This is a genomic window from Iodobacter sp. BJB302 (assembly GCF_002735645.1).
GTDB lineage: Bacteria > Pseudomonadota > Gammaproteobacteria > Burkholderiales > Chitinibacteraceae > Iodobacter.
This window is the reverse complement of sequence record NZ_PDZG01000008.1, coordinates 1-98513: the sequence shown is the minus strand read 5'-3', so window position 1 is coordinate 98513 and position 98513 is coordinate 1. Positions and strand designations below refer to the sequence as shown.

Annotated in this window: 72 protein-coding genes; 42 read left to right on the top strand and 30 right to left on the bottom strand. The window is 49.8% G+C overall.

The window, feature by feature from the left end; genetic code table 11:
• The first annotated feature begins 136 nt into the window (after window positions 1-136).
• Window positions 137-2362, top strand: a complete 2226-nt coding sequence (locus CSQ88_RS04375; RefSeq protein WP_257212454.1) for a response regulator — start codon at window positions 137-139, stop codon at window positions 2360-2362.
• Between the two features lie 10 nt (window positions 2363-2372).
• The gene (locus tag CSQ88_RS04370; protein WP_099396880.1) at window positions 2373-3278 is read left to right on the top strand and encodes a diguanylate cyclase; all 906 of its coding nucleotides are present in this window, start codon (window positions 2373-2375) and stop codon (window positions 3276-3278) included.
• Between the two features lie 81 nt (window positions 3279-3359).
• On the opposite strand, the gene glnA is transcribed toward CSQ88_RS04370, so the two are convergent.
• Window positions 3360-4769: a type I glutamate--ammonia ligase gene (glnA, locus tag CSQ88_RS04365; protein WP_099396879.1), complete on the bottom strand. Its 1410-nt coding sequence runs from the start codon at window positions 4767-4769 to the stop codon at window positions 3360-3362.
• Window positions 4770-5183: 414 nt separating this feature from the next.
• Here glnA and CSQ88_RS04360 point away from each other — a divergent pair, with 414 nt between their 5' ends.
• From CSQ88_RS04360 to CSQ88_RS04330, 7 genes are all read left to right on the top strand, one after another.
• A complete protein-coding gene (locus CSQ88_RS04360; protein ID WP_099396878.1) occupies window positions 5184-5636 on the top strand; it encodes a rhodanese-like domain-containing protein in 453 nt (150 codons plus the stop codon).
• Between the two features lie 155 nt (window positions 5637-5791).
• On the top strand, window positions 5792-6604 hold the full coding sequence (aroE, locus tag CSQ88_RS04355; protein WP_099396877.1) for a shikimate dehydrogenase: 813 nt from the start codon (window positions 5792-5794) through the stop codon (window positions 6602-6604).
• On the top strand, window positions 6604-7305 hold the full coding sequence (gene mtgA, locus CSQ88_RS04350) for a monofunctional biosynthetic peptidoglycan transglycosylase (protein ID WP_099396876.1): 702 nt from the start codon (window positions 6604-6606) through the stop codon (window positions 7303-7305). The genes aroE and mtgA overlap by 1 nt, the downstream gene beginning before the upstream one ends.
• A gap of 125 nt (window positions 7306-7430) precedes the next feature.
• Window positions 7431-8471, top strand: a complete 1041-nt coding sequence (locus CSQ88_RS04345) for a lipopolysaccharide assembly protein LapB (RefSeq protein ID WP_099396875.1) — start codon at window positions 7431-7433, stop codon at window positions 8469-8471.
• A gap of 61 nt (window positions 8472-8532) precedes the next feature.
• Window positions 8533-9549, top strand: a complete 1017-nt coding sequence (locus CSQ88_RS04340; RefSeq protein ID WP_099396874.1) for a hypothetical protein — start codon at window positions 8533-8535, stop codon at window positions 9547-9549.
• Window positions 9550-9690: 141 nt separating this feature from the next.
• Window positions 9691-11274, top strand: coding sequence for a tetratricopeptide repeat-containing diguanylate cyclase (locus CSQ88_RS04335; protein WP_099396873.1), 1584 nt, complete (start codon window positions 9691-9693; stop codon window positions 11272-11274).
• 228 nt (window positions 11275-11502) lie between these two features.
• Window positions 11503-15387: an FAD/FMN-binding oxidoreductase gene (locus CSQ88_RS04330; RefSeq protein WP_099396872.1), complete on the top strand. Its 3885-nt coding sequence runs from the start codon at window positions 11503-11505 to the stop codon at window positions 15385-15387.
• 248 nt (window positions 15388-15635) lie between these two features.
• Here CSQ88_RS04330 and CSQ88_RS04325 read toward each other — a convergent pair whose 3' ends face one another.
• Entirely contained in the window at window positions 15636-15860 is a 225-nt protein-coding gene (locus CSQ88_RS04325) for a DUF559 domain-containing protein (RefSeq protein WP_218962994.1), read from the bottom strand.
• Window positions 15861-15899: 39 nt separating this feature from the next.
• Window positions 15900-17276 carry a cysteine--tRNA ligase gene (gene cysS / locus CSQ88_RS04320; protein ID WP_099396871.1) on the bottom strand — a complete coding sequence of 459 codons (1377 nt, stop codon included), beginning with the start codon at window positions 17274-17276 and terminating at the stop codon, window positions 15900-15902.
• 233 nt (window positions 17277-17509) lie between these two features.
• Here cysS and CSQ88_RS04315 point away from each other — a divergent pair, with 233 nt between their 5' ends.
• Both CSQ88_RS04315 and CSQ88_RS04310 read left to right on the top strand, forming a co-directional pair.
• A complete protein-coding gene (locus CSQ88_RS04315) occupies window positions 17510-17926 on the top strand; it encodes an HIT family protein (protein WP_099396870.1) in 417 nt (138 codons plus the stop codon).
• Entirely contained in the window at window positions 17923-19497 is a 1575-nt protein-coding gene (locus CSQ88_RS04310; RefSeq protein ID WP_099396869.1) for a hypothetical protein, read from the top strand. Before CSQ88_RS04315 ends, CSQ88_RS04310 begins: the two co-directional genes overlap by 4 nt.
• A 53-nt stretch (window positions 19498-19550) precedes the next feature.
• On the opposite strand, the gene CSQ88_RS04305 is transcribed toward CSQ88_RS04310, so the two are convergent.
• From CSQ88_RS04305 to pcnB, 12 genes are all read right to left on the bottom strand, one after another.
• A complete protein-coding gene (locus CSQ88_RS04305; protein WP_099396868.1) occupies window positions 19551-21140 on the bottom strand; it encodes an HD family phosphohydrolase in 1590 nt (529 codons plus the stop codon).
• A 136-nt stretch (window positions 21141-21276) separates the two neighbouring features.
• Complete coding sequence (locus CSQ88_RS04300) at window positions 21277-23616, bottom strand: GspE/PulE family protein (protein WP_099396867.1); 2340 nt, start codon at window positions 23614-23616, stop codon at window positions 21277-21279.
• Between the two features lie 76 nt (window positions 23617-23692).
• Window positions 23693-24457 carry an MBL fold metallo-hydrolase gene (locus CSQ88_RS04295; RefSeq protein ID WP_099396866.1) on the bottom strand — a complete coding sequence of 255 codons (765 nt, stop codon included), beginning with the start codon at window positions 24455-24457 and terminating at the stop codon, window positions 23693-23695.
• 11 nt (window positions 24458-24468) lie between these two features.
• Window positions 24469-26685, bottom strand: a complete 2217-nt coding sequence (locus tag CSQ88_RS04290) for a CHASE2 domain-containing protein (protein WP_099396865.1) — start codon at window positions 26683-26685, stop codon at window positions 24469-24471.
• Window positions 26686-26687: 2 nt separating this feature from the next.
• The gene (locus CSQ88_RS04285) at window positions 26688-27419 is read right to left on the bottom strand and encodes an FHA domain-containing protein (protein ID WP_099396864.1); all 732 of its coding nucleotides are present in this window, start codon (window positions 27417-27419) and stop codon (window positions 26688-26690) included.
• 79 nt (window positions 27420-27498) lie between these two features.
• Entirely contained in the window at window positions 27499-28329 is an 831-nt protein-coding gene (locus CSQ88_RS04280; protein ID WP_218962993.1) for a Stp1/IreP family PP2C-type Ser/Thr phosphatase, read from the bottom strand.
• Complete coding sequence (locus tag CSQ88_RS04275; protein ID WP_099396863.1) at window positions 28322-30856, bottom strand: CHASE2 domain-containing serine/threonine-protein kinase; 2535 nt, start codon at window positions 30854-30856, stop codon at window positions 28322-28324. Before CSQ88_RS04275 ends, CSQ88_RS04280 begins: the two co-directional genes overlap by 8 nt.
• A 135-nt stretch (window positions 30857-30991) precedes the next feature.
• Entirely contained in the window at window positions 30992-31207 is a 216-nt protein-coding gene (locus CSQ88_RS22705) for a hypothetical protein (RefSeq protein WP_143449409.1), read from the bottom strand.
• Window positions 31208-31211: 4 nt separating this feature from the next.
• Window positions 31212-32051: a pantoate--beta-alanine ligase gene (panC, locus tag CSQ88_RS04270; RefSeq protein WP_099396862.1), complete on the bottom strand. Its 840-nt coding sequence runs from the start codon at window positions 32049-32051 to the stop codon at window positions 31212-31214.
• A gap of 69 nt (window positions 32052-32120) precedes the next feature.
• Window positions 32121-32912, bottom strand: coding sequence for a 3-methyl-2-oxobutanoate hydroxymethyltransferase (gene panB, locus CSQ88_RS04265; protein ID WP_099396861.1), 792 nt, complete (start codon window positions 32910-32912; stop codon window positions 32121-32123).
• Between the two features lie 202 nt (window positions 32913-33114).
• Window positions 33115-33603 (bottom strand): 2-amino-4-hydroxy-6-hydroxymethyldihydropteridine diphosphokinase, encoded by a 489-nt coding sequence (folK, locus tag CSQ88_RS04260; RefSeq protein ID WP_099396860.1) that lies wholly within the window; start codon window positions 33601-33603, stop codon window positions 33115-33117.
• A gap of 237 nt (window positions 33604-33840) precedes the next feature.
• Window positions 33841-35151 carry a polynucleotide adenylyltransferase PcnB gene (gene pcnB / locus CSQ88_RS04255; protein WP_099396887.1) on the bottom strand — a complete coding sequence of 437 codons (1311 nt, stop codon included), beginning with the start codon at window positions 35149-35151 and terminating at the stop codon, window positions 33841-33843.
• 402 nt (window positions 35152-35553) lie between these two features.
• Between pcnB and CSQ88_RS04250 the strand changes: the two genes are divergently transcribed.
• The 7 genes from CSQ88_RS04250 to CSQ88_RS04220 all read left to right on the top strand — a co-directional run bounded on the left by CSQ88_RS04250 (window position 35554) and on the right by CSQ88_RS04220 (window position 41464).
• On the top strand, window positions 35554-36381 hold the full coding sequence (locus CSQ88_RS04250; RefSeq protein ID WP_099396859.1) for a PhzF family phenazine biosynthesis protein: 828 nt from the start codon (window positions 35554-35556) through the stop codon (window positions 36379-36381).
• A 178-nt stretch (window positions 36382-36559) separates the two neighbouring features.
• Window positions 36560-37705: a D-alanyl-D-alanine carboxypeptidase family protein gene (locus CSQ88_RS04245; protein ID WP_099396886.1), complete on the top strand. Its 1146-nt coding sequence runs from the start codon at window positions 36560-36562 to the stop codon at window positions 37703-37705.
• 313 nt (window positions 37706-38018) lie between these two features.
• Entirely contained in the window at window positions 38019-38894 is an 876-nt protein-coding gene (locus tag CSQ88_RS04240) for a D-amino acid aminotransferase (RefSeq protein WP_099396858.1), read from the top strand.
• A gap of 14 nt (window positions 38895-38908) precedes the next feature.
• Window positions 38909-39196: a YbeD family protein gene (locus tag CSQ88_RS04235; protein ID WP_099396857.1), complete on the top strand. Its 288-nt coding sequence runs from the start codon at window positions 38909-38911 to the stop codon at window positions 39194-39196.
• Window positions 39197-39847: a lipoyl(octanoyl) transferase LipB gene (lipB, locus tag CSQ88_RS04230; RefSeq protein ID WP_099396856.1), complete on the top strand. Its 651-nt coding sequence runs from the start codon at window positions 39197-39199 to the stop codon at window positions 39845-39847.
• Window positions 39848-39910: 63 nt separating this feature from the next.
• Window positions 39911-40879: a lipoyl synthase gene (gene lipA, locus CSQ88_RS04225; RefSeq protein WP_099396885.1), complete on the top strand. Its 969-nt coding sequence runs from the start codon at window positions 39911-39913 to the stop codon at window positions 40877-40879.
• A 114-nt stretch (window positions 40880-40993) separates the two neighbouring features.
• Entirely contained in the window at window positions 40994-41464 is a 471-nt protein-coding gene (locus tag CSQ88_RS04220; protein WP_218962992.1) for a hypothetical protein, read from the top strand.
• A gap of 86 nt (window positions 41465-41550) precedes the next feature.
• On the opposite strand, the gene CSQ88_RS04215 is transcribed toward CSQ88_RS04220, so the two are convergent.
• A complete protein-coding gene (locus CSQ88_RS04215; protein ID WP_099396854.1) occupies window positions 41551-41889 on the bottom strand; it encodes a DOPA 4,5-dioxygenase family protein in 339 nt (112 codons plus the stop codon).
• A gap of 322 nt (window positions 41890-42211) precedes the next feature.
• Here CSQ88_RS04215 and CSQ88_RS04210 point away from each other — a divergent pair, with 322 nt between their 5' ends.
• Complete coding sequence (locus CSQ88_RS04210; protein WP_099396853.1) at window positions 42212-42757, top strand: carboxymuconolactone decarboxylase family protein; 546 nt, start codon at window positions 42212-42214, stop codon at window positions 42755-42757.
• A gap of 293 nt (window positions 42758-43050) precedes the next feature.
• On the opposite strand, the gene CSQ88_RS04205 is transcribed toward CSQ88_RS04210, so the two are convergent.
• The 3 genes from CSQ88_RS04205 to CSQ88_RS04195 all read right to left on the bottom strand — a co-directional run bounded on the left by CSQ88_RS04205 (window position 43051) and on the right by CSQ88_RS04195 (window position 44728).
• On the bottom strand, window positions 43051-43533 hold the full coding sequence (locus CSQ88_RS04205; protein WP_099396852.1) for a tetratricopeptide repeat protein: 483 nt from the start codon (window positions 43531-43533) through the stop codon (window positions 43051-43053).
• Between the two features lie 62 nt (window positions 43534-43595).
• Window positions 43596-44237, bottom strand: a complete 642-nt coding sequence (locus tag CSQ88_RS04200) for a glycoside hydrolase family 19 protein (protein ID WP_099396851.1) — start codon at window positions 44235-44237, stop codon at window positions 43596-43598.
• A 41-nt stretch (window positions 44238-44278) separates the two neighbouring features.
• Entirely contained in the window at window positions 44279-44728 is a 450-nt protein-coding gene (locus CSQ88_RS04195; RefSeq protein ID WP_099396850.1) for a 3TM-type holin, read from the bottom strand.
• Window positions 44729-45225: 497 nt separating this feature from the next.
• Between CSQ88_RS04195 and CSQ88_RS04190 the strand changes: the two genes are divergently transcribed.
• Window positions 45226-45705 (top strand): acyl-CoA thioesterase, encoded by a 480-nt coding sequence (locus CSQ88_RS04190; RefSeq protein WP_218962991.1) that lies wholly within the window; start codon window positions 45226-45228, stop codon window positions 45703-45705.
• A 144-nt stretch (window positions 45706-45849) separates the two neighbouring features.
• On the opposite strand, the gene CSQ88_RS04185 is transcribed toward CSQ88_RS04190, so the two are convergent.
• The 3 genes from CSQ88_RS04185 to groES form a co-directional block, all read right to left on the bottom strand.
• Window positions 45850-46215: a hypothetical protein gene (locus tag CSQ88_RS04185; RefSeq protein WP_099396849.1), complete on the bottom strand. Its 366-nt coding sequence runs from the start codon at window positions 46213-46215 to the stop codon at window positions 45850-45852.
• A 364-nt stretch (window positions 46216-46579) separates the two neighbouring features.
• Window positions 46580-48223 carry a chaperonin GroEL gene (gene groL / locus CSQ88_RS04180; RefSeq protein ID WP_099396848.1) on the bottom strand — a complete coding sequence of 548 codons (1644 nt, stop codon included), beginning with the start codon at window positions 48221-48223 and terminating at the stop codon, window positions 46580-46582.
• A 66-nt stretch (window positions 48224-48289) separates the two neighbouring features.
• Window positions 48290-48580, bottom strand: coding sequence for a co-chaperone GroES (gene groES / locus CSQ88_RS04175; RefSeq protein ID WP_046350280.1), 291 nt, complete (start codon window positions 48578-48580; stop codon window positions 48290-48292).
• Between the two features lie 348 nt (window positions 48581-48928).
• Between groES and CSQ88_RS04170 the strand changes: the two genes are divergently transcribed.
• From CSQ88_RS04170 to CSQ88_RS04100, 15 genes are all read left to right on the top strand, one after another.
• Window positions 48929-51202, top strand: a complete 2274-nt coding sequence (locus tag CSQ88_RS04170) for a TonB-dependent hemoglobin/transferrin/lactoferrin family receptor (protein ID WP_180273522.1) — start codon at window positions 48929-48931, stop codon at window positions 51200-51202.
• Between the two features lie 271 nt (window positions 51203-51473).
• Window positions 51474-52817, top strand: a complete 1344-nt coding sequence (gene bioA / locus CSQ88_RS04165) for an adenosylmethionine--8-amino-7-oxononanoate transaminase (protein WP_099396846.1) — start codon at window positions 51474-51476, stop codon at window positions 52815-52817.
• Window positions 52801-54360 (top strand): hypothetical protein, encoded by a 1560-nt coding sequence (locus CSQ88_RS04160; protein ID WP_099396845.1) that lies wholly within the window; start codon window positions 52801-52803, stop codon window positions 54358-54360. The genes bioA and CSQ88_RS04160 overlap by 17 nt, the downstream gene beginning before the upstream one ends.
• 155 nt (window positions 54361-54515) lie before the next feature.
• On the top strand, window positions 54516-55763 hold the full coding sequence (gene hemA, locus CSQ88_RS04155; RefSeq protein ID WP_099396844.1) for a glutamyl-tRNA reductase: 1248 nt from the start codon (window positions 54516-54518) through the stop codon (window positions 55761-55763).
• A 232-nt stretch (window positions 55764-55995) separates the two neighbouring features.
• Entirely contained in the window at window positions 55996-57078 is a 1083-nt protein-coding gene (gene prfA / locus CSQ88_RS04150) for a peptide chain release factor 1 (protein WP_099396843.1), read from the top strand.
• Window positions 57079-57546: 468 nt separating this feature from the next.
• A complete protein-coding gene (locus CSQ88_RS04145) occupies window positions 57547-59394 on the top strand; it encodes a ribonuclease catalytic domain-containing protein (RefSeq protein ID WP_099396842.1) in 1848 nt (615 codons plus the stop codon).
• Window positions 59395-59484: 90 nt separating this feature from the next.
• The gene (locus CSQ88_RS04140) at window positions 59485-60036 is read left to right on the top strand and encodes a hypothetical protein (RefSeq protein WP_099396841.1); all 552 of its coding nucleotides are present in this window, start codon (window positions 59485-59487) and stop codon (window positions 60034-60036) included.
• 161 nt (window positions 60037-60197) lie between these two features.
• On the top strand, window positions 60198-60578 hold the full coding sequence (gene panD / locus CSQ88_RS04135; protein WP_099396840.1) for an aspartate 1-decarboxylase: 381 nt from the start codon (window positions 60198-60200) through the stop codon (window positions 60576-60578).
• A gap of 70 nt (window positions 60579-60648) precedes the next feature.
• On the top strand, window positions 60649-61563 hold the full coding sequence (gene hemF / locus CSQ88_RS04130) for an oxygen-dependent coproporphyrinogen oxidase (protein ID WP_099396839.1): 915 nt from the start codon (window positions 60649-60651) through the stop codon (window positions 61561-61563).
• Window positions 61564-61690: 127 nt separating this feature from the next.
• Window positions 61691-62662, top strand: a complete 972-nt coding sequence (locus CSQ88_RS04125; protein ID WP_099396838.1) for a LysR family transcriptional regulator — start codon at window positions 61691-61693, stop codon at window positions 62660-62662.
• A gap of 687 nt (window positions 62663-63349) precedes the next feature.
• On the top strand, window positions 63350-64741 hold the full coding sequence (gene eat, locus CSQ88_RS04120; RefSeq protein ID WP_218962990.1) for an ethanolamine permease: 1392 nt from the start codon (window positions 63350-63352) through the stop codon (window positions 64739-64741).
• A 403-nt stretch (window positions 64742-65144) separates the two neighbouring features.
• A complete protein-coding gene (locus CSQ88_RS04115) occupies window positions 65145-66527 on the top strand; it encodes a glutamine synthetase family protein (protein ID WP_099396836.1) in 1383 nt (460 codons plus the stop codon).
• 359 nt (window positions 66528-66886) lie between these two features.
• A complete protein-coding gene (locus CSQ88_RS04110) occupies window positions 66887-68272 on the top strand; it encodes an aldehyde dehydrogenase family protein (RefSeq protein ID WP_099396835.1) in 1386 nt (461 codons plus the stop codon).
• 536 nt (window positions 68273-68808) lie between these two features.
• Window positions 68809-69978: an iron-containing alcohol dehydrogenase gene (locus CSQ88_RS04105; RefSeq protein ID WP_099396834.1), complete on the top strand. Its 1170-nt coding sequence runs from the start codon at window positions 68809-68811 to the stop codon at window positions 69976-69978.
• A gap of 477 nt (window positions 69979-70455) precedes the next feature.
• Entirely contained in the window at window positions 70456-71913 is a 1458-nt protein-coding gene (locus CSQ88_RS04100; RefSeq protein WP_099396833.1) for a M81 family metallopeptidase, read from the top strand.
• Between the two features lie 352 nt (window positions 71914-72265).
• Here the strand turns inward: CSQ88_RS04100 and CSQ88_RS04095 are convergent, their stop codons facing one another.
• The 3 genes from CSQ88_RS04095 to CSQ88_RS04085 are packed head-to-tail and all read right to left on the bottom strand — an operon-like array spanning window position 72266 to window position 82854.
• Complete coding sequence (locus tag CSQ88_RS04095; RefSeq protein ID WP_099396832.1) at window positions 72266-73795, bottom strand: ShlB/FhaC/HecB family hemolysin secretion/activation protein; 1530 nt, start codon at window positions 73793-73795, stop codon at window positions 72266-72268.
• 19 nt (window positions 73796-73814) lie between these two features.
• The gene (locus CSQ88_RS04090) at window positions 73815-75194 is read right to left on the bottom strand and encodes a FecR domain-containing protein (RefSeq protein ID WP_099396831.1); all 1380 of its coding nucleotides are present in this window, start codon (window positions 75192-75194) and stop codon (window positions 73815-73817) included.
• On the bottom strand, window positions 75178-82854 hold the full coding sequence (locus CSQ88_RS04085) for a filamentous hemagglutinin N-terminal domain-containing protein (RefSeq protein ID WP_180273521.1): 7677 nt from the start codon (window positions 82852-82854) through the stop codon (window positions 75178-75180). Before CSQ88_RS04085 ends, CSQ88_RS04090 begins: the two co-directional genes overlap by 17 nt.
• Window positions 82855-83142: 288 nt before the next feature.
• Here CSQ88_RS04085 and gltB point away from each other — a divergent pair, with 288 nt between their 5' ends.
• Window positions 83143-87576, top strand: coding sequence for a glutamate synthase large subunit (gene gltB, locus CSQ88_RS04080; protein ID WP_099396829.1), 4434 nt, complete (start codon window positions 83143-83145; stop codon window positions 87574-87576).
• Window positions 87577-87702: 126 nt separating this feature from the next.
• Window positions 87703-89118 (top strand): FAD-dependent oxidoreductase, encoded by a 1416-nt coding sequence (locus CSQ88_RS04075; protein ID WP_099396828.1) that lies wholly within the window; start codon window positions 87703-87705, stop codon window positions 89116-89118.
• Between the two features lie 576 nt (window positions 89119-89694).
• Here CSQ88_RS04075 and CSQ88_RS04070 read toward each other — a convergent pair.
• The 3 genes from CSQ88_RS04070 to CSQ88_RS04060 form a co-directional block, all read right to left on the bottom strand.
• Window positions 89695-90015, bottom strand: coding sequence for a hypothetical protein (locus tag CSQ88_RS04070; RefSeq protein WP_099396827.1), 321 nt, complete (start codon window positions 90013-90015; stop codon window positions 89695-89697).
• Entirely contained in the window at window positions 90012-91493 is a 1482-nt protein-coding gene (locus tag CSQ88_RS04065) for a S41 family peptidase (RefSeq protein ID WP_099396826.1), read from the bottom strand. The genes CSQ88_RS04070 and CSQ88_RS04065 overlap by 4 nt, the downstream gene beginning before the upstream one ends.
• Before the next feature lie 152 nt (window positions 91494-91645).
• Window positions 91646-92065, bottom strand: coding sequence for a globin family protein (locus CSQ88_RS04060; RefSeq protein WP_099396825.1), 420 nt, complete (start codon window positions 92063-92065; stop codon window positions 91646-91648).
• Between the two features lie 215 nt (window positions 92066-92280).
• Between CSQ88_RS04060 and CSQ88_RS04055 the strand changes: the two genes are divergently transcribed.
• The 5 genes from CSQ88_RS04055 (at window position 92281) to corA (ending at window position 97082) form a co-directional block, all read left to right on the top strand.
• Window positions 92281-92883 carry a MarC family protein gene (locus tag CSQ88_RS04055; protein ID WP_099396824.1) on the top strand — a complete coding sequence of 201 codons (603 nt, stop codon included), beginning with the start codon at window positions 92281-92283 and terminating at the stop codon, window positions 92881-92883.
• Between the two features lie 73 nt (window positions 92884-92956).
• Window positions 92957-93613 carry a ribose-5-phosphate isomerase RpiA gene (rpiA, locus tag CSQ88_RS04050; RefSeq protein WP_099396823.1) on the top strand — a complete coding sequence of 219 codons (657 nt, stop codon included), beginning with the start codon at window positions 92957-92959 and terminating at the stop codon, window positions 93611-93613.
• Between the two features lie 95 nt (window positions 93614-93708).
• Window positions 93709-94410 carry a phosphate signaling complex protein PhoU gene (phoU, locus tag CSQ88_RS04045; RefSeq protein WP_099396822.1) on the top strand — a complete coding sequence of 234 codons (702 nt, stop codon included), beginning with the start codon at window positions 93709-93711 and terminating at the stop codon, window positions 94408-94410.
• 147 nt (window positions 94411-94557) lie between these two features.
• Window positions 94558-96024: an exopolyphosphatase gene (gene ppx, locus CSQ88_RS04040; RefSeq protein WP_180273520.1), complete on the top strand. Its 1467-nt coding sequence runs from the start codon at window positions 94558-94560 to the stop codon at window positions 96022-96024.
• Window positions 95988-97082 carry a magnesium/cobalt transporter CorA gene (gene corA, locus CSQ88_RS04035; RefSeq protein ID WP_257212447.1) on the top strand — a complete coding sequence of 365 codons (1095 nt, stop codon included), beginning with the start codon at window positions 95988-95990 and terminating at the stop codon, window positions 97080-97082. The genes ppx and corA overlap by 37 nt, the downstream gene beginning before the upstream one ends.
• Here corA and CSQ88_RS04030 read toward each other — a convergent pair.
• Window positions 97053-97250: a hypothetical protein gene (locus tag CSQ88_RS04030; protein ID WP_099396821.1), complete on the bottom strand. Its 198-nt coding sequence runs from the start codon at window positions 97248-97250 to the stop codon at window positions 97053-97055. The genes corA and CSQ88_RS04030 overlap by 30 nt on opposite strands.
• Window positions 97251-97794: 544 nt before the next feature.
• On the bottom strand, window positions 97795-98292 hold the full coding sequence (locus CSQ88_RS04025) for a DUF456 domain-containing protein (protein WP_099396820.1): 498 nt from the start codon (window positions 98290-98292) through the stop codon (window positions 97795-97797).
• Window positions 98293-98513: the final 221 nt, after the last annotated feature.

The following is a 98513-nucleotide window of genomic DNA, read 5'->3' as shown; positions in this document are numbered from 1 at the left end:
ACTCGGAACTGGAGCTGGCAAGATGAAGTGCAATTGAACCCCGACCGGGCTATTGAGCCTAAAACAAGCGAGGAATTACAGGTCGCTTAAATCGTAAAAACATCTCAACTATCTTGACAATTACCGGAGCCATGAAATTCGTACCCCTCTGAATGCCATTATCGGGATGAGCCGGCTGGCACTGCGTACGGTGCTGAATGCCCAGCAACGTAATTACGTTGAAAAAGCACTCACTGCAGGTGAAAACTTACTCGGGTTAATCAACGATATTCTCGATTTTTCAAAAATTGAAGCGGGTAAATTAAGCCTTGAAACGGTGCCATTTAGTCTTGAAACCGTTTTAGAAAACGCATCCAGCCTGATTACGCCTAAAACAGAAAATAAAGGAATCGAAGTGATTTTGCGCGTTGGCGCAGATGTGCCCCGTTATTTAATGGGGGATCCGCTGCGGCTGGGGCAGGTTCTGATTAATCTGGCAGGTAATGCCGCTAAATTCACCGCTCAGGGCGAAATAATTATTACCGTGATGGTGAAAGAAATGAAGCCCGATCGCGTACTGCTGTATTTTTCTGTAAGCGACACCGGCATTGGCATGAGCCCTGAGCAGCTGGAAGGATTATTCCAGGCCTTTACGCAGGCAGATGGCTCTATTACCCGTAAATATGGCGGTACAGGCCTTGGCTTGTCGATTGTGCGGCAGTTGCTTGAATTAATGGGCGGGCATATTTCGGTTCGCAGTGAAGCGGGGAAAGGCAGCTGTTTTGATTTTTGTATTGAGCTGGGTATTTGTGATGATTTCCCGGACAAAATGATCTACTCGGCAGATAACTTAGAAAAATTAAATTTATTGGTAGTGGATGATAATGCGGCCTCCCGCGAATTGCTGGGGGATATGTTGCTCTCGTTTGGGGTGCAATTTCAGGCGGTTGATTCGGGAGCCGCAGCGCTCTCAGAGCTGGAGCAGGGTAAAAAAAATGGCCGGTCTTTTGATCTGGTGCTGATGGATTGGCATATGGCCGATATGGATGGAATTGAAACGGCGCGGCGAATCCGTCAGCAATCGGATCAGCCCAAAATGCCCGCTATTCTGATGGTAACCGCCTATTCTAAGGACGATTTAAAACAACAATCAGAAGGCTTAAATATTGACGGGTTTTTAACCAAGCCGATTAATGCATCACAACTTTTTAATTGTATTAACGAGGCGCTTTATGGTGGATTTCCTGCTCAGATTCTGCCAGAGCATGTTTTTGCGCTTGAGATGGCAAATGCGGTATTGCAATTAAAGGGGGCCCGAATTTTATTAGTCGAAGACAATGAAATTAACCGGGAAGTAGCGCTGGGTATTCTGGCGGATGTGCCTGTTACGATCGATATTGCTGTGAATGGCTATGAGGCGATTCGTAAAGTGAGCACAGGTCATTATGATTTAGTGCTGATGGATATCCAGATGCCCGAATTAGACGGGCTTAATGCCGCACAGCAAATTCGTGCTCTGGGGATAAATGAATTGCCCATTATTGCTATGACGGCGCATGCCATGAGCGGTGATCGCCAGCTTAGCCTGCAAGCGGGAATGAATGATCACATTACCAAGCCCATCGATCCTGATGGTTTAATCGATATATTGCTGCGCTGGATTAAGCCGGCAAGCTTGGCAGGCCGGGCATCACCGGCCGCTTTATTATCTGATCAATGGGGCAGAGCATCTTTGCAATCCATAAAAAATACGAATGATTATTTAGCTGCTTTGCCAGAGATTGCCGGCGTGGACTGGCAGGTGGCGTTGGCAAGATCGGCTGGCGATGCATTACGCCTGTCTAAAATAATTGAATTATTTCGTAAGGATGCTGCCCAATTACTCATCAGCTTGGAGGCCGCATTTTCTGCTGTAAATCAGGATGAGCTGCAACAGCTGGCTCATGGCGTGAAATCAACCTCTGCTTATCTGGGGGCAGAAAACATCAGTACCACAGCGGCCCTGATTGAGGATACATTTCGAATGGGGAACCCGGAAGCCGCACTGGCAGAGCTTCCTTCTTTAATCACCGCCTTGCATCATTTGCTGGACGGCTTATCACTTGTTGCTGAATATGATGATTTGGATGCTGCGCACAGCACCGAGCAAATTCCGGATTTAATCAATCAATTACGTGCTTACCTGCAGGCTGATGATGTAAATGCCGAAGATGCATTTAATCGCCTGCAAAAGGGATTGCTTGCTCAGAATAGTGATCCTGAGATAAAAGCCATGTTAGATGTGATCTATAAGGCTATTGTTGATTTGGAATACGCTGATGCGCTGAATGAATTAAATCAATTCGTTCTGCAACGACCGGAAATTTTGAAAATAAAAAATTGAGTGAGGATCTATGAGTGAAACCGCACCGCAAAAAATATTAATTGTTGATGATGCGCCCATTAATCGCAAAGTGCTTGGTGAGCTGCTTAAAAACGAGCATATGGTGATTATGGCAAAAAGCGGTGAGCAGGGGCTGGAAAAAGCAATTCAACATATTCCTGATCTGATATTGCTGGATGTGATGATGCCGGATATGGACGGCTATGAAGTATTGCAGCGTTTAAAAGCAAACCCCGCCACGATGGGCATCGCTGTCATTTTTATTACCGGCCTCGACCGGCCTGAAGACGAGGCACGCGGGCTGGAAATGGGGGCCTCGGATTATATTACCAAGCCTTTTCACGCCACTGTGGTGCGTGCCAGAGTGGCGTTGCATTTACGATTAGCGCGGCAGCATCGCCTGCTGGAATCGCTGGCAAATATTGATGCGCTGACAGAAATCCCTAACCGCCGCCAGTTTGATCAAACCTTTATGTATGAATGCCGCCGCTGCGCCCGTGCTGCTTGTGCCTTATCCATTGCTTTGCTTGATGTTGATTTCTTTAAGCAATACAACGATCACTACGGCCATGCAATGGGGGACAAAGCGCTGCAGGGTGTGGCTTCGGTATTGCGTTTCGGATTAGGCAGAGGCGGGGATATGGGCGCCCGCTATGGCGGTGAAGAGTTTGTACTGATCATGCCCGACACCGATCATATTGGCGCAGTGGCTGTGGCAGAAAAACTGCGGCACGATATCGAGCTGCTCGCTTTACCCCACGAAAAATCCTCTGTGGCTGGGGTGATTACCGTCAGTATCGGTGTTGCAACAGCCAGTGGCGAGCAGCTTGCTCATCCTGAGGATATTTTAAAATTAGCAGATGAGCGTTTGTATCAGGCTAAGGCCAGCGGGCGGAATAAGGTGATTGGCGGGTAAGAAGGATCAGTTTTGCCATGGCGGCCAAAAAAAAGCCCGCACGAGTCAATCCGTGCGGGCTTTTTACAGCGAATCAAATGATTACAGGCTGTAGTACATATCGAACTCAACCGGGTGAGTGCTCATGCGGATGCGGTTTACTTCCTGCATCTTCAGCTCGATATAGCTGTCGATCCATTCATTGCTGAATACGCCGCCACGAGTCAGGAACTCACGGTCTTTATCCAGCGCGTCCAGTGCTTCATCCAGAGATGCACAAACTGTAGGGATTAGCTTGTCTTCTTCTGGTGGCAGGTCGTACAGATTTTTGTCTGCAGGATCGCCCGGGTGAATCTTGTTTTGCACGCCATCCAGACCGGCCATCAAGAGTGCAGAGAAGCACAGGTATGGGTTAGCCAATGGATCCGGGAAGCGCGCTTCAATACGACGGCCTTTATCTGACGATACGTGTGGAATACGGATCGAAGCAGAGCGGTTGCGTGCAGAGTAAGCCAGTTTAACCGGCGCTTCATAATGCGGAACCAGACGCTTGTAGCTGTTAGTACCTGGGTTGGTAATCGCATTCAAAGCTTTAGCGTGCTTGATGATACCGCCGATGTAGAACAGGGCGAATTCGCTCAAGCCTGCGTAGGCATTGCCTGCAAACAGGTTTTTGCCGTCTTTCCAAACTGATTGGTGAACGTGCATACCGCTGCCGTTATCGCCAACGATAGGCTTAGGCATAAATGTGGCAGTCTTGCCGTATTGGTCTGCTACGTTGTGCACCACGTATTTCAGGATCTGAGTCCAGTCTGCGCGTTGTACCAGGGTGCTGAATTTAGTACCAATTTCATTTTGGCCCGCATTCGCCACTTCGTGGTGGAACACTTCAACCGGTACGCCCAGCTCTTCCAGAATCAGCACCATGGTGGCGCGGATATCTTGGTGGCTATCAACAGGAGGAACTGGGAAGTAGCCGCCTTTGAGACGTGGACGGTGGCCTTTATTACCGCCTTCTACTTTATTGGCTGTTGCCCAGGCGCCTTCGTCGGATTCAATTTTGTAGAAGCAGCCGGATAAATCGGAGCCAAAACGGATGCCGTCAAAAATAAAGAATTCTGGTTCAGGACCAAAGTAAGCCGTGTCACCTAAGCCTGTGGCTTTCAGGTACTGCTCAGCACGCTTAGCAACCGAGCGTGGGTCACGATCGTAGCCCTTACCTGTATCTGGCTCGACTACATCACAAGTCATAAATACAGTAGGTTCGTCGTAGAAAGGATCAACATTGGCTGTGGATGCATCAGGCATCAGCAGCATGTCAGATGCCTGAATGCCTTTCCAGCCCGCAATCGAAGAGCCGTCAAAAGCATGGCCAGTTGTGAACCATTCTTCGTCAACAACGTGCGAAGGAACAGTAACGTGCTGCTCTTTGCCCATGGTGTCGGTGAAACGCAGGTCAACAAACTTGATGCCGTTTTCCTGAATAAGGTTGAGAACGTCGGCTACTGCCATCTTGGGATTCTCCAAAATTGTTGCGAGGGTAAAAGTGATCGGGCGCCGGTGTTGCCGGTATACAAGTTCATTTAGCAATAACTATGCCAATATTTAAAACGTTTGAATCCATTGTGCCATAAATGCTAAGCGGCGACCCAGGGGAACTACTTATGCACCATTATGGTGAGTAAAACGTATCTTGCGTGCTTTTTTGGTGCGATGCCAGCACTGTTTCGTGCCGATCTTATCTTAGGTTTTTAAGCCTGCAGAAATCTATATGCTGATATGAAGTTTTTTTTAAAACCGCATAGATTGTAATCCGACTAACGCTTATTGGCTTAGTTTCCTTTCAGCTAAAACAAACTTATCTAACAGAGGCCGCGGCTGAGGGTAAAATATGCGGTTTGTGTCTTTTCAACAGGAGAAAGTGTAATGAGCGCTGTCGATACTATTTTGCAACAAGCCCATGAACGTGCCGTCGCATCAAATTTACCTTACCAGGGTGCGTTGACTCCTGCTGAAGCTGCGGCCTTATTGGCTGAGCATCCTGCGGCAAAGCTTGTGGATGTGCGTACTCACGCAGAATGGCAGTTTGTAGGCTTTGTGCCTGATTCAGAAATGAATGAGTGGAAGCAATACCCAAAAATGGAGCTTAATCCTGGTTTTCTGGCAGCTTTGCAAGCAACGGTTGATCCGCAGGCAGTGGTGATGTTTCTTTGCCGTACTGGTGCACGCTCGCACGATGCTGCAGCGCTTGCTGCGGCGAACGGTTATAGCAATGCGTTCAATATTCTGGAAGGTTTTGAAGGGGATAAAAATGCTGCGGGGCAGCGTGGGCAGGTGAATGGCTGGAAAGCGGCCGGATTGGCCTGGACTCAGGGCTAGAAAGTTATGCAGGTGAAGCTCTGTTTCAAGCAAATTAAACTGTGGCGTACTTCAGAGCCATTTTCCCTGCGTACAGATGCGAATATTTGAATAGATCAAAGCCTTCTTGCATTCCTTATCCGGATGGATGCCAACTGGCTTTATATGGACGCTTTATGAAATATCTTGTGTTGGGTAATCCAATTGCACACAGCAAATCGCCGCAGATTCATCTCGCTTTTGCCGCTCAGTTTGGTTTAGAAAATTTTACTTACGAGCGCTGCCTCGTGCCACTTGATGGTTTTACTGCGGCTGTAGCCGATTTCGCTGCGTCCGGCGTGCAGGGCGCAAATATTACGGTGCCATTTAAAGAAGAAGCTTTTCGCCTGTGCACCGCGCTGACTGATCGCGCAGCCGCAGCGGGCGCTGTGAATACGCTGAAAGTTAATCCCGATGGCAGCTGGCTGGGTGATAACACGGATGGTGCAGGTTTAGTCAGTGATTTACTCAGATACGGGCCCTTAAAGGGAAAGCGGATTTTGGTGCTGGGTGCAGGCGGAGCCGCCGCGGGGGTATTGCAGCCATTATTGGCTGAGCAGCCTGCCAGCCTGAGTATTGCTAATCGCACGCCTGAGCGGGCAAACGCCCTGGCGCAGCGTTTTACGGGCGGGGCGCTGCAGATTCATTCTTCTGCATTTGCTGCAATTGAGGGCGCATTTGATGTGCTCATCAACGCAACTTCGGCCAGTTTATCCGGGCAGGCTCTGGCCTTGCCTGCAGGCGTTTTTGCAGATGGTGCTTTGGCTTACGACATGATGTATGGCAAGGGAGAGACCCCTTTCTTGGCGGATGCCCGTCTGGCTGGCGCCGCGCAATGCGCGGATGGCTTAGGCATGCTGGTGGGGCAGGCGGCAGAGGCGTTTTATTTGTGGACGGGGCTGCGTCCGGATGTGCTGCCTGTTTTAAATAGCATGAGGGCGGCATTGTAATGGCACAACGCTCAATTGCTGGCTGGGCAGGCCGGATCTTGCTCGGCATCTTTGTTTTGTTTTTACTGTGGAATCTGTGGATTTTTGCGCATGTTTTAGCATGGAAGTGGATTAATCCATCGGCGACTTCTTTTATGCGGGAGCAACTGAGCCAAATCCAAAAAGAAAACCCGGAGGCCGTATTACGCCATCAGTGGGTGGATTACGTACATATTTCGCCCAATCTGAAGCGTGCTCTGGTGGCAAGTGAAGACGCCAAATTTCTGGATCATGAAGGCTTTGACTGGGAAGGTATGCAGATTGCATGGGAAAAAAATATTAAAAAGGGCCGCATCGTGGCAGGCGGCTCGACAATCAGCCAGCAGCTGGCCAAAAATTTGTTTTTATCCAGCGCCCGCAGCCCGTTTCGCAAAGCAGAAGAAGCCATTATCACGGTGATGCTCGAAGCGATTTTAGATAAGCAGCGAATTTTTGAGATTTATCTGAATGTAATCGAGTGGGGAAATGGCGTGTTTGGAGCAGAAGCCGCTGCTCGTTATTACTACAAAACATCTGCTGCCCGCTTAGGAGCCAGCCAATCAGCCAAGCTGGCCTCTATGGTGACTAACCCACGCTACTTTGATAAAAATAGATCAGATCGTAAGTTAATGCGTAAAACAGGTATTGTATTACGACGTATGCCTTACGCAGATATTCCTTAACCTGATTGTTTAGCAGGTAAATAGTGTATTAATTTTTAATAATTTCGTCAGTTTTTGCTAAAGATTGTTGAGTCAGAGAATCAAACAGAATACTCTCACAGGCTTCTCTTCCTGCTGACTTCAATATGCCTCAACATACTGAAACATTAAGATTATTAAGCGAATCTGACCGCTTAGCATCTCTTGATCCAGCCGCTGCACTGGCTTATGCGGAAGAGGCTTGGATTTTATTTTGTGCTTGTAAGCTTTCCGATGTTGAATTGCTGGCCCGTCTTACGCTCACTTATTCCCGCCTGCTATTTTCTTTTGGCCGTATTGACGAGTCTCTGTCTCTTTTATTTCAGGCCTTAACGCAGTCTGAGATAAGCGGTCAGAATTTAGTCATGGAATCTCTGCTGCAAGAAATCGCACTCACTTATTACTCTTTGGGGGATTATCCTGAAGCGGCTGAATATTGGTCTGATTGCTTAAAACAGGCATCGTTTTCTGAAATTGCCAAAATCAATGCTCATATTGGTATGGGCATGATTCAGTTTGCTCATGGTGAAATAGAGCTGTCTCTGGCACAGCATCAGCAAGCAATCGCTTTATTAAACCAGCAAATGCCGCCTCTTTTACATGCAAGAGCATGGATTAACCTTGCGTCCGCATTTTTTAAATTAAACCAATGGCATGAAAGCCAGCATGCCTTAGTGATGGCATATCCCTATGCTCAGCAGGCCTGTTCGCCGGAATTGATTGGTGAAATTTATATCTATATGGCAAAAATTGCGCTGGAAACAAATAACCTGGATGCCGCCAGGCTCAGGCTGGCACAGTCAAAAGCAAGCTGCAAAGAATGGTGCTGGGGGGATGTTGTGCAATTGTTGTTGCAGGGCAGGATTTTCTTAGTCTGCGGACAAATGGATGAAGCGATTTCCTGCTTTAAAAATGCAAAAGAGCTGGCTGCAGAAATGGGTTTTGCTAGTCAGGCTATGGACGCTCATCAATTACTTTCTATGGCCTATCAACGTATCGGAAATAAAACACTGGCAGAGTATGAATACGGCTGCTATCAAACGGCCTGTATCCGGCTAAAAGCACCTGCTTTCGTGCATCATAGCGATGTAAAACCGCAAGCTCATGGGAAGCCTGTGGCAGATCGCGTAATGCTGCACTGCGCATAGATTCAGTATTTTATAAGTGTTAAAATACGCTCGTAATAAATTAGTCAACTTGGTGTAAATAATGCTTGTGTCCTCGGTTGATCAGCTCATTCAGCAAGCTAAAAAGTTAATCTCTTCGCGCAGCGTTGATTCACTTGCTTTTGCGACGCAGGCCAGAGATTTGGCCGTTGAAGTGGGCTGCCGCTTTAGCGAGGCCGCAGCACTTACTGTTTACTCCAGCGTTTTACAACTTTTTGGCCGGCACCGGGAGGCGATCGATATCCTGGATAAAGTTCTGGGTATAGCTGAAACCGATGAGCTGGGCGTGTGGCGTGGCGAGGCGCTGCAATTGATGGGCAGGCATGCTTATACCTTGGGCGAATACGAAAGTGCGGCAAGATACTGGTGTCGTTGTCTTGAGCTTTCTGCCCAGGCAATCGAAACAACTCAGCGGCTTTGCGCGCATATAGGCTTGGGGCAGCTATATTATGCCCATGAGCAATTTGAAGTTGCTCTAATTCATCATAAAATAGCGCAGGATTTAGCTAAAACCGAACATGATGCTAATTACCAAAGTATTTGTCTGATAAATATCGCTGTTGATTTATTTCGTTTAAATCGCCTGGATGATGCAATGTTAATTGCCAGGCAAGCGCTGCCTCTGGTCAGAGCGGAAGGCAATTATGAGCTGGAGGCAGAAGTTTATAGCGTATTTGGTTTGATCCGGTTAGCGCGTGGCGATATAGAAAGAGCCAGAATGAATTTTCTGGTTGCACTTAAAATTAACCGTTTGCATATCAATACCTGGAATGAGGCAGCTAATTTATTAGCGCTGGGCCGCTGCTCTTTAGCTAATGCAGAATATGAAGCTGCGCTGGATGAGCTGCAGCGTGCATTTATCCTAGCAGAGGCGATGGAATCGCAGTATTTATTGGCTGAAATTCATGAAACCTTTGCTGAAGCATATCAAAAAATGAATCAGCCGGACTTGCATGAAAAACATGACATCACACATAAAAATTTACGCGCAGTACTTCTAGAACAATCAGCATCGGCGCAGTTAAGATCAATGGAAATGAACTTGCTTGTACCTGGTTAATTCTTATTCAGTGAATATATTTATTTAAATATCTTTCATTCAGATCTGTAAGCTTTTATATTTAGCCCGTATATTTTTATTTTTCTTGATATTATCGATTAGAGTGTTCTAATTTGATGGTAAGCCAAAAAAAAGAGTTTGATGCCTCTCATGCTTAGCTACGATGTGATTGATAATATCAATCTTCGCGCCCGACAGATGTGTTTGCATAATAAAGAAAGCGCACTCGGGCTGGCAGAGCAGGCATGTAAACTGGCTGTGCAAATTGAGTATCATTTGGGTTACGCCCAGGGTTTATTAAATCACGCACGAGCATTAGCCAGAGATCCTTTTTTTGAAGAAAGCATTGCTTTAATGCGCCACAGCTTAATGCTGGGTGAAGAGCATGGATTACACGCACATATCGTTGATTCTTTACTGGAAATAGCAGCTGCATATTATTGCCAGTGCGAATATGATTTGGCACTGCAGTATTGGTCATATTGTCTGGATTTATCCCTTAATTTATCTGATGATCATGCTTATATTCAGGCTCAGATAGGGCTGGGCCAAATCTACTATGCACATGATGATTTTGCTGCTGCATTAGAACACCACAAACAGGCTGCGGAATTTGTTTCTAAAATAAATAATGATCAATTGTGTGCACTGCTTTATATCAATTTGGGGGGAGATTATCTAAGTCTGCTGGAGTATGACGAAGCCTTAACTATTTTGCAGCAGGGTTTGTTTTATGCCAAGAAAGCCAACCATCTGGAATACGTTTCTGAAGCGCTGTGCTTAATAGGGCAAGTACAGTGGGGGCTGGGTAAGTATCAAATTTCCCGGCGTAATTTGCTTGCCGCATTAAAGCTGAATTTGCAGCTTGAAAACCAATGGGGCATGGCTGCCAATTATTTAGCTTTAGGAAAAATAAGCCTTGCAAGGCGTGATGTTCAATCTGCTGAAGCTTATTTAACTCAGGGCTTATTGCACGCCACATTAAGAAGTGCTGCTAATTTAATTTTTCAATTTGAATTGCTGATGGCGGATTTAGCCGAATTAAAAGGGGATTTTAAACTTGCCCTCGCTTATTTCAAGCGTTTTCATCATGGGCAGCAGGCAGTAAAAAGCCAGCTTTCTCCGCATAAATTGCAAGCCATGAAAATGCAGTTAGAGATTGAAAGTGCACGCCTGGAAAACGCCGATCTGCGCCGCCAGCGTGCCAGCCAGCATAAGGAAATACAGCGGGTGGAGCGGCTGGCCAGCTACGATGGCCTCACCGGTATTTTAAATCGCCGTGGTTTGGAAGAGCAGGGCAGTGAGCTGTTTCAAAGGCAGCGGCAGAATCAACAATCTTTATCTGTACTAATGATCGATGTGGATCACTTTAAAAAGGTGAATGATGGCTGTGGCCATCCTGTGGGGGATAAAGTGTTAAGGCAAATCGCCGCTCTGCTTAAATCGGGCTGCCGGCAGGATGATTTGGTAGGACGCTATGGCGGCGAGGAGTTTGTGGTGCTCCTCCCTAATCACGAAGGGGTGGCCGCAACGGAGGTGGGCGAGCGGCTTCGCAGTTTGGTAGATGCATGGATTTGGTCGAGAATTCACCCAGAGCTCAATATTACGATCAGCGTGGGGATTGCCAGCATTGTGGATGATCCTTCGCTTGAAGCCCTGCTCAGCCGCTCTGATCAGTGTTTATATCAGGCTAAGCAGCAGGGCAGAAATCGTGTGGTGGTGTAGGGAAAATGAATGTTCCCTACACGATTTTTACGGCAAAAAAGGTAGTAAAAGTACGCCATTCTGTTGCATTCATGTGCAGGTTTTATGCTTTTTAAACAAGGCTAAGCCAGTGAAAACGGGTGTTTAAGGGCTGGGAGCGTATGCCCCCAAAAAAAATGGGGCTATAAGCATGGGGGTTTTCCGTTAAAATCAACGCTCCCATGACCCCGCAAGCCCTAAGAGTCCCCCATGGCCGAGCCTATTACTACTCCCCTCCCACCGCAGCTTGTGCATGATCGTGTGCGCGAAATTCCTTACAACTACACTTCGTTCTCTGATCGTGAGATTGTGATTCGCTTGCTGGGAGAAGACGCCTGGCAGGTGCTCGATGATTTACGCCAGCAGCGTAAAACCGGCCGGTCTGCACGGATGTTGTTTGAAGTATTGGGCGATATCTGGGTTGTGAAACGTAATCCCTATCTGCAGGACGATTTACTCGATAATCCTAAGCGCCTGAATATGCTGGCCGAAGCCATGCACCACCGTGTGCATGAGATCGAAAAACGCCGCCAGGAAAACACGCAGGTTGCGCTATTGATTGATCGCACCCGCGAGGCGGTGGAGCGCTTTGAGCGCGAGTTTATTGATGTGGCCCTGCTGCGCCGTAAAGTGCTCAAAAAAATGGGCCGTCTTACCCGTAATGACAATATTTGTTTTGATGGCCTGGCGCGGGTCAGCCATGTGACTGACGCCACCGACTGGCGCGTTGAATACCCCTTTGTGGTGCTGGCCCCCGATACCGAAGAAGAAATGGCCCCGCTGGTGGCGGCCTGTATTGAGCTTGGCCTGACGATTATCCCGCGTGGCGGTGGTACGGGTTACACCGGTGGTGCGGTGCCATTAACGGCGCTTTCAGCCGTAATCAATACAGAAAAGCTAGATCAGCATAACGGCGTGGAATACCGCGAAATCCCAGGTGTGGCTGGCAAAGTGGCCACCATTCAGTGCGGCGCAGGCGTGGTCACCCGCCGGGTGATGGAAACCGCCGAAGCGGCAGGCCTTGCGTTTGCGGTTGACCCAACCTCGGCCGATGCCTCCTGTATTGGCGGCAATGTGGCGATGAATGCGGGTGGTAAAAAAGCCGTGTTGTGGGGCACGGCGCTGGATAATCTGGTGAGCTGGAAGATGGTCGATCCGGATGGCAACTGGATGTTCATCGAGCGCATGGATCACAATATGGGCAAGATCCATGATGCCAAAGAAGCCACATTCCGGATTCGCAAATTTAAGCCCGATGGCAAAACGCTGATCAGCGATGAAAACCTGGTGATTCCGGGCAGCAAATTCCGTAAGGAAGGCCTGGGGAAAGACGTTACTGATAAATTCCTCTCCGGCCTGCCAGGTATTCAGAAAGAAGGCACCGACGGGCTGATTACCAGCGCCCGCTTTGTGCTGCATCGCATGCCAGCGCATGTGCGTACGGTATGTCTGGAATTCTTTGGCGAAGTCAGCCGTGCCGTGCCGTCAATTGTGGAAATCAAAGATTATCTGGATGCCCATCCCAGCGTGCAGCTGGCCGGTTTAGAGCATCTGGACTGGCGCTATGTACGCGCCGTAGGTTACGCCACCAAGGCTAAAAGCCGTGGCCGGCCCAAAATGGTGCTGATCGCCGATTTGGTGTCTGATGATGAAGATGCAGTGGGGCAGGCATCCAGCCATGTGGTGCAGCTGGCGAATGTGCGCGGCGGCGAAGGTTTTGTAGCCGTTACGCCGGAAGCGCGTAAAAAATTCTGGCTGGATCGCGCCCGCACAGCGGCTATTGCCCGCCACACCAATGCTTTTAAAGTAAACGAAGACGTGGTGATTCCGCTGCCACGCCTTGGCGAGTATTCCGACGCGATTGAGCGCATCAATATCGAGCTTTCCCTCACCAGCAAGCTGGAGCTGCTTGATAAGCTGCAAGACTTTTTTGCCCATGGCCGCTTGCCGGTGGATGCCGGGGACGCACCAGTCAGCGCCGAAGAATTTATTGGCGACAGACGCGAAACTGCCCTTGATTTGATCGAAAAATCGCGCCTGCACTGGCAGTGGATTTTTGATCACCTTGATGATTCATTCGAGCTGTATCGCGCCGCCTTCCCAACCATGCCCTTAGAAAAAGAGCTGATCGGCGACGATATTCCGCAAAGCGTCTTTTTAGCCCTGCGTGATTTTGTGCTGCGGGTGAGCTGGAAGCGCGAGCTATTGGGCGAGCTGGAAACGCTGTTTTCTGGCCGCACCGATAAATCCATTATGGAGCTGGTGTTCGCTATTCAGCAGAAAGTGCTGAAAGGCCGTACCTGGGTTGCTTTGCATATGCACGCTGGCGACGGCAATGTGCATACCAATATCCCGGTGAATTCCGACGATTACGAAATGCTTCAACGTGCTCACCACGCCGTGGCGCGGATTATGGGCGTGGCCCGGAATCTGAATGGCGTGATTTCCGGCGAGCACGGCATTGGGATCACCAAATATGAGTTTTTAAGCCGGGAAGAGCTGGCCCCGTTTGAAGCGTATAAACAGCGCGTTGATCCGAATGGGCACTTTAATAAAGGCAAGCTGATGCCGGGCGCGGATCTGGCCAATGCCTACACGCCGTCCTTCAGTCTGCTGGGGGCCGAATCGCTGATCCTGGAGGCATCCGATATCGGCGAGATCAGCAATAGCGTAAAAGACTGTCTGCGCTGCGGTAAATGTAAGCCGGTTTGCTCCACGCATGTGCCGCGCGCTAACTTGCTGTACAGCCCGCGTAATAAAATTCTGGCTACCGGTTTACTCACCGAAGCATTTTTATACGAAGAGCAAACCCGCCGTGGCGTATCGCTCAAGCATTTTGACGAGCTGGGGGATGTGGCCGACCATTGCACGGTATGCCACCGCTGCGTGAATCCTTGCCCGGTGAATATCGATTTTGGCGATGTATCGATCGCCATGCGTAATTTCCTGCGTAAAGAAGGCAAAAAGAAATTTAACCCTGTTACCGCGATTGGTATGGGTTTCTTAACCATTAAAGACCCGGCTACCATCAAGCTGATTCGTAAAGTAACGATCGAGTGGGGCTATAAAGGCCAGCGTTTGGCGCATGCCGTGGCTAAACGTATGGGCCTACTCAAACCCGCCCTGAAAACGCCGCCCGCCACCGTGGGCAAGGCGACCATCAAAACGCAGGTGATTCACTTTATTAATAAGCCTATGCCAGGTGGCTTGCCAAAGAAAACCGCCCGCGCCTTGCTGGATGTGGAAGATTCAACTGTCGTGCCGGTGATTCGGGATCCGCAACGCCTTAACCGGCCAGAAGAGCAAGAGTCGGTGTTCTACTTCCCCGGTTGTGGTTCAGAGCGTTTATTCAGTCAGGTGGGTTTAGCCACGCAAGCTATGCTCTGGCATGTGGGCGCGACCACCGTGCTGCCGCCGGGCTATCTCTGCTGCGGCTACCCGCAAACATCGGGCGGCGAGAAAGACAAGGGCGATAAGATCACCATGGATAACCGCGTGTTATTCCACCGCCTGGCTACCACGCTCAATTACCTCGATATCAAAACGGTGATTGTGTCTTGCGGCACCTGTATGGATCAGCTGCAAAAGTATCAGTTTGAGCTGATTTTCCCTGGCTGCCGTCTTTTAGATATTCACGAATATCTGCTGGAAAAAGGCGTGAAGCTGGAAGGCGTAAGTGGTGATCGCTATATGTACCACGAGCCATGCCACACCCCGATGAAGACCTATAAAGGCATCGACGTGGCCAATGAACTTATGGGGCAGAAAGTAGAGCTGAATGACCGGTGCTGCGGCGAATCTGGCACTTTTGGCGTATCCAAGCCACAAATCGCCACGCAGGTTCGTTTCAGAAAAGAAGAGGAAATGAAAAAGGGCGCGGATAAGTTGCGCGCTGAATCTGGTACTGCAACGCCAGTCAAAATCCTCACCTCCTGCCCGTCTTGCCTGCAAGGTTTGAGCCGCTACAACGATGATGCGGGCACTACCGCTGATTACATCGTGGTAGAAATTGCCAAAACGGTATTAGGCGCAAACTGGATGCCGGAGTATGTAGAGAAAGCCAGAAACGGCGGTATAGAAAGGGTGTTGCTGTAATGTAATAAAAAGGGCACAGAATTCTGTGCCCTTTTTTATGATGATCGCTTACCCCTCTCCCCCAGTCCCTCTCCCACAAGGGGCGAGGTGGCTAGGTCGCCCCATTTGGGAGGAGGGGTTGGGGAGAGGGCAGTAGCTATGGCAGATCACCACCATCATGCAGCAATCTCCACAATTGCTCTAGCACGGCTTCCGGCTGCTATCCCTTTCCTTATTCCAAACCCGTAACACCCGGTAGCCTTGCTTTTTTAACCTAGCATCTCGGCATCGTAGACTGCAGCTGCGGCATGCTGGCTGCCATCCAGCTCAACAATGACTTTTGCCTGCATACAGGCAAAATCGACGATGTAATGATCTAACACCTGTTGGCGGCGAAACTTAAACCCAGAGAATCGCCCTGCCCGTAGTTGTTGCCAGAGGTTTTGCTCAAATGGCGTTGCATCCGCCCGCAATTGGCGGGCACGGTCGCGCATCAGCTTCTTTATCTTTGACTACCTGTTTGCCTAGCGTGATTAAACCGCCTTCACAATCCACCCATCCGCCGTATCTTCTACTTCATAACCCAACGCTTTTAACTCGCCGCGCACCTGATCTGCCGCCGCCCAGTTTTTTTCTTTGCGATATTGCTGGCGCCGGGCTGCTAAAGCCTCGATTTCTGCCGGAATAGCTGCTGCGATGGCAGGTTGCCAGGTGGCTAAACCCAGGCCTAATACTTCGTCAAACTTAGTTAGCGTGGCTTTTTTATGGCTGGTGCCCAGATTGGATTTGAGCAGCTCCCAAACCAGTGCAATGGCACGGGGGATATTGAGATCCTGGTTGATTTCTTCTGTAAAGCGCGCCAGATAATCGCCATCGCATTCGCCGCCATCGGGCAGGGCGAAGTAGCTGTCTCTCAAGCGGCCAAGGGCGGTTTGAGCGCCGCTCAGCGCGTCCCAATTAAAATTAAGCTGGCTGCGATAGTGCGCTGTCAGGCAAAGATAACGGTAGGCGATCGGATCGATGCTCTGGTCGATCAGCGTTTGCAGGCGCAGGAAATCGCCGCTGGATTTACTCATTTTGCTGGCGTCCAGCTGCAAGAAATAACCGTGCATCCAGAAATTAGCTAAGCGCGTGCCGTGGCAAGCCTGGTTTTGGGCGATTTCATTGCTGTGGTGAATCGAGATATGGTCTTCACCGCCGCAATGAATATCAAACCAAGGCTCCAGATATTTGGCCGACATGGCCGAGCACTCAATATGCCAGCCTGGAAAACCACGTCCCCATGGGCTTTCCCATTCCATTTGGCGGGTGCTGCCTGCAGGGCTGAATTTCCACAGCGCAAAATCGGTAATGCTTTTCTTTTCGCCAAGTGCCACGCGGCTGCCGGCATTCAGGCCTTCGCGGTTTAAGCGGGCCAGATAGCCGTAATCGTCTTGTTTGGCCGTATCAAAATAAATACCGTCGCTATTGGCGTAGGTATAGCCTTTTTCTTCCAGTACCTGGATAAAGGCAATTTGCTCTGCAATATGCTCGGTGGCTTTGCACCAGAGTGTGGGCTCCAGCATATTCAGCGTGGATAAATCATTTTTAAATACGGCGCTGAAATAATCGGCGATTTCCCACGCGGATTTTCCTGATTTGCGGCTACCGCGCTCCATTTTGTCTTCACCCTCATCGGCATCAGAAACCAGATGCCCTACGTCGGTAATGTTGACAATATGGCGTACGGTATAGCCATTAAATTGCAGGGTGCGGCGCAGAATATCTTCAAATAAATAAGTGCGTAAATTACCGATATGCGCGTAGTCATAGACAGTGGGGCCGCAACAGTACAAGCCAACCCAATCGGAGCGGATGGCTTGAAATGGCCTTAATTGGCGTTCCCAGTTGTCGTATAAATAGAGTTGCATATTGGATCGGCGATTAATTTGGTTAAAAAAATGATTGTACTGAGATTCTGCAGGCTTTGGGTGGCCTTAACCGGAGCGGTTTGTTACATTCTGTGCCAAATAAAATGTATTTTTTACGGTGTAAGGTTATGGTTGCTACCGATAGCGGCAGCCGGGGGGCGGCGTTAGAATAGCATCAGCTTATTTGGGCGAATGCTCAGCCTATAATGATGCAAATCAACAGGAATAATGTAATGAATTCAGATTGTGTGTTGTGCTCTGACAGCGGCGGAGAAATACTCTGGCAGGATGATTTTTGTCGTGTTGTGTTGGCTGATGAGGCAGGATACCCGGGTTTTTGCCGCGTTATCCTAAAGCAGCATACGGCGGAATTCAGTGATTTAAATGCCGAAGAAAGGCAAAGATTAATGCAGCTGGTTTTTGTTGTGGAATCAGCAATACGCAGCACATTGCAGCCAGATAAAGTCAATTTGGCCAGCCTTGGCAATATGGTGCCGCATTTGCACTGGCATGTTATTCCCCGCTTTAAAGAGGATCGCCATTTTCCTGCTCCCATTTGGGCAGAAGCGGTAAAGCCGGATGCTGAAACTAAAGTATCTGCCAAACAATTATTAGCGCTCAGAATCGCTTTGCAGGCCATACAACGATGAGCCAGGTTCCTTTTACCGACGCCCGCAGCACCAAAGACTGGCTGATTTTATTACCGCTGATGAATACCCGCGTGGCGCATGCAGAATTATGCGGCGCAATGGAAACGCTGGCCGAAGGCAATATGGCTCCGCTGGAGGCGCTTAAATCATTAGAAATCCTGCGCAGCTCAGTGCACGATGTGCAGTTTGCTTTAACGCATGAATATGCCGCAAAGCCACTGCCTTTGAGTCATTCTGAGCAGGCGCAGTGGCAGGCTGCCAGTAAGCTGTGGGAAGCCATGGCTGATGCCTATGCCCGCTGCTGGAAAGATGCCCAGGCCGATGATTCGCCCATCTTTGAGTTTCTGCCTCTGCTTGCCGAGCGGGCCGTACGCTGCATGGGTTTTGTGGTGCGTTGCTATTATATGGTCGGGCGAAAAGTACCCGATTCAATCTGGGTAAAAATATTTAGTTTTTATCAGCATGCCGAGCAATTGGCGATTACAGATAAAAAAGTGAAAGACAGCTTGCTCAGCGTAGGGGATTTAACCACGGTGCAAGCGGTTTTTATCCATACTCTGCTCCTTTCTGCCGCCAATTCAAATCAGCACACTTTGCGGCGTTTGTTGTGGATAGACCAAATGCTGGAGCTGTTTGCAACGCGCAGCCATATTGCGCCTAAAGCGCCAGCGCTTCCGGGTAAAACCCCTTTGCAGATTGATCTGGCAGAGCCTGGCAGCCCGCAGCGTTTTGGTCAGCCCAAAGAAGGGCCGGACATCCGTGAGATTGATACTCTCGCATTGGCGCAGGTTTTATCCAAACGTATTAAGTTGCTGCGCCAGGGCGAATTACCAGAAAAGCTGGGCTTGGGGAATGAGCTGGGCTTGCAGGCAACGCTGGATATTTTGTCTGATCTTTACCGGCTTTGGTGCGAGCATGGTACTGAGCGGGCACCACGCGAGCTTAAGCCGCGCACCGTGCCGCTGATCCTAGCTTTGCCCGCGCAGCATCGTTATGTGGTTGACGGCAATTACACCCCGCCGCCTGAAGAATCTGTAAAAGTAGGCAGCCGTGATTTAATCAATATTCATCTCTTTGGTGATTTATCGCCTTCACGGCAAAGCAATGAGCCGCAGCCTTTGCCACCGATCGAGCTATGGGATGTGGTAAATGAAACGGCTCAAGGCCTGCGTTTAAGCCGTGCGGCTGCGCAGGGCGAGCGCATCAGCCTGAATCAGCTGATGGTGGTGAAGTCTTCTGCCCGCTATTTGGCAGGCGTGGTGCGCTGGCTGGAAGAAAGCGAAGGCAATCTGCATCTGGGCCTGGTCTTGTTGCCCGGTCTGCCAAAAGCCGCCGCCATCCGGCCATGCGAGCCCGCCCGGGCAACGCCTGAATACACAAATATCGTGTGGCTGCCCGCCATGCCCGCCCTGAAAGCGCCGCAAACACTGCTGCTGCCCAATGGCTGGTTCAGAGCAGGCCGCCAGTGCGAGCTATGGAATGGCGAGCGAATTATCAAAGTAAAATTTATTAGCATTCTGGAATACGGCAGCAATTTTGAACGCGTGCATTTTGCAGAGCAAAAGTTGTGAAAATCAGATAAAAAAACGGCCAGCAAATTGCTGGCCATTTTTTTATCTATTGATTAATCCCTGCCAGTGGCAATCCTCAATAATTTCTCTTCATCTACTTCATCAATTTGCGATGGCCCCAGGAATAATTCGGCGTAGTTTTTCCATACTTTTTCTTTGACAAAAATCTCAAATAAATCGCCATCAATATGCTGATCTTTGGCCATGCGGGCGAGGATGGTGAGGGATTGGGATATCTTCATGCCGTCTTTATAGGGCCGATCGCGCGCGGTGAGGGCTTCAAATACGTCGGCGATGCCCATGATGCGGGCCTGAATGCTCATTTGGTTTTTAGTCAGGCCGCGCGGATAGCCTTTGCCGTCCATTCTTTCGTGGTGGCCGCCGGCAAATTCGGCGACGTTTTTTAAATGCTTGGGCCAAGGCAGGGATTCCAGCATTTCGATGGTGACTTCAATATGGTGATTAATAATCTGGCGCTCGGCACTGGTGAGGGTGCCTTTGGCAATAGACAGGTTTTCTATTTCTTCTGCTGATAAAAACGGGCTGATGATGTCATCCGGGCTAAGCCAGCTTTGCTGGGCAATGGCTTTTACCCGATCACAGGCGCTATCCGGCATAAATTCACCGCCTGTATTGGCGTGCCTTAAAAAAGTTCTGTCTGATTCGATTTGCGCCAGGCGGGTTTTCCATTCGGTTTCAGAGCATTTTCCGCGCAAAAAATCAATTTCTGCATCGCGTTTGAGTACTTCAAAGCGTGCATCTATTAAATGAATACGATCAAAAATAGTTTGTAATTTAGTGGCCTTGTCTACCACATGTACCGGAGTCGTGATTTTGCCGCAATCGTGAAGCAGACCCGCTATTTTTAATTCGTAGCGATCCCGGTTATCCATTGTAAAACCGGCCATGCTGCCGTAATTAGCGTTATTAACGGCTTCGGCAATCATTATGGTTAAAGCGGGAACGCGCTGGCAATGGCCGCCGGTATAGGGCGATTTATCGTCGATGGCTAAGTTGATTAAATTGATAAAGGATTCAAATAACTCTTCCAGCTGATGGATCAGGCGCCGGTTTGTCAGGGCAATTGCGGCTTGTGATGCCAGCGATTCGGCCATGCTCTGGCTGTCTGCATCAAAATAGCTCAGCTCGCCGTGCTCGTCTTTGGCGTTAATCAGCTGCAATACACCAATGATTTCACGTTCGTGGTTTTTCATTGGTACGGTGAGAAAAGATTTGGAGCGATAGCCCACGCTGGCATCAAAACGCTTGGTGCCAGAAAAATCGTAGCCTTCGGCGGTGTAAGCATCTTCAATATTAATGGTGATGTCTTTATTTACCGCGCAGGCCACCACATTGTTCAGGTTGGGCGTGCCATCGGTATGGCGCAGCATCACGGGGGGCAGGTTAGTGGGGTGGCCGGTGGTGCCGCCCATGGCAATGCCCAGTGATTCGGTAATAACAATTTCAAAGTACAAGGCCCCTTCTTTCACCAGATAAAGCGTGCCTGCGTCGGCGTTAACCAGATGCTTTGCCGCAATCAGGATGGTCTCCATCAGTTTGTCGATATGGTTTTCGCAGGAGAGGGAAATCCCGATGGCATTGAGCTGCTCTAAACGATCATGAAGGATATCGTGGCTAAGCATATTGCTTCTCTGTTGGGTCCGTGCAAAGCAAATTGAACGCAAACTGCTGCGTTTTAATTATTCACATCCATTCTGATGGCGGGGTTGCGTTTTTGGTCTTTTTTAGCTTTGCCGCTGCTCGGAATATATTGATGGTTTACTTGATACAAACGCTGCGAATCTGGGCCATATCGGTCAGGCCCTGCAGTACTTTTTCGATGCCGTCCTGCTTTAAAGTACGCATTCCTTCTTCCAGCGCGGTGGCGAGCAATTCGGCTACGCGTGCATGTTCCTGAATTTGTTTTTTTACTTTATCGCTGCCAACTAAGAGTTCATGCAGGCCTAAACGGCCTTTATAGCCGGTGTTATTACAAGCATCACAACCCTTGGCACGGTAAAGCGTAAATTGCCCTTCTTTATTAGCAAACGATGTTACCCAGTCTTTATATACGGTCTCTGAGGCCTGCTCGGGGTTCTTCTGCCAGTCGGTCGTTTGCTTTAACTCTTCGCTGTATTCTTTCAGCATGGCCTTAATTTCAGCGGCTTCAGGCTGGTATGCCTCTTTGCATTTACACAGTCTTTTAGCGAGGCGCTGCGCCAGAATGCCGAGCAGGGCATCGGCAAAGTTAAAGGGATCCATACCCATATCCAAGAGGCGGATAATCGATTCCGGGGCGCTGTTGGTGTGCAGGGTGGCCAGCACCAGATGCCCGGTGAGCGAGGCTTCAATCCCTGTGCTGGTGGTTTCTTTATCGCGCATTTCACCCACCATAATGATGTCGGGATCGGCGCGTAAAAAGGCTTTCATGATGGTGGCAAAAGTCAGGCCCGCTTTATTATTAACCTGAACCTGCCGCAGCCCTTTTTGGGTGATTTCAACCGGGTCTTCCGCCGTCCATATCTTGGTATCGGGGGTGTTGAGGTGTTTAAGAATCGAGTGCAGGGTGGTGGTTTTACCCGAGCCGGTTGGCCCGCAAACAAAAAACAGGCCATAGGGTTTGGCGATCACCGATTTCAGATTGGTGATGGTGCGCTCTGACAGCGCCAGTTTATCCAGCGGCAAGGGCTCGCCCGAGGCCAGAATCCGCATCACCACATCTTCAACGCCGCCCTGGGTGGGGATGGTAGCCACGCGCAGCTCGATATCGTAGCCGGGTACATATTTTTTAAATTTGATTTTGCCGTCTTGTGGTTTGCGTTTTTCTGAGATGTCCAGATCGCACATGATTTTAATGCGCGTGACCAGCGGGTTACGGTAAGAGGCGGGCACTTCTTTGTAAGCCACTAAAGAGCCATCGCGGCGAAAGCGGATACGGGTCTTTTCGTTGCCGGGGGAGGGCTCGATATGGATATCGGAAACGCCGGTTTTATAAGCTTCAACAATAATCTGATTGACGAGTTTGACCAGCTCATTGTCTTGCGCCGCAGAGATTTCTTCGGGTGAAACAGGCTCGGCGGCGTCTTCATCATCCATGGTGGAAAGAAGGGCGTCGATATTATTATCAAAGCTTTGTTCTCCAAAAAACAGATCCAGGGTTTTTTGGAACTCAGTCCGGGTGCTTACCCGGTAAATGGCTTTTTTATTGGGGAAAACATGGGCAACGGTGTGGCTGGCACGAATACGCTCAGGATCGGTGGTGAGGATAATAATGCCTTCTTTTTCCTCATCAACAGGCAGCCATCCATTTTCTGCCGCGTATTCCCGTTTGATATGTTTGAGTAAATCTAAGGGTTTTACTCTTTCGGGTTTAAAGGCTTCATAGGCCACGCCAAAATAGCCTGCCAGCGATTGCCCGAGGGCAGCGAGCGGCACCTGATATTTTTCGCTCAGTAATGTTTCTAAATCGATTTTATCGCGGTGGCTTTCACGCAGGGCTACCTGAAGTGCAGCCTGGGTAATCACATTTGCGGCAACCAGACCGCCATATTTATGCTGGGGTGAAAATGGAAAAGGCTGTTGCTGCCTTTGTTGCAAGGCAATAGCGAGGGTTTTTGCTAGTAAGCGAATGCCGTCTTCGGTCTGGCTCTCAAAGGGGTGCTGCTGCTTATTATTGATCAGCTGCACTACGCCAATCAGCGTGCCATCGTTTTCGGATAATAAAGGTGCGGCGAGCATTTCTCTGGCATGGAAGCCGGTTTGTTTATCCACGGCTTGTAAAAACTGCAGGGTGGGGCTGTATTTGGTGAGCTCTTCGGTGTTATACACATCGCGGATATTAACCAACTGCTTATGGTTGGCAACAAAGCCGGCCACGCTGCGGTCATTTACCGGAATGCGCAGCTCTTTAAAGCCTTCCAGGCCTGTTTTAACCCGGGAAATAATTTCGTTGCCCGTATCATTGGCCACATAAATAGTCAGGCGTTCTGCGCCAAAAACAGCGCAAGCTTCGCCGCTGATCTCCAGCAAAATCTCATCAATATGCCGTGTTGCATGAATGCGGTTCGTCAGGCTTTGAAGCTCATGCATAAAGCGTAAGGCGCTGTCTTTTTGACTCATGATGATGACTCACGGATGGCTTGGGGCGATAAGGTTCAGGGGTTTAAAGTGTTATAGGGCATGCTCTGGGTGCTGATTAAAAATGGATCAGCTGGTTTTGTTCTAATCTGCTGATGCTTAAGCTCATATTGTCCCGCAGTATTTCCTGCATGGTCAGCTCTGAATCTGCGGGCTTCAAGTGGGTGACTAATACTTGGCATGGGCGGCTGAGGTGCTTGAGCTGCTCCAGAAGTGTAAGCGGGCAAAAATGCTTGGCTGCGTTCGCCAGCTCGTACTCCCGGTTACTGAATGCCGTTTCGATAATTAAATGGCTGAGATTTTCAGTGGCATTCACGATGTCCCAGAAAGCAGGGCTGCAGACTGAATCGCCGCTGAAAATAAGCGAGTTTTTACCGCTGTTGAGCAGATAGCCTACTGCAGGCACCGTGTGTACTGCGGGAATAGCCGTAATGGTGCATTCTTCTATGCGGCAGGATTGCCCTGTATCAAGGGTGACATAGCGCAGAAAAGGCGCTTCGCGGCTGGGAATCTGATTAAAGTCGGGCCAGACCGCCCAATTAAAAATATGCTTTTTTAATACTCCTAAAGTGGCTTCACTGGCGTACACGGTAAGCGGGGCGCTGCGGCTGCCTAAAATAGTATCGGCCAGCATGGGCAGGCAGGCGATGTGATCAAGATGGGCGTGGGTCAGAAAAATATGCTCAATACGGGTGAGCGCCGTAAAGCTCAGGTCACCCACGCCTGTACCGGCATCGATCAGAATCGAATCATTGAGCAGAAATGAAGTGGTGCGGTTGGCACCTCCTATTCCACCACTACACCCCAGTATTCGTAAGTGCATCGAGAGGCCTGCTATTTGCTGTCAAATTGATGTACGCCATCCCAGTTACTACCTGGTGGATTACGCCTGAAATTCTGGATTCTTTCTAAATAAACACGGTAAAGAATATGCTCGTTTTCTGCGGTTATTTTCTGCAGATTAAGCAGCTGCATTTCGGCCAGATCCCACTCTTGTTTACGATAGAGTTTGAGGCTTTCATGAAAGAGGATGAGTGCGGCCTCATCGTGGCGGGTGAGTGGCAGAGGCTCGTAAAGGGTGACGGCTTCTGTTTTTCCCATCACGCGTACCCGGTCTATTTCGCGGTAAACCAGGTTTGGGGCGGCGTTGCGGGTGTTTTCGCTGACCAAAATACTCACCCCGTAATATTTGGTTAAGCTCTCCACCCTGGATGCCAGATTCACGGCATCGCCCATGACGGTGTAATTCATCCGGAATTGCGATCCCATATCACCAACCGTGACATTGCCGGTATTGACACCCACGCCAACAGAAATAGTGGGCCAGTTGCGCGCGGCCAGCTTGGGGTTGAGCTGATGAATCGCTTCCTGAATCTCTAAAGAGGCCAGCACTGCATTCTGGGCGTGATCGGGATCAAAAACCGGGGCTCCCCAAAAAGCCATCACGCAATCGCCGATGTATTTATCAATGGTTCCAAGGTGCTGATGCCTGATGACGGTTGAGATTTCGGTCAGAAACTCATTCATAAAACGGCTTAACTCATCGGCCGGCATGCCTTCGGATATTTTGGTAAAGCTTCTTACATCGGTAAATAACACGGTAAGAGGGCGGTTCTGGCCTTCCATGGTGTATTTCTCGGGATCTTCGCTCATACGTTCAACCAGCTCTGGCACAACGTACTGGCCGAATAATTGGGTGAGCTGGCGTTTGCGGCGGCTTTCAAAGAAATAGCCATAGGCCATATTCAGGGTGTAGAGGCCCACAATGATCATTAAAGATGCGGCCATTGGCATATCAAGATGTGCGTAGTGCCAGAGTGCTAGATTGCCCGCAGTCAGAAAAAGCATCAGCAGTAGGCAAAATACACTGGCAAAAAGTGGTGAGAAGCGGATCAGCACCCAAATCAGCAGTGGACCCATAATCAGCAGTAGTAAAAATTCAGCACCAAATAAATAGCCGGGGTGCTGGGGCAGTGACTGATCCAGAATCGCGGCAATTAAATTGGCATGAATTTCAACCCCTGCATAAGATTCGCCCACCGGGGTTGCGCGTAAGTCTTTTAAACCAGGTGCCGTGGTGCCTAGTAAAACAATTTTATCTTTAAGTATTTCAGGGCTTACTTTGCCTGAAATAACATCTGCAGCTGAAACATAGGGAAAACTTCCCTGCGGGCCTTTAAAGGGGATCAGCGCCCAGCCGTTTTCATTAACAGGCAAGCGACGGTTGCCTAAGCGAAATGCTTCCAGCGCGTAAACACCTTGAGTGCTTTCTTCAATCACAGGAGAGAACGCTTCCTGACCTAATGCCATTCTGGCGAGCGCTAAACCGAGTGCAGGATAATAATCTTCGCCAATTTTTACGACTAATGACACGCGTCTGGCAATGCCATCACTATCCAGAATGGGCACAAAATGGCCGCCATGCCCAGCGGCCTGCTGCAAGCCGGGCAAATTGCCGCCATAGTTTTTCCCTCCCACAATTTGCTTAGAGACCGGGGCTAAATCGCTTGCTTTAAGAATGGCAGGGGGAAGGGTGCCGCTGGAAACGGCTTTGGCTTCATTACTAAAATAAAAGCCGGTGATCACAGAGCGGTTGCTCAGGGCTTTGGCAAAGCGTGCATCGGTGTCCAGCTCGGGGGTCAGCCGGTTTAATTCGTTTTTAAAGGCGGTGTTTGTGCTTAATTCATTGGCCGCCATCCTGCGTAAAACAGGAAGGCCGGAGCTTTCATCGGGCTCGGCAAAAACCACGTCAAAGCCGACGGTTTTAATTTGATAGTGATCGAATAACTGATCGATCAGCTTTGCCAGATGATCACGCCGCCATGGCCAGCGGCCAAGCTCGCCCAGACTTTTTTCATCAATATCAACAATCACAATCCTTGAATCAATGCCACCCGGCATTCCCAGCCTTAACCGTACATCGTAAAGATAAACATCTATCTGGCTGAGGGTGGGAAGGCGGGGAGTGCCAAGGACGTGCATCAGGGCCAGCAGCAGCAGCAGTGCACCGAGTAATACTTGTGGCCAGTGTTTGCGGAAGCTGGCTTTCATTTTCAGCTGCGATAAAAGAAAGTCATCTCGATCCCCAAAAGCTCGATGATGTCTTTCTCTTGCAGTAAATGAGCGTGGACACCAATCTCTTTTTTATTGACCGTGGGATGGTGTTCGCCTTCTACATGGGTCAGGAAATAGCCTTGTGGCCGCTTTGTAATGACCGCCACTTGCACGCCTGTTTTGCCAAGTGTTGTGAGTTTTTTATTGAGCTCCAGCTCTTTTCCGGTATTGGCTCCAGAGAGCACTTTAATAACGCCAAGTTGCTGAGGAAGTGCATCGGGCTGGGCCGGGGCAGCGGGAGCCGCCAAAGGCTGTACAGGAGGCTCCGCCGGAGCAGGTGGCGGGATATCTGCAGCAGCGGCTGGGGCGGGCGGCGCAGGTTTGGCCATCACAGGCGGGCGGCCCATCATCATGGTTTTTTCAAAGTCTGTGTTGTCGGTTGGCTTTTCGCTGTAATAACGCAGAATATGTTTGCCTACTAAAATCTCATCACCTTCTTTCAGCCGCTCTTTTTGAATATCGTGATGATTCACTTTAGTGCCATTGGTGCTGTTTAAATCTTCAATCAGTACATTTGAGCCTTGCATGATTAATACGGCGTGCTCTCCGGATACGGCAAGATTATCTATTTGTAAATCATTGCCCGGACGGCGGCCAATGGTGAACCGCTCTTTATTGAGCTTGATTTCTTTAATTAAAACGCCGTCCAGACTAAGAACGATTTTGGCCATAATTGTTTCTCTTCTTGGATAAAAGACCTGTTTCAGTGAGCCGTTTTTATAAATACAGCGCTCTTAAAACAGAATCTGACTAAGTAAACCAGGCACTCATTTTTGACCACAAACCAGTATTGGCGGGGAAAGCTTCTTTTACTCTTACTAATATGGCAGAGATATTGTCTTTTCCCCCCATATCGTTGGCCAGCTGGATCAATTGCCTGCTGCCAAGCTCTATATTGCTGCTAAAAGCCGTAATTGTGTCTGCAATATCGCCATCATCTGCCATATCGCTAAGGCCATCTGAGCAAAATAAATAAATATCGCCGGGCAATACCGCGTGTTCGTGTAATTCGGCCTGTACGCCACTCTCTATACCTACCGCGCGGGTGACTAAATTTTTATATGTGGAGTGCCGTGCGTCTTCTGCCGTAATGATGCCGCTGTCTATTTGTTCTTGTAAAAAAGAGTGATCTCTTGTGAGCTGGGTGAATTCTTCTCCCCGCAGGCGATAGAGCCTGGAATCGCCCACATGGGCAACGGCCAGGCGTGAATCATAAAACAGCGCGCAAACCAGTGTGGTGCCCATTCCTGCACACTGCGGCTGGCTTTGTGCTGTGCCGTAAATAGACTGATTGGCATAATGCACCGCCGCCATCAATACATCATGTGCCGCGGGCCAAAGGCTGTCCGGCCTTTGCAAGTGCAAGGGAAAGTTGGATTGCATTGCGTCATGCACCACATGGCACACCATTTCTACGGCGATTCCGCTGGCTACTTCTCCGGCGTTATAGCCGCCCATACCATCGGCCAGCACCACAAGGCCTTTTTCAGCATTAAAGTGGATGGTGTCTTCATTATGATCGCGATGCAGGCCGGAATCGGTTAAGCCCGCCATTTCCAGCGCTTGTGAGAGGTTAAGCATTAGCTTCTCTTGTGCGTAATCCGGCTTCAAGCTTAGCCATCGCGGCCGCAAAGTGTGCGCCAGTCTGGAAGCGGGTGGTTTCGTCTTTTTGTAAGGCTTTCATAATAATAGCAGCCAGCATGGGCGGTAATTGAGGGTTAATCAGCCGGGGGTCCTGCGGTGCATCATTGGCTATTTTGTACATAAGTTCGGCCATCGATTCACCGGTGAAAGGCAGACTGCCGGTACTGAGCTGGTAAAGCATGACCCCCAGGGAAAATAAATCAGAGCGGCCATCTATTTTTTTGCCTGAAAGCTGCTCGGGCGACATATAAGACGGTGTCCCCAAAACCATGCCGGTGCGGGTTTTACTTGAATCAGTAATTCTGGCGATACCGAAATCGGTCACTTTTACGATTTTTTCGGTGGGCTCATACATAATATTGGCGGGCTTGATATCGCGGTGGACTACGTGTTGCACATGCGCATACTGCAGGGCCTCTGCAACCTGCCTGACAATACTTGCACAATCGACCAATGGCAATAAATGGTCCACCTTGGTATAGGCCAGTAAATCCTTGCCTTTAAGGAATTCCATGGCGATATAACAGAGGTCGTGCTCTTCACCCGCATCAAAAATTGTGACGATATTGGGATGATTGAGCCGCCCGGCAGTTTCGGCCTCTCTGAAAAAACGCTGCCGGGCTTCATCCAGCTGATCTGCTTCAAATTCTTGCGAGAGCGACATGGTTTTGATCGCCACATCACGGCCAATTTTGGGGTCTTTGCCAAGGTAGACGATGCCCATCGCCCCCTTGCCCAGCTCTTTTTCAACCTGATAGCGCCCCAGCATGGGTTTTTCTACGCTGCCGTCTTCCAGCAGCATGCTGCCATTGACGCCGCCGCCTGAGCCCCCCCCCAGCATCACGGTTTCTGACATCTGATGCGCACGTTTTAATTTGGCTTCCAGATCACGGTATTTTGGATTGTGGCCTGCCATATACTGGTAAACCGCTTCGGCCTTATTAAACTGACGCTTTCTTTCAAAATCCAGCGCCAGGTTATATAAAACCCCCATCATTCCATCGTCTAAAGGCACTTTGGACAGTTTTTCAAACGCCATATCCAGCTGGCCCTGCCCCTGAAAAGCCATGCCCAGCATGCGGTTGGATTCGGCAGATTCTGCGGTCGATTTTTCTTCTTTTTGCTCGCTGATTAAATAGCGTTTGGTGGTGAGTAAACCGTGGCCGAGCAGTAATAAGCTGGCTGGCCCCATTAAATGAATCCACAGCATGGATTGGCTCATCAGCACAAAGTGGCTGATTAAAAGCAGCAGAAAGAGGGCACTGGTCAGCATGGCTGCCGGGCCGGCTTTGAGCTTAGGCAGCAGCAGGCAAAGATAGAGGGTAATCAGAAGCGCCAGCGCCAGTGAAAACAGCGGGCTCCACGATGGGGATACAAAATAATGTTGTTGCAGCAGGCTGGATAAGGTGTGGGCCGCAATGATCACGGGGGCTTCATTAGGGGAAATGGGCGTGACTAAAGATGAGCCGATGCCCAGTGCGGTTGCACCTATCAGTACAATTTTGCCTTTGTATTTATCCAGCGGAATTTTCCCTGCCTGCACATCGTAAAAAGAATCAACAGGAAAGGCGGCCTTGCCATTTTGGTTGGGGTAGAAATAAGGGCGAAAAGCAGCATCGGCGCTGACCGGCAGTTTTACATTTGCAAGGCTGATTGATTCGCCAAGGCTGAGTTTAATTTGCTTAGGGCCAAGGTTCAGGCTTCTGGCCGCAGCTACAAGCGGGAAGGTTGGATAAATCTGATCGAAGTAACGCACTGCCAGCGGAATGCTGCGCACTACGCCATCGTCATCCGGCACAATGCTTTCGCTGCCAATCCCTGCGGCACTGGCTGCAATCATGCTTAAAGGTTGAGTTGCGCCTCTGGCCGAAGTGGGCCAGCCATTAGCGGGGTTGCCCGTGGCTTCCAGCTCCCATTTTCTGACGGCAGGCTGCAGCGGTTTATCTGGCTCGCCCTGCGCCTCGCCTAATTCAAACAGCATGGGCAGGATGACATTACCCGCCTTAGCTATGCTGCCTGCCAGCTGCTGATCCACATTGAGCTTAACAACTGCTTCGTTAAACACCGACCCCATGGCCGCCCATGTCACGCTATTGGGCGCTGAGGCGTCTTCCTTATACAGGCGATACAGTTTTTCGATATATACAAGGCCCCGGTCTTGCTGGGGCTCGGTAAAGAACACGCTTGTGGCAATCACTTTGGCCCCTGCGCCGGCCAGCTTATCAATCAGCTGGGCATGAATTTCACGTGACCATGGCCAACGCCCGATATTGTCGATACTGGTCTGATCAATGGCGATAACGGCAATCCGCGCATCAATATTGCGGGAAGTCAGCTTTACCCCGGCATCGTAAGCGCGCTGCTCCAGGCTGGATATCAAAGAGGTAAACAGCAAAGTAGCCAGATACACCAGCAGCACGGCGACACCGATTACCCCGTCTTTTTTTAAGAAGGCTGCTTTCATGGCGTGTTCGATATAGAAAGGTGTTGCATGCTGGGCATCTGTTTAATCTGTCGGCATTCCCTCAATTTAGTAGAAGAAGCTATTTATTGCCTTGTCTTGCCAATAAGTTTTTTGCAAGCAGGCAGGCGTAATGGCTTACCTTTGCCCGGTTTTATCAGGTTTATTTATGAAAAATGGCTTTGGATAGCGGGGATGAACAAGGGAGAACCGCATTTGGGATGCAGAAACAGCAAGGCGTGGCGGGGCGGATAAGGGGTTTAAAGCGGGCAGGCCGATGTGTTGCAGCGTGCTCATGCACTTATTGGGATGTTGTTCCTGAGCATCAAATGAGCGGGCAATTTGCCCGCTCATTTGATTACAAGCTGATTTCGATATTATCAATCAGGCGGGTGTGGCCCAGGCGTGCGGCGATCAGGATCACTAGCTGGTGATCGTTCACTGCCGCAGGTTTGAGCGTTAGTGCATTACGCATTTCTACATAATCCACGCTAACCCAGCCGTGAGCCAGTAAGTCGCCGGTGGTTTCTGCGCTGAGGCGCTCGTAATCACGCTCTCCCGCTTCAATGGCGGCTTTCATGCGGCTCAGATGATGATAAATGCGGGTGGCTTCAAGCTTATGTGCCGCGCTGAGATAGCCGTTGCGGGAAGAAAGCGCTAAGCCATCTGCTGCACGGCCTGTATCTACAGGCACAATCCTGATTGGCTGGTTTAAGTCTTCCACCATGCTTTTAATAACAAAAAGCTGCTGGTAATCTTTTTTTCCGAAGCAGGCTACATTAGGCTGCACAATATTAAACAGCTTGGTGACCACCGTTGCTACGCCACGGAAATGGCCCGGGCGGAATGCGCCGCACAGCTCATCTTGTATTGCAGGCGGTTCTACCTGATATTGCTGGATCACTTTGGGATAGAGTACTTTTTCGTCTGGTGCAAAAATCACATCCACGCCACCCTGCGCTGCAATCAGCGCGGCATCTTGCTCTAAGGTACGCGGATAGATTTCAAAATCTTCGCCTTGGCCAAATTGCAGGCGGTTTACAAAAATACTGACCACAATATGCTCAGCTTCTTTGCGTGCAGCATCAATTAAGGTCATGTGGCCGGCGTGTAAATTGCCCATGGTGGGGACAAAGGCAACCGTGCCAACTGTGGCACGCCATGCGCGCAGCTCTTCAATGCTATGGATGATTTTCATAAATAACCGTAGTTAAAAGTACAGCGCCCAAGGCGGGTAAAACCTGCCCCGGGCTGCAGAGACAGTGGCTTAAAAGCTATGTTCATCAGCGGGGAAAGTCATGCTTTTCACTGCTTTTACATAGGCCTCAACGGCGGCTTGAATGCTGTGGCTGCCTGCCATAAAGTTTTTAACAAAGCGGGCTTTTTTGCCAGGGTAAACGGCCAGCATATCGTGCAGAACCAAGACCTGGCCATCAACATCTACGCCTGCGCCAATACCGATTGTTGGTACGGTAAGGGCTTCTGTAACGGCTTTTGCAACATGAGCCGGCACCATTTCCATCAGCACAAGGGCCGCGCCTGCAGCCTGGTGGGCAAGGGCGTCGCGTTTGAGCACTTCGGCGTCAAATTCACTTTTTCCCTGAACTTTATAGCCGCCATAAACATTCACTGATTGCGGTTGCAAGCCAATATGGGTACAGACCGGAATGCCGCGGTTAGCTAAGAAATCAACTGTCTCGGCCATAATCATGCCGCCTTCCAGCTTCACCATTTCAGCGCCTGCTGCCATCAGCTCGGCGGCACTGGCGTAGGCTTGCTGCGGGGAAACCTGATAGCTGCCAAAAGGAAGATCGGCCAGCACAAGTGCATCTTTGCTGCCGCGGGCCACACAGCGCGTGTGGTAAACCATATCGGCAAGGCTGACGGGAAGGGTGGAGGTGTGACCTTGAATGACGTTGCCTAAGGAATCGCCAACGAGCAGGATTTCTACTCCTGCATCATCTAGGAGGCTGGCAAAGCTGGCGTCATAGCAAGTGAGCATCGTGATTTTTTGCCCGGCTTGCTTCATGTTCTGCAAGGTACTAACAGTGGTTTTCATGGTAATGGGTAATCCATGGAAGTTTGGCGTTGGTGACGCAATGCAGCAAGTCTACATCAGGAGACTGCCGGATTTAAGACTGTTCTGCTGCGTAAAAGCAGTATTGGGTCAAATTCCATGCATTTTCTTTCAAAAAACAGCGTTTTTCTTCAGGCAAGCATGTGATGGCAGTGCGCGCTTCAATCTGCTGGCGCTCAGGTTTTTACTCTGCGGCAAGAACACTTAAGGCCTGATCTGCTACAGATGGCAGAAAATCTTTGGCGGCACCAAGGCCTGGAATAATCACTTCGGGGGCTATTTCTGTAAGGGGCCGGAGCACAAACGCCCTTTGATGCATACGCGGGTGCGGCACAATCAGATGATCTTGCCGGATCTGCGCATCGCCATACAGCAGCAGGTCTAAATCCAGGGTGCGGGGCGCATCCTGAAAAGTGCGCTGCCGCCCGCATTCGGCCTCTATGGCCAGCATGGCTTGCAGCAAGGCTGCTGCGCTGAGCGAGGTTTTCAGCATGGCAACGGCATTGATAAAATCGGGCTGATCGGTGTAGCCGATGGCGCTGCTGCTGTAAAAGCCCGATTGCTGCAGCAACTGGCTGTTTGGCAGTTTAGCGAGCAAATCTAAAGCGTGTTGCAATTGCAAAACAGGCTGGCCCAAATTGGCACCCAGCGCAATAAAAGCGACCGTACTCATTGGGGAATCCATTGCATACTGCTAAAAAAACAGAAACCCAAAACTTGAGACCGGCAGCCACAGAACATAGCGTTTAAAAGCAAAATACAGGGCCATCATCAAGGCTAAATTCAATGCCCAGTACGATGGCTTGTCTGTAAGACGCTGCGCTTTATAAAAATAACAAAAAGCGCGTTTTTTACTGGCGTTGCTGTCTGTGAGCTTAAAGTGCTGCTCAAGGTTTGGGTTTTACTTAACTTATTCGCCCTTAGGGCCGGGTTTGCGGCGGCGGCGTTTTTTAGCTTGCGGGTTAGGCTTGCCATTGTCTGCAGCGGCAGCCATCAGGGCCATGCGAGCGTCTTCATCGGCATTTTGAAAACGTGTCCACCAATCACCCAGCGATTTTTCAACCATGCCGCATTCCGCACGCAGGATCAAAAAGTCATAAGCGGCGCGAAAGCGCTGCTGCTCCATTAAGCGCCATGGGCGGGTGCCCACACGCTGTTCAAAGCGGGGCTGCAATAACCAGATTTCTTTCATGGCCGCGCCATAGCGATTCGGAATCGCCATGCGCTTTTGCACCTTGCTCTCTACCGTATTCATGGCTTCAACCAGAGCGGGCACAGGGTATTCACCTGCAGCCTGGCGCTTAATCCAGTCGGCTTCTACTTCATGCCAGAGCAGGGCTGCAAAAATATAACCGGCAGAAACAGGTTTATCTTCGTTAATCCGCAGATCGGTGCTTTCCAGCGCTTTGCGCAAAAAGGCCGTGGTGTCGGGCTTGGAGAGTTGTTTTTCCAAAAGCGGAAACAGCAGCTTATGCAGGCCATTTTCGCGCAGTGACATCAAACACGCCCATGCACTGCCTGATAAGAGCAGCTTCATCATTTCATCAAATAAACGCGCTGAAGGGATGTTTTCCAGAAGCTTGGCGTGAATCAGAATCGGTGTTTTGGTGGCAGGCGCAATGGAGAGGCCCAGCTTGGCCGAAAGACGAATAGCACGCAGCATCCGCACCGGGTCTTCGCGGTAGCGTACATCCGGATCGCCAATAATGGTCAGGCGTTTGTTTTCCAGATCGGCCACGCCATGATGGAAATCCAGGATTTCTTCAGTGCGCGGGTTGTAGTACAGCGCGTTGACGGTGAAATCACGGCGGGAAGCATCTTCTTCGATATCGCCATAGGCATTGTCGCGCAGGATGCGGCCACTGGCGTCAGTCGGGGCTTCACTGGCGCCACGGAAGGTGGTGACTTCGATGATTTCTTCACCAAAGGGCACATGCACAATGCGAAAGCGGCGGCCAATAATGCGCGAGCGGTGGAACACATGCCGTACTTGTTCTGGTGTGGCGCTGGTGGCCACATCAAAATCTTTGGGCGATTTATCCAGCATCAAATCCCGTACAGCGCCACCGACGATGTAGGCTTCAAAGCCCGCATCTTGCAGGCGGTCACACACTTTAAGTGCGCCAGAATGAAGTTGTTCCCGGCGGATGCCGTAGTGTTTGGCGTGCAGCACACGTTTGCCTGGGCGGCGTAATACTTTGCCGATCAATTTGCGAATCATTTTTGAACCAGTTTTTGAACCAAGTAAGTGCGAAGTGCGGAGAGCTCCTGGCAGCCTGTCGGGCTTAGTATCAGCTGGCTGTAAAATCACCTGACCAGCCCATATTTCATCGTGTTATTTAACCAATAACTCTTTATTGGCGCTGCAAACCCGGCAAAATCTGTTCTTTGTCTTGTAATTTTTATGCGAGCCGCCTGAGCACGGCATGCTACTACGCGTATCGACGGCATTATACAGACCTTGGCAGCGATGTCAGACGCGCTATGAATACTCTGGCAAAAGTTTTCACTTTCGCGGTGTATTTTTATTTCTGTTATATCAATTTAAGGGCAATCTGTAGCTACTGCTTTGCTCATTAATCGGTGATGCTAAGCGTATTCCACATCCTGAGAGCTGTGCATCATGCCTACTTATTCATACCGTCTTGTGAATGTGTTTGCCGAAAATATTTTTGCAGGTAATCCTCTGGCGGTGTTTACCGATGCCCGCGGGCTTGATGAGCAGAGCATGCAATTATTGGCGGCTCAGCTTAATTTATCCGAAACCACCTTTGTTTTTCCCTCCGCCGTGGCCAGTGCAAAGGTCAGAATTTTTACGCCTGTCAATGAAATGCCTTTTGCCGGCCACCCCAGCCTTGGCACGGCAGCGGTGATCAGGGGTGATCGTGATGAGGTAAATTTAGAGCTTAAAGCGGGTGTGATTCCGGTGCGCTTTGATGGTGATGTTGCCACGCTGACGGCAAATACGGCTTCATACCGGGAAGGCCCGCCAGCGGCCAGCCTGGCTCCGGCACTGGGCCTGCCTTTAAGTGCTTTTGCAGGGGATGCTTTATGCGTGGACAGTGGCACAGAGCAGTTGATTATTCCTCTGGCAACTGCTGCTGATGTGCTGGCTTGCCAGCCTGCATCGCATTTGTTTCGTGATGTGGTGCTGCTGGGGCGCAAGCGGGATGGCACGCTGGTCTGGGCCTGGCAGGATGGTGAGATTATCGCGCGCTATTTTTGGTCGCAGCACGGGCAGATTGTGGAAGACAACGGCACCGGCTCGGCCTGCGCTAATTTAGGCGCTTATTTACTAAGGCAAGGCGTGGGTCTGCCTTTTGCCGCAACCATGATTCAGGGCCACAAAGTGGGGCGCCTAGCGCATCTGCGTTTAAGCATCAGAGAGGATGGTCGGGTAGAAGTGGGGGGCAGGGTGGTGGAATTGGGTGGAGGCGAGTTTAATCTTTAACCCGTTTAAGCCTGATTCAGGCATGAAATCGCGCTGATTTCATGCCTGCGTAATTACCAGTACAAATAATGGCAAATTATTACCTTAAAGATAATGCTTATTATCTGTGAGTTTGGCGATATCCGCCGCTGCTTGCCTTTATAATCGTATTTTTCTAAGCCCTCACACACTGCCAGCCATGATCACCCGTCTTGCTACCCCCGCTATTATTTTTTCCCTTTTAATTGCGACTTCTGCACAGGCTTTCGTACCGCCAGTGCCGGATATTGCTGCAAAGGCTTATTTACTCACTGATTATCAAAGCGGCATTCAGCTAGCCGGCCGTGATCCGGAGATGCGTGTAGAGCCCGCTTCTTTAACCAAGCTGATGACGGCATATCTCACTTTTAAATTTGTGAAAGAAGGCAAGTTAAAGCTGGATCAGCAGCTCACCGTTTCGGATAAAGGCTGGCGCACCGAAGGCTCGCGTATGTTCCTTGATCCTAAAACGCCCGTTACGGTAGATAACCTGATCAAGGGCATGATTGTTCAAAGTGGTAACGATGCCTGCGTGACGCTGGCCGAAGCCATTGCCGGCAGCGAAGAAGTATTTGCTCAGCTGATGACCAAAGAAGCCAAGCGTCTTGGCATGAATGGCACTAACTTTAAAAACAGCACCGGCCTGCCTGATCCTGATCACTATATGACCGTAGGCGATTTAGCCAAGCTGGCTGCCGCCATCATCCATGATTTCCCCGAGTTTTATCCTATCTACTCGATGAAAGAATTCGCTTACAACAATATCAAACAGCCTAACCGTAATCTGCTGCTGTACCGCGATCCATTTGTAGATGGTATGAAAACCGGCCACACCGCCAGCGCCGGATATAACCTAGTTGCTTCAACCAAGCGCGATGGCCGCCGTTTGATTTCGGTTGTTGTGGGTACGGCCAGCGATGAAGTTCGTGCAAGCGAATCAAGCAAATTACTGAACTGGGGTATTCAGTTCCAGGAAACCCCGCGCCTTTATGCGGCCAAACAAGCGGTATCCAATGTAGCGGTTTGGAAAGGCAAATCAGATAAGGTGAACGTGGGCTTCTTGGAAGACCGCTTTATTACCGTGGGCCGTGGTGACGCTAAAAACCTGAAAATGGCTTTTACCAGCACCCAGCCGCTGATTGCCCCGATTAAAGTGGGCCAGAATGTAGGTAAATTAACGGTAAGCTTAAATGATAAGCAGCTGGTGGAATTACCGGTAGTGGCTTTGGAAGAAGTACCCGAAGCCAATATCTTTGGCCGCGCATGGGATTCAATCCGCATGTGGTTTAAATCGATTTTTGGTTGATGTCGGCACGATGGCTTTAAAAACCACGTCTTGAACCACAGAGAACACGGAGGACACAGAGTTGCACAGAGAAAACCAAATGAAATAATCGGTTTTTTTTGTGAACGTTGTGTTTTTCATGGAGATCTGTTTTTTAGCGCTCCTGGGGCGTTGGATATCTTTAACACGGAGTACACGGAGAAAAACGAGTTAAAAAGAGTAAACCTCATAGTTTTCTCCGTGAAACTCCGTGTTCTCCGTGGTTCAAGATTTGGGTTTAGTTCGCATACTTGAGTCGTTACAAAGATTGATGGTTTTTTAGCAGGAGCGCCTTATGGATTTCCCCGCACTCACAGGTTTTTTAAATGGCCGTTTTGCGCCGTTGGCCGATTTGCAGATTTCTGTTTTAGACCGCGGATTTTTGTTTGGGGATGGGATCTATGAAGCGATACCCGTTTACAACCGGCACCCTTTAAGGCTGACCGAACATCTGCGCCGCTTGGCAGGCAGTTTGGCGGCGATTAATATGCCCAACCCTTACGGGGCAGAAGAGTGGGCCAGTTTGATTCAAAAGCTGATTGATCAGCAAAGCTTTGGCGACCAAAGCGTTTATATACAAATCACCCGTGGCCCTGCGTTTCCGCGCAATCATGCTTTTCCGGCTGTAACCGAGCCGACAGTCTTTATGTTTGCCGATGAATTATTGCCGCCCACCAGCGAGGCGGTTGCCAATGGTGTGGCGGCAGTGTCGGGCGACGATATTCGCTGGCAGCGCTGCAATATCAAGGCGATTTCACTGCTGGCCAATGTTTTACTTAAGCAGCAGGCTGTGGATGCTGGCGTGGCCGAAACCATTCTTTTTAGGGATGGCCTCTTGATAGAAGGCGCATCCAGCAACATCTTAGTCGTGAAAGAGGGCGTGTTACTTGCCCCGCCTCCCAGCCATTTAATGCTGACAGGCATTACTTATGACTTGGTAATAGAGCTGGCAAGGCAGCATAATATGCCGCTTGAGATTCGCCCGATTAGTGAAGCAACAGTCAGGCTTGCAGATGAAATCTGGCTGACTTCCTCATCCAAAGAAGTGCTGGCGGTAGTGAGCCTGGATGGTCAGACCGTTGGCACTGGCCAGCCGGGGCCGCTGTATCAAGCCATGTATGGCTATTTTCAAGTATTTAAAAACGGGGCAATGCGCCTCGGTGCAGAGTAAAAAAGGTATCAATAATGAGTCAAGACGCGCCTAATCTGGCCGATTTAGTTGAGTTTCCGGCCGAGCTGCCAATGAAGGCGATCAGCCATAAAGATGTGCCGCATGACGAGTTTCATGCCGCAGTGAAAGAGCTGGCGGTATTGCATATCACTGAGTTTAAAGAAGAATGGATTTCCGTTCGCACCAGCAGTGGCGGCAGCTTTATTTCGGTGACCTTATCGGCTACTTACCAATCTGCAGACGAAGTGAATGCGCTCGATTCCGCTTTACGCGCCCATCCGCTCGTGAAGATGGTGATGTGAGTGCCTGAACTCATTATTAAACAGCTGGGCATGCTTGAATACGAGCCAACATGGCGGGCTATGCAGGCATTCACCGAGAATCGCGACGCCGGTACTGCCGATGAAATCTGGCTGGTGGAACATCCTCCGGTTTACACCCAGGGCCAGGCGGGCAAGCCTGAGCATCTGATTGCCGCTACCAGTATCCCTGTAGTGCAAATCGACCGTGGCGGGCAGATTACTTACCACGGCCCGGGCCAGGTCGTGGCTTATGTGCTGCTGGATTTACGCCGCAATGGTCTGGGTGTGCGCGAGCTGGTTAGAAAACTAGAGCAATCTGTTATCGATATCCTTGCTGATTTTGGCGTCACTGCTTACGGCAAAGTGGATGCCCCCGGCGTGTATGTAAACCCGGAGCTGGGCGAAGCAAAAATTGCTTCTCTTGGGTTACGGATTCGCAAGGGCTGCAGTTATCACGGTTTAGCACTGAATGTGAATATGGATTTAACGCCATTTGACTGGATTAATCCCTGTGGCTACGCCGGTATGCGGGTGACTCAGCTCAGCGATTTCGCCAGTGATGCGACATCGGCCGCAATTGCCGGTAAACTTGCCGAAAAAATAGCCTTCCAGATCAAACCCTTAAACGATGTAGGGGTATTAGCGCTTTAAAAATGTGGCGAAGTGATGCCGCTTTTTTCAAATGCCTCTACCTTACTCAGCCAGCGATCAGCCATGACTCAAGACACTAAACAGCCATCGAAAGAAGTGGGCGTAAAGCTCAAAGGCGAAGCCAAAACAGCTCGCATCCCGATTAAGATTGTGCAGCTGGATGAGCGCATCAAAAAGCCGGATTGGATTCGTGTACAAGCGCCATCTTTAAATGGCCGCTTTGGTGAAATCAAGCAAATCCTGCGCAGCCAGAAGCTGCACACCGTGTGTGAAGAAGCCGCCTGTCCTAATATTGGCGAATGCTTTGGTAAAGGCACAGCCACCTTTATGATCATGGGTGACATCTGCACCCGTCGTTGCCCGTTTTGCGATGTAGGCCATGGCCGCCCCAATCCGCTGGATGCGCAAGAGCCTATCCATCTGGGCGAAACCATTGCCGCACTCAAGCTTAAATACGTGGTGATTACCTCGGTAGATCGCGATGATTTACGTGATGGCGGCGCGCAGCATTTTGTGGATTGCATTACACAATCCCGCCTGCAATCGCCTAGCACTCAGGTTGAAGTCTTGGTGCCCGATTTCCGTGGCCGTTTAGATGTGGCGCTAGATTTATTTGCGAATGCCTTGCCTGATGTCTTGAACCACAATCTGGAAACTGCACCGCGCCTTTATAAACAAGCGCGCCCTGGCTCGGATTACCAGCATTCTTTGGATTTACTCAAGCGCTTTAAAGCCATGTATCCTGATGTGCGGACTAAATCCGGCATTATGGTGGGCCTTGGCGAAACCGATGAAGAAGTCATCCAAGTGATGCACGATTTGCGTGCCCACGATGTAGACATGATCACCATCGGCCAATACCTGCAACCTACCGCTACTGGCCACCTGCCGGTGCTGCGTTATGTGCACCCGGATCAGTTTAAAGCCTTCGAAAAACTCGCTTACGAGATCGGATTTAAACACGCTGCCGTAGGCGCCATGGTGCGATCCAGCTACCATGCAGATGAACAAGCGCATGGCGCAGGGGTTTAATCCTCGCTTAAAACGCCACCTAACGCAGGTGGCGTTTTTTTTGCTTACTCATTAATCTGACTCAAACCTTTCATTGTAAAGCCGCGTAAAATCAGCGTTTTGGTTCTGGCAAACATGATGACTCTCAATAGCTACGCAATACTTCGTGCCGTGCATGTCGTTTCTGTACTGCTGTGGATAGGGGGCGTGGCTTTTGTCACGTTGGTGCTGCTGCCTGCATTGCGCCGCCATCAGCAGGATTACGCTACGTTTGAGTTGCTTGAGCATCGCTTTGGCAATCAGGCAAAGCTGATGACGCAGCTGGCGATGTTGTCGGGCGTGGCGATGCTGTGGCTAACGGATAGCTGGAGCCGCTTGCAAGATAGTTGGTGGCTGTGGGCGATGATCATCACTTGGGCAGTTTTTACGCTGATGCTGTTTGTGCTGGAACCCTTAGTGATTCACCGTTGGCTGCACCGGCGTGCCCAGCAAGATCCGCAAGGCACTTTGCGGCTATTACAGAACTTACATTATGCCCTGCTGGCTTTGGGCCTGATTGCTACATTCGGCGGAGTACTGGGCGCACATGGCGGGGCGTGGTTTTGAGGGATTGAAGCCGCAGGGTGGAAGGCGTAACCCGCGATTCAGGCGTGATAAGCCGTGAGGGTTTATAAACCTAAGCCGTCCTTCAATCACTCCCCCCGCGACAGGGTGTGGATTTTCAAGGCTAATTCTTCGCCCAGCCAGCTTGCGCCATTTGTATGCGCTTCTACATCGTCGGCTAGCTCTGGGTGGATCAAGACCGATAGCTCACCACGCTGCTCTTCAAGCAGGGCGCGTACTTCTGCTAGTAAGCTTTCATTAAAATTGATCTCAAACATTGGCCGAGTGTGCGGGCCAACCTCGCGGTGAATTAAATCCCCCATCCAGCAATCATCACTTAAAGACGTTCGAAGCTGGCCGTGCAGCTTTTCTGCGGCGCTGATTTGTTCGGGTAAAAAATAGACGTGGGCGTGATAAATAAGGGGCATACAAAAATCCGGTGATATGGCTTAGCAGCTCAGGGGGCGAATTATGCGGGATTTTTTCAGTTTAATGGCATATTTTGCTGCTTGCGGTACTTTAATACTGGCGATATAGCTCTGGTGTGTTGCCCCAGCACAATTTTTAATTGTAGCGATGCAGGCTTAGCTGATAGTGATCGGAGTTATTTAATGATTATTGTAAAAAAAGAAATAATATATTCAAAATAATGAGTATTCATTGATTTTTTGTACGGTGGCAAGATGCACTCACTCGCCAAGCAGCAGCGAATCGAGAACTCTCAGCCCAACTGCAAAAAGGAATTCAATCATGACCCGCTTAGCTATTTTGACCACCGAGCAATCGCCAGCTTCTTCTTTACCACTATTAGATGCAGTAAAAAAACAACTTGGTGTTGTGCCCAATTTAATGCGTTTGGCAGGCAATAGCCCTGCTGCATTAGAGGGGTATCTCAGCTTAAGTGGCGCGCTGGCCAAGGGCGCACTGGGTGCAAAAACTGGGGAGCGCATTGCCTTGGCGATTGCCGAATTTAACCGCTGCGATTATTGCCTTTCGGCCCATACTTATTTGGCGAGCAATTTGGCTAAGCTGGATGCCGCCGAAATCGAGGCTAATCGTCACGGCAAATCCAATGACCTCAAAGCCGATGCTGCGGTAAGGTTTGCTATCAGCGTGGCGCAACTGCGTGGTCATGTAAGTAATGAAGCCGTTGCTGCGGTGAAAGAAGCTGGCTTTAACGATGCTGAAATCATTGAAATCATCAGCCACGTTGCACTCAATACCCTGACCAACTATATCAACTCCACAGCGCAAACCACCATTGATTTTCCTGTGGTAACGGCTTACGCGGCGTAAATGAAGTGCTGACACGGATGGCGAAGCGTTTATAACGTTTCGCCATTTTTTTTGGGGACTTTAGGATCGCCAGTCCTGCCGGACGGTACGTTTTCAGGCGTAACCTGCGTTCAGGCATGGCAGCAAGCTGGGCAGTAATCAAGTGGCCGTTTGGTGAAAATATTTCAGCGCGGGTTGATAAACCTAACCCGCCCTACATGGCTACAGCGCGCCAACTAAAAAATAAAACAATTGGCTGGGGTGCCTAACGTTTGAGATGAGCGGCATGCGTCCGCTCGATGGATGGGTTAAGGTCAGGTTGGCCAAGTGCGCTCAATGTCTTGTGAGTAGAAGGCGATAGCCTCTTGGTAGGCTTGAATGTAGCCGTCGTTGGACGTCTGTGCTAGCAGCGCGAGCAGGGTTTCGACCGCCAGTTTCGAGCGACCCAGGTTGTGCAGGGCCATAGACAAGAAGACCTTCATTTCGTTCGCGTCGGGAAAGCGCTCCAAGCCCTGGCGAAGCGTAGCCTCTGCTTCGGCAAAGCGACCGAGGGTTCTATATGTGCTCCCGAGGCCAAGAAATGCACTGCGAAGATGCTCGTCGGAAAGACCTCCAGCGATGGCCGCACAATAGTACGGGACTGCAGCCGCTTCTTCGCCAAGGTAGTCGTGAACGCATGCTGCTTCAAATTGGACTTCAGTGTCCGTCGCGCTGCGAACTGCCAGCTCAACCAGTATGTCTCCCGCTTCGTAATGCCTGCCTTCGGCTCGAAGTTTTCTGGCGGTAACGATGTTCATGAGTTCATGCCCCCTAACGTTCAAGGTCCGGTTGACCGTGAGGTTGGGCCTATGTACATGCCCTACTGCCAAACAGCTTTAGTCTTCTTGAGCCACTCCATTCGCTCAGCAAGTCCAATTAGCCCCCCATTAATCGAACGTGTAACAAGCCTGATGTTGTCTTGATCGGCGAGGTTATTGCAGTTCTTCGTTGTCCATTCTGATATTGCAACAGCCAGACACCATGAGGCGCTCATAACCTCATCAGGCTCCTCCACGAAATCAAAAGCAGCGGGAAATCGCCCTTGGACAGAGCGAGTTGCCTCAACATAACTTTCTCTACCGGTCAGTTGTAGTAAGCCTCGCCCTCTGTACCTGAATCCATCATTTGGATTGGTATTGCCCATGCGATTGCCGTAGACCTCATTTGCAAGTTTTTCTGGGTTGTGAGCGTATTCATTTGGATCAAGAGGTCCCTTAGGTTGAAATCGGCTAGGCCATACTTTGGGGAGGCGTTCCGCACTGTAGTTCAAGTTCTCAAACTGAATTGTCAGACCACCAGACTCGTGTAATACCTGGGCCATGAAATGGGCTATCCTGAGCGGCGAACTCGAAATCATGGCGTTATCAAACAGGTGTTGCCCGTTCTGGAATGCCTCGCGATAACTCGACCGAATACTCGGCGCGAGATGAAGAACTTGATTGATTTCTATGGAAATGGTCACGACTAATTCTCCGAAATATTCATTCAGGGATAAGGGGAAGGCTACGCACGAGGCTGTGAAGCAACACCCTTTACCTTCTCATACGTACGCATTGCGCCCAATCCGAGCATCCCGTAGAGGACTGGTTGAATTTCAGCGAAATCAAGCTTTGGCAAGTGACTATTGTCTATCGGGTGTCCAACAACATTTGCGATCATTATGACTATTGGCTGAAAAACGAAAGACCACGCAAACGCCGATCCGCATACCCAGCCGATGAAAGGCCGCCACCCAGCAATAAATACGCTGTTGCTTGCCGCCTCTTGTTTATTGACTTCAATTTGAGCTTTAGCGTTTTCCCACTGCTCCTCCATGTCTTTGAGTGCGCCTTGAAGCTGAGCTTGGGCTAGTGCGGCTTTTGCTTTTTCCGCTTCAGTTTTGTCTGGCCAAATTTTGTCAATACCGGTATTGATAAGATCAATCACACTATCCCAAGGCATAAGTCCGCTCATGATTCTCTCCTAATAAAGAGGTGGTACAACGAAATAGTAGGCCCAACGTGAGATATACACCTACGCAGGTGTATATCTGGTTTATTTATGTGTATAAAAAATCAATTTCTACAGTTTTTTGTTTATTTTCAATCGTTTGGAATCATGTATGCCAGATAGTACATATCACAATAGGATTACGGTTTGTATGCAGTACATGAGCTATAAATAAGTTATGTGTAATATATATGAAATTATTTTAGAATTATTTTATGTTTATTCAATATCATTTTTCTTACTATTTAAGTATTTATCCATTCCTGCGAGTTGGAGCGCAAAGCTACTGTGTTTTTGATGTCACTAATGGTTGATGGATAAATCTCTGCAGATATTACAGATCCAATAATCTCAATCCCAGCGCTCCTCATCCCTCGTATTCCCTCCCCGCAGCTTTCTCTGTATTTGCGATTCTTCTTCCTCGCGCTATGCTGCAATAAATCTTACAAAGGAAGTGCGATATGTTGAATTTGCCCCGGCACCAAATGATGATGACGGTGTTGATGACGCCGGATATGGCTAATTTTTCTGGCAAGGTGCATGGCGGGGCTTTGCTTAAAGAATTGGATCAGGTGGCTTATGCCTGTGCCAGCCGCTATGCGGGGGCTTATGCGGTGACGCTTTCGGTAGATCAGGTGACGTTTAAGCAGCCGGTGTTTGTGGGGGAGCTGGTGCATTTTTTGGCGAGCGTTAATTACACTGGCCGCACTTCAATGGAAGTGGGTATTCGGGTGGTGGCAGAGAATATCCGCACCCAGACTGAGCGCCACACCAATAGTTGTTATTTCACTATGGTGGCGATGGGGGATGATGGCAAATCGGTGGTGGTGCCGCCGCTTAGCCCAGCGAATGAGGATGAAGAGGCTCGCTGGGTGGCTGCCGAAGCTAGGCGGGATATCCGGCTGATGCAGGCAGAGAAAATGGTATTTAAGACAGATTAGGACATGTCTGTTCCCAGATCTATCAACTGAGGTATGTGAGTAGATTTGAATAGACAGGTTTTGGCTCTAGATTTAAAGCCAATTCCTGTCGTATTTTTCTTTAATAACTGGCATTTTAATCGAAAATCCGTTTGATTTCGCAGATTAAATTTTATCCAGTGCTTTAGTATCTGAGGAGTACTTGCATATTGCTGTTTCGCTGGCAGGGGCATAATTGTAATTTGTTTCAATATAGCTTCCACGATCCCCTGTTAAAATAATGTTAACTTTACTATTTGCATTTGGATAGTGATTTTCACCATCACCACCATACCAATGGCCTTTATTTAGGTCATAGGCATATTGATTTCCTAAGATACTAACTTTTAATATCAGTCTATTAAAATCATTTACAACAGGTGCTGTGGCTGACTGGCCGCTTTTTATGATTGATGGAGAAAAGTTATAAGGGCTCGCCTCAACTATTTCAACATCAATTCCTAGTGTATTCACAATGCTTAAAGTTCCCAATTTCTATCTCCTTCACTATTTGAAATAACAAATGTTTAATAAAAACTACAAGTTAAATTTATTACAAGTGGCGATTCTCCAACTGGAAAATCAGTACCTATCATAGAGTAAATTTCTTTTTTTGCAATTTACGTGTTGTTTTGTAGTAAGATTTTTTTTTGGGGATATCATGCTTGAGCGATGAAAATTTGCATGTTGTAGATGGGTTATTGTGATGATCGTGGGGGGGGGGCGATCTGAAAAAAATTACATTTAAAATTAGTGGTTTGAGCTGAAGCGGGCATAAAAAAACGCCACTTCCAAAGAAGTGGCGTTTTTGTCTAAGCGAGCCGTCTGGCTATAAAGCCCGATGGCTAAGGCTTAATTACATACCCATGCCGCCCATTCCACCCATGCCGCCCATATCTGGCATGCCGCCTGCGCCTTCTTCTTTTGGCAGCTCAGCAATCATGCAGTCTGTGGTCAGCATCAGGCCAGCGATCGATGCTGCGTGTTGCAGTGCCGAGCGGGTTACTTTAGCCGGGTCAAGAACACCCATTTCTACCATATCGCCGTAAACGCCAGTACCGGCGTTGTAACCGAAGTTACCCTTGCCTTCCAGTACTTTAGAAACAACAACGCTAGGCTCGTCACCCGCGTTTTGTACGATCTGACGCAGTGGCGCTTCGATGGCTTTCAGTACGATCTTGATACCTGCGTCCTGATCAACGTTAGCGCCTTTCAGGTCAATGATAGAAGAGCGTGCGCGCAGCAGAGCTACACCACCACCAGCCACAATGCCTTCTTCCACAGCTGCGCGTGTTGCGTGCAGTGCGTCTTCAACGCGGGCTTTCTTTTCTTTCATTTCAACTTCAGTTGCGGCACCCACCTTGATCACTGCAACGCCGCCAGCCAGTTTAGCTACGCGCTCTTGCAGTTTTTCACGATCGTAATCGCTGCTTGCATCTTCGATTTGCTTACGGATCAGGCCAACGCGTGTTTTGATGCTTTCTTCATTACCCGCGCCATCGATGATGATGGTGTTTTCTTTAGATACTTCGATACGCTTAGCAGAACCCAGCTCAGCCAGTGTGGCTTTTTCTAAGGTCAGGCCTACTTCTTCAGCGATCACGGTTGCGCCAGTCAGTGTAGCGATGTCTTCCAGCATGGCTTTACGACGATCGCCAAAGCCAGGAGCTTTAACTGAAACAGTTTTCAGAATACCGCGGATGTTGTTCACTACCAGAGTCGCCAGCGCTTCGCCGTCTACATCTTCAGCAATAATCAACAGTGGGCGGCCTGCTTTAGCCACTTGTTCAAGTACCGGCAGCAGGTCACGGATGTTGCTGATTTTCTTGTCGAAAAGCAGAACAAACGGATTGTCCAACAGGGCAATTTGTTTTTCAGGGTTATTGATGAAGTACGGTGAGAGGTAGCCGCGGTCAAACTGCATACCTTCAACTACATCCAGCTCGTCTTCAAGGCCGCTACCGTCTTCAACGGTAATCACGCCTTCTTTACCTACTTTTTCCATCGCAGCAGCGATTTTTTCGCCGATGATTTCGTCGCTGTTAGCAGAGATAGAGCCAACTTGCGCGATTTCTTTAGTGGTAGAGCAAGGCTTAGCAATGTTTTTCAGCTCGCCAACTAAAGCGATTACGGCTTTGTCGATACCGCGCTTCAGATCCATTGGGTTCATGCCAGCGGCTACGTATTTCATGCCTTCTTGTACGATGGCTTGAGCCAGTACGGTCGCTGTTGTTGTACCGTCACCGGCGATGTCAGAAGTCTTAGATGCAACTTCCTTCACCATTTGTGCGCCCATGTTTTCGAACTTGTCTTTCAGTTCGATTTCTTTGGCTACCGATACACCGTCTTTGGTGATGGTAGGCGCGCCGTAGCTGCGTTCCAGCACAACGTTACGGCCCTTAGGGCCCAGCGTTACTTTTACTGCATCAGCCAGAATATTTACACCAGCTACCATGCGGGCACGGGCGGAATCACCGAATTTAACTTCTTTTGCTGCCATGTTTATTTACTCCGTAATAGTTTGAGATCGGGCCGGGCCAAAGCCCAGGCAATGACGGGATCAGGCTTAGCCTTCGATCACGCCCATGATGTCTTCTTCACGCATTACAAGCAGTTCGTCGCCATCTACTTTCACGGTTTGGCCGCTGTACTTACCAAAAATAACCTTGTCGCCTGCTTTAACTGCCATTGGGCGTACAGAGCCGTTTTCTAAAATCTTACCGTTACCGACGGCAACCACTTCGCCCATATCCGGCTTTTCAGCAGCGTTACCCGGCAACACGATGCCAGATGCAGTTTTTTCTTCAGCTTCAACGCGTTTGATTACTACACGGTCATGCAAAGGACGAATTTTCATGGTGTTCACTCTCCAGATAAAAAAGTGGCATTCAATGCTTGGCCAAACGGCCTACAGAACGCTGTTAGCACTCACTGCTAACGAGTGCTAGATGGTATGGGCGAGGCAAGGTCTTTTCAAGTGGGGAAGATGCGATATTTTTTTAATGTGGATTTTTGCTGATGCTGAGTATGCAAAAACCTTCAGCACGAAAAGGATATTTTGTAAGAATCTATTTTAATGGGAATCATTATCATTTATAATAATGACACTGAGTTACATACTTCAGCTTCTGTCGATTTCCTTACATAAAGGACAAATTGAGTGATCAGTTTGTCCTTTGTGCTTATAAAAATGAGTTTGAGCAAAATGAAAATCCAAAATACAGCAATGGTGCTTGCACTTGCTGCCGCCTTTAGCGCTTCTGCTTTTGCCAGCCAGACCAAGGGCAAGGACGCAAGCGAAGCCGCTGCAAAAAAGCCAGCTGAATCTACCTTGCCTGCGATCACTGTATTTGGCGAAAAAACAGGCAGCGTCACCGTGGGCCGCTCTTATTTAGATCACGAAGATATTGAACGCCAGCAGGCTGGCAATGTGGCTGCCCTGCTCGATACTCTGCCAGGGGTGGATTTAACCGGCACATCACGCCCCAGCGGGCAAACTTTGAATATCTGGGGCTTTAATAAGGTACAGGATGTCAAAGTGATTGTGGATGGCGCGCCTAAGGGCTTTGAAAAATACCGCCAGGGGTCGATTTTTATTGAGCCTGAGCTGGTGAAGCAAATTGAAGTCAATAAAGGCCCGCACACCTCTATGTATGGCAATGGTGGCTTTGGCGGGGTGATCACCATTGAGACAAAAGACGCGAAAGATCTCTTGCAGGGCGATGCTAATCTGGGCGCTTTGCTCAAGTACTCGCACCAGACCAATAATCATGAGCAAGATACAACGGCGGCGGTGTATGGCCGCACTGAAGATGGCCGTTTTGATGCGCTGGTGTATTTTACCCAGCGCGAATCCGATGATTTGCGTAAACCCAATGGCGATCCTTTTCGCTTCTCTGCCATTGATGCGCCATCCAGCCTTGCAAAACTTAATATCCGCCTGACAGAAGATCAGCTGCTCACGCTATCGGCCATGCAGGGCCGCAGCAGTGCATGGGCGCCTTTTGCTGCGCTGGGTGAAGACGCGCCAGCGCCCACCGATGCAGAAATTAAAAAATTTGGTTTTGATGAAGCATGGAAGCGCAAGGTGCTGTACCGGGATCAGGAAGACACTACCTATACGGCAAAATGGCGCTTTAGCCCAAGCGATAATCCACTGATTAATGTGCTGGCAAGCTACGGCTACTCTAAAACCAATCAGCACGACCAGCGTTCAGCTACGGCATCTGTGGGCTCATTTTTGGGATCATTAGGCAATGAAAGCTGGGCAACTTACACCGATAAGCTGGCTGAATTACGTAATGAAAGCCAGTTTACAAGCGGCCCCTTTGAGCATGTGCTGAGTGTTGGCGGGCAGTGGCATGATAATCAGCGTGATACCTTGATGTATTACCCCAGCAGCACGGCAATTAAAGAGGCCAGTTATAACTACGGCTATTTCCAGCCTTACTATATGCCTGCAGGCCAGCAAAGAGGGCTGGGCGTTTATCTGCAGGATGCCGTGAGCTATGGCGATGTGACACTGACAGCAGCAGTACGCTATGACCACATCACCGCAGAAGGCGTGCCGAACCGTGCGTCTCGTTATAACAGCCCGCTGCCTGCGGCAGGCCACGATTACAGCGAAGCCAGATTCGAAGGTTTTTCGCCCAGATTAGGCCTGTTCTGGAAAGCCACTAACCATGCTTCGTTCTTTGCTGATATCAGCCAGACATGGCGCGCCCCGACGATAGATGAGCTGTATTCCAGCGAGTATTACGTTTCAGCCGATAAAGCATCATCCACTCCAGGCACCAGCCGTGGCCTTGATGTTGAGCGCATTACCGCCGCGCGTGTGGGCGCAATGTGGGATCAGCAGGGCCTGTTCACGGGTAACGACAGCGCACAGCTGCGCTTTACCCTCTATCAAAACCGGGTAACAGACAATATCGGCCCGCGCCTTGGCGTATTGGTGCCCGGCTATACCCCGGCCGACCGGGATAAATTACCGCCCGCTCTCTCTAATTACCGCAATCTAAGCGGCTATAAAACCGAAGGGATGGAGATTGAAACCTTTTATAACACCCGCTATTTCTTTGCCAATGCCTCTTTGTCGATGCAATATGGCAGAAGAAACGGTGGTCAGCGCGATCCATGGGGCAGCGATGAGCCGGTATCCAGTGTGGCACCGGATAAGCTGATGACCGGGCTGGGCTTTAAGCTGCCTGAGCAGGGCATTACTGCAGGCTGGCAGGGTAAATTTGTAGGCGAGCAGGATAAAGTTCTGCCACTTGGTAATGTGTATCGCCTGCCGCCATCCAAAGGCTATGGCTTGCATACGCTGTTTGCCAGCTGGATAGGGCGGGGCGATGGCTTAAACGGCTTAGAGGCAAGGCTGACGATTGATAATCTGTTTAATCGTGATTACCAGCCTTACCTCAGCGAAGGCGTAACCGGAGTGGGGCGCAATTACAAGCTCAGCATTTCTAAATCATTCTGATTTGCTTAACTGCATTTTCGCGCATTTGCGCAGCAATTCAAGGATGCAAGGCGATGCCTGATCATTCACCCTGGTGGTGTTTTTAGCTGATTTCTTATTTTTGAATTGATTACCGGCGTCATCTTAAACTAGATGATTTCATCGGGGCGGGCCAGTTGGCCCGCCTTTTTTATTGCCCGTTTCCAGATTATTTTTATCGCCGCCAGTGCTTTTATCTGGGGGATTGAGCTGCCTGGGCTAAAATGGCTTATCCGAAGCTTTAAGTTTTAATATGAAAAACACTAATTTACTGGCACGAAGCTTGGCGGCAGTATGGCATCCATGTACGCAAATGAAGCGGCATGAAAGTTTTCCGCTGATTCCTATTGCCCGTGCACAGGGTGCGTGGCTGTACGATGCAGATGGCAAACGGTATCTGGACGCGGTTTCCAGCTGGTGGGTCAATTTATTTGGCCACGGCGAGCCCAGAGTTAAAGCGGCGATTTGTCAGCAAATGGATAGCCTGGAGCATGTAATGCTGGCGGGCTTTACCCATCAGCCCGTAGTGGAATTATCTGAGCGGCTGGCCACGCTGACAGGTTTGGGCCATGCCTTTTATGGCTCTGATGGTGCCTCTGCGATTGAAGTTTCATTGAAAATGTCGGTGCATTACTGGCGAAACTTGGGGCAGGCGGAAAAAAATCGTTTTATTTATTTAGAAAATAGTTACCACGGCGAAACAGCAGGGGCTTTATCGGTGACCGATGTGCCCATTTTTCGCAGCGCATACGCCCCAATGGTGAGAGAAAACTTCTGCGTGATGAATCCCGATGCCCGCCAGGCGCTGGCAGGCGAAACGGCTGCAGATGTGGCGGAGCGCGCGATTCAGGCTTTGACTGCTACGCTGGATCAGCATCATCAGGAAATTGCCGCGCTGATTATTGAGCCTCTGGTGCAAGGCGCAGCAGGGATGGCGATGTATGACCTCAGCTATCTGCAAAAAGCGCGTGCGCTCTGTGACAGATACCAGGTGCATTTAATTTGCGATGAGATTGCTGTGGGTTTTGGCCGTACAGGGTCTATGTTTGCTTATAAGCAGGCAAATATAAAACCAGATTTTTTATGCCTTTCCAAGGGGATTACCGGCGGCTTTTTACCGCTGGCCGTGGTACTGAGCCGGGATGAAATTTACGCTGCTTTTTATCACGATGATATTCATCGGGCCTTTTTGCATTCGCATTCTTATACCGGCAACCCTTTGGCCTGTGCAGCGGCTCTGGCGGTTCTGGATATTTTTGAAAAAGAGGATGTGATTGCTGTAAATGCTGAAAAAGCACAGCGCTGGGAGGCGATTTTTGCCCCGCTGGCGGCTCATCCCAAGGTTAAAAACTACCGGCGCTGCGGAATGATCTGGGCTTTTGATGTGCCTGATGCCGCGCCCGGCTTTGCTCAGCATTTCTTTGCTGCGGCCTTGGAGCAGTCACTTTTACTCCGGCCGATTGGTAATACCGTTTATTTTATGCCGCCCTATTGCTTAACTGATGCAGAGGCTGCGCATTTATTGTCAGGCACACTGGCTGCTTTAGATGTGGTGGAAAATGTTATTTCGGAGTTTGTTGATGCCGTTGTCGCTTAAATTACCGCCTTTTGAGCCAAACCTTGCCACCAGCGTTGAAACTAACCCAAAGCGCTTAAGGGAATGGCTGATTGCTTTGCCCATGGCCAATCCCCTTGTGGCTGGCCGGCAGCTGTGCGACGCACTGGCTGCGTGTAACCGCGTTAAAATTAATGCAGATGACCGCATTAAATTGCTGGATGAATACAGCGCAATCCAGGGGATGCTGGCTTCTGAGCTGTCGGTGCTTTACCGCGTACCCGGTTTACCCTTAAAAGAGCAGGCACAGACCGCGGCACATTTGGCCCGCCGCCTTTGCTTGGAGCTGGCGGATGGCTACAAAATTGCGCTGACAGATCGTTTGGATAAGCGGCTTTCTTTTGGCAATAACAAGGTTGTTCCGGTTTTAATTCAAAAAATATTGTCCCAGTTCTACAGCCTTTTTCAGCTGAGCTGCCGTGTTTATTCTGCAATGCCGGAAGGCATCTGGCTGGAGGCGCATAAATTATTCAGATACGCGATTGAAGCGCATTTAATTGATCAGAGTTCAACTGAAACAGCACCCAGCCTGGCCCGCACCTACAAATATATTTTGCTACTGTCATTGGCCGAGCCGCAACGTTTTGCAGGGGCTGAGCTGGATAAAGTACTGGAGATTGTTGAAAACTACGCGGGATATGCACATTTTCAGCCTGTTTCTCAGCTTGGCAATGCGGCAGGCTTCTTTTTGGTAAATTTAGAAGAAGATAAACCGCCTCAGTACCTTGGAACCCGCACGCTGGAGGGGTATTCAGGCGGAGCTGTGCTGCTTGATACATCCGAGCTGGTACGGCATTTACACAAATCCTTAGCGGCTTTAGAAGCCAAAGCGCCGCTGGCGCAAGACCGCAGCAAGGTGCTGATGTGGATAGAAATTTTGCGCCGGGTATCCCGCCAGTGGACGATTGCAGCAAAGCGTACTTTTCAAAGAATTGCCTCAAATACGCCGGTTAATTTGTGCCTGGGCTTAAGGTCAGCAGTGCTGTGCGTTAATGATGGCCATCGCTTATTACAGCCAGAAAATATTTTTGAAGAAGATTTGGAAGAAAACCAAGACGCCTTACCGGTAACGCATTGGAGAGTCATCAATGAAAGCCCCGGTGGTTATGCTCTGGTATCTGAAAACATGCCAGCTGAGCGGGTAAGGGCGGGGGAAATTGTTGCTCTGCGTGCGCAGGGGCATGATCACTGGATGGTGGCTTCTGTGCGCTGGCTGCAGCAAATGGACAAGCAATGCCTGGAAATAGGCCTGCAAATTATGACTGTCCGCGCTTCTGCCGTGATGTTCCGGCCTACGATAGGGCGTAAAGGTGAGCAGTATCAGCCTGCATTACTGATGCCCGAAATTCCTGCACTTAAGCAGGCGCCCATGCTGGCTGCGCCTAAGGGGACCTACATTAGCCTGCGCGAATTATCCTTGCTTACCGCTGAGGGCGAGGTACTGATCCGGGCGGGAAAATTAGTTGAGCAGCAAATGGGCTATGACTTATTTGAGTATCAGATAACGGAGGAAGCCCTAGTGTAGTGCGGGTTGCAGCAGCCTCTGTGACGGGGGGATTTTGCATTCAAATCCTTTCATTAAGCTGTTATTCCATGTGGTATTAGCGACAACTCTGTGAGCCGCTTACCGTTTCAGGGTAAAATGGGCGGTTTTCTTCCGCCTGCCTTTGATGAATCCCTATGAATCTGCTTGTCCTCGGCGTTAATTACCACACTGCACCCGTTGCAGTCAGGGAGAGGCTCGCGTTTACTCCGGCAGAAGTGCCAACCGCTTTAGCGATGCTGAGCGCCGAGCATGGTGTGTCAGAAGCCGCTATTGTTTCTACCTGTAATCGCACCGAGCTGTACTGCAATGCCAGAGAGCCGCAGCAGGTACTGGCGTGGCTGGCGAACACACGCGGGCATAGCGTAGAAGATATCGAGCCGCATCTGTATTTGCTCAATGGTGGCGATGCGGCCAGCCATGCTTTCAGAGTGGCGAGTGGTCTGGATTCAATGGTGCTGGGTGAAACTCAGATTTTAGGCCAGCTTAAAGACGCAGAGCGTTTTGCCAGAGATGCCGGCACCATGGGAGTGCTGCTCAATGGCGTCTTTCAGCGCGCTTTTTCGGTGGCAAAAGAAGTCAGAACTCAAACACGGATTGGCGCAGCATCCGTCTCAATGGCGGCTGCATCCGTGCGTTTAGCCGAGCGGCTTTTCCCCTCGGTATCATCCTGTAAGGTGCTCTTTATCGGCGCAGGAGAAATGATCGAACTCTGCGCCACGCATTTTCACGCCCGTGGCCCCAAGCAAATTACCGTAGCCAATCGCACCATAGAGCGGGGAGAGATTCTGGCGAAGAAATTTGGCGGTGAAGCGATTTTGCTGACTGATTTGCCATCCAGATTGGCCGAGTTTGATATCGTGGTGACCTCCACCGCAGCCCCGTTGCCTATTGTGGGCAAGGGCATGGTAGAGCGGGCGCTGAAAGAGCGTAAACACCGCCCCATTTTTATGGTGGATCTGGCTGTGCCACGGGATGTAGAGGAAGAGGTTGGTGATCTTGCGGATGTTTATCTGTATACCGTAGACGATCTGGCCGAAGTGGTACGCCAGGGTCAGGAATCGAGAGCGGGTGAGGTGGAATCGGCCGAAGCGATTATTACCGAGCGTGTCGGGGATTTTCATCGCTGGGTATCCAGCCGGGCACTTGTCCCTACGATCCGTGATTTAAAAGATTATGCCGACCGCATCGCCCGGCATGAGCTGGAGAAAGCCCAGAAAAAACTGGCTGCAGGCGAAAACGCAGAAGCTGTACTCGCAGAATTCTCACGTCAAATGGCCAATAAATTTATGCACGCTCCGCTGGCCGCTTTAAACAATGTCTTGCCGGAAGAGCAGGAAAACACCCTAGCCACCGTGCGCCGCCTCTACCGCCTGCACGAGTAGCTGCGCTGCCAGCTAGCCATCATTATTATTAAAACAGTACCTAAAACCCAAATCTTGCACCACGGAGGACACAGAGCGCACGGAGAAAACCTTGACGTGAATTAAGCACTTTTTTACCGCAGCTTAATCTTTCCCGGTTTTGTTTTTCTCCGTGAGACTCCGTGTTCTCCTTTTACTCCGTGGTTCAAGATTTGGGTTTTAAAGCCCTAAATACAAATACTTTGGAATTGAAATGAAACCTTCTATTGCAGCCAAACTGGCGCAACTTGCTGATCGCCTTGAAGAAGTCGACGCTTTACTGGCGACCGAAGAAGCCACCCGGGATATGGGCACTTATCGCAAGCTGACAAAAGAGCGCGCCGAGCTGGAGCCTGTAGTGGCTCTTTATCATCGCTTTATCCAGATTGAAGCCGATATGAGGGACGCCGCAGAAATGCTCAGCGATCCTGATATGAAGGATATGGCCGAAGATGAAATCAAAGAAGGCAAAGTGCGCATCGAGGCTTTAGAAATCGAGCTGCAAAAAGCACTGCTGCCAAAAGATCCTAACGACGAGCGCAATATCTTTTTGGAAATCCGTGCCGGTACGGGCGGGGACGAAGCTGCGCTGTTTGCAGGGGATTTATTCCGCATGTACAGCCGCTTTGCCGAGCGTAATCGCTGGCAGGTTGAGGTGGTATCGGCCAGTGAATCTGATCTGGGCGGCTACCGCGAAATTATTGCCCGCATCGTGGGTTTTGGCGCTTATTCATGGCTGAAATTTGAATCTGGCGCGCATCGGGTACAGCGCGTGCCTGCCACCGAAACACAGGGCCGGATCCATACCTCGGCGTGTACGGTAGCGGTCATGGCCGAAGCCGATGAGGCAGAAGAAATCACCATCAACCCTGCCGATTTACGTATCGACACTTTCCGCGCGAGCGGTGCCGGTGGTCAGCACATTAACAAAACCGATTCGGCTGTGCGGGTCACGCATATCCCAAGCGGCATTGTGGTGGAATGCCAGGACGATCGCAGCCAGCACAAAAACAAAGCCCGCGCCTTATCAGTGCTGGCCGCCCGTATTAAAGACGTACAAGACCGCGAACGCCACGCTGTAGAAGCCGCGCAGCGTAAATCGCTGGTGGGTTCCGGCGACCGGTCTGAGCGCATCCGCACCTACAACTTCCCGCAGGGCCGCATGACCGATCACCGCATTAATCTGACGCTTTATAAGCTTGATTACATCATGGATGGCGATATGAACGACCTGACGCAAGCCTTGGTCAACGAGCATCAGACCGAGCTGCTGGCGCAATTGGGCGGTGCGGAGTAACGAGGTAAGGGCAGGGTGCAATCCACCGGTTTCACCTCATGTGCCCTAACCAAAGTCAAAATACTTTTTATTAGTGCCTTCGGCACGTTGATTTTGGAGCGGTATCCCCGCGGGGGACTTCCTTTCTTGAACGGCCAAGAAAGGAAGCAAAGAAGGCCGCCCCACGAAACACGAAAGCCCCTTCGCTGCGGACAATCGAGTCGGCGGCGGGCGGGATTGGCTCGTTCCTCGCTCCCTTGCCGAAACCCCGCCCCGCTTGTTCCTCGCTACGGCGTGTTTCAAGGGGACTTTTAAGCCCTATGCGGAGAGTGTGGTTATTGCGTTTTTTCGCTGTTTGCTAATTAAAAAAACTGGTTAGTGCATATGGAATTTCGCCCGCCCTACAAATCTGATCACCAGCAAGCGACACAGGGCGGACCTTGTTATAATGGCCGGCTAAATCAATAAATGAATGCTGGCGGCTTGAGAATGAATGTTTTTTTTGAGGAAGATGGTAATTTCAAGGTAGCCACGATCAAGGAAGAGCAGGCTGCAAGCCTGATGCTTGAAGATGCGCGTGGTAAACGTTTTAAAGTAAAAGCGGCCAATGTGCTGCTGCGCTTTGAGCGGATTAGCTTGGATGATTTCCTGAAAGCGGCACAGGCTGCGGCGGATGAAATTGATATCGATTTCCTTTGGGAATGCTGTGGCGCAGAGGAATTTGCATTTAATACGATTGCCGCCGAATACTTCGGTGCCAATCCTTCGGTACAGCAACAGGCTGCCGCGCTGATCCGTTTGCACGGCGCACCGATGTATTTTTACCGTAAAGGCCGCGGCCATTACAAAGCCGCGCCTGAAGAAAATCTGAAAGCCGCTTTAGCCGGGCTTGAGAAAAAGAAAAAAGAAGCCGAACAAATGGCGATCTGGCAAGCCGAGCTGCAGGCTGGCGTGTTGCCTGAGTCATTTGTCCCCCTCGCCAGTAAATTACTGCACCGCCCGGATAAAAACACCCTTGAGTGGAAAACACTGGCTGCCGCTGCAGACGCCATGCAGATGTCTACCCTGCGTTTAATGGAAAAAATCGGCGCTATTCCCGATGTGGGCGATTATCTGCTGGATGGTTTCCTGGCTGAATCCTTCCCTAAGGGCCGTGGCTTTGCGCCAACCGAGCCTGTTACATGCCCTGGCGATTTACCGCTGGCCGATGTACAAGCTTTTAGTATTGATGATTCCACAACCACAGAAATTGATGATGCCTTCAGCCTGAAGCGTCTGCCCAATGGCAATTGGCAGGTAGGTATCCATATTGCCGCGCCTGCTCTGGGCATTGCGGCAGGGTCTGATGTCGATAAAATTATTCTGGACCGCTTGTCTACCGTGTATATGCCCGGCGACAAGATCACCATGTTGCCCAACGATGTGGTTGAAGTATTTACCCTGCAAGAAGGCAAAACCTGCCCGGCACTGAGTATGTATTTAGAGCTGTCGCAGGGCTTTGATGTGCTTTCGCATCGCAGTGTCGTAGAAATGGTGCCGATTGCTGCCAACTTGCGTCATGAGCAGCTGGAGCCGGTGTTTAATGAAAACACGGCAGGTAAGGACGACGCCCCTGATTTCCCTTGGAAAGAAGAAATCACTTTCTTATGGCACTTTGCAGGTGCATTAGAAGGCCGCCGTGGTAAAGCTGACCCGACTGCACCGCTGAAGATTGATTACAGCTTCTATATTGATCAGGTTGATGGTGAAAAACGTGTGCGCATTGTGCCGCGTAAACGTGGCGCGCCGATGGATAAGCTGGTGGCCGAGCTGATGATTCTGGCTAACAGCACATGGGGCAAGGATTTGATGCAGGGCCAGGTGGCAGGTATTTATCGCGGCCAGAATGGTGGCCGTGTGCGTTTAACCACGCAGGCAGGCCCGCATATTGGCCTGGGTGTGGAATGCTATTCATGGGCTTCTTCACCATTGCGCCGTGCGGTGGATTATGTGAATCAGCTGCAGTTACTGGCGCTGATTGGTAACACCAAGCCGCGCTTTCAAAAAAATGACGCTGAGCTTTATTCGATTATCGGAAGTTTCGACACTGCCTACGCCGCCTACGCTGAATTACAAGATAAGATGGAAAGGTACTGGTGCTTGCGCTGGTTGCTGCAGGAAAACAAACGTGAAATTACTGCGGTGGTGATCAAAGAAAATCTGGTTCGTGTGGATGGTATGCCCTTGGTGATGCGTGCAGGTATTCCGGAACTACCAGCCGGTACAACGGTCAGTCTGCAAGTGATGAAAATTGATTTGCTTGAGCTTGTGCTTGAAACACGCATGGCGACAATTTAAAAGGCCGGGAGCAGGGAATGGGAAGCAGGGGATTACTCCTCTGTGTTGCTCCCACTCCCTCAATTATTTAACAAACAATGATGGATATAAATGCTGCCTAATCAACGCCTTAAGCAATGTCTGCCTTTGAAGTTTAAAAATGGCTCGCAGGTGCGCCAGTTCTCCAAGCCTTGTGTGAGCTGCGGGGAAATGCTGCAAGCCAATGATATGTATGGCATTGCGCGTTTGGTAGAAAATCATATTGCGATTGCTGCAAAGGCCCGTTGCCCTAAGTGCGATGCAGAATTTGGTGTCTGCTGCATTATTGATGACGAGAAAAAAGTTCGCCGCCTGATCCTGCCGCAGTTTGCATTTAATCTGTATTTACGTAATTTGCCGCTGCAAGCCGCTGAAATTGAAGCCGCCGCCGCTCCTAAGGAGGCTGATATTGCTCCCGTGCAGCCCAGCCCGGCGCCGCTGGCCGTTAAAACCCCGGCAAATATTCAGCGGGCTGTTGAAGTGATTGGCAGCTATCAGCAAAAACCGATCCCTGCATGGGTAGTGGTAGATGGTCAGCAGCTTAATTTTGACCGTGTATCGCCTGATGCCAGGGTGGCCGCGGGTGAGTTTCTGCTGGATGGCTGCTTTATTTACCGTGGCTGATAAAGCTTGATTTTGACTGAATAGCGGGCTGATTTTTATTTGCTGCGCTGCGTCAAATGAGGGGCTCTTTGGCTTATTTATCCTGTCCAAGCAGCGTTTCTGGGATTATAATCTGATCCCTTCTGAAATAGCCCTGCCCAGAAACGGGCTGGAGAAACACCATGCAACGTTCTCTGCTTAAATCGAAAATTCATCGCTGTACTACCACACACTCTGAGCTGCATTACGAAGGCTCGTGTGCCATTGATGAAAATCTGCTTGAAGCCGCTAATATCCTTGAACACGAACAGATTCATATCTGGAATGTGGATAACGGCGAGCGTTTCTCTACCTACGCCATTAAGGCCGAGCGTGGTTCGGGAATTATTTCGGTGAATGGCTCGGCAGCACGCCGTGCTGCGGTGGGTGATCTGCTGATTATTGCCACTTTCGCTAATTTTGAAGAAGCAGAAATCGCTGCTTTCCATCCCGCGCTGGTGTTTGTGGATGGTGACAACCGAATCAAAGAAATTAAGCACCACGCCCCTGTGCAAGCTGCTTAATGAACACCCTGCTGTAACACTCTATACAGGCTGCCTTTTTCGGCAGCCTTTTTCTTGACTAGGATTTTTAATGAATTCAACTGCCGTTAAAGATTACCTCCTGAGCCTGCAACAAAATATTGTCGCCACCTTAGAGCAGCTCGACGGATCTGTTTTTCATACCGATCAGTGGGAAAGAGAGGGCGGTGGCGGTGGCATGACGCGGGTGATTGAAGGCGGCAATCTGTTTGAGCGTGGCGGGGTGAATTTCTCGCATGTGATGGGCCATGCCCTGCCGCCGTCAGCAAGCGCCGGACGCCCGGAATTAGCCGGGCGCGCTTTTGAAGCGATGGGCGTGTCCTTGGTTTTGCACCCGCGTAATCCCTATATCCCCACCGTGCATATGAATGTGCGCCTGTTTCGCGCGCACAAGGCTGGCGAGCAGGATGTGTGGTGGTTTGGCGGCGGCATGGATCTTACCCCCTATTACGGCCTGGAAGCAGATGCGGTGCATTTCCATCAAGCCTGTAAAGATGCGCTCGATCCCTTTGGCGCGGCGCTGTATCCGGAATTCAAAGCCTGGTGCGATCGCTATTTCCACCTGAAGCACCGCAACGAGCCGCGGGGTATCGGCGGTATTTTCTTTGACGATTACAATGCCGCCGGTTTTGAAGCCAGCTTTGCCATGATGCAGAGCGTGGGTAATGCCTTTTTACCCGCCTATGTGCCAATTGTGGAGCGCCACGAAGACGCCGAATACGGCCAGCGCGAGCGCGACTGGCAATCATTCCGCCGTGGCCGTTATGTAGAATTTAATCTGGTGTTCGATCGCGGTACGCTGTTTGGCCTGCAATCGGGTGGTCGTACTGAATCCATCCTGATGTCTATGCCACCGGTGGTGAACTGGCGCTACGATTACCACCCCGAAGCAGGCACGCCTGAAGCGCGTTTATACAGCGATTTCTTGTGTGATCGGGATTGGTTGGGTGTAATGGTTACTGATTGATGCTGGCGGGTAAGTAGGTATCTAAACCTGATCAACTCAAAGGGCATGATGTGTTTCGCAGGAGCGGCTTTAGCCCTTCCTGCGTTATGGATTTTAAGTACTGCTTTGATCCCTTAAGAGGAATCTCATGGTCGCAAGCCCGATTGGTTTTGATCTGAAAAGCCTAGAAGTATTTGCCGCAATTGTGGAGGCGGGGGGGATGACCGCTGCTGGGCAGCGCCTTGGCATGACGCAATCGTCTGTTTCACAAAGCATCGCCAATTTAGAAGCGCAATTGCATGTGCAACTGCTGGATCGCTCGCAACGCCCGCCTATGCTCACCCCCTTGGGGCGTAAGTTTTACGAGCAGGCCGATCGATTATTGGGCGATGCCCGCCGTGTGAGTTTAGAATTTCGCCGCCAGGAAGCCACGCCGCTGAAACATGTGCGAATTGCCTTGGTCGATTCCCTGGCCATCAGCGTGGGTAAAGAATTGGTGGCTGCAATTAAGCGCCGCACCGCGCACTGGTCTATGGTCACCGGCCAGTCGCATCAGCATGCCGATGCCCTGCTTAACCGCCGGGTGGATATTATTTTGTCTGATGATGCCGTACCCAATCACCCCGAGCTTTTTCGTCGCCGCCTGCTGCGTGAACCTTTTATTCTAGTGCTGCCGCTGGATTTTAAAGGGCCGGTCAGCAGCCTGCGAACCCTTGCCGCAGCACTGGATTTTATCCGCTACAACCCCTCCACCGTGATTGGCCGCACCATAGAAAACAAGCTGCAGGAGTGGAGCATTCATCCGCCATTACGGATGGAGCTGGATAATTCCTACGCCATTTTGCAAATGGTTAAAGCAGGCTTGGGCTGGGCGCTGACCACGCCGCTTTGCCTCTTGCAAGGCGGGATTAAAACGGGCGAAGTGCAATGCCTGCCCGTGCCTGAGGGCGAATTCACCCGCGAGCTGACGCTGCTTGCCAGAAGTGGTGAGCTTGGCAACCTGCCCGAGCTGCTTGCAGACGACAGCATCGCCCTGATGCAAGAGCGTTACCTGCCCGTGCTGGCCAACGCCGCACCATGGCTACTCCCTAGAATCGTGCTGGGTGATTTACCGCGTTGAGGTGGTTTTTTATTTAAGAACTGATGTTACGCAGAGATCATCTTTTTAGTGCCTTCGGCACGTTGATTCAGGTGCGGGCGTCCCGCTGGACCTTCCTTTCTTGTGTGGCCAAGAAAGGAAGCGAAAGAAGGCCACCCCACGAAACACGAAGGCCCCTGCGCTGCGGACAATCGAGTCGGCGGCTGCGGGACTCGCTTCGCTCAAACATCCTCGCCGAAACCCCGCCCCGCTTGTTCCTCGCTCCGGCGTGTTTCAAGGGGGGATTTAAGCCCCGTGCCACTCGCTGCGATACGAGTTCAAATTTCAAAGGTTTAAAATACTTAAAACTTACAAAACAACTTAATTTAAGCCTGGTTTTGCTCCGTGAAACTCTGCGTCCTCTGGCCCCTCCGCGATTCAAAATGTGGGTTTTACTAGTATTTCATGCCAAAGTCCGGCGGGTTTTACCCAGCCTACAAAAGTTAGTTTGCTTAACTTGATGTGCATAGAAGGCTGCTATTCCCATCCCCATCCCCACTTTGAAAGACTATTGCTGCATCGCGCAAAGATAAGTGTAAGCAATAGTAATAAATAAGCTAAAACGATAGTAGTTGTCGCAGTAAATTCCCTAGTCATAAACTGACATCCAGCCTTTCATTCAATCTTTTCTGTATGCGTGTGCTTTCACTTTTTAATAAAGGAAACATCATGGCAGAAGTTAAACGGGAGCTTAAACGCTCGCTCAAAACCATCCACCTCTGGGGAATTGCGGTGGGTTTGGTGATTTCGGGCGAGTATTTTGGCTGGAGCTATGGTTGGGATAAGGCGGGCACGCTGGGCTTTATGATCACCTCGCTGGTGATTGCGGCCATGTATACCACTTTTATTTTTAGCTACACCGAGCTGACCACATCCATTCCCCATGCGGGCGGCCCCTTTGCCTATGCTCGGCGCGCCTTTGGCCCTACCGGGGGTTATATCGCCGGCATGGCCACCCTGATCGAATTTGTGTTTGCCCCGCCTGCTATTGCGCTGGCGATTGGGGCCTATCTGGGTGTGCAATTTCCAGGCTTGGATCCCAAGCACGCTGCACTTGGGGCGTATCTGGTGTTTATGTTTCTTAATGTAATCGGGGTAACGATCGCTGCCACTTTCGAGCTTTGCGTTACCATTTTGGCGATTTTAGAACTGCTTGTGTTTATGGGCGTGGTCGCTCCCGGCTTTGCGTGGAGCAATTTTGTGGCCCATGGCTGGTCGGGGGCGGATCAATTCAGCAGCGCATCCTATAGCGGTATGTTTGCAGCGATTCCATTTGCGATTTGGTTCTTCTTAGCGATTGAAGGTGCGGCGATGGCGGCGGAAGAGGCAGAAGACCCGCGAAAAACCATTCCAAGGGCCTATATCAGCGGGATTTTAACCCTGGTGGTGCTGGCTATTGGTGTGATGGTTTTTGCAGGGGGCGTAGGTGACTGGCGGCAGCTGGCCAATATCAACGAGCCTTTGCCTAAAGCCATGCAAATGGTGGTGGGGGCGAATTCAGGCTGGCTGCATATGCTGGTGTGGATTGGCTTATTCGGGCTGATCGCGTCTTTTCACGGCATTATCATGGGCTATTCACGGCAGATTTATGCGCTGGGCCGTGCGGGCTATTTACCCAGCGTATTAGCCAGCGTGAATCAGCGTTTTCAAACCCCGCACTGGGCGATTCTGGCGGGCGGCGTGGTGGGCGTGGCGGCTATTTATGCCGATTCGGTGGTGCAGCTACAAGGTATGTCGCTGACGGCAGCGATTATCACCATGTCGGTGTTCGGTGCGATCGTGATGTACATCATCTCTATGGCCGCGCTGTTTAAATTACGCCGCAGCGAACCTCAGCTCGACCGTCCTTACTCCGTACCTTTTTACCCCGTCTTCCCCTTAGTTGCACTTCTGCTTGCCCTGGTTGCACTTCTTGCGATGATCTACTTTAACCAAACCATATTCTGGATTTTTATTGGCTTTATGGTCGGCGGCTACGCCTACTTCCTCGCCACCCGCCAGGCCAGAGAAGACGCACCCCATGATGAAATGCTGCAAACGGTGGGGGATGCTGTGAAGTAAGGCAGCAAAACCCAAATCTTGAACCACGGAGGCCACAGAGGACACGGAGTTTCACGGAGAAAAGCGATTTTGATTACTTAAAGCCTAGCAATCTGGATCCATATCATAGCTCGTCGCATGGGGCTTTAAATCTCCCCTTGAAGCACGCCGGAGCGAGGAACAAGCGGGGCGGGGTTTCGGCCAGAGAGCGAGGCAGCGAGCCAATCTCGCCCGCCGCCGACTCGATTGGACCGCAACAGGGGCTTTCGTGGTTTGCTGTTGTCGCTTGGCTTCGTTTCTTGGCGAAGCAAGAAAGGAAGGCCCCGCGGTGGCAACCGCTCCAAAATCAACGTGCCGAAGGCACTTAAGACCTAAGTCAGTGGGTAAATACCCACTCTCACGCACACCGCATCAGGGGATCAATATGCAAGCTCGTGAAGTCAAAACAATCGAAGATGCCATCGCCGTGGTTGAAGCCAGCGGACTTTCTCATATCAAAGTGGGCATGTCTGATATCGATGGCGTGATGCGGGGGAAATATGTTTCTAAAGAGAAGTTTATTTCCATCCTGAAAGGCGGCTTAAGCTTCTGTAATGTGGTGCTGGGCTGGGACTCCAACGATCAGCTTTACGACAATGTGCAATACACCGGCTGGCACACCGCTTACCCCGATGCTCAGGCGCATATTATTCCCGAAAGCTGCCGTGAGCTGCCGCTGGAAATGGTCGATGGCAAGCCGATGCTGTTTTTTCTTGGCGAATTTAGCGGCGATGCCGAGGCCATCTGCCCGCGTCAGCTCTTAAGCCGTATCGTTAAAAAAGCGGCGGACATGGGCTATCTAGCGAATTGCGCACTGGAATACGAATTCTTTGTGTTTAAAGAAACGCCTGAGTCGGTACGGGCCAAGAATTATCAGAATCTTATTCCTTGGACGCCTGGCTATTTTGGTTATTCCATTTTACGTAGCACGGTAAACGCCGATTTTTATCATCAGCTGCTCAAACTCAGCGAAACCATGGATATGGGCATCGAAGGCCTGCATACCGAAACCGGCCCCGGCGTGCTGGAAGCCGCTATCGGTGTAGATGAAGCCAGCCGCGCAGGGGATAAAGCGTTTCTGTTTAAAACATTCTGTAAGGTGCTGGCGCAGCAGAATAATCTGATGGCCACCTTTATGGCCAAATGGTCAGCGGAGCTACCAGGACAAAGCGGGCATATTCATCTGTCTTTAAATGATATTAATAGTGGTAAATCGGCATTTTACGATCCAACCCAGCCGCACAATATGAGTAAAACCCAGCGGCATTTCCTGGCGGGTGTGCAGCGTTTACTGCCCGAATTTATGGCGATGTTTGCCCAAACCGTGAATAGCTATACCCGCTTAGTACCGGGCTATTGGGCACCGCTGGATGCGACCTGGGGCCTGGAAAACCGCACCACCGCTTTGCGGCTCATCCCCGGATCGGCTAAATCACAACGTATCGAAGTGCGTATTGGATCTGCCGATGCCAATCCCTATCTGGCACTGGCCGCAGCCTTAGGCGCTGGCTTGTACGGCATTGAGCATGAATGGGAGCCGGAAGAGATGGTGGTCGGCAATGCCTATACGCAAACCTTTCCCGACCGTTTGCACCTGCCTAACTCACTTGGGGAAGCGGCAAAACGCTTCAAAACATCCGAAGCCGCCCGTAGCTTGTTTGGCTCGCCCTTTGTAGAGCACTTCACCGCCACCCGCGAATGGGAAGAAAGAGAATTTCGCAAACACGTTACAGATTGGGAATTAAAACGCTATTTTGAAATTATCTGATGCTGAAAAAACTAATTGCACTGATTTGCGAATAAACCCCAAATCTTGAACCACAGAGAACACGGAGGGCACAGAGTTGCACGGAGAATACCAAGAGAAATAAACTGTTTTCTTCATGTTTTTTTGTGCTTTGAATGGTTTTTTACGCTTAGTATTTTTAAGTAGTTACAGATAAAAGGCTTGTGAACAGCACGAACTAAAATGTGAACCACGAAGGCCAGATGAGGACAAATCAAATAAGTTTTTCTCCGTGAAACTCCGTGTTCTCTGTGCCCTCCGTGGTTCAAGAAGTGGGTTTCCTCATTCGTTTTTTGTGCAGCTATTTTTAAAGCAACCATTCCATCCTTCTGGGAGTAGCTATGCCTGAACTGATCACGATTAGTCCTATCGACGGTAGCGAAGTGGCGCGGCGTGCTTATGCCGATGAGCACCATATCACGGCCACTTTACGCCGTGCCAAGATTGCCCAGTGGGATTGGCGGCAGGTTTCTCTGCTTGAGCGTGCGGCGCTGCTGAGCCGTGCGGTGGATGCTTTTTCCGCTAATAAAGAGGCGATTGCCGAGGCGATCACCCGCCAGATTGGCCGGCCGATTCGTTATTCACCCAATGAAGTGGTCGGCTTTGATACCCGTGCGCGGCATATGATGGCGATTGCACCGGAGGCTCTGGCCGATATCCGGCCAACGCCTATCGATGGGTTTAACCGCTTTATCCGCCGCGAAGCCTTGGGAGTGGTGCTGGTGGTGGCACCGTGGAATTACCCGCTTCTGACTGCGGTAAACGCGATCATTCCTGCGCTGATGGCGGGGAATACGGTAATTTTAAAACACTCAGCACAAACCCCGCTTTGCGCCGAGCAAATCCACGCCGCTTTTGTGGCTGCAGGCTTACCTGCTGGCGTGTTCCAGTATTTGCACACCGATCACGCCAGCACGCAAAAGCTGATTCAGGCTAAAGAAATCAAACATGTTTGCTTTACCGGCTCGGTCGCGGGCGGCATCGCCGTGGAGCAGGCCGCAGCTGGGCGTTTTATTGGCGTGGGGCTGGAGCTGGGCGGTAATGATGCGGCGCTGGTACGCAGCGATGCCGATCTGGCCCATGCAGTGGATACGCTGGTCGATGGCGCGTTTTTTAACTCCGGGCAAAGCTGCTGTGGCACGCAGCGCATCTATGTGCACCAGTCTGTTTACCAGGAATTTGTAGACCGAGCTTTGGCGCTGACTGAGCAATATGTCTTGGGAAATCCGCTGGATGCGGCTACCACCATCGGCCCCGTGGTGCGGGTCGCCGCCGCCAATGCGGTGCGGGCTGCAGAGGCCGATGCACTGGCCAAAGGCGCAAGCCAGATTGTCGATACCCGCCGCTTTGCGCTGGATGACGGCAAAGGCGCTTATCTGGCCCCGAGAATATTTACCGGCGTGAATCACCAGATGCATCTCATGGCCGACGAATGTTTCGGCCCCGTGGTGGGCATCATGCCGGTGAAAAACGACGAAGAAGCCATCCGCCTTATGAACGACAGCCCCTACGGCCTGACCTCCGCCGTATTCAGCCGCGACGAAAACACAGCGCTCAGCCTGGGCGATCAGCTGGAATGCGGCACCTTCTTTATGAACCGCTGCGACTACTTGGACCCGGCCCTGCCCTGGACAGGTATTAAACAAACAGGGCGGGGAGCGACTTTATCGGTGCTGGGGTATGACTATCTGACAAGGCCGAAGTCGTTTCATTTGAAGCAGATGTGATATCTGGCGTTGTTGGGTAAACCCAAGTCCTGAACCACAGAGAACACGGAGTTTCACGGAGGAAAGCTATTTTGAATTGAGCTTTATGTTTCGAGCTTAAGGCTCGTAGCTTGGGCTAGTGGGTTTGTTCTCTGGTTTTAGGTGGATAAATCTGCGTAATTCAACACTTAAGCTCCAAAAAATGTTGGGTTACGCGATCATCGCTGAGCGAGGTAAACCTCGCACGCAGACTGCTAACCCAACCTACGAAAATTAAAGCAATAAGTTGATGGTTGATGTGGGGCTTAAGTCCCCCTGAGACCAGCCGAGCGAGGAATAAACGGGGCGGGGCTTTCGTCAATTCGTGTTTGAGCGAAGCGAGTTGAATTGACGCCGACTCGTTTATCCGTAGCGAGGGAACCCCGCGAAGCGGGGCGCAGACGCCGGGGCGGCCTTCTTTGGCTTCGTTTCTTGGCCGCGCAAGAAAGGAAGGTCCAGCGGGACGCCCGCACCAAAATCAACGTGCCGAAGGCACTATTCCTGAACAGGATACTTAAATGAATCTCGACCGCTACACCGTAAATTGGAATTACCCCACCAATGTGAAATGTGGCGTGGGGCGGGTGAAGGATTTGCCGCAGCTGGCGCGATCTTTGGGTATTAAAACACCGCTGCTGATTACCGATCCGGGTTTGGCCACTTTATCGCCCGTACTCAGCACCCTGACCCTGCTGGATGGGGCCGGTTTGCACGCAGGCCTGTTTCATCAAATTAAGGGCAATCCAACCGGGCAGAATGTGGCCGATGGGGTGGCGGCTTATCGGGAGGGTGGTTTTGATGGCGTGATTGCGCTCGGTGGTGGCTCGGCTTTGGATGCGGCCAAGGCAGTGGCGATGATGGTGGGGCAGAGCGGGCCGCTTTGGGATTATGTAGATGAAGGCGACAACTGGCTGAGGATTAAAACCGAAGGAATGGCGCCCCTGGTGGCGATTCCTACCACGGCTGGCACAGGCTCTGAAGTGGGCCGGGCTTCGGTGATTACCCATGAAGCCGAGCACGCCAAAAAGATTATTTTTCACCCGCGTATGCTGCCAGCGATTGTGATTTTAGACCCGGTACTCAGCACGGGCCTGCCCGCTAAACTGACTGCGGCTACCGGAATGGATGCACTCAGCCACAGTCTTGAAGCCTATTGCTCACCGTTTTATCACCCTATGGCCAGCGGTATTGCTCTGGAAGGCATGCAGCTGGTGCGCGAATGGCTGCCGCGTGCCGTTGCCGATGGCACAGATCTTGAGGCGCGGATGCAAATGCTGGTGGCTTCCAGCATGGGCGCAACAGCGTTTCAGCGTGGCTTAGGTGCGATGCATGCATTGGCCCACCCGCTGGGTGCACGTTTCGATGCCCATCACGGCATGCTCAACGCCATTTTGATGCCCTATGTTTTAAAAGCCAATCAGGCCGCCATCGACGAGCGCATCACCGCCGCCGCCCGCTACCTGGGCCTGCCAAATCCTTCCTTTGCCGCCTTCCTGGATTGGGTGCTGCGGCTGAGAGAAGAAGTAGGTATCCCGCACACGCTCAAAAGCATAGGTATCAACGAATCCTGTCTGGAAACCATTGGGACCGAGGCCGTGGCGGACGGCTCGCACGGCACTAATCCCATTCCGTTTACTCCACAGCAATATCGCGGCATCTGCGCGGCGGCTTTGGATGGCTTGTTGTAGAAGTTTGGTGGGGGCGTTGCCAAACCTAAAGTTTGAACCACGGAGGTCGCAGGACACACGGAGTTTCACGGAGAAAAGTAAGCCTTGAGTTTTGTTGTTTTTTTGGGTTTTAAGTATTTCAAAACCCAACAATTAGGATTCATATCGCAGTTGGTAGCACGGGGCTTAAGTCACCCCTTGAAGCACGCCGAAGCGAGGAACAAGCGGGGCGGTGTTTCGGCGAGGATGTTTGAGCGAAGCGAGTCCCGCAGCCGCCGCCTCGATTGTCCGCAGTGAGGGGATTTCGTGCTTCGTGGGGCGGCCTTCTTTTGGTTCTTTTCTTGGCCGTTCAAGAAAAGAACGCCCCCGCGGTGGCTACCGCTCCTAAATCCATGTGCCGAAGGCACTAAAAAGGTCTTTTTGTATTTGGGTGCACTGTGCTTAGCCAGTTCGCAAATTTCCACTTACAGATCTGAACATCATCCCACTGGAGCAGGTATGCAGCGTATTGCGGTAGCGGGTATTCAGCATGAAACCAATACCTTTTCCAGCATGCCCACTACGATGGCTCATTTTATTGAGGCAGATGCCTGGCCGGGGCTGACTCAGGGTGAGGCGGTTTTGGCTGCGGTGGCGGGGGCTAATTTGCCTTTGGCGGGGGCGGTTGCTGCGCTGGAGGCTGGAGGCTTACACGTTTTACCGCTGCTCTGGGCCTCGGCGAACCCCAGCGGGCGGGTTGAGGATGCGGCGTTTGAAGCGCTGTGGGCGATGTTTGAATCGGCGCTGCTCGCCGCAAGGCAGGCAGGGCCTGTTGATGGCGTGTATTTAGATTTACACGGCGCCTTGGTCACGGAGCGCTATGACGATGGCGATGGCGAATGGTTGCGCCGCACCCGCGCATTAATGGGTGAGCAGATTCCCATCGTGGCCTCGCTGGATTTTCATGCCAATCTCAGCCCTTTGATGGTGAATTCGGCCTCTGCCCTGGTCGGCTATCGCAGCTATCCACATGTGGATATGGCCGAAACCGGGGCGAGGGCGGTGGGTTTGTTGCAGCGGCTGCTGGCCGGAGAGGCGCTGTATTTAGCTTTTGTGCAACTGCCTTTTTTGATTTCCATGCCATGGCAATGTTCTTTAATCGAACCGGTGGCCAGACTGATGTATGCGGCAGAGCAGGCTGAGACGGGCGATATTTTGAGCGTGAGTTTTTTTCCTGGTTTCCCTTTAGCCGATGTGGCTGATGGGGGGCCCAGTATTTTGGCCTATGCCAAAAACACCTGTCTTGCAGAGACGACCGCCCAGGCTTTGGCGCAAAAAGTGCTTGCGGCCGAGCCGGAGTTTGCAGGCCGGTTGTGGCAGGTGGATGAGGCGCTGAGCTACGCCAAGCAATACACAGGCCAGGGTAAAACCATTATTCTGGCGGACACCTGTGATAATGCTGGTGGCGGTGCAGGCAGCGATGCGGCTGGGATCATTAGTGATGGCTTAAAGATGGGTATGCCCGCCATGATGGTTGGCATACTTTGCGATCCTGCCACGGCGCAGGCCGCGCACGATGCTGGAGTAGGCGGCGTTTTATTGAGGGAGATTGGGCAAGGCAGAAAGGCCAGAGGGGAATGGCGGGTGATTAGTTTGGGTACAGGGCAGTTTGCGGCCACAGGGCCTTTTTATGCGGGCTGCCAAATGGACTTAGGCCCTATGGCTTGCCTGCAATACCAAGGGGTTACTGTATTAGTGAGCAGCCGTAAGCAGCAGGCGGCCGATCAGGCCATGTTTCGTCATTTAGGCGCAGAGCCTGGCGAGGCAGAGGTTTTGGTTTTAAAAAGCAGCGTACATTTTCGGGCTGACTTTGGCGCAATCGCCTCAGAGATTTTAGTGGTTGAGGCAGAAGGTGATCATGTGGCCGATCTGAGCCGCTTGCAATATCGTGTATGCAAACGCCGGCCAGCGAGCTAGGCTAAGTGAAGGCAAAAGATCTGCAGGCACAGAGATCGGGAAGAACACAGAGTACGCTGAGAAAACCAGGCAATGGTTTTAGTTAATTCCCATTCGTATGTCACGTGGCCGTTTTGTCAGAGAATTAAATCTTGAACTACAGAGAGCACAGAGCTACACAGAGAAAGCCAACGATTTGATGGCTTTCTCTGTGTCTTTGTTTTACCCGGTGGTTCATGATTTTGGTGAATGAATAAGCGCTGGCATCTTTATAATCAGAAAGCGGTTTTAACTCGCTTTTTTGGTTTTTTTAGTGTTCTGCTTTTAAGCTCAGTGTTCTTTAGGTCTGCAGATTTTTTTTGACCATCACCCATCAGTACTTCAAATAAAACCCTAAATGCCCAAAGCTTTCGCCGCGCTCTATCTTGGGTGAGCTGCTGCCGTCAACGATATAGCCCCAGTCTGCGCTGATTAAGCCCCAGTCCTGAATTTGCCAGCGTAATCCCAGGCCCACGCTGCTGAGCGCTTCCTGGCTGCTGGATCCGGCATCGGGGGAGCGTCTGTGGATGGCGCCTGTGTCGATAAAGCTGAGCAGGCGCAAGCCTTCATAAATTTTGGGCGTGCTGATTTCTATTGTGCCTTGCACACCGCTGTCCCCCGTTGCGCTGCGGTCACTCACGCCGCGTAAAGAGTTATTGCCCCCTAATGCAAACTGCTCCCCCGCGATAAGGGCTTCATTTGAAAACTGGCCGCTTAGCTTCAGGCTGGCTTGCCAGTCGCCTGCAAAGCGATACAGGCCTTCTGCCTTAGCGTGCCATGATTGCCAGTTGCTGAATGCGTCTTTGCGGTTGGCCTGGTAGGCTTCATCATCATTACCCACGCCCGATGGCAGATTGTGCGTGTAATCAAGACCAAAATTGATCTCGATGTCTTCACTTTGCCAGTGGCCGTTATAAGCCAGAGTCAGCGGGCGGCTTCGTACATCGGGGCTGAGCTGGCCAACACCGGATATATCTGTGCCCCTGAATAATTTATCGTCGATTGCGGCTTCGATTTGCGAGCGGTATTGCCCCTGTGGGGCCAGATAGTAGGTGTAGCGCAGCCCGCCTGATTCACCTTTCCCTGTGATGGTTAAGCCTTCACCCAGGCTGCCGGAATCTACTTTGGATTGCGCATAATAGGCAGACAGGCTGCCGCCCAGCTGATACAAGGGCAAGCGGTAGAAAACACCATACTGGCTTACATTATCGGGCTGGCTGGGGGCGGTGGAGTAGCTGACTGTGGCAACATGATCGCTATTAAATAAGTTGGCGTGCTGTAAACCTAAAGAGAGGCGTAAGCGGCCGTTATCATCCGAGCCAGAGTTATTACCAGAAACAAAAACGCTCCAAGGCTTTTGCTGCTGGGTATCAAGAATGGCTTCAATGCTGTCTGCATCGCCTTCTTTAAAGGTGAGGGTGGTTTGTTTTGCCGGGTTTTCATTGGCAATAACCAGCTGTGTGGTCATCGCCTGAAAATTAGGCGAGCTGCCTTCCTGCAGTGCAGGCAGGCTGTTTCTCTGATTTTCTTCATCAAAAAAAGTGTTGTTTTTGATGCTTACTTTACTGAGTTTAAAGCTCAGTACTTCCAGAGTAATCGTGCCGCTCACTTCCTGAGGCGGCAGGGTGACGCGTAAAAAACCGTGCCCCCGCTCTCTTAATGCAGATTCAAAGGTGCTGGCAGCTTGCTGCAAATCACTGAGCGAGCGGTTTTTGCCTAAATAAGCTTGTAATAATTGCTGGCTGTCATCGTTAGAAAGAGGATTCTCCCCCTTCACATTAAAGGCGGTCACATTAAAAAGAGGCTCTTCGGCCCATACAAAGCCTGAAATTATGCTGGCGAGTAAACAAAGGCGAAATTTCATAAGGTGAAGGAGCTCTTGTTTATTTGACCGCACCTGGTTTGCAGCCAAGGTTTGAGGGAATGCCGTTTTTACTCAGAATGTCACGCAGCGGAATCTTTACAATGCCGATGGGGGTTTTATCAAACTCAATAAATACAGGGAGCTCGCGTAAGCGAATTGGGTTGTTCTTGTTCGAAAACCCTGTTTCGTCTTTCCCTAAAAATAGCACTTGCTGGCTGGTGTTGTCAGTAAGACTAACATTGCCATCACGGACGTGTACATAGAGCCCAGGCATATCATTACTGCCCTCGCTTTGACCAAATAAGAGCTGCAGATCAACAGGGATAGTATCAGGCCGTGGCACAGGCATATTGCCAAGCCCGGCTGGCGGTGTAGCCGGGCGGATAATGCCGGAGATGCGGATCAAAACCGTCTCACCAGGATTGAGCTGCTGAACAGGGCCATTTACAGGGCTGACAGTGATGCGGCCTTCCCATACATAAGCGCCAAAGCCATCCATGCCGGGTAAGGCGGGATCTGCACAAGCGGCTGTGCATTCAAAATCGACCCCTGTGCCGCGTATGCCAATCGTGGCGCTTTTGGTGGTGTATTGCACCGCATCGGGTTTGGCTTTGCCAATTAAGCCCGTTAAAGCGCGTAATCCCCCCTTAAATAATGAGAGGCCAAAGCTGCCTTCCGCAGGTGCGGTGGCTTTGTATTCAAAGCGATCAATCTGCATTTGTGTATCGCTGCGTAAAGACACCTTGCCCCCATCCCTGAAGGCCAGTACCAGCGCACCATCGGCGGCGGTTTCAACCCGCTCACCCACATAAACCGCGCCGCCTTGCACCAGCATGCGTAATACGCCTTCCTTGTTCCTGGCATTGGCTTTACCCGACAAGCTCACAACACGGGCAGCTGCAGCTACTTCAACGGCCTTATTTTGCTGAGTGGGCGCTTCTTTTGCTTCTTGCGCGCAATCGCCGGCACAAAGCCTTGCATCAAAATCAGTACCGCGAATCCCGATAGTGGCGCTGGAGGTCTGAATCTTGGCTGCCGTGGCTGATTGCTTGGAAATTAAGCCAGTAACCGCACGCAGGCCGCCTTTAAACAGGCCCAAAACCATGCCGTCTTCCCGCCCTGCCTGGCCAAAGGCAAAGCTGTCGATTTTCATCCTGGTATCCGGGCGCACCGTGATCTGGCCCCCATCATTAAACTTCAGAACGGCGTGGCTATTGGGCGCGGTAATGATTTCATCGCCCTCATTTAAAATCGAGCCTTTACCAATCAGCTTAAGCCCGCCACTTTTACCCTGCGCCGAAGCTGCGCCCTGCACCGAAGCCACTTCGGCCACAATGGCCGCATAGCTTGGCACTTGCAGTAAAAAGATAAGAAAAAAGAGCTTAAGGGCAGTTGGCATCGTCTTCTCCGGCAACGCGTATGGTCTCTTTGGGAGGCTCAAGCTCTTCTGGTTTTTTGGCTTCAAAGGGTAATTGCCCGGTGCCAATAATTTGGAAATGGCTTTGCTGATCCTGGTTTTGCAAAACAATAATTTTAACAATTTGCTCAACTTGCTCAGGGCTTGCAGTTAAGGGTAGATTATTCAGCAAAGGCGAATCCAGATTTTTGCCAATTTTATTAACAACGCCCGTGGTTTGAATTTGATCGGGGCTGATATTATTGCTGATGGTTCTGGCGCTGCCATAACTGATGGCACCTCCGCTGGCCGAAATCGCTTTCACACCTTTGGCGACCTGAATAACCGCCGCATCCACAGAAATCTCACCCGTTGTCCCTTTTACTCCCCGCTGAGCGCCTGCCCGTGCACCATTATTGCTGCCTGAATTGAATTGGGCCTGTGTGGCGCCCGCAATTAAGTTGGCATTTTGAATAAATGTATCATTTGCATTTACTTTGATATCGCCTGCAGCAATCAGATCTGTATTTTGAATAATATTGTCATTATTCGCACCGGTATCCCGGCTGGTGAGTTTTATTGTGCCTGTTGATTTAAATGATCCGCTGTTGATCCTTAAAACACCTTTACTCAGCAATGAAGTATCATCAGCAGAGAAGGGCGAAATAACGCTGAGCGTACCCTGGTTATCAATTAATACACTGCCCTTGCTGTTGATTGCCTGAACAGTAAGATCAGTATTATTAAGTAATGAAATATCACCACTGCTGCTGGCTGAAAATTGGGAGATGCTATGATTTCCCTTGTCTAAAGAAATTTGATTCAGTCCAATAGTTTGCAGGGAATTTGTTTTTATTTTTGCCTGGCTGCTGTCAATAATCGAATTTGCTTTCAGAATAACAGTGCCGCCTTGCAGCTGATCATTTAATTTTAATGTATCTGCTGAATTAATATTTACGTTTTCATCGCTAACAATACCAGCCAGGTCAATTGACTTGCTGTTGCTAAAGTTAATGTTTCCCTTGCTTTTTAGTCCGGCCACATCAAATGTATTATTGTTTTGTAAATCAATTCCCAGCTCAGCATCGGCAACGAATGTGGTGGCAGAAAGCTGTGCACCACTGGCCTCAGTCAGCTTGCCATTTAATATTTTAAATTGCAGTTGTTTTCCACTTACGCTTCCTTTTATATTTAAATCTCCTGTGTTATTTATTTTTATATCGCCATTACTGCTGCTTCCTTCTAAAACCAGCTCCTTATTATTAACCAGGCTGATATTGCCACTGTCGCTGATTAATCTGGCCTGATTTAAAATATTCTCTTTTTCAAATGTAATATCGCCGCTGGCCTTTGCATCAAGCGTTTTGCTGCTGATTATGCCGGAACTGCTCAGGCTGCCTTTTGCGCTGATACGTAAATTACCATTGCTGCTTGTTTTTCCTAAAGTCAGAGTCTTGGCATTATTAATTGAAATATCACCTTCTGCACTGCTTAAGCTGGCTTGATTAATTGTATTTTCATTATCCAGCTTAATTCCTTTTCCGGCTGAGGCGCTTAAGTTATCTGTGCTAAGTGTGCCATTTGCAAGGCTGATGATTGTTCCGCTATTTGCTTTCAGGTTTATATTCTTCGCAACGATTGCATCATTTATACCCAGATTGCCGTCTGTACTGATCTGCAGCTGACCCGCTGTATTAATAGCACCTAAGGCAAGTGTTTTGGTATTTGCAAAAACAATATCGCCACTACTGGTGGGGGAAAAAATATCAACGGTATTGGCTTCCCCAAGGTTGATGCTGGCAGATTGCGCATTAAGGCTTCTTGCATTAATAACGCCTCCCGCTGTCTGGCGAATATCACCTGTGCTATTTAAAGTTAAACTTCCATCCCCAATCGAAAATCCACTAATCAAAACATCACCCGTTTTATTACCTTTAGCATCCCCAACAATAATACTGGCAGATTTAATGCGGCTTAAATCGCTGTTGTTTAAAACAAAGCCGGTATCTGACTGACTATTACCTCCTAAAAAAACTTTGACATTATTATTACTTAGCGGGGTGTAAAAAAACTCACTTCCTTCTATCAGTGCCTGCGATCCCATTGCCAGATTGTCTGCAATAAAATTTATATTTTTACTGTTTATTTTATTGTTAATTTTTATTCCGCCAAAGGCTTGTAATTTGGCCAGTTCAGTATTGTTTAATACACCATCGACTGATATTTTACCCTCGCTGCTTATTTGCAGGTTTTTTGTACTGATATCCTGCAGTGAAAGATCTGTCTTGTTTTTTAATGAGAAAACACCTGCTGCTGAAGCAGATATTTTATTTATATTATGAGTGGCATTATTTAGAATAATGTCACCTGCTGATTTTAAGACGACATCGCCCATTAGCTGGGCCTTGCTATTGTCACTGACAGAGCTGCCACTGATATCTGATTTATTAGCGTTGAGTGTCCCTCCAATAAGCAGAACCTCACTGTTTTTTATTTTTAGCTGGTTGGCAATTACATCACTTAAAAATAAAGCGCTATTGTTATTCAGCGAGATGTCTCCAGTCTGGCTGGTTAAAATGGTCTGGCTTATTTTGTTGCTGTTTTCAAGTTTTATACCACTATCAGCATTAATCGCTAATTGTTCAGTATTTATAGTGCCATTTGAAATTTCGCTTACATTGCCACTTGCATTAAAGGCGACAGATTGAGCGGAAATTTGCTCATTTATGCCAATATTGCCTTTGGCACTAATCGCCAGTAACCCCGCTGTTTTTATTGCGCCAAGGGCAAGCGTTGTGCTGTTTGAAAAGAAAATATCCCCATTACTGACGGGTATAAACTGATCAACAGTATTTTCTTCAGTCAGTTTTATGCTTGCCGCCTGAACATTCAGCGTTTTGCTGATCAGTTTGCCACCACTGCTCTGGCTGAGAGCTCCGCTGCTATTAATAAATAAATCAGCACTGCCTGTGTTAAATCCTTTAATTTGAGTGTCGCCTACTTTATTTCCCTTTGTATCGCCAATGATGATTTTGCTGGCTTTTATTCTGTCAAAATCACTTTGCAACAGTTCAACACCTGTATTGGTTTTTGTGCTGCCACCCAAGCTCACTTTTATACTGTCTGCTGTCATTGGTGTATAAATAAAATCAGTAGTATCTATTTTGCCCTGCGAACCCATATTAAACTGATCTGTTTTTATATTTATATTTTTACCCGTAACCGCATTATTAATACTAATCCCTGTGCCTGATTGCAGCTGGCTGATGTCCGTGCTGCTAAAGCTGCCATCCGCATTTAATTTTCCATCATTACTAATATTTATCCCTCTGGCTTTTATCTCTAAAAGAGAAAGTGTACCTTTATTTTTTAATAATAAATCCCCGCTTGTTGATGCAGCAAAAGTACCTAAAGTATGCGTGGAATTATTAAGTACAATATCACCTGTGCTGCTGATTTTGGCATTGCCTATCAGTGTTGCTGCCGCGCTGTCGCTCATACTTTTTGCTGTTATATCTATCTGGCTGGCGTTTAAATTACCTTTTAAGACTAATTCTTCAGAATTAATCATTTTAAATTGCCCGCCAGCCGATTCTTCTAAAGACAGTCTCTTGCCATTATTAAGGCTAATGTTCCCCTGGCTGGTTTTTATCCCTGCGCTGTCAATTGTATTGTTTTTGTCAAGAGTAATACCTGTTGCTGCCGTGGCATTTAATTTATTGCTGTTTATAACTCCACCGCTCAGCTCACTGATGCTGCCTGCAGTAGCGCTGATTGTGCTGGTTTTACTGTTGATTATTCCGCCTAAAATTAAATTTCCTTTGCTGGCATTCAATGTTGCAGTATCTGCGTTTGTTATTCCATTTAATTCAATATTCCCTGCTGTAATAGTGCTGGTGCTGCTGTTTATTTTTCCACTGTGGCTGAATTTATTTGTGGTGTTGAATATGGCTGCGCTCACGTTAATTGTATTGCTGGTATCAATATTATTATCGCTGCTTATATTCGCAGTGTTTGCTGTTAAGGTGTCATTCAGTAAAATACTGCCTGCATTGCTGACTTTTACGTCACCAGAGCCTGTATTGACTACCCCAAGCGTGAGAGCCTGATTATTATTTAAATTAAGACTGCTGCCACTTATGGTGGCTTTACTGATTTGATTCGTTTTATCAAGTGAAACTGCGCCCGTTGCTGTGATATTTAAGCTGGCTGCTGTAACGCTGCCGCTGCTTCCCTCGCTTAAGTTTGCCGCTTTCAGATTGATTGTGCCGGCACTTATTGTCGATAATTCCCCATTAATGAGTAAATCACCCACATTGTTCAAATCAATGTTTCCGTTGCCCTTCAGGCTGCTTACGGTAAGCGTTTTACTGTTTTTAATTGAAATATCGCCCGAATTATTACTGGCGCTCAGGGTGTCTGTTTTATTATCCTGCCCAAAGCTGATTGCATTTGCTGATGTGGCTGTTATTTTGTTTGCTGTAATAATGCCGCCGCTTTGGCTGATACTGCCCCCTGTTGTATTCAGGGTTAAATTTTTGGCGGAAATGTTTTTGTTGATAACAATATTACCGCTGGAGCTTGCATTTATATCATTACTGCTGACTAATCCATCCGTATATCCTACAAACCCAAGATTAAGTATGCCGGAGTAATCGATATTAATATCGCTGCTTGCATTCAGTGAAATACCATCGTTAAATACATTACCCGTATTATTCAGGGTGATGCTGGATCCTTTGGCCATTAAGCCTCTGGCTTTTATGCGGCCGCTTTGATTAATGCTGCTCATTGAATATATTTCTAATACTGTATTCGGGCTGGATGTGAGTAAATCGAGGCTTGCTATATCAACTGCCCCCATCTGATATGAGGTACTGCCTATCTTGATGGTATTGGCCGTGATATTTTGAAATTCATTCTGAGTGATACCAAAACCACTGCGGCTGGTGCCACCTATTTGTAATGATGTGCCGGATGTAACGGGCAGCAAAGTGACGGTGCCACCGCTGGCGGCCAGGCTGCCATAGACGGTTACTTCTGTATTGTCGGTAAGATTAATATGATCTGCTTGCAGGGTTATATTTCCCGCAGTTATTTTTTTGTCACCACTTAAGCTGGATGTAGGAATGGTGATTGATTTATTGGCTGCCGTGGTGATGATCCTGGCATTTGCGGTGCCGGCATTTACTTCTATGCCTGAAAAAGTAACTGATCCGGAATTTTCAATTGAAATTGCACCATTATTAGTACTCACGCCTTTTAAGTTAGAGATATTACTTGTGCTGTCGCCACTGCTGCGGCCGGTACTGCTGTCTGTAATAAGCGTTAAATCAGTATTGTTTTTAAGTGTAATACCTGCCCCGCTTGAGGCCGTTTTGGCAGTTAGCCTAGCAATGCTGTTATTGCTGTTATCTAAATTGATATTGCCACTGCTTGTGTAAAGTGAAAGCGATGGAGTGTTAGCGTTGGTTGAAAGGGTAATGGCTGCTGACTGGCTGATATTGCCATTGTTTTCAATCCAGCTTTGGTTGCCCATTTTGCTGCTGCTGGTCAGCTCCGGGTGGGCCACTATTTCTATTGGTTTATCATTTTTTAAATAGACCGGGCCTTCACTTTTGCTGCTGAATTGATCAATCCGATTCGCTGCTTTTCCTAAATCAATAATATAAGCAGAGCCGGAAGAGGCTGGGCTGAGAGTGGATACGCTTAAATGGCTGGCTGTAATGTAATTGGTGCCAGAGTGTGATGAAGACTGGCTTATTCCTGTTTTGCCATAGATGCTTAAATTTTTGCCTGTGCGATCGATGGCTTGATTGATTGCAACCGTATCATCTGTTTTAAACTCCAAGTTGCTGGTGCTCAGCTTAGCAAGTGCTGCACTATTCAGCTGCATTTTGCTGGTATCTGTTCCATCATCAAACTCTATTGCACCTAATGCTTTAATTGATATTTTTTTATTACTGCCACTGGTAATCGTGCCGTTTAAAGTAAGACTTAATGCCTCAAGACTTATATTGCCATTTGTTGTAATGGCTCCCACTTCAATTGCTTTTTGTGCTGTTTTTAAAATAATATCGCCTGATCCATTATTTGTAATGGCGTTATATATTGCAGGCTGTGAAGCAGTGGTTGTGGTAATGCCGATGCTTTCCGGATAAGCATTACTTGCATCCAGTGTTAATGAACGGTTTGAATTGTAGGTATATGAGGTGGCAAGGGATATGGTGCCGCTTGATTTTACCGTTACATTATTATTAGCGAGTGCATTATCAATATCACCGGTTAAAACATAGCTGCTGTTTTGCTCTGCGCTATTGTCAAACACGCCCAGCGCATCGCTACTGGTAATGGGCGTGCCGGTTGTGGCGATGGTGATATTGTTGGGGTCCAGCAGTAGTGTTCCGGCTTTTCCCTTAGGTGCAGAGGTATCTGCTTTGGCTTTGAAATCTAAATATTCTTTTCCTGAGGTTTCAATCAGCCCGCCATCTCCGCCCAAAGCGCCGCCTTTAGCGCTGATCCGGCCGTTAACCCGGGTTGTTTTGTCTGCCCAAACGATGACTTTGCCGCCATCCCCATCTGCAAGGGCATCGGCACGTAATGTGCTGTCTGCACTGGTGTAGCTGGCTTCTGAGTTGGGGATGAGATTATTTTTACCCTGGTAATCTCCGCCCACTAAAATACTGCCGCCTGCCTGCTGCCCGCTGGCGTCAATGTTTGCGTGGTCAAACACGCCTACATGTCTGCCAAGCAGCTGCACCTCTCCGCCCTTCAGCCCTGTTGCGCTGATCTGGCCGCTGGCAAGCAGAGTGCCTGCCGGCCCAGCGTCGAGTGTAATTTGCCCGGCCACTGCGCCACTGGTATCAATGCGGCTGGCGGAGCTGGTTTCTATTTTATCGCTGGCGCGAAGTAAAACCTTGCCGCCCACTTGTTCGGCGCGAACCGCACGGATATCTCCGCTGTGTTTTAAGGTACCTGCAAACAGGCCAACGGCATCGCCCTTGATCTGCCCCAGATTAATTACACTATCGCTTGGGGCTTGTAAGGTAAAGCGCATGCCTTCCAGGCTGAGGCTAACAATCTCAACTGATTTACCAGCGCCCAGTACCACATTACCGTTATTGGCCTCGATAAGGCCGCTGTTTTTAATATCGGGGGAGATTAGAAAAACATCGCCATCCTGGCTGCGTATCATCCCTTCAACGGCTATTTTCCCGCCAGTGCCATCAAAGCGATAACGCCCGTTAAGAAAGTCATCATTTTTAATATCGAGCGTGGAAGCCACAAAGCCAGCGGTATCAATTCGGGCGTCCTTGCCGACTAGGAGGCCGTTGCGGTTAATTAGAAAAACGCGGCCATTTGAGCTGAGCTGGCCCAGAATTTGTGATGGATCGATGCCGCTGACGCGATTCAGCACGATGCTTTTGACGGATTCCTGCTGGAATCGGGTGGCCTCGTCTTTGGCGATATTGAATTTCTGCCACTCGATAATCGCGTTGGGCGTGTTCTTAATGGTGAGCATTTTGCCCACCTGCTGAATATCTGCCGTTCCATGGATGATTTTTGCATTCTCAGGATTAGCGAAGGCCGGCGCACCCATCAGCAGCGGTAAGGCGCTTGCAATTGCGAGCACTAAGGGGCGTAAAGGAAATTGCGGCTTCATTTTAGCCTCCGCTGTCACGGGGAAATGTAATCGCTTAATTCTAGTTTGTGATATGCCTTTTACCAGTGGCATCTGATGAAGTCACAAACAGTATTACTGTTTTTTCTTTCTTTATGCTTTTTATTGTCTTTTGTAATTTGTCAGTAACAATGCTAAGTAAAAACCCTTATTTTTTTAATGTGTGCATATAAGGGATTTCCTGCTTGAAAACATTGCTCCCTTTTGGGTTTGGCATATAGAATCAAGGCCATTTCGCCGAAAATTTCTGCTTCCCCTAAGGGTTTTGTGATGGATCGACAAGGCTGGTTAAAGGGCACTTTGTATAGCCCGACGTTCGAACAAGATAGCTGTGGCTTCGGCCTGATTGCTCAAATGGATGACAAGCCATCGCATTGGCTGGTTTCTACCGCAATTAGCTCTCTTGCATGTCTGACACACCGTGGAGCCGTTGCCGCTGATGGAAAATCAGGCGATGGCTGTGGTCTGCTGTTTCGAAAACCGGATAGTTTTTTGCGCGCCGTGGCCGCAGAAAATCAATTTACGGTGGCCGATGAATACGCTGTAGGGATTGTGTTCTATAGCGCTGAAGCAACATTAACAAAGCTCTTTGCCGCAATGGAGGAGCAGGGATTATCAGTTGCTGGTGTACGCAGTGTGCCGGTTAACATCGAAGCCTGTGGCGAATACGCCTTGCAAACACTGCCGACCATTGGCCAGCTGTTTGTGAACGCGCCAGCAGGGATGACAAGCCAGGTTTTTGAAAGAAAGCTTTATCAGGCACGACGTGTGGCAGAAAAAGCCTGTACTGACGATGCTGCTTTCTATATGCCAACCTTAAGCCCGCATGTGCTGTCTTATAAGGGCCTGGTTACACCGGATAATTTGCCAGAATTTTATCTGGATTTGAAAGATCCGCGCTTTGAATCATCGCTTGCCGTGTATCACCAGCGCTTTTCGACCAATACCTGGCCGCAGTGGAAGCTGGCTCAGCCTTTCCGCTATCTGGCGCATAACGGCGAAATTAATACCCTGCACGGCAATCGTTTATGGGCCAAAGCCCGTGAAGCGATTATGGATAGTGAGCATCTGGATATGGACACGGTGCGCCCGATTGTTCAAACCAATGGCTCTGATTCGATGTCGATGGACAATATGCTCGAAGGTCTGCTGATGGGCGGTATGGATGTGTTCCGTGCTTTCCGTATGCTGGTGCCGCCTGCATGGCAAAACGTTGATAGCAACGACCGCGACTTACGTGCATTTTACGAATACAACTCCATGCATATGGAGCCGTGGGATGGCCCGGCCGGTATCGTCTGGACCAACGGCCGCTATGCGGGCTGTGCCTTGGATCGCAATGGCTTGCGCCCGGCGCGCTATGTGATTACCAAAGATCGCCACCTGACGATTGCTTCCGAGATTGGCGTGTGGGGCTATAAGCCCGAAGATGTGGTGAAGAAAGGCCGTGTTAAACCGGGCCAGATTGTGGCTGTCGATTTAAGTAATGGTGAATTCCTCGATACCGAAACCATTGATAATCGCCTGAAAACCGCCCAGCCTTACCGCGCTTGGGTAAAGAAACACGCCCAGCATTTAGAGCTGGCAGAAGACAACTCACCGCTGGAAGCGATGAGCCGTGAGCAGTTGCTGACCTACCAGAAGCAATTTCAGCTGACTTTTGAAGAGCGCGATCAAATCTTGCGCGTACTCGCAGCGGACGGCCAGGAAGCCATCGGCTCGATGGGTGACGACACGCCCATGGCGGTGTTATCCGAAAAAGTGCGCTCGCCGTACGATTATTTGCGCCAGCAATTTGCCCAGGTGACCAACCCGCCGATCGATCCGATCCGCGAAGCGATCGTGATGTCGCTGAATACCTGTTTTGGCCCTGAGCGTAATCTGTTTAAAGAAACAGAATTTAACGCCAGCCGCTTAGAAGTACGCTCGCCGGTCTTGTCGTCAGATAAATTTGATGCGCTGACTACAATGACCGATCCGGATTACAAGCCGGCTTTCTTTGATATTACGTTCGACCCGGCTCAAACCACTTTAAAAGCGGCGATTGAAGCGCTGCGTGCTGATGTACTTGCCAGCGTACGCGATGAAAAAACCGTGGTGGTGGTATTAAGCGATAAAAATATTCAAAAAGGCCGCTTGCCGATTCCAGCGCTGTTTGCTGTGGGCGCAGTGCACCATGAGCTGGTTAACTCAGGCCTGCGTTGCCTGAGTAATATCATTGTTGAAACGGCTACCACGCGCGACCCGCATCACTTTGCCTGCCTGATTGGCTATGGCGCTACAGCGGTATTCCCGTATCTGGCTTACCAAACCATTAAAGAATTGGTAGAAATCGGCCAGATTGATTTGCCGCTAGAAAAAGCCGCCAATAATTTCCGTAAGGGGATTAATAAGGGCCTCTTGAAGATTCTCTCCAAAATGGGCATTTCAACCGTTGCTTCTTATCGTGGCTCACAGCTGTTTGAAGCGGTTGGCGTGAATGAAGAAGTGGTTGAGCTCTGCTTAAACGGCACGGTTTCACGGATTTCTGGCGCTAATTTTGCGGACTTCCAGGAAGACCAAGGCAAGCTGAACAAGCTGGCGTTCAACACCATGCGCCCCATCGCGCAGGGTGGTTTGTTGAAGTATGTGTTTGGCGAGGAATACCACGCTTACAACCCTGATGTGGTGATGCAGCTGCAAAAAGCCGTGCAAAACGGTGATTACAAGGAATACCGCAAGTACGCCGATCTGGTGAACAAGCGTCCTGTTGCCATGTTGCGCGATTTGATGGGCTTGAAGCTCGATGCCACCAAGGCGATTTCGATTGATGAAGTCGAATCCGTTGAATCGATTCTGAAGCGTTTTGATTCCGCAGGCATGAGCTTGGGCGCACTCAGCCCGGAAGCGCACGAAGCTTTGGCCGAGGGGATGAACCGCCTGGGCGGCAGATCAAACTCGGGCGAGGGCGGTGAAGATCCGGCGCGTTATGGCACGGTGAAAATGTCCAAGATCAAGCAAGTGGCTTCTGGCCGTTTTGGCGTGACGCCGCATTATCTGGTGAATGCCGAAGTCTTGCAGATCAAGGTAGCGCAAGGTGCAAAACCGGGTGAAGGCGGCCAGTTGCCTGGGGATAAAGTCAGCCCGCTGATTGCTAAGCTGCGATGCTCCAAGCCTGGAATTTCTTTGATTTCCCCGCCGCCGCATCACGATATTTATTCGATTGAAGATTTGGCTCAGCTGATTTTTGACTTGAAACAGGTCAATCCGGAAGCCTTGGTATCGGTAAAACTGGTGGCAGAACCCGGCGTGGGCACGATTGCTGCCGGTGTAGCCAAGGCTTATGCCGATCTGATCACTATTTCGGGTTACGACGGCGGTACAGGTGCCTCGCCTCTGGCGTCAGTGAAATACGCTGGTACGCCATTTGAGCTGGGCCTCACTGAAGCGCAGCAAGTATTGCGTGCCAATGGCTTGCGTGGCCGCGTGCGCATGCAGGCGGATGGTGGCTTAAAGACCGGTCTGGATGTGGTGAAAGCCGCCATGATGGGCGCGGAAAGCTTTGGTTTTGGTACAGGCCCGATGGTGGCGCTGGGCTGCAAATTCTTAAGAATTTGCCACCTGAATAACTGCGCAACCGGCGTGGCGACGCAGGAAATCAAGCTGCGTTCTAAATACTTTATTGGCCTGCCAGAAATGGTGGTGAATTACTTTACCTTTATCGCGCAAGAAACCCGTGAATGGATGGCGGCGCTTGGGGTTCGTCAGTTATCCGATCTGATCGGTCACAGCGAAATGCTGGAGCTGGCAGCGGGCGCAACTGAACGCCAGGGGCGTCTGAATCTGGGCGTGCTGCTGAGCCAAGGCACGATTCCAGAATCGCAACCGCGTTTCTGCGTGGAAGAGCGCAACCCGTCCTTTGATAAGGGCGAGTTGGCCGAACAAATGGTGAAAGACGCCATTGCCGGTATTAAGAGCCAAACGCCGCAAAAGTTTGAATACGCAGTGCGTAATATTCATCGCTCCATCGGTGCGCGTTTGTCGGGCGAAATCGCCAAGGCACACGGTGCAGATGGCTTGCCAAGTGAATGCCTGCATATCAAATTGCACGGCTCGGCCGGGCAATCTCTGGGCGTTTGGAATGCCAGGGGCCTGACGATAGAGCTGGAAGGCGACGCCAACGATTACGTCGGTAAGGGCATGAGCGGCGGGCGCTTGGTGGTTTATCCGCCAAAAGCTTCAGAATTTGAATCGCACGCTGGCGTGATTGTGGGTAATACCTGCCTTTACGGTGCAACGGGTGGTGAGCTGTTTGCTGCTGGTACGGCGGGTGAGCGCTTTGCGGTGCGTAACTCCGGTGCGACGGCCATTGTGGAAGGCATTGGCGATCACGGCTGCGAATACATGACCGGTGGTTGTGTGATTGTGCTGGGCGAAACAGGCTACAACTTTGGGGCGGGGATGACCGGTGGTTTTGCGCTGGTTTACGATCCTAAAGAGCGTTTTGCTTACCGTATTAATAATGAGCTGGTGGATATTAATCTGATTAATGGCGAATCGTATGGTGCAGTGCGGGCCTTCTTGCGCGGAAAATTACGCGATCACGCCAAGCTAACCGGATCGACCCGCGCCATTGATATTCTGGCCGATTTTGATGAAGCACAGGATAACTTCTGGCTGGTGAAACCAAAGGCTGCCAAGTTGGATGATCTGTTAAAAGATTGATCAGGATGGGGAGTGGTGAGTAGAAAGTTGGGAGAGGAATTCGACTCCCGACTCACCACTCCCGACTCCCTCAACTCCTAAGCCCCTTATTCACTACCCTCAGATTCAAATACCGAGGTTTAGATCATGTCAGATGTATTCCAGTTTATGAAAGTTGCCCGGAACCCGGGCGAGAAGGTTGACGCTGCCGCGCGCAAGATTGTATTTAAAGAAATTTACGCTCCATTAAGTAAGCCCGACGCGGGCGAACAAGCTGCCCGTTGTCTGGGCTGCGGTAACCCGTATTGCGAGTGGGAATGCCCGGTGCATAACTACATCCCGAACTGGTTGCAGTTAGTGGATGAAGGCCGCCTGTTTGAAGCGGCCGAGCTGTCGCATAAAACCAATTCGTTGCCAGAAATCTGTGGCCGTGTCTGCCCGCAAGATCGCCTGTGTGAAGGGGCCTGTACCCTGAATCAGGGCGGCTTTGGTGCGGTATCAATCGGCTCGGTAGAGAAATACATTACCGATGAAGCCTTTAAACAAGGCTGGCGCCCGGATATGTCCGGCGTGGTTAAAACCAGCAAGAAAGTCGCCGTGATTGGCGCTGGCCCGGCAGGCCTCGCCTGTGCCGATGTACTGGTGCGTAATGGCGTGCAGCCAGTGGTGTTTGATCGCTACGAGCAGATCGGTGGCCTGCTTACCTACGGTATTCCAGAGTTCAAGCTGGAAAAATCCGTGATGCAAACCCGCCGTGAAATCATGGAAGGGATGGGCATCGAGTTCTGCCTGAATACCGAAATTGGCAAAGACATCACGATTGAAGATTTGCTGCGTGACTACGAAGCCGTATTTATGGGCATGGGCGCATACAAATATATGAAGGGCGGCTTTGAAGGTGAAGACTTGCCTGGCGTGATGGAAGCGCTGCCGTTTCTGATTAATAACGTCAGAAACAGTATGGATACCTTACCAGCGGGCGAAGATTACATTAGTATGGCCGGTAAGCGCGTGGTAGTGCTGGGTGGTGGTGATACGGCAATGGATTGCAACCGCACCTCGATTCGCCAGCAGGCAAAATCAGTGATCTGTGCTTATCGCCGTGATGAAGCCAATATGCCAGGCTCCAAGCGTGAAGTATTAAACGCCAAGGAAGAAGGTGTTGAGTTTCTGTGGAACCGCCAGCCCGTGGGCATTATTCAGAATAGCGATGGCAGCCTTGGCTTAAAACTCGTGACCACCGAATTGGGCGCGCCGGATGCCAATGGCCGCCAGGCTGCGGTGGAAGTGGCAGGCTCTGAGCAAATCATCGAATGCGATCATGTGATCGTGGCCTTTGGTTTCCAAGCAGAAGCGGCATCATGGTTTGAAGCGCAGGGCATTAAAGTAGACAGCCGTGGCCGCACTATTGCGCCAGAGAAACAAGCCTTGAAACACCAAACCAGCAATCCAAAAGTGTTTGCCGGTGGCGATCAGGTGCGTGGTGCAGATTTGGTAGTGCGTGCGGTATTTGAAGGCCGTCAGGCTGCGGAAGGTATGCTGGAGTTTTTAGGCGTGTGGTAATCAGCGTCTGATATGAGTAGAAAAAAGGGGAGGGCCATGGCTCTCCCCTTTGCGCGTTTATGGTGTGGGTTTGCTGCTATTTCTGTAAGGCTGGTGCAGGTGGCGAGCAATGTTGAAAAGTGCGTAGGTTGTACCCCGCGTGGGCACTAAGCAAAGTCAAAAAGACCTTTTTATAGTGCCTTCGGCACGTTGATTTTGGAGCGGTTAGCCACCGCGGGGCCTTCCTTTCTTGCTTCGCCAAGAAACGAAGCCAAAGAAGGCGACCCCACGAAACACGAAAGCCCCTGCGCTGCGGACAATCGAGTCGGCGGCAGGCGGGATTGGCTCGTTCCTCGCTCCCTGGCCGAAACCCCGCCCCGCTTGTTCCTCGCTCCGGCGTGTTTCAAGGGGACTTTAAAAAGCCCTATGCAAAGAGCGTGGTTGTTATGCTTTTCGCTGTTTGCTAATGAAAAAAAATCTGGTTAGCGCGTATTGGGTGCAAAGCGCGAGCCATGCTGAAAAGTAAGCGGGTTGCACCCGCCCTGCAAATGCCATTCTCTATTAATGAAACTTGCTTGGGCACAGGCGCAAAAATCCTTACTTCGCCTTACACAATGCCTCTTTCAACTCCCGTTTCTCCCCTGTGCTTACCCTCTCCAACCAGCAGTTTTTGCCAAGCAGGCTCAGCCTGAAGACTTCTGGTTTTTCTAGGCTTAAACCTTGCTGTTTCGAGCGTTCGATCAGCAGCTGGCTGTCGTCCATCAAGGCATTCTTTGCCAGCGTCACTTCAGAAATACCCAGCATCCGGGCCACGGTGCGGGGTATTTCTTCGCTTGGTTTTTGCAAAACAGCGTCAATGGGCGTTTGGGCAAACGCCTGACAGCCGCTTAAAAGCAGGCAGAGGGAGAGGCGTTTCATCGTCTGGCTTTCTCCAGTGTCATGATTTCCCGCAAGGCTGGGCGTAATGGTGTGCTGCTTTCGCTGCGTGACTGCCCCAAAGTCTGCCCGTTTGCCGGGCATTGGCCTGTGGCGTTGTAGCTGAGTGCGGCAGAAATAAGGCGTTCGTTCTTATCGCCCAGCGCGGTCTTAAAATCTTCATCCACCTTACATGTCGGGCTGAAGCCATCGGCATAATCGCCAAAGCCTTTATGATTTTCACCCTGAAATTGCACGGTAAAGTAAGTGGTGCCGCAGTTATCCTGAGGGATAAATCCATAGGGCTTACCGCAGGTTTGCCCGCCAATTAAATTGACTTTTACATCCGCGCCACGCAGGCCGTTAATAATGGCTTCGCTGGCCGAGCAAGTGCCGCTGCCAGCCAGGATGGTGACTTGCTTTAAATTAAGCGTGGGCAATAATGCACCGGAAGAGTAGGAGGTTGAATAAAAAGGCCATGTGTTATTGGGATCAACCGGCGTTTTATCGTTATATTTTAATTTAAAAAAAGTCTTGCCCAGCGTTTGCGCTGGCCCGGCGATCATATAGCTTAACTCGTCAGCAATATAAAGCGCACCGCCACCGTTATAACGTAAATCCAGAATTAAATCAGATACATTATCGTTTTTTAATTGAGTAACGGCATTGATTAATTGTTTTTCTGAAATAGCGTTATGGCTGTTAAATGTTAAATAACCCACTTTTCTATTAGCACTAAGGAAGCTTTTTACATTTTGCACAGGTGTTGTCTGAACTTCGAGTGCCGTTAATGATTTATTGAGTTTTTTACCATTTAAATCTTTGAATACAAACTGGTGGCGTTGATTGGCAATCGTTGGAAACAGCCCTGAATTAAGTGCATCAGTATTATTACTTGTGCGTAAATCATAGTTATCCACGCTTTCGATTTCCATTCCACGGCTGATGCCTGCAACTTCTGCCAGCGAATTGGGCTCCACATAGGCAACCACTAATCTGCGCGGAACATCTGTAGAAACAAAGGAATAGGCCATACCATAGCCAAGCTCCAGCCCGGACTGGCTTTGTTTATTGTATTCAGCAGTATTTTCTGTAAAGTGAAAGTGATCTTTTTCTTTACCGGAGGCCGTGATTAAAGGGGTTTTTAAATCGGCAAAATAATCTGCGGCACTAGCGTAGTTATCCGGGTTTAAGTTTTTTGGAACTTCTCTGTACCAGAGATAGGTTTCATCCACCCATGCCCGCAACCAGTTTTTTTCATCTTTTAAACTACCCTGCCGGTCTGGGTAGGCACGGTAATTATTATAGGGATCTGATCCTGTTCTTGGGCTGGCACACATATCCTTGTAAGCGCTGGAGCTTAAAACTGCGCCTGGGCTGCTGTCTTCTTCAGAGCCGCCACAGGCACTTAATGCACAAATCAGAACAAGATAACTGTATTTCAGGCTTTGTTTTAAAACGGTTGTTGGGTTGAAAAGCATGGTTTCACTCTACTCATGTATGGTTTTTTGAAATATTGTTTTAAGTTTTAGCTTGTATTTCAGAAAGTATTCTACATGAGCTTATTTGCAAATAATTACACTTACCTTAAATATATTTGCATGGCATGGGTGCGTCATTGGCTGTTTACCTATTATGCAGTGCCACGCTGTGCTTTGATCATTTCACAGGCCAGAGTGGTATAGGTTGCTGCCCATGCGCTTTTCACATCGCTGGTAAATGCATCGGCTAGTCCCTGTTCTAGTGTCCAGAGCAGCGCTTGCCCTACCGTGGTGTAGTGCTCTTCCTGTACGTGATAATGAGCATGGCGCTCGCCCAGTTTTTGTATGGCAGGCAGTAAGATTTCCGGTTTATTAATATTATCGACAGCCAGTTTGATACTGGTCATCAGCATGGCACCTTGTTTTTTGATATCACCTTTAAAAAGGGGTTTTACTTCGGGAGCGATTTCAAACAGGTGCTGATAAAACATTTCTGCAGCCGTGTCTGCAATAGGTAGAACCAGGGCCAGTGTTTCTTTCACAAGAGAAATATCTTTGTCGCTTAAAGGCATGGTAATGCTCCTTTGTAAGTAAAAGGCGAGTTTTACTGATGATTTATATCAGCTGAGTATTGAATGCTGCTTTGCTTTGTCTACTATGGTCTGTCACTGTTTGTTATGCAGGCTGGGCCGACTAATGGATGCGCGCTGGTTTGCGGATACTCAGCGGCTTAACACCCTGTTTTTCCCAATGGGTTTTTAATGCTGTACGCGTTAGAATCGGGTCTATGGAAACTTCTTCTTTTGCTTCGGCTTTTATTCTTTTGCTCCTTGTGACTGATCCACTTGGCGGCATCCCTTTATTTGTATCTTTGCTAAAACAAGTGCCCAAAGCGCGCCGTACCCGCATGATTTTGCGCGAGGTTTCGGTGGCTTTTTGTGTGCTGGTGATTTTTATGCTGTTCGGGCAGCAGTTTTTGCAATTGATGCATCTTTCAGAAACATCTTTAGGCATTGCTGGCGGGGTGATCTTGTTTTTGATTGCCTTGCGGATGGTTTTTCCTCACCCGGAGGGCGTATTTGGTGATGCGGCCGAGGGCGAGCCTTTTATTGTGCCGCTGGCAATTCCCCTGCTGGCCGGGCCTTCTGCGCTGGCGACTGTTTTACTACTGGTATCGCGCGAGCCTGCCAGGCTTTGGGAGTGGATAGGCGCTTTGGCGCTGACCATGTTAGTTTGTGGGCTGACGCTGGCTTTTTCTGAAAAAATCAGTCTATTGCTGGGTGAGCGTGTCACCACGGCATTTGAGCGTTTAATGGGGCTGATCTTAACGGCGATTGCGGTAGAAATGCTGCTTTCAGGAATTCGTCATTATTTGGCTACGCTGCCTTGATACGGCACAAATGCCTGTTTTTTTACCGGGCTACAATAGATTTAATCATTTATGACCAAACTGGGAATCAATAATGAATCAAGATGAATTGAAACAAGCCGTAGGCCGCGCAGCACTTGATTATGTGCCAGACAATTGTATTGTGGGCGTAGGCACAGGCTCGACTGCTAATTGTTTTATCGATGCATTAGCCACAATAAAAGGCCGTATTCAAGGGGCAGTTTCTTCGTCGGAAGCCAGTGTGGCCCGATTAAAATCGCATGGTATTCCGGTGTTTGAGTTAAATGCGGTTGATCATTTACCTGTTTATGTGGATGGCGCGGATGAAATTAACCGCCAATTGCAAATGATTAAAGGCGGTGGTGCCGCATTAACGCGTGAAAAAATTGTGGCTGCGGTAGCAGAGCAGTTTATTTGTATTGCCGATGAAAGCAAACTGGTAGATGTGCTGGGTAAATTCCCTTTACCAGTTGAAGTGATTCCAATGGCGCGCTCTTATGTGGCAAGGCAATTGGTTAAACTAGGCGGTCATCCTGCTTATCGCGAAGGGGTGATTACAGATAATGGCAATATCATTTTAGATGTGCATGGGCTACAAATTAGTGAAGCCAATAAATTAGAAAGCCAGATTAATGAGATTGTAGGCGTGGTTACTAATGGCTTATTTGCACACCGCCGTGCAGATGTTTTGTTATTAGGCACCAGCAAGGGTGTGCAAACACTGAAGTAAATACGGTATCGCCAGCCATTTCCAAAATACTTGCAATAAAATAGTCATATACTTGTGCTATTTTGTAATCTATATACTGCAGGAGCATTTCTCTGATGTCTGAACACATTTCAAAACAATTTGATGCTGAGCTGGAAGAAATTCGCTCCCAGGTGATGGGGATGGCTGGTCTGGTGGAAGAGCAAGTACGCCAGTCTATGCAGGCTTTGGCTTCTGGCGATATGGGCACAATTAATCATGTGCTGGAAGAAGAAAATCGCGTCAATGAAATGCATGTATTGCTTGATGATATGTGTATTCATATGATTGCACGCCGTCAGCCTGCGGCTTCTGATTTACGCATGGTGATGACCGTGATTAAAGCGGTTGAAGACCTGGAAAGAATTGGCGATAAAGCAACGCGTATTTGCAAGCGGGCTAAAAACATTTATGAAGCAGGCCGTTTGCAAGTGCCACGTTTTAATGAATTAAATCATATTGCAGAGCATGCTCTGGATATGTTGTCCCGCGCATTAGATGCATTTGCCCGTATGGATGCCGTAACCGCAACCGATGTAAAACGTGCAGATGAGCGCCTTGATGACGAATATCGCGCATTGCAGCGTCAATTGATTACGGTAATGATGGAAGACCCTCGCGCAATTACAATTACCCTTGAAATTCAATGGATTGCAAAAGCAATTGAGCGTATTGGTGATTTGGCCGTGAGCATTGCCGAGCAGGTGATTTATCTGGTTAAAGGACAGGATGTTCGTCATAAAAACCAGGAAGAAGTCGATCGCGTCGCTTTAGGCTAAGACTCTTTAAAATGAAATTTTTAGCAGTTTAAGGGCAAAGGCGGCACAAACCGCCTTTGCCCTTTTTATCATCTGGGGATTTTCCTGTTTGCCAGCAAGGCGGGCGCACGTTATCTTAACGCCCATGCTCTCATCTTGAAGCCATATATGCCTGATTATCCTATCATTGCCGCAGTCGACCTTGGTTCAAACAGTTTTCGCTTACAAATTGCCCGCGTGGTTGAAGGTGCACTGTTTCCCCTGGATTCCTTGAAAGAGACCGTAAGGCTGGGGGCTGGTCTGGATGCCTCAGGCTCGCTTACGCCAGAAGCGCAGCAACAGGCGATTGAAGCATTATCGCGTTTTGGTGAACGTTTGCGCGGCTTGCCCGTGGAATGTGTGCGCGCGGTGGCGACCAATACATTTCGCGTTGCAAAAAATGCCAGCGTTTTTCTGCCTCAGGCCGAAGCCGCTCTGGGCTTTCCTATTGAGGTGATTGCAGGGCGGGAAGAGGCGCGGCTGATTTATATCGGTGCAGCGCACAGCCTGCCAGCTACCCGTGACAAGCGTTTGGTTGTGGATATTGGCGGAGGCTCTACTGAGCTGATTACCGGCAGCCACTTCAGAATTTTTCGTACTGAAAGCGTGCCGATGGGTTGTGTGAGCTGGAGCTTACGTTTTTTTCCTGATGGCGTGATTACTTCAGAACGTCTGGCTGAAGCCGAGCTTGCAGCGCGCGGTATGTTGCTTTCACTGGTGCCGGATTTTAATCATGAGCAATGGCAGCGTGCGGTGGGTACATCCGGAACCGCCCGTTCGATTGCTGATATTTTAGAGCTGAATGATTTTTCTGCGCTGGGCATCACCCGCGAGGGGATGGATAAGCTGCGCCAGCATATTCTGGCAGCAGGGCATGTGGATAAAGTACAGCTCAACGGCCTGCGGGCTGATCGCCGCCCGGTATTGCTTGGGGGCTTTGCCATTATGATGGCCGTGTTCGATATGCTTGCCGTAGAGCGTATGGGCGTGACTTTTGGTGCGCTGCGTGATGGCGTTTTATATGATTTAGTCGGGCGACAATCCGAGCATGATATTCGTCATCGCTCGGTGGAACAGTTTCAGCGCCGCTATCATGTAGACCCTTATCAGGCAGAACGGGTAGCCATACTGGCGGGTAAATTATTTACCCGTATGGTGGCTGATGATGCCATAGGGGCGCATCGTTTGAATATGGCCGCTGCTTTGCATGAAGTAGGGCGCTCTATTGCTCATGCCAGCTATCACAAACATTCTGCCTATATATTGCTGCATGCGGATATGCCAGGGTTTTCCAAGCGCGAGCAGGCACTGCTGGCGCGGCTTGTGCTGGCGCATCGGGGCGGCTTGGGTAAGCTGGGTGACGATATGATCGATCTGGTGGAATGGTCGGCTATTTTGGCGCTGAGGCTGGCGACGATTTTTTGCCGCTCACGTACCGATATCGATCTGCCTTTACTTCGCTGTGAAGCTAATAGTAAGCAGTTTTTGTTAGAACTGGACAGTGCATGGCTGGAAGCAAACCCGCTGACCGCTTACGCGCTTACGGAGGAGGTGAACGCATGGCAAAACATCGGCATGAAGCTCGTCGTAAGCTAAGAACAGTCCCCACGGCCAGTAAAGTTGGCATGGCACCAGGCAGCCTGCATTATGTAGGCCCGCGTGATGCCGATCCAACGCTGGCCACCTTGATTGAATATGGTCATGGTGCTGAAGAGTTTCAGGAAACCCACTTCACTTCTTTGACTGATGGCGAAGACTATCAGCCTCGCCATCCCTTGCTTTGGCTTAATCTGCACGGCCTTGCCAATATTGATTTACTAAAAGTAGTCGGTCGGCGTTTTGGTTTACATCCCTTGGTGCTGGAAGACATTCTCAATACCGAGCAAAGACCCAAAGTTGAAGTGTTTAATGGCTATGTGTTTATTTGTTTGCGTCTTGTCAGTGTGAACGAGCTGGGGGAGATCTGCAGCGAGCATGTCAGTATTGTTTTGGGGCGTAATTACGTACTGACATTTCAGGAGCAGCCAAGTGGCACATTTAATCAAATCCGTGAGGGCTTGAAATCCAGCCAGTCTCAGCTGCGCCGGTTTGGTTCAGATTATCTGGTTTATACCCTGCTGGATAAGCTGGTGGATCGCTATTTCTTAGTGCTCGAAGCCCTTAGCGAGCGTTGCGAAGATCTTGACGATGCTATTTCCAGTGGCCCTAATCCTGCCCAGCTGCAAGAAATTCAGGCGCTGCGCCGCACCATGCAATATGTAAAACGGGGCCTTTGGCCGCTGCGGGAAGTGATGAATACTTTGCAGCGCGATGAAGCAGATTTTTTCCGTGATGAAACACAGCTCTATTTGCGCGATGTTTATGACCATGTGGTGCAAATGATTGAAAGCGGTGAAGCCTTGCGCGATCTGGTTAATTCACTGCAAGACAACTATATGTCTTTGCAATCTAACCGTATGAATATAGAAATGCGCCGGCTTACTGTACTGACGACCATCTTCATGCCGCTCACATTAATTGCAGGCATTTACGGCATGAATTTTGAAGTGATGCCAGAGCTGCACTGGCGTTGGGGCTACTTTGCCGTATTGGGCGGCATGGCCGTGATTGGCCTGAGTTTAACGCTATATTTCAGGGCCAAACGCTGGTTCTGAATCTGCTGGCTGAGCACGCCGCTCTTTGCCTTCCCGGCGCTCCGCCAGCACCAGCCCTTCTTCGGTGCAGCAGGGAAAACGGTGGTTAAGCAAGCTGCGGCGGTCTTGCTTTCTTTGCATGCTAAAAAAAGAAAGTGCTGAAAATTCGTGTTCTCTGGGGCGATTCAATGACTACACTCCGGTTACATCTTTAGGCGATACTTTCAATGCTGCTAAGTCTTATAAACAACTTTAGAATTATTTGTATAAAACAAGAAAGCTTGGCGAAATAATAAATATACCTATATTTAATAAATGCCACAATCATTAATCATATAGATGTAATATTTCAGAGAGAATAATCTGCTCAGCCCCTTCTGTATTGCCGACGAACGGTAGGTGATATGCTTATTTCATGAACAGGGCAGGGCGGTATTTTATGGCTTTGTGAAAGTGTTTGAATATATAACTTATTTTTTCTGAATAATTATGTGTTTGGCATTTTCGCCATTTAATAAATCTTAATCTCCGTGGCAAAAGCTGATCTGTTGCATTTTATTCGTGCAAAAAAAATCCAGCATCTGCTGCTGGATTCTGGATAAAAGCATTTGGGGAAGATGATTTAATCAAAGAATATCGGGCCGGACATCGCTCTGATTAAAGTGATTTGCTCAATGAGCGTTGCTGAAGGCAATGAAAGTAGCAAGGTAGAATGACGCTGCGGGGCAAAGATCTAAACCCACCATGCAAAAGCAAAAACGGCAAACATGGATAAGCCGATTGCAATTTTGGCAACCGCGCCAATCAGCATGCCAATAAGGGTGGCAATGCCCACTTTGCCCGCTTGCAGCACATCTTGTCTTGCCCAAAATTCGCCAATAGCGGCACCAATAAATGGCCCTAAAAGCAGGCCGGGCAGGCCGGCAAAAATCCCTAAAATGCCCCCAATTAAAGCCCCCCAGACTGCTGCCGGGCTGGCCCCTGCTTTTTTAGCCCCCAATGCCCCGGCAATATAATCCAGCACCATGGATAGAATCAGCAGCAGTCCCAGCACGGTTAGCCAGCCGTAGCCTACACGTGCAAACTGATCTAAATAAGCAGCCAGCAGCATGCCGCCAAAAATAAAAGGGGTAGAGGGTAAAAACGGCAGCAATGTGCCAAGGAGGCCAGAAATCATTAAAACCCAGGCCAGTACCCACCAGGCGGTTTCTGCACTTAATAAGTCGGGCATATTATTCCTGAATTAGTCATCTGAGGTGGTCAGAGTGCAAAGGGGCTGAAAGGTTCTTGCTCAGGATTGATATTAAAAAATTGAGCATGGCACCCCCGGTAATTGTCAAGATAGTTGAGATGTTTTTACGATTTAAGCGACCTGTAATTCCTCGCTTGTTTTAGGCTCAATAGCCCGGTCGGGGTTCAATTGCACTTCATCTTGCCAGCTCCAGTTCCGAG

Bases quoted from the DNA above. Each gene is read 5' to 3' on its own strand.
- CSQ88_RS04370 (WP_099396880.1), top strand. From the start codon at position 2,373: ATGAGTGAAACCGCACCGCAAAAAATATTAATTGTTGATGATGCGCCC.
- glnA (WP_099396879.1), bottom strand. From the start codon at position 4,769: ATGGCAGTAGCCGACGTTCTCAACCTTATTCAGGAAAACGGCATCAAG.
- CSQ88_RS04360 (WP_099396878.1), top strand. From the start codon at position 5,184: ATGAGCGCTGTCGATACTATTTTGCAACAAGCCCATGAACGTGCCGTC.
- aroE (WP_099396877.1), top strand. From the start codon at position 5,792: ATGAAATATCTTGTGTTGGGTAATCCAATTGCACACAGCAAATCGCCG.
- mtgA (WP_099396876.1), top strand. From the start codon at position 6,604: ATGGCACAACGCTCAATTGCTGGCTGGGCAGGCCGGATCTTGCTCGGC.
- CSQ88_RS04345 (WP_099396875.1), top strand. From the start codon at position 7,431: ATGCCTCAACATACTGAAACATTAAGATTATTAAGCGAATCTGACCGC.
- CSQ88_RS04340 (WP_099396874.1), top strand. From the start codon at position 8,533: ATGCTTGTGTCCTCGGTTGATCAGCTCATTCAGCAAGCTAAAAAGTTA.
- CSQ88_RS04335 (WP_099396873.1), top strand. From the start codon at position 9,691: ATGCCTCTCATGCTTAGCTACGATGTGATTGATAATATCAATCTTCGC.
- CSQ88_RS04330 (WP_099396872.1), top strand. From the start codon at position 11,503: ATGGCCGAGCCTATTACTACTCCCCTCCCACCGCAGCTTGTGCATGAT.
- CSQ88_RS04325 (WP_218962994.1), bottom strand. From the start codon at position 15,860: ATGCGCGACCGTGCCCGCCAATTGCGGGCGGATGCAACGCCATTTGAG.
- cysS (WP_099396871.1), bottom strand. From the start codon at position 17,276: ATGCAACTCTATTTATACGACAACTGGGAACGCCAATTAAGGCCATTT.
- CSQ88_RS04315 (WP_099396870.1), top strand. From the start codon at position 17,510: ATGAATTCAGATTGTGTGTTGTGCTCTGACAGCGGCGGAGAAATACTC.
- CSQ88_RS04310 (WP_099396869.1), top strand. From the start codon at position 17,923: ATGAGCCAGGTTCCTTTTACCGACGCCCGCAGCACCAAAGACTGGCTG.
- CSQ88_RS04305 (WP_099396868.1), bottom strand. From the start codon at position 21,140: ATGCTTAGCCACGATATCCTTCATGATCGTTTAGAGCAGCTCAATGCC.
- CSQ88_RS04300 (WP_099396867.1), bottom strand. From the start codon at position 23,616: ATGAGTCAAAAAGACAGCGCCTTACGCTTTATGCATGAGCTTCAAAGC.
- CSQ88_RS04295 (WP_099396866.1), bottom strand. From the start codon at position 24,457: ATGCACTTACGAATACTGGGGTGTAGTGGTGGAATAGGAGGTGCCAAC.
- CSQ88_RS04290 (WP_099396865.1), bottom strand. From the start codon at position 26,685: ATGAAAGCCAGCTTCCGCAAACACTGGCCACAAGTATTACTCGGTGCA.
- CSQ88_RS04285 (WP_099396864.1), bottom strand. From the start codon at position 27,419: ATGGCCAAAATCGTTCTTAGTCTGGACGGCGTTTTAATTAAAGAAATC.
- CSQ88_RS04280 (WP_218962993.1), bottom strand. From the start codon at position 28,329: ATGCTTAACCTCTCACAAGCGCTGGAAATGGCGGGCTTAACCGATTCC.
- CSQ88_RS04275 (WP_099396863.1), bottom strand. From the start codon at position 30,856: ATGAAAGCAGCCTTCTTAAAAAAAGACGGGGTAATCGGTGTCGCCGTG.
- CSQ88_RS22705 (WP_143449409.1), bottom strand. From the start codon at position 31,207: ATGAGCGGGCAAATTGCCCGCTCATTTGATGCTCAGGAACAACATCCC.
- panC (WP_099396862.1), bottom strand. From the start codon at position 32,051: ATGAAAATCATCCATAGCATTGAAGAGCTGCGCGCATGGCGTGCCACA.
- panB (WP_099396861.1), bottom strand. From the start codon at position 32,912: ATGAAAACCACTGTTAGTACCTTGCAGAACATGAAGCAAGCCGGGCAA.
- folK (WP_099396860.1), bottom strand. From the start codon at position 33,603: ATGAGTACGGTCGCTTTTATTGCGCTGGGTGCCAATTTGGGCCAGCCT.
- pcnB (WP_099396887.1), bottom strand. From the start codon at position 35,151: ATGATTCGCAAATTGATCGGCAAAGTATTACGCCGCCCAGGCAAACGT.
- CSQ88_RS04250 (WP_099396859.1), top strand. From the start codon at position 35,554: ATGCCTACTTATTCATACCGTCTTGTGAATGTGTTTGCCGAAAATATT.
- CSQ88_RS04245 (WP_099396886.1), top strand. From the start codon at position 36,560: ATGATCACCCGTCTTGCTACCCCCGCTATTATTTTTTCCCTTTTAATT.
- CSQ88_RS04240 (WP_099396858.1), top strand. From the start codon at position 38,019: ATGGATTTCCCCGCACTCACAGGTTTTTTAAATGGCCGTTTTGCGCCG.
- CSQ88_RS04235 (WP_099396857.1), top strand. From the start codon at position 38,909: ATGAGTCAAGACGCGCCTAATCTGGCCGATTTAGTTGAGTTTCCGGCC.
- lipA (WP_099396885.1), top strand. From the start codon at position 39,911: ATGACTCAAGACACTAAACAGCCATCGAAAGAAGTGGGCGTAAAGCTC.
- CSQ88_RS04220 (WP_218962992.1), top strand. From the start codon at position 40,994: ATGATGACTCTCAATAGCTACGCAATACTTCGTGCCGTGCATGTCGTT.
- CSQ88_RS04215 (WP_099396854.1), bottom strand. From the start codon at position 41,889: ATGCCCCTTATTTATCACGCCCACGTCTATTTTTTACCCGAACAAATC.
- CSQ88_RS04210 (WP_099396853.1), top strand. From the start codon at position 42,212: ATGACCCGCTTAGCTATTTTGACCACCGAGCAATCGCCAGCTTCTTCT.
- CSQ88_RS04205 (WP_099396852.1), bottom strand. From the start codon at position 43,533: ATGAACATCGTTACCGCCAGAAAACTTCGAGCCGAAGGCAGGCATTAC.
- CSQ88_RS04195 (WP_099396850.1), bottom strand. From the start codon at position 44,728: ATGAGCGGACTTATGCCTTGGGATAGTGTGATTGATCTTATCAATACC.
- CSQ88_RS04190 (WP_218962991.1), top strand. From the start codon at position 45,226: ATGTTGAATTTGCCCCGGCACCAAATGATGATGACGGTGTTGATGACG.
- groL (WP_099396848.1), bottom strand. From the start codon at position 48,223: ATGGCAGCAAAAGAAGTTAAATTCGGTGATTCCGCCCGTGCCCGCATG.
- groES (WP_046350280.1), bottom strand. From the start codon at position 48,580: ATGAAAATTCGTCCTTTGCATGACCGTGTAGTAATCAAACGCGTTGAA.
- CSQ88_RS04170 (WP_180273522.1), top strand. From the start codon at position 48,929: ATGAAAATCCAAAATACAGCAATGGTGCTTGCACTTGCTGCCGCCTTT.
- bioA (WP_099396846.1), top strand. From the start codon at position 51,474: ATGAAAAACACTAATTTACTGGCACGAAGCTTGGCGGCAGTATGGCAT.
- CSQ88_RS04160 (WP_099396845.1), top strand. From the start codon at position 52,801: ATGCCGTTGTCGCTTAAATTACCGCCTTTTGAGCCAAACCTTGCCACC.
- hemA (WP_099396844.1), top strand. From the start codon at position 54,516: ATGAATCTGCTTGTCCTCGGCGTTAATTACCACACTGCACCCGTTGCA.
- prfA (WP_099396843.1), top strand. From the start codon at position 55,996: ATGAAACCTTCTATTGCAGCCAAACTGGCGCAACTTGCTGATCGCCTT.
- CSQ88_RS04145 (WP_099396842.1), top strand. From the start codon at position 57,547: ATGAATGTTTTTTTTGAGGAAGATGGTAATTTCAAGGTAGCCACGATC.
- CSQ88_RS04140 (WP_099396841.1), top strand. From the start codon at position 59,485: ATGCTGCCTAATCAACGCCTTAAGCAATGTCTGCCTTTGAAGTTTAAA.
- panD (WP_099396840.1), top strand. From the start codon at position 60,198: ATGCAACGTTCTCTGCTTAAATCGAAAATTCATCGCTGTACTACCACA.
- hemF (WP_099396839.1), top strand. From the start codon at position 60,649: ATGAATTCAACTGCCGTTAAAGATTACCTCCTGAGCCTGCAACAAAAT.
- CSQ88_RS04125 (WP_099396838.1), top strand. From the start codon at position 61,691: ATGGTCGCAAGCCCGATTGGTTTTGATCTGAAAAGCCTAGAAGTATTT.
- eat (WP_218962990.1), top strand. From the start codon at position 63,350: ATGGCAGAAGTTAAACGGGAGCTTAAACGCTCGCTCAAAACCATCCAC.
- CSQ88_RS04115 (WP_099396836.1), top strand. From the start codon at position 65,145: ATGCAAGCTCGTGAAGTCAAAACAATCGAAGATGCCATCGCCGTGGTT.
- CSQ88_RS04110 (WP_099396835.1), top strand. From the start codon at position 66,887: ATGCCTGAACTGATCACGATTAGTCCTATCGACGGTAGCGAAGTGGCG.
- CSQ88_RS04105 (WP_099396834.1), top strand. From the start codon at position 68,809: ATGAATCTCGACCGCTACACCGTAAATTGGAATTACCCCACCAATGTG.
- CSQ88_RS04100 (WP_099396833.1), top strand. From the start codon at position 70,456: ATGCAGCGTATTGCGGTAGCGGGTATTCAGCATGAAACCAATACCTTT.
- CSQ88_RS04095 (WP_099396832.1), bottom strand. From the start codon at position 73,795: ATGAAATTTCGCCTTTGTTTACTCGCCAGCATAATTTCAGGCTTTGTA.
- CSQ88_RS04090 (WP_099396831.1), bottom strand. From the start codon at position 75,194: ATGCCAACTGCCCTTAAGCTCTTTTTTCTTATCTTTTTACTGCAAGTG.
- CSQ88_RS04085 (WP_180273521.1), bottom strand. From the start codon at position 82,854: ATGAAGCCGCAATTTCCTTTACGCCCCTTAGTGCTCGCAATTGCAAGC.
- gltB (WP_099396829.1), top strand. From the start codon at position 83,143: ATGGATCGACAAGGCTGGTTAAAGGGCACTTTGTATAGCCCGACGTTC.
- CSQ88_RS04075 (WP_099396828.1), top strand. From the start codon at position 87,703: ATGTCAGATGTATTCCAGTTTATGAAAGTTGCCCGGAACCCGGGCGAG.
- CSQ88_RS04070 (WP_099396827.1), bottom strand. From the start codon at position 90,015: ATGAAACGCCTCTCCCTCTGCCTGCTTTTAAGCGGCTGTCAGGCGTTT.
- CSQ88_RS04065 (WP_099396826.1), bottom strand. From the start codon at position 91,493: ATGCTTTTCAACCCAACAACCGTTTTAAAACAAAGCCTGAAATACAGT.
- CSQ88_RS04060 (WP_099396825.1), bottom strand. From the start codon at position 92,065: ATGCCTTTAAGCGACAAAGATATTTCTCTTGTGAAAGAAACACTGGCC.
- CSQ88_RS04055 (WP_099396824.1), top strand. From the start codon at position 92,281: ATGGAAACTTCTTCTTTTGCTTCGGCTTTTATTCTTTTGCTCCTTGTG.
- rpiA (WP_099396823.1), top strand. From the start codon at position 92,957: ATGAATCAAGATGAATTGAAACAAGCCGTAGGCCGCGCAGCACTTGAT.
- phoU (WP_099396822.1), top strand. From the start codon at position 93,709: ATGTCTGAACACATTTCAAAACAATTTGATGCTGAGCTGGAAGAAATT.
- ppx (WP_180273520.1), top strand. From the start codon at position 94,558: ATGCCTGATTATCCTATCATTGCCGCAGTCGACCTTGGTTCAAACAGT.
- corA (WP_257212447.1), top strand. From the start codon at position 95,988: ATGGCAAAACATCGGCATGAAGCTCGTCGTAAGCTAAGAACAGTCCCC.
- CSQ88_RS04025 (WP_099396820.1), bottom strand. From the start codon at position 98,292: ATGCCCGACTTATTAAGTGCAGAAACCGCCTGGTGGGTACTGGCCTGG.